Here is a 108,957-nt window from a genome sequence, read left to right on the forward strand (position 1 = left end):
GATCTCACCCGGATCGGCCTTGCCGTCCAGATCGGGGGAGTACTCGATGGTCCGCGCCCGTTGGGCGGTCGGCCTGGTCTGCGACGCCACCGGACGGCCGGGGCGAGGTGCCGGAGCCGGTGTGCGCGACGCGCTTCCGGAGATCGCGTCCTTGCCTTTCTGCAGCGCACCGGAGTTCTGTAGTTGACGCAGTAGCCTCGGGCCCTCGCGCAGTGCGATCTTGCCCAGTTCCTTGCCGAATCTGCTCCAGTTGCCAGCCATGCGGCGAGTGTAGCCACGGCGGCAGCGCTACAAACCGCCCTGACTCACCGGGCGACCAGCCACGACGGACAGCCGGGGACGGCGCACCGTTCCGCTCGTGGGACGATAGGGAAACCCGTTCGCTCATTTCGAACACGCCAGCCGAAGGATACGAGTGCCCAGCTTCGCCGACACGACGTTCACCGATCCGTCCAGGATCAGGAACTTCTGCATCATCGCCCACATCGACCACGGAAAGTCGACGCTGGCAGACCGGATGTTGCAGCTCACCGGCGTCGTCGACGACCGGTCGATGCGTGCGCAGTATCTGGACCGGATGGACATCGAGCGCGAACGCGGCATCACCATCAAGGCGCAGAACGTGCGTCTGCCCTGGGTCGTCGACGGCGAAGAATTCGTTCTGCACCTCATCGACACCCCCGGCCACGTCGACTTCACCTACGAGGTGTCCCGCGCGCTCGAAGCGTGCGAAGGTGCTGTCTTGCTCGTCGACGCTGCTCAGGGCATCGAGGCGCAGACACTGGCGAACCTCTACCTGGCTCTCGACAAAGAGCTCACCATCATCCCTGTGCTCAACAAGATCGACCTGCCTGCTGCCGACCCGGATCGCTACGCTGCCGAAATCGCGCACATCATCGGATGCGAAGCCGACGACGTGCTGCGGGTGTCCGGCAAGACCGGAGTGGGCGTCGAAGAACTGCTCAACGAGGTCGTCAAGCTGGTGCCGGCTCCGGTCGGCAACCCGGACGGGCCTGCCCGCGCGATGATCTTCGACTCGGTCTACGACACCTACCGAGGCGTCGTCACCTACGTCCGAGTGGTCGACGGCGCACTCAACCCTCGTGAGAAGGTCACGATGATGTCGACCGGCTCGACGCACGAGTTGCTCGAAGTCGGCATCGTGTCGCCGGACCCGAAGGCCACGAAGGGCCTGGGTGTCGGCGAGGTGGGGTACCTGATCACCGGCGTCAAGGACGTCCGTCAGTCCAAGGTCGGCGATACCGTCACCACTTTCCGCAAAGGTGCTACCGAGCCGCTGACCGGTTACCGCGAGCCACGGCCGATGGTCTACTCGGGCCTTTACCCACTCGACGGCTCCGACTACCCGGACCTGCGCGACGCCCTCGAAAAGCTTCAGCTCAACGACGCGGCCCTGACCTACGAGCCGGAGACCTCCGTGGCTCTCGGATTCGGCTTCCGCTGCGGCTTCCTGGGGTTGCTGCACATGGAGATCACCCGCGAGCGGCTCGAGCGTGAATTCAACCTCGACTTGATCTCGACCTCGCCGAACGTCGTTTACCGCGTCGAGATGGAAGACGGTGCCGAGCACATCGTCACCAACCCGTCGTACTGGCCCGAGGGCAAGGCGCGGGAAGTGTTCGAGCCCATGGTCAAGTGCACCATCATTTCGCCGAGCGAGTTCATCGGCTCGATCATGGAGCTGTGTCAGGGGCGACGAGGCGAGCTCGGCGGTATGGACTACCTGTCGGAGACTCGTGTCGAACTGCGCTACACGATTCCGATGGCCGAGATCATCTTCGACTTCTTCGACATCCTGAAGTCACGTACTCGTGGATACGCCAGCCTCGACTACGAGGAGATCGGCGAGCAGAGCGGAGCGCTGGTGAAGGTCGACATCCTGCTGCAGGGCGAGGCCGTCGACGCCTTCAGCGCGATCGTCCACAAGGACGCCGCTGCGGCCTACGGCAACAAGATGACGACCAAGCTGAAGGAACTGATTCCGCGGCAGCAGTTCGAGGTGCCGATTCAGGCTGCTATCGGATCTCGCATCATCGCCCGCGAGAACATCCGCGCCATCCGTAAGGACGTGCTTGCCAAGTGCTACGGCGGCGACATCAGCCGTAAGCGCAAGCTGCTCGAGAAGCAGAAGGAAGGCAAGAAGCGAATGAAGACCATCGGACGGGTCGAGGTTCCGCAGGAAGCCTTCGTGGCGGCACTGTCTTCGGAGTCCTCGTCGGACAAGCCGAAGAAGTAGCCGGACGTAACCTCACACCCTTTTTGCCGACTGCGCGCCCCCGCTCGCTTCAGAACAGGGGCGCGCAGTCGGCAACAGGGGCGCGCGGTCTCTGCCCACTCGCGAATGTCGGGCGAGTACATTTCGAATCTGTGACGACGCCGATCCTGAAGAAATTGCGTGTTCCCGTTGTCGGTGCGCCCATGGCGGGCGGTCCGAGTACTCCCGAGCTTGCCCAGGCTGTGTCCGAGGCCGGCGGACTCGGAATGATCGCCGGCGCGTTGCTGACGCCGGATGCCCTTGCCGCGCAGGTGGATTCGATGCGGGGTCTGGTGTTCGGGGTCAATCTTTTCCTACCCGAGGAGCCGTCGGGCGCGGATGTCGACTCCTACGCCCAGCATCTGGCATCGTGGTTCGAGCGATTCGACGCCGAACCCGGCGTGCTCAAACGCCGCGATGATTACTACCCGGAGAAATTCGCCTGGCTGCTTGCCCATCCGGTGCCGGTTGTGTCGAGTACTTTCGCCACCTTCGATGCCGACGAGGTTGCCCAGCTGCATTCGGTGGGAACCGAAGTGTGGGCAACGGTGGCAACCGCCTCCGACGCGTCCATCGCCACCGCGAACGGTGTGGACGCGCTGGTGGTGCAGGGGCCCGAGGCGGGCGGACACCGAGGCACGTTCGACGGGTCGGCTCCGGAAGAGCCGTTGACGGAGTTGCTGGTCGCAGTGCGCGAGATATCGGATCTGCCCCGAATCGCGGCCGGCGGGCTCATGGACGGCAACGACATTGCGCCGCTGCTGGATTCGAGTGCTGCGCATGCAGCCCAGCTGGGTACCGCGTTTCTGAACACTCCCGAGGCAGGAACGAAGCCCGTGCACCGCGAGCAGCTGGCCAGTGCGTCGGGTACCGCCGTGACGAAGGCGTTTTCGGGCCGTCCTGCGCGGGGCTTGGTGAACGAGTTCATGCGCGAGAACTCCGACGCCGCCCCGCTGGCGTATCCCGATCTGCACTATCTGACCGCGCCGTTGCGCGCGAAGGCCGCAGCTGCGGGTGACCCGTCGGGACTGTCGATGTGGGCCGGGACCGGCTATCGCCGCGTTCAGGCGAAACCGGCGGCCGAGCTGGTCGCCGAATGGGCGAGACAACTCGGCCGCTGAACCGGACAGCTCAGGGGTTGGCGTGGGCGGGCTGGAAGTGTCCCGATGCCTGCGCTTCCTCTGCTCGGATGACGTGCACCACGGCGTTGATCAACGCCAAGTGCGTGAATGCTTGCGGAAAGTTGCCGAGGTGTCGGCCGGTGCGATGGTCGATCTCTTCGGCGTAGAGCTTGAGCGGGCTCGCGTAGGCAAGCAGTCGTTCGCACAGGTGCTTGGCGCGCGGGAGTTCGTCGATCTCCACCAGAGCGGACACGAGCCAGAAAGAGCAGATCGTGAACGTGCCTTCCTCGCCGGACAAACCGTCGTCGGTGGTGTCGGTTCGATAGCGCAGAACCAGGCCGTCCTCGGTCAACTCGTCGGCGATGGCGAGCACGGTTGCACGAATACGCTCGTCGTCGGCCGGCAGAAACCGCAGGAGCGGTGCGAGTAGCAACGACGCGTCCAGAGAGGGATCTCCGTACCGCTGCGTCAGCACGCCGCGCGAGTCCACGCCGTTGTCGAGGATGTCGGCCTTGATCTCGTCGGCGATTTCGTTCCACTTGGTCGAGTAGTCCTTCTCGCCGTGGATATCGGCGAGCTTCGCACCGCGATCGAGCGCAACCCAACACATCAGCTTCGAGGACGTGAAGTGCTGGGGCTCACCGCGTACCTCCCAGATGCCACGGTCGGGTTTGCGCCAGTTCGCGATCGCTTCCTCGACCTGCCGCTTGAGCAGAGGCCACAGGAACTCCGGGACGTGTTCACGCGACTTGACGTGCAAGTACACCGAGTCGAGCATGGTGCCCCAGATGTCGTGCTGCTCTTGGTCGTAGGCACCGTTGCCGATACGTACCGGTCGGGCGCCGTCGTACCCGGACAAGTGCGGCAGCTCGGCCTCGTCGAGGGTCTTCTCACCGCCGATGCCGTACATCACCTGAAGCGGGTTGACCTCCCCGTCTGCACTGGTGGCGACATCGGACATGAAGGCGAAGAAGTCGTTGGCCTCACGGTCGAGCCCGAGAGTGTACAGACCCCACAGAGCGAATGTGGAGTCGCGGACCCAGGTGTAGCGATAGTCCCAATTGCGTTCCCCACCAGGTGTTTCGGGTAGCGACGTGGTCGACGCGGCGAGCAGTGCTCCCGTGGGTGCGTAGGTCAGTCCTTTGAGGGTCAGAGCGCTGCGCTGGAGGTAGCCGCGCCACGGATGATCGGGGAATCGGCCGATCGTGATCCACTGCCGCCAGCATTCGGAGGTCTGCCACATCTTGCTGGCCGCTTCCTCGAACGTCTGCGGTGCGGGAAGATCGGACCACGACAGCGCGACGAAGATGTTGTCGCCTTCCGTCATTCGGGTTCGCGCGCGTGCTTCGCGGCCCTCGATGCCGATCCGAAGATTGGTGGTCAATTTCAGGGTGGGCTGGTCGCCGTCGGCGCTCGCCTCGCAGGTGGCGGTGGTCTCCTCGTACACCTTGCCGGTGTACTCCCATGTCGCGGGTGCCCGATGGTAGTCGAAGGCGGGCTCGCAGCTCATCTCCAATTCGACTGTGCCGCTGACACATTTGATGGTCCGAAGCAAGATGTGCTCGGCATCCCAGTCGCTCGGTGCGCGCTTGTGAGTTCGAGAACGCTGGTCGGTGTTGTGCCAGGGGCCCATCACCAACGCGTCACGCACGATGAGCCACCCGGTCTCGGTCTGCCAGGTCGTCTCCACGATGAGGCCGCCGGGCAGGTATCGACGAGCGGCGGGTACCGACTGTCCGTACGGCCCGACGCGGAAGTGGCCCGCGCTTCGATCGAGGACGGCACCGAAAATACTGGGGGAGTCGGGCCGCGGTACACACATCCATTCGACGGAGCCGTTTCGGGCGATGAGGCACGTCGTCTCGCAGTCCGAGAGAAATGCGTAGTCGTCGATGGGCGGAAACGCGCTGCGGTAGGAGACCAACGTGGACACCGGCGCATCGGTGCTGCCCAACGCACCTTGGACTTCCGTTCCGCCCAGGCCTGGATGTCCTGAGCCCATGGCCGGCTCCTCGGCGACCGGGGGCACGGGCGAAACCTCATCGAATGCCGTCATGGCGTAATCATCGACCGATCCGTGGCAGCCGTCCACTGAGAGGCCGTACTCGGCGTGGCGTGGCTCAGGTGGAGCCCTGGTTTAAGCTGCGAGGATGGAATCGTTCGCGCGGTGGTGGGACGGCGTCGAGCTGTGGGTGACGGGCCTTCCGTTCGTTCCGCAGTCGGTGGTCGTCCTCGCAGTGCTAGTTCCGGTTGCGTTCGTCTCGGCTCGGGTGTTCGATCGCGTGCTGGCAGTGATCCTGCGCGTGTTGGGCCGTGACGCCAGCGCAGCACGCGAGGCCGAGCTCTCGGCCTCGACGTCTACGACGAAGGATGGACTGTAATGCCGCGGTCTCGGGTGACATGGGCTCTGATCGCGCTGCTGGCGTTGGTCGTCATCGCGTGGTTGATCACTCGCTGACACGCGCCCGTCGTGCACGTGCACGACTCCTCTGATTAGAGTCGGTCCGGAACCTCTGCTAGATTCCTGACCGTGTCTTCTGCCGCCGAGTACCGCGTCCGCCACCAGTTGGCGTTGATTGCCGTCGGCATGCTGGCAGTTGCCGATATCGACTGTTGTTGATTCTTTCCTTCGCGAATCGGTTTCGTCGATCCACTGTCGCCGCGTAGCGCAGTGTATCCGCACGACGGACCGGAGTCCGTGTCGCCAGTTCGCTGCTTCGCCGGCCGGGTCCTGACTGCTACGGCGCTCAGCGCGAATCTCCTTGCGTGTCTTGTGTTCTTTACTCATCGTCACACCACCATGAAAGGCCTTTCGCAATGAGGCATCGTTCTCGTTATCTGCTCACCACGTTCGCAGCTGTGGGAACTCTTCTGGTCACCGCCTGCGGCGGCGGTTCCAGCGATGTCGTCGGGGGCGGGTCGGACACTGCCAGTGGCCCGGCTCTGACACTCGTCGGCTACGCAGTGCCGAAGAACGGCTGGGACGCAATCGGTCCGGCGTTCGCAGCCACCGAGGATGGAGAGGGTACGGCGATCAACGCCGACTACGGCGCATCGGGAAACCAGTCGCGCAAGGTCGCCGACGGCGCGCCTGCGGACATCGTCAACTTCTCCGTCGAGCCGGATGTCACTCGACTTGTCAAGGCGGGCAAGGTCGACGAGGACTGGAACCAGAACGCGTACGGCGGGGTGCCGTTCGGCTCGGTGGTGACCATCGTCGTCCGCGAGGGCAATCCGAAGAACATCCAGACGTGGGACGACCTGATCAAGCCCGACGTTCAGGTCATCAGCCCGAGCCCCCTCAGCTCCGGATCGGCGAAGTGGAACCTGCTCGCGCCGTACGCCGCCAAGAGCAACGGTGGCCAGGACAAGCAGGCCGGTCTCGACTTCGTTCGTACGCTCGTCGCCGATCACTTCCCTGTGCAGCCCGAATCCGGCCGCGCCGCAACCGAAGCGTTCCTGCAGGGACAGGGCGACGCGCTACTGAGCTACGAGAACGAGGCACTGCTCATCGAAGAGCAGGGACAGAAGGTGGAGCACGTGGACGTCCCCGTCACCTTCCGCATCGACAACCCGGTGGCAGTGATCAACAGCAGTGCGAACCTCGAGCGTGCGAATGCTCTGAACGATTTCGTCTACTCCGACGAAGGCCAGAAGATCTGGGCCGAGGCGGGTTTCCGGCCGACCAACCCGGAGATCGCCTCCGAATACTCGGACAAGTTCTTCACGCCCGAAAAGCTCTACACCATCGATGATCTCGGCGGCTGGACTCAGGTCGACGCCGACCTGTTCGGAGACAACGGCGCAATTGCGACGATCTACCAGGAAAGTACTCGGTAGATGTCGTCGCTGACCGGTGAACCCGCGGCCCCGGGTTCGATCGTCCCGCCCAGTGCGACACCTCGGTTTCGTGCTGGGCGGGAAGGTCGCAAGTTCCGGGGCCCCGGTTCGGTGGGTCCGCTGGGCCTCGGTGTCGCCGTTCTGTGGCTCAGTGTCATCGTGCTGCTGCCGTTGGCGGCGTTGACGGTTCAGTCGTTCGACGGCGGCCTCGGTGGTTTCTGGGATGCGGTCACCGAGACACGTGCCATCGCCACGTTCAAGGTGACTCTGCTGGTGTCCGTGGCCGCCGCCGTGATCAACCTCTTTCTCGGCACTCTGATCGCGTGGGTTCTGGTACGCGACGAGTTTCCCGGCAAGCGTTTCGTCAATGCCCTGATCGACCTGCCGTTCGCACTACCGACCATCGTGGCGAGCTTGGTGTTGCTGTCGCTGTACGGACCGTCGAGTCCGATCGGCATCGTCTTCAACGCCACCAAGCCTGCGGTCATCGTGGCGCTGCTGTTCGTCACGCTCCCGTTCGTGGTGCGTGCGGTGCAGCCGGTGCTGATAGAACTCGACAAGGACGTCGAAGAGGCGGCCGCATCGCTGGGTGCGAACAACTGGACCATTTTTCGGCGCATCGTGTTGCCGGTACTGCTTCCGGCTGTGCTCTCGGGCGGTGGGCTCGCGTTCGCCCGTGCCATCGGCGAATTCGGGTCTGTGGTGTTGATCGGCGGCAACATCCCCAACGACACGCAGGTCGCTTCGCAGTACATCCGTGAACTCATCGAGTACGACCGGCCGGTCGACGCAGCCGCAATCTCTGTGGTGCTGTTGGCAATCGCCTTCGCTGTGCTGTTCGTGCTCCGCATCATCGGCAACAGGTTGGCCAGACGGGAAGAGCAGATCTCGTGAAAATCGGTCTCCCGATCAAACTGTCCCTGCGTGCCGTCGCACTGATCTATCTCGCTGTGCTCGTGCTGTTCCCCCTCGGTGCCATCCTGTTTCGCACGTTCGAGGACGGGGTGGTGGCGTTCTGGGAGCAGATCACCACTCCCGCCGCGCAATCCGCTCTCCAACTCTCCCTGTTGATCGTGGCGATCGTCGTTCCCATCAACGTCGTGTTCGGAATCGTCACAGCGTTGGCATTGGTACGCGGACGGTTCCGCGGCAAGGGGATACTCGAAGCGATCGTGGACCTGCCGTTCGCGGTGTCGCCGATCATCACCGGCGTCGCGCTCATCCTGCTGTGGGGTGCCAACGGATGGTTCGGTGGCATCGAAAGCCTCGGTTTCAAGGTCATCTTCGCGCTACCCGGCATGGTCATCGCGACGATATTCGTCACCTTGCCGTTCGTCGTTCGCGAAGTGGAACCGGTCCTGTACGAGATCGGTGAAGAGCAGGAAGAGGCTGCCTCGACTCTGGGTGCGAGTACCTGGCAGACGTTCTGGCGAATCACGTTGCCTGCCATCCGATGGGGACTGACCTACGGCGTGGTGCTCACCGTCGCACGTTCGCTCGGAGAATTCGGCGCGGTCATCATGGTCTCCACCAACCTGCCCGGCATTTCCCAGACGCTCACACTGCTGGTCAATTCACGGTACGAGGACTTCAATCAGCAGGGCGCATACGCGGCGTCCACCTTGCTCATGGCGATCGCCGTCATCGTGCTGCTGCTGATGACGGTTCTCGACAAGAAGAGGACGAAGTAATGACCGAGACATCTTCCGAGATCGAGATCTCCGTGGTCGGCGCGAACAAGCGCTACGGCGATTTCGCCGCCCTCGACGACGTCAGCATCGACATCCCGAAGGGCTCGTTGACGGCGCTGCTCGGACCCAGTGGCTCGGGCAAGTCCACGCTGCTTCGATCCATCGCAGGCCTCGAGCAGCTCGATACGGGCCGAGTGGTGCTGGCAGGCCAGGACGTCACCTGGGTGAGCCCGCAGCGTCGCGAGATCGGGTTCGTGTTTCAGCACTACGCCGCGTTCAAACACCTGACGGTGCGCGACAACGTGGCGTTCGGCTTGCAGATCCGCAAGCGGCCCAAGGCCGAAATTGCCAAGAAGGTCGACGAACTGCTCGAGATCGTCGGTCTGGCGGGTTTCCAAGGCCGCTACCCGGCGCAGCTGTCCGGAGGACAGCGTCAACGCATGGCGCTGGCACGTGCACTCGCGGTCGACCCGCAGGTTCTCCTCCTCGACGAGCCCTTCGGTGCCCTCGATGCCAAGGTGCGCGCAGATCTACGGACGTGGCTGCGCCGATTGCACGACGAGGTGCACGTCACCACCGTGTTGGTGACTCACGACCAGGAAGAAGCGCTCGACGTCGCCGACCGAATCGCGGTGCTGAACAAGGGCAGAATCGAACAGGTCGGCACCCCGGAGGATCTCTACGATCGCCCTGCAAACAACTTCGTGATGTCGTTCCTCGGTCAGGTGGCCAGGCTGAACGGACTTCTGGTGCGCCCGCACGACATTCGTGTCGGACGCGACCCGTCGTTGGCACAGGCGCAGGCGAGTGGCACGGCAGAATCTGCCGGGGTGACGCGGGCCGTCGTCGAACGGGTCGTACGCCTCGGCTTCGAGGTGAAGGTCGAGCTCAAGAACGCGGCCACCGGCGAGTTGTTCGCGGCGCAGATCACGCGCGGCGACAGCGAGGCGCTGGGGCTGCACGAGGGCGAAACCGTCTACGTCCGCGCGACTCGGGTTCCGACGATCACGGATACGACCGAATCGGCTCCGGTGCACTGATCGGACGAGCAGTACCTTTCGTGCTATGCGATCGAGCGATCGTGCGCGAGAGCTGCGTCGTACCGCCTGGAGGCGAGCTCGGCCACTGCCGGATGAGGGCCCAGAACATCGGCATACGTCACGTTCGGGACGCCGTCCAGCACCTGTGAGATGCGGTCGGTGAGTCTCCCGGGTGCCAGGAACCAGGGAGCCACCACGATCCGGGTGGCTCCCAGCGCGCGCAGCTGTGCGACCGCGTCGAGTGGAGACGGATCGACGGACGTGGCGAAACAGGTGACAACTCCCGCCCAGCCGGTGCCGGACACCACTTCGTTCGCAACTCGACGGCTACGGTCGTTCGCCGAAGAATCGCTCGATCCGACGGCAGCCAAGGCGACTCCGACGGTCGAATCGCCGAGCACCGCACCGGCATCGAGAACACGATCACGAACGGCGTCGACGAGAAGTGGGTCGTCGCCCAGCACCTCGGATTGACCGATCGATACGTGCGGCTGCCGCACCCGCGCTGCAGCCAACAAAGCAGGCAGGTCCACTCGGGCGTGGAAAGCACTGCCCAACAACAGCGGAACCGCGACGATGCGAACATGCCCGGCATCGGCCAGCTCGTCGAGTGCCTGCTCGACACTGGGCTCACTGAGGTCGAGAAACGCCACGCGGACATCGAGATCCGGACGCCGTCGACGCAGGACGTCGACGGCGCGGTGGATCGTCTCGCTCGAGCGGGGATCGCGGCTGCCGTGCGCCACCGCGAGCAGAGCCGTCACGCCGGAACTGCCGACCCCAGCTCGACGGCGGCCAGTGCGTTGCCCACCAGACCGGCTGCCAGTGTGTTGCCACCGGCCGGATCGATCAGCAAGAAGCTGCCGGTGTGCCTGTTGACGGCGTAGTCGTCGGCCACGATCGGCTCGGCAACGCGAACAGAGATGCGTCCGATTTCGTTGAGCTCCAACGATTCCGGGCCCTCGTGTGCAGTGAGGTCCTGTTCGTCGAAACGCTCGACCAGCGCCCCGACGATGGCCTGGGTGGTACGAGTGCCGTGCTTGAGCAGCAGACGAGCGCCCGGGCGAAGCGGCTTCTCGGCGAGCCAGCACACCGTGGCCTCGAAGTCGCCGATCGGTTCCGGTGCGTCCTGCGGGGAGGCGATGGTGTCGCCGCGCGAGACGTCGACATCGTCGGCGAGGACGAGGGTGACGCTACGTCCGGCATGCGCCGTGCGCAGCTCGCCGTCCGCGGTGTCGATGCGCTCGACGGTCGTTCGGGTGCCCGACGGCAGAATGACGACCTCGTCGCCGACGTCGACGGAGCCTGCTGCGACCTGGCCGGCATATCCGCGATAGTCCGGGAATTCCGCTGTGCGCGGCCGGATCACGTACTGCACGGGGAAGCGCAGACCGACCCGGTGCGGTTCGGCGTCCACCGGGACCGACTCGAGGTGCTCGATGAGGGTGGGCCCGTCGTAGTACGGGGTCTTGTCGGACTTGACCGCGACGTTGTCGCCGTGCAGCGCGGACACCGGAATTTCGATGACGTCCTCGGTGGACCAGCCGAGCGAGGAAGTCAGCGAATTGAACTCTGCCGAGATCTCGGCGAAGACGGTCGCAGGGTCCTCGACCAGATCGATCTTGTTGACGGCGAGCACCAGGCGCGGAACGCCGAGGAGGGCCAGAACCGCTGCATGCCTTCGGGTCTGAGTGATCACGCCTTTGCGGGCGTCGACGAGCAGGATGACCAACTGCGCCGTCGACGCGCCCGAGACGGTGTTGCGGGTGTACTGCACGTGGCCGGGGGTGTCGGCCAAAACGAAGGAGCGATTGGGCGTCGCGAAGTACCGGTAGGCGACATCGATCGTGATGCCCTGTTCGCGCTCGGCACGCAGGCCGTCGACGAGCAGCGACAGATCGGGAGTGGACAATCCTTTGTCCACCGAGGCCCGAGTGACGGCGTCGATCTGGTCTGCCAGAACGGATTTGGTGTCGTACAACAGGCGTCCGACAAGAGTGGACTTGCCGTCGTCGACGCTGCCTGCGGTAGCGAGGCGAAGGAGTTGCGTACCCGTGCTGGTGCTGCTCATCAGAAGTATCCTTCTCGTTTGCGATCTTCCATGGCAGCCTCGGACACGCGGTCGTCGCCGCGAGTGGCTCCGCGTTCGGTCAGCCTGGACGCCGCGACCTCGGCGAGGATCGCTTGATTGTCGGCAGCCTCGGACAGGACGGCACCGGTGGTGGATCCGTCGCCGACAGTGCGGTAGCGCACCGACAGTGTCTGCAACTCTTCACCTTCGGCCGGTCCGCCCCAGACGCCCGGCGTCATCCACATGCCGTCGCGCTGATACACCGGGCGCTGGTGGGCGTAGTAGATGCTGGCCAACTCCACGTCGTCGCGAGCGATGTAGCGCCAGATGTCGAGTTCGGTGAAGTTGCTGAGCGGGAACACGCGCACCTGCTCGCCGGGGGAGTGCTTGCCGTTGTACAGATTCCACAGTTCCGGACGCTGCTTCTTCGGCTCCCACTGCCCGAATGCGTTGCGCAGCGAGAAGATTCGCTCCTTGGCGCGGGCGCGTTCCTCGTCGCGTCGGGCACCGCCGAACACGGCGTCGAACCGGTTCTCGGAGATCGCGTCGAGGAGAGGAACGGTCTGCAGAGGGTTGCGGATGCCGTCGGGGCGCTCGGTGAGACGTCCGTCGGCGAGGTACTCCTCGACGCTGGCCACGTGCAGGCGCAGGTTGTACTTCGCAACCACGTGGTCGCGGAAATCCAGCACCTCCTGCAGGTTGTGCCCGGTGTCGACGTGCAGCAGTGCGAACGGCAGGGGAGCGGGCCAGAAGGCCTTGATGGCCAGGTGCAGCAGAACCGTCGAGTCCTTGCCGCCCGAGAACAGGATGACGGGGCGCTCGAATTCGCCGGCCACCTCTCGGAAGATGTGGATGGCTTCGGATTCGAGTGCGTCGAGGGTGTCGAACCGATCTGCATCGAGATGGGTGCGTCCGACGGTCGCCGTCGTGAGGTCGAGTGTCATGAGGCGTGCAACCCACATTCGGTCTTGGCCTTGCCGGCCCAACGACCGCTGCGCGGGTCGGCTCCGGGGGCAGGTTTGACGGTGCACGGTGCGCACCCGATGGACGGATATCCCTCGTCGACGAGAGGGTTGACCAGGATCGAATGTTCGTCGATGTAGGCCTGCATCTCCTCGTCCGACCACGGTGCGATCGGGTTGATCTTCACCAGGCCGAAGGCGTCGTCGAACGAGATCAACGGAGCGTTGGCGCGCGTCGGGGCCTCGACTCGCCGGATGCCGGTGACCCACGCGCTGTAGTTCGCCAGTTCCTTCTTCAGCGGTGCCACTTTGCGCATCGCGCAGCAGCGGTTCGGTTCGCGGGCGAAGAGGTCCTTGCCGTCGATCGCATCCTGTTCTGCGACAGTCTTCTCGGCGCGGGCGTTGACGACGTGCACGCCGTAGACGGCCTCGACGGCATCGCGCGTTCCGATGGTCTCGGCAAAGTGGTAGCCGGTGTCGAGGAACAGGACGTCCACTCCGGGGTGAACCTGTGCGGCGAGGTGAACGAGAACCCCGTCCTGCATGTTGGAGGCGACGATGAAATCGCTACCGAAGGTGTCCTCGGTCCATTGCAACAACTCGAGCGGGCTTGCGCCGTCGAGTTCGCGGGCACCGCGCTCGGCGATGTCCTTCAGTTGGTCGACCGTCAAATTCAGTCTGGTACTCATCGCAAATCCGCCTCGTCTGCTCGCACGGCCCATTGAGCGAACCGTTCGCCGTCTTCGCGGTGCTTGTCGAAATTGCGCACCACTCTGTCGATGTAATCTCCCAGCTCGGAGCTGTTGACCTTGTGCTGACGCAACTTTCGGCCGAACGCACTGTCCAGGCCGAGGCTGCCTCCGAGGTGAACCTGGAAACCCTCGATCTGATTCCCGTCCCCGTCGTCGACCAACTGACCCTTGAAGCCGATGTCGGCGATCTGCGACCGCGCGCACGAGTTGGGGCAACCGTTGATGTTGATCGTGATCGGAACGTCGAGTCGACTGTTGATGTCGGACAAGCGCTCTTCGAGCTCGGGGACGAGAACCTGTGAGCGCTTGCGGGTTTCGGCGAACGAGAGCTTGCAGAACTCGATGCCACTGCACGCCATCAGATTCTTGCGCCAATGCGAGGGGCGGGCAGGCAGGCCCAGCGCATCGAGGTCCGAGATCAGCTGCTCGAGCGTCTCGTCCGGAACATCCAGCACGATCAGCTTCTGATACGGCGTGAATCGGACGCGATCCGACCCGGCCTTCTCGGCGGCGTCGGCGACGGCCGCGAGGATGGTGCCGGACACGCGACCCGCGATGGGCGCGACACCGACGGCGTTGAGCCCGTTCTTGAGCTTCTGGATCCCGACATGATCACGGGGCCGAGCGGGCTTCTCGGGAGCCGGGCCGTCGATGAGCTTGCGGTGCAGGTACTCGTCCTCGAGAACCTGGCGGAACTTCTCGATGCCCCAGTCCTTGATGAGGAACTTCAGGCGCGCCTTGGTGCGAAGCCGGCGGTAGCCGTAGTCACGGAAGATCGAGACGACGCCTTCCCACACATCGGGAACGTCCGCGAGCGGAACCCACACACCGACGCGCTGCGCGAGCATCGGGTTGGTGGACAGGCCGCCGCCGACCCACAGGTCGAGTCCTGGTCCGTGCTCGGGGTGGTTCACACCGATGAAGGCGACGTCGTTGATCTCGTGCACCACGTCCTGCAGACCCGAGATCGCGGTCTTGAACTTGCGTGGCAGGTTCGAGTACTCGGGCTTGCCGATGTAGCGCTCGACGATCTCGTCGATGGCCGACGTCGGGTCGAGAATCTCGTCGACCGCTTCACCTGCCAGTGGGGAGCCGAGCACCACACGGGGGCAGTCTCCGCACGCCTCGGTCGTCTTCAGGCCGACTGCCTCGATTCGACGCCAGATCTCGGGGACGTTCTCGACCTCGATCCAGTGGAACTGGACGTTCTCGCGATCGGAGAGGTCTGCGGTGTCGCGCCCGAACTCCTTCGAGATCTGAGCCAGAGTGCGCAGCTGCTCCAGATTCAATGCACCGGCATCGCACCGGATGCGCATCATGAAGTACTTCGCCTCGAGCAGGTCGATGTTGTCGTCACCGGTGATAGTGCCGTCGTAGCCCTGTTCGCGCTGGGTGTAGAGACCCCACCAGCGGAACCGGCCGCGCAGATCGCCCTTGTCGATGCTGTCGAAACCCTGTTTCGAGTAGATGTTCTCGATGCGGGCGCGCACGTTGAGCGGGTTGTCGTCCTTCTTGGACTGCTCGTTGGCGTTGAGCGGCTCTCGATAGCCCAGAGCCCACTGGCCTTCGGCGCGACGCTTGGTCGGCCGCGGCGCTCGCTCTCGCGGTGTGGCGGAGGCAGCGTCGGTGGTCGCGTCGCTGGTCGACGACATGCAATGCTCCTGCATCTTCGGTGCGGGCCGGCTCCGATCGTTGCGCAGAAGAGCGCTCACGAGATGGTGCGGAACCGGTGGATCGAATGGACTTGCTCCAAGGAGGGCTGGGTCAGCAGCCGGTCGTGTGTCGACACGACGCGCTGCAGACACGGCCGAGATCGACGTGGCGGCGCGCCACGAGTCGAATTCCTGAGTCGGTCACGGGTGCCATTGTGCCACGTCATCGACCGGGTGCCGACCGCGGCGGCCTATTTACCCCAAAATTCCGGTAAATAGGCTGGCAGGGTGCGAGTCGTGCGTGCACAACGCCCTGGGCGGCGCGTGGATCGGGCCGCCGGTGAACTCTGGGACACTGGAGTCCGTGAATACCGTCGTCGATACCTCCTCAGTCTTCGAGCTGCCGTCCGGCGCATTCGACGGAGTGGGGGAACGTGCGTTCGGGATCTACGTGCATGTGCCCTTCTGCGCCACGCGATGCGGGTACTGCGACTTCAATACGTATACGGCCGGGGAGCTGGGCACATCGGCGTCGCCGCAGTCCTGGTTGGAGGGCCTGCGCAGAGAACTCGACGCTGCGGCGAACCTGATCGGAACGGGCGCGGGTCGAGTACCGACGGCCGACACAGTCTTCGTCGGAGGTGGGACGCCGTCGTTGCTCGGCGGCGACGGCCTCGCGGACGTATTGGGCGCGGTCCGGTCGAGCTTCGGGCTGTCCGACGGTGCGGAAGTGACCACGGAATCGAACCCGGAATCGACGTCGCCTGCATTCTTCGAGCGGCTGCGGGACGCCGGGTTCACGCGGGTGTCTTTGGGAATGCAGTCCGCGGCGCCGCACGTTCTGGCGGTTCTGGATCGCACCCACACTCCGGGGCGAGCGGTGGCCGCAGCGAACGAAGCGTCCGCAGCCGGCTTCGAGCACGTGAACCTCGACCTCATCTACGGAACGCCGGGCGAGCGAGACAGCGATCTCGACCAGTCCCTCGCTGCGGTGCTCGACGCGGGTGTCGACCATGTCTCCGCGTACGCACTGATCGTCGAGGACGGCACCGCCATGGCGCGAAAGGTGCGCCGAGGTGAGTTGCCCGCACCCGACGACGACGTGTTGGCGAGCCGATACGAGCGCATCGACACGGCCATGAACGCAGCAGGCCTGTCCTGGTACGAGGTATCGAACTGGGCCGCCGATGCCGATGCGCGTTGCCGGCACAACATCGGCTACTGGGACGGCGGCGATTGGTGGGGTGCCGGGCCGGGAGCGCACAGCCACATCGGCGGCACGCGATTCTGGAACGTCAAACACCCGGCCACCTATGCCGATCGGCTCGCCGCGGGCGAGCTGCCGGTGCAGGGCAGTGAGCTGCTCACCGCGCAGGACCGTCATCTCGAAGAACTGATGCTGACCGTGCGTCTGCGCTCAGGAGTGCCGATGAGTCTGCTGGGGCCGACCGAGCTCGCAGCCGCCGAGCAGACCGTGGCGGACGGATTGATGGTGCAGCGAGGCGATCACCTCGTGCTGACCGACCGCGGCCGGTTGCTCGCCGACGCCGTGGTGCGCACCATCGCCGCGGCCTGAACGACCTGTTTCAGGCTGCAGTGTTCTCAGGGCCTTCGAACCCTCAGGCTCCCAGGGCGTCGTAGTCGAACACTCTGGCGTGCAACACCGTTCGACTGCGCAGCGCCGCCCGGACAGCGCGGTGCAGGCCGTCCTCGAGGTAGATGACGCCTCGGAACTGCACAGCATGGGGGAACAGGTCGCCGTAGAAGGTGGAGTCCTCGGACAACAACCGGTCGAGTTCGAGCACCTTGGTGGTGGTGACGATCTCGTCCAAACGCAGTTGGCGTGGAGGAATTCTCGACCAGTCCCTGATGGACAGGCCGTGCTCCGGGTAGGGCTTACCGTCTCGTACACCCTTGAAGATCATCGCGAGCCTCGAACCGCTGGACCGAATCGAAAGACAGTTTCCACTCGGACCACAGTAAGGCCTTGCACGAGCATGCGTTCCTCGGCTACTAGACTCGAGCGACGATTGACAACGAGAACGGAGGTGGGCACCGATGTCGAGCACCGACGACAGGCGGTTCGAGGTTCTGCGAGCGATCGTGGCGGACTACGTGTCCACTCAGGAGCCCGTCGGATCGCGTGCTCTTGTCGAGCGTCACAACTTGGGTGTGTCGAGTGCGACCGTGCGTAACGACATGGCTGTCCTCGAGGCCGAGGGCTACATTGCCCAACCGCACACCAGCTCCGGGCGGGTGCCGACCGACAAGGGCTACCGCCAGTTCGTGGACCGGATCGCCGACGTCAAACCGTTGTCAGCGGCCGAGCGTCGCGCCATCCTGGAGTTTCTCGAGAACGGCGTCGACCTGGATGATGTGCTGCGCCGCGGTGTTCGACTGCTCGCTCAGCTGACCCGGCAGGTAGCCGTGGTTCAGTACCCGACGCTGTCGGCGTCCTCGGTTCGACATCTGGAGGTCGTCGCCCTCACACCGGCTCGGCTGCTGTTGGTGCTCATCACCGACTCCGGCCGGGTCGATCAACGCATCGTCGAACTCGGCGACGTCATCGACGACGAGAACTTGGCCCAGTTGCGGCGGTTGCTCGGCGGCGCACTGGAAGGCAAGCGGCTGGCGGCGGCGTCCGCAGCCGTGGCCGAGCTGGCCGAAAATTCACCTCCCGCCCTGCGTGACGCGATGATTCGTTCGGCCACGGTGCTGGTGGAATCGCTCGTCGAACATCCCGAGGAGCGGCTGGTTCTCGGCGGAACGGCCAATCTGACGCGCAATGCGGCGGACTTCGCGGGAGACGCAGGGTTTCCGGGATCGCTCCGAGCGGTACTCGAAGCGCTGGAAGAGCAAGTGGTGGTACTCAAGCTGCTCGCCGTGACGCAGGACACCCGCACCGTCACCGTGCGTATCGGCGAGGAGACGCAGGTCGAGGAGATGCGCGGAACATCGGTGATTTCCACCGGATACGGCTCTGCTGGCATGGTCCTGGGAGGGATGGGCGTTCTCGGCCCCACCCGAATGGACTATCCAGGAACAATCGCGTCGGTCGCGGCGGTTGCCAGGTACATCGGCGAGGTCCTGGCCGAGCGCTGACGCGAGCCGACGATCCATCGTCGGCCGCGGGGGCACAGCGGCCGCGACACAGCATCAACGAACGAGATTCATCTTCTAGGACGAAAGAGACGACGTGGCACGGGATTATTACGGGACTTTGGGCGTCGGCCAGCAGGCTACGGACCAGGAGATCAAACGCGCGTACCGCAAATTGGCGCGAGAGTTGCACCCGGACGTGAACCCGGACGAGGCCGCACAGGCCCGGTTCAAGGACATTTCCACCGCATACGAGGTGCTCTCCGATCCGGAGAAGCGTCGAATCGTCGACCTCGGCGGCGATCCTCTGCAGCAGGGCGGCGGCGGTGGTGGCGGCGGATTCGGCGGTGCCGGATTCGGGGGCGGCCTCGGCGACGTCTTCGAAGCGTTCTTCGGCGGCGGCGCAGGCGGTGGACAGCGCGGACCCAAGGGACGCGTACAACCCGGAGCCGATTCGCTGCTGCGCACCAAACTCACCCTCGACGAATGCGCCACCGGCGTCACCAAGCACATCACCGTCGACACGGCGATCCTGTGCGACCTGTGCACCGGCTCGGGCACCAACGGCGATTCCAAGCCCGTTCGGTGCGAGACCTGTGGCGGTGCCGGCGAAGTGCAGTCGGTGCAGCGCTCGTTCCTCGGCCAGGTCATGACCAGCCGTCCGTGCCCCACCTGCCGCGGTGCAGGCGAGACCATCCCGGACCCCTGCCGCAAGTGCGGCGGCGACGGCCGGGTGCGTTCGCGTCGGGACATCTCGGTGAAGGTCCCGGTCGGCGTCAGCAACGGCATGCGCATCAGGTTGGCCTCGCAGGGCGAGGTCGGGCCGGGTGGCGGCCCCGCAGGCGATCTCTACGTGGAAATCGTGGAGCAGCAGCACGAGGTGTTCGTCCGTGACGGCGACGATCTGCACTGCACCGTTCGCGTCCCGATGGTCGACGCGGCACTCGGGACGTCGGTGACGGTCGACGCCATCATCGACGGCCCGACCGAGATCTCGATCGAGCAAGGGACACAACCGAACTCGACGACGGTGCTGCGCGGGCACGGGATGCCCAAGCTCCGTTCCGGTATCCGCGGTGACCTGCACGCCCACCTCGAGGTCATCGTGCCGACCAAGCTGGACAGCAAGCAGACCCACCTGCTCGAACAGCTCAAGACCATGCGCGACCGCGATTCGGCGGAGGTCGTCACCACCGGTTCGGCGCACAGCGGTGGCCTGTTCTCGCGGTTGCGGGAAGCCTTCAGCGGGCGCTGATTCATGGCCCCCACGGTCTTCTATCTCACGCCGCTGCCGGCCGTGGGAGAGCTCGCCGTGCTCGACGGCAAAGAAGGTCATCACGCCGCGACCGTGCGGCGGATCCGAGTCGGCGAGCGGCTGCTGCTCAGTGACGGTGCCGGCGGTCTGGCCGATACGGTCGTCGTCGGTGCCGAGAAGAACCGACTCGAACTGACGGTGCAGTCGCGCACGGACATGCCGCGAGCCACGCCCACGGTGACGCTGGTTCAGGCGTTGCCGAAGGCGGACCGCTCCGAACTGGCGATCGAGCTGGCCACCGAGGCCGGGATCGACGCCGTGGTGCCGTGGCAGTCGGCGCGATGCGTCGCTCGCTGGGAAGGGCCCAAGGCGACCAAGGGGGTCGCGCGCTGGCGCAGTACCGCCGCCGAGGCGGCCAAGCAATCGCGTCGCGCATACATCCCCGAGGTCTCCGAGTTGCACGATTCACGCTCGGTGTACGCCCTCGTGAACCGGATCGTGGCGGGCGGCGGCATCGTCGCCGTGCTGCACGAAGCGGCCACCTCGGCATTTCGCGACCTGCCGTTCGATTCGGTGCCCGAGGTCGCGATCGTCGTCGGACCCGAGGGTGGCCTCGACGACAGAGAGATCGCGGCTCTGACCGAGGCGGGCGCGACCCCGGTGGTGCTGGGGCCGACGGTGCTGCGAACCTCGACGGCCGGAGCTGTTGCGTTGGGAGCTCTCGGCGTTCTGACGACGCGGTGGGCGCAACTTCCGCCCGATTTCCCGAACGCATGAGCGTTCGCATCAAGATCGCGTACGGCGATCATCCGGAACAGTTCGGTCACCTCTATCTGCCGTCCGCGCCGGTCACGCCCGCGACACCGGTGGTCGTGATCGTGCACGGTGGATTCTGGAGTGGGCAGTACGCGTCGAATCTGGGCACCCAGTTCGCCCGAGCTGTCGCCGGAGCCGGTGCGGTGGCCTGGAACATCGAGTACAGACGCGTCGGTGCGGGCGGGCACTGGCCGGAGATGCAAGCCGACGTGCGCGCCGCACTCGACGCCGTGGCCGGGGTGGTACAGCACCACGCCCCGGTCGGTGTCGACGATGTCCGCGTCATCGGGCACTCGGCGGGCGGCCACCTGGCAGTGTGGCTCGGCGGCGAAACCGACACGACGGTCCGGCCGTCGCGCATCGTCTCGCAGGCGGGTGTCCTCGATCTGGAGCCGCGCGGGGCGTCGGGACGTACCAATCCGGCGGTCGAGGCCCTGCTGCAGGCCCGCTACGAAGACGAGCCCGAGCTGTACCGGTCGGCCTCACCTCTGGCCCGACTACCCATCGGCATCCCGACGATCTGTCTGCACGGATCCGATGACCTTCAGGTCCCGGCTTCGCAGAGCTCGAGGTACGTCGAGGCCGCACGAGCCGCGGGCGACGACGCGGAGCCGGCGATCGTGCCGGGCGAGGACCACTTCGCCTTCCTGAACCCGGATTCGCGGTGCTGGGCGCTCTCGCTCGAGGCCGTCCTGGGCGAGCGCCGTGGGTAATAGGAATGCGCATCGATCCTGCGGCGTTAAACTTGGTCCGAGCGCGACCTGACGGACGCGTTCGAAAACATCAGCGTCACCGGTCGAAACAAGAGAGCAGGCCATAGCCACCACGTGAGTGAACACAGCGAATTTCCCGCCGAGCGCGACGTTCGGTCCACCTTGGAGCTCGCCCCCGAAGCAGTGATGCCGCTGCTGGGACAGTCCGACGAGAACCTCCGGGCGCTCGAGCAGATGCTGACGGCCGACATCCATGTACGAGGAAACGCCGTGACGCTCACCGGGAAGGTGCCCGATGTGGCGTTGGCCGAGCGGGTGATCACCGAATTGGCGGCATTGGCCAAACGTGCTCAGCCACTGACTCCCGACGCAGTGCGCCGGTCGATCGCCATGCTCACCGAGGGGGTGTCGGATTCTCCCGCCGAGGTGCTGAGCCTGGACATTCTGTCGCGTCGAGGCAAGACCATTCGGCCCAAGACCTTGAACCAGAAGCGCTACGTCGACGCGATCGATGCCAACACGATCGTGTTCGGAATCGGTCCTGCCGGCACGGGCAAGACCTACCTGGCCATGGCCAAGGCAGTGCAGGCATTGCAGACCAAGCAGGTCAGCCGCATCATCCTGACGCGGCCTGCGGTGGAGGCAGGTGAGCGCCTGGGCTTTCTGCCCGGAACCCTGCACGAGAAGATCGACCCGTATCTGCGTCCACTGCACGACGCCTTGCACGACATGATGGACGACGAGGCCATCCCCAAGCTGATGCAGGCCGGAGTCATCGAGGTCGCGCCGCTCGCCTACATGCGTGGCCGTACGCTCAACGACGCGTTCATCATTCTCGACGAGGCGCAGAACACCACGGCCGAACAGATGAAGATGTTCCTCACGCGTCTCGGTTTCGGATCGAAGATCGTCGTCACCGGAGACGTGACGCAGGTCGACCTACCCGGCGGTGCCCGGTCGGGCCTTCGTGCGGCGTCGGAGATTCTCACCGATGTGGACGACATCCATTTCGCGCAACTGACCAGTAGTGACGTGGTGCGTCACCGGCTCGTCTCGGAAATCGTCGACGCCTACGAGCGCTTCGAGTCCGCATCGGAAGGCGTCATCGCGAACCGCGCGCAACGCCGTGCCGGTGGGCCGCGTTCGGCGAGAAGATGATTCAGGCGTACGGAAACGGTAATGCAGGCAACGAGAGCGTGGGTAGTGGCTAGATGAGTATCGAAGTGTCCAACGAGTCGGGGATGGACATCTCCGAGCCCGAACTGGTCTCGGTCGCACGGTTCGCGATCGCAGGCATGGACGTGCACCCCGCTGCGGAACTGTCCATGGTGCTGGTGGATTCGGCAACCATGGCAGATCTGCACATGCGCTGGATGGATCTGCCCGGCCCCACCGACGTGATGTCGTTTCCTATGGACGAGCTCGAACCGGGCGGTCGTCCCGATGCTCCCGAGCCCGGACCGGCGATGCTCGGAGACATCGTGCTGTGCCCGTCCTTCGCGGCGGATCAGGCCGCGGCAGCAGGACATTCGCTCGAACACGAGCTCGCGCTGCTCACCGTGCACGGCGTGCTGCACCTGCTCGGGTACGACCACGCCGAGCCGGACGAAGAGAAGGAAATGTTCGAGCTGCAGAACCGTCTGCTGGCCGAATGGTACGAGGACGCCAGGCGGGCGGAGCAGGCAGCCGAACAGGCCGTTCGAGACGCTCGGCTGCTCGGCAAGGCCGGCTTCGTCGACGGTCTCGACCGATGATGTGCGTGTTCGGACCAGCGGGAGTGCGGGGTCCTAGCGCGTGAGCAGTGCTGCCGCACTCATCGTCTTCGCCGTTCTGCTGGTTCCCCTCGGCGGCTTGTTCGCCGCAGTCGATTCTGCCCTGAACACCGTCTCGCGGGCGCGAATCGAAGACATGGTCAAGGACGAGCGACCGGGTGCCACCGGCCTCGTCGTCGTGGTTGCCGACCGCCCGCGGTACGTCAATCTCATGGTGCTGCTTCGTATTCTGTGCGAAATCGGCGGCACGGTGCTGCTCGCAGGTGGCCTGACCCAGTTGATCGACTCGACCACCGCGCTCGTGATCACCGCTGTGGCAATGGTATTGGTCAGTTACGTCGTGATCGGCGTCGGTCCGAGAACACTGGGTAGGCAGAACGCGTACTCGATCGCGCTCGCCGCAGCGTTGCCGTTGCGCGCCCTCGGCTGGCTCCTCGGGCCGATCAGCAGGCTGCTCATCCTCATCGGTAACGCGATCACCCCGGGCAAGGGATTTCGCAACGGCCCGTTCGCATCCGAGATCGAGCTACGTGAGCTGGTCGACATGGCTCGCGAGCGCGGAGTCGTCGCCGACGACGAACGCCGAATGATTCAATCGGTGTTCGAGCTGGGCGATACCTCGGCCCGCGAGGTCATGGTGCCGCGGCCCGAGATGGTGTGGATCGAATCCGACAAGTCGGCGGGGCAGGCGACGTCGCTGGCCGTGCGCAGTGGGCACTCCCGCATCCCGGTGATCGGCGAGAACGTGGACGATATCGTCGGCGTGGTGTACCTCAAAGACCTTGTGCAGCAGACGTATTACTCCACCGACGGTGGGCGAGGCGTACAGGTCTCCGAACTGATGCGTCCGGCGGTGTTCGTGCCGGACTCCAAGCCGCTCGACAGTCTTCTCGCCGAGATGCAGCGAGACCGAAACCATATGGCGTTGTTGGTCGACGAGTACGGCGGCATCGCGGGCCTGGTGACCATCGAGGACGTCATCGAGGAGATCGTCGGGGAGATCGCCGACGAATACGACTCGGACGAGGTAGCACCCATCGAGCAACTCGAAGATGGACGGTTCCGGGTGTCCTCGCGGGTACCGCTCGAGGATCTGGGCGAAATCTTCGGTATCGACATCGAATCCGAGGAGGTCGACACCGTCGGCGGACTCCTCGGCTACGAGCTCGGCCGCGTGCCGCTGCCCGGTTCCGAAGTGACCACTCACGGGCTGTTGCTGCGCGGCGAGGGCGGAGCCGACCCCAAGGGTCGAGTCCGCATCACCACCGTGCTGGTCGAAAAGCTCGAACCCGACGAAGAATCCACCGAGGACGACGACTCGTCGGACGTCACTCACCAACACTGAAATCTGGAGGTGCTCGATGTCCGAGCAACACACCGAAGAGTTCCGATCCGGATTCGTCTGTTTCGTAGGCCGGCCCAACACCGGCAAGTCGACCCTGACCAACGCACTGGTGGGGTCGAAGATCGCCATCACGTCCTCGCGGCCCCAGACCACGCGCCACACGATCCGCGGCATCGTGCACCGCGACCACGCGCAACTGATCCTCGTCGACACCCCGGGGCTGCACCGACCGAGAACGCTTCTGGGCCAACGCCTCAACGACCTGGTGCAGGACACCTACTCCGAGGTCGACGTCATCGGACTGTGCATCCCCGCCGACGAGAAGATCGGACCGGGCGACCGGTGGATCCTCGAACAAGTGCGGCACATCGCGCCGAAGACCACCCTGATCGGCATCGTGACCAAGATCGACAAGGTCAAGAAGGAACGCGTCGTACAGCAGTTGATGTCGTTGTCGAAGTTGCTGGGCGAGAATTCGCACGTGATCCCGGTATCGGCCGAATCCGGTGAGCAGATCGAGAAGCTCGTCGACCTCCTGGCCTCCGAATTGCCGCCGGGTCCCGCCTTCTATCCCGACGGGGAACTGACGGACGAGCCGGAGGAAATCCTCATGGCCGAGCTGATCCGCGAGGCAGCACTCGAAGGTGTCCGCGACGAGCTCCCGCACTCGCTGGCAGTGGTCATCGAGGAGGTCGTGCCGCGCGAGGGCCACGACAACATGCTCGATGTGCACGCGATCCTGTACGTCGAACGGTCCAGCCAGAAGGCCATCATCATCGGCAAGGGCGGTTCGCGACTCAAAGAGGTCGGCACCGCGTCGCGACTGCAGATCGAGAAATTGCTCGGTACCCGCATCTACCTGGATCTGCACGTCAAGATCGCCAAGGACTGGCAGACCGACCCCAAGCAGATGGGCAAGCTCGGCTTCTGACGTGCCCTGACGAGCAGGCTACGAGGTGTCGCGCACCCGGTTCCACCACGGCTCGGGGCGTCGGCGATGCCACTGCAGTACGTTCTCGAGTTGAGCGGCCACCGAGACCAGCAGAGGCTCTGTGGATTCGTGGCCCATCAGCTGCAGACCGATCGGTAGACCGGCTTTCGTCAGTCCCGCGGGGACGTTGACGCTGGGCCAACCGAGGACGTTCCACGGCCACGTGTACGGGCAGTGTTCGGTGATCACACGGTCGGTGTCGGCGTTGGAGATGCCGTCGATGGCGTCGACCCGCGGAGGCGGCGTGGCCGTCGTCGGGGCGAGCACGATGTCGTAGTCGTCGAAGAACTGGCCGATGCGGCGGGCTATCCGTGGCTCCGCCGCGCGGGCTGCCCGCAGCGGTGCGCCGGCGAGGGCGCGTCCGCTCCGGGCGTTGGCTCGGGTGCGGGGGTCGGCCAGAGACGGGTCGGGCAGGCGGTCGAGCCAGGCCGCGACTCCGGCCAACGACCGCGGTAAGAAGTTGAGCCCCAACAACATTCCGTACGCAGGATCGTCGACGACCACGCGGTGACCGAGCAACCGCAGCACGGCAGCCATCTCGTACGCCGCAGCCGTGATCTCGGGATCCAGTGCCGCGGGTGTCGGAATGAACGGCTTGCGCAGACTCAACGCGATGCGCAGCGAACCGGGGTCGCGGCCGACGGCGTCAGAGACGGTCAGCGGAGTCGGCCGGTGCAGATCGCCGTCGTGCCCACCGGAGACCACGTCGAGAAGCAGGGCTGCGTCGGCCACCGTTCGGGCGAGCGGACCGATGACGGTGATGCCGTTGAACGCCTCGGCATCGGGCCAGGTGGAAATTCGGCCGCGCTGCGGCTTGATGCCGACGAGGTTGGTCCACGACGCCGGGATGCGCACCGAGCCGGCACCGTCGGAACCCAGAGCGGCGGAAACCAATTCGGCTGCGACCGCGGCAGAACTGCCACCGGAGGAACCGCCCGGAGTCCGGTCTCGGTGCCACGGATTCCTCGTGTGGCCGAACGATCCGCCCGTGAACGGCCATTGCCCGAGTTCGGGACTGTTGGTCTTTCCCACGATGATCGCCCCTGCAGCACGCAGTCGGCGGACCACCTCGGAGTCCTCGGTGGCCAGCGGAAACCGGCCTGCGCAGCCGAATGCGGTCGGTTCGCCGACGATGTCGACGTCGTCCTTGACTGCGATCGGAACGCCGAGCAGGGGAGCGGACGAGCCCGCAGCAATCAGCCGATCGGCCTCGGCGGCTTCGGTGAGGGCGGCATCGCGTCGCACGATCCGGAACGCGTTGAGGGTGGGTTGACTGCGTTCTATGCGATCCAGTGCAGCGGTGACCACCTCGACCGAGGTGACGCGTCTCGACGCGAGTTCGGCAGCCTGAGCAACGAGTGTCGACCGATGGAAATCCACGTGTGCACAGTATCGACTCACCGTCAGCGCGGGAACGATCTTCGTCGACGCCCACGTGGGACACTGGAGAGCGTGAGGCCATACCGTGACAACGCAGTCGTCCTGCGCCAGCACAAGCTGGGTGAGGCCGATCGCATCGTCACGTTGCTGACCAGGGAGAACGGCATCGTCCGTGCGGTGGCCAAGGGGGTGCGCCGCACCAAGTCCAAGTTCGGCGCACGGCTGGAGCCGTTTGCGCACATCGACGTCCTGCTCTATCCCGGACGCAACCTCGACATCGTCACTCAGGTGCACACGGTGGACGCGTTCGGCGGGGACATCGTTGCCGATTACGGCCGGTACACCACCGGCTGCGCAGTCCTCGAAACCGCCGAGCGTCTGGCCGGCGAAGAACACGCCCCCGCGCAGCGCCTGCATCAGCTGACCGTCGGCGCGCTGCGTGCCCTTGCGCAGCACGTGCGGCCGCCCGAGTTGGTACTCGACGCGTATCTGCTGCGTGCGATGGGTTTCGCCGGATGGGCTCCCGCACTGACGGACTGCGCTCGATGCGCTGCGGTGGGGCCGCATCGTGCGTTCCACGTCGCCGCGGGTGGCGCTGTGTGCGTGCATTGCCGACCGCCGGGATCTGCGACGCCATCGACCGGTGTTCTGGATTTGATGGTGGCCCTCGAACGAGGGGAGTGGGACTACACCGTCACCACCTCCGATGCGGTCCGAAAGCAGGCCAGTGGCCTGGTGGCGGCTCATCTGCAGTGGCACCTCGAACGCCAGCTCCGCACACTTCCGCTCATCGAGCGCTCGCATCCACACCAGGTGCCGCTGGCCCAACCTGACTCCGTGTTCGCCGACACCGTCGGGCAGGATGGGGACCGTGATTCGACGACGCGAGCCGCAACACCGGCCTGACGAACGGCCGGCGGTTCGCCCGCCGGACCCGCACCCCTCGGGTGCGCGGCCGCCGATCTTGCAGCCGGAGCTGATTCCTCGTCACGTCGCTCTGGTCATGGACGGTAACGGCCGGTGGGCTCAGGATCGTGGATTGCCGCGAACCGCAGGGCACGAGCAGGGCGAAGCAGTACTGATGGATGCCGTCTGTGGCTGCATCGAAATCGGTGTGCAGTGGTTGTCTGCGTACGCTTTCTCGACGGAGAACTGGAAGCGCAGTCCCGACGAGGTCAAGTTCTTGATGGGTTTCAATCGCGACGTGATCCGGCGTCGACGAGACGAGATGAACGAGATGGGTGTGCGGGTGCGCTGGGCAGGTCGGCGACCGCGACTGTGGGGCAGCGTCATCAAAGAACTCGAAGTGGCCGAGGAGCTGACGAAGCACAACACGGTGATGACGCTGACCATGTGTGTCAACTACGGCGGGCGAGCCGAAATTGCCGACGCCACAAGGGAAATCGCGCGTCAGGTTGCCGCCGGAAAGATCAACCCGGAAAAGATCACCGAGGCGACCGTCGCGAAGTACCTCGACGAGGCGGACATGCCCGACGTCGACCTGTTCCTGCGTCCCTCGGGGGAGCAGAGAACCTCGAACTTCCTGCTGTGGCAGTCGGCCTACGCGGAGTTCGTGTTCCAGAAGAAACTGTTCCCCGATTTCGATCGTCGAGATCTGTGGGAGGCCTGCATCGAATTCGCGTCGCGGGACCGACGATTCGGTGGAGTGAAATATGAGTGACGATGTATCTGGCCTGACCTTGCAGACGCGGGCTCAGTTGGCGCTGGCGCAGTTCGCCACTGTCACTGTGGGTGAGGAAGGGTCTCTGGGGTTCGACTATGCAGGTGCGCTGTGCTCGCTACGCGCGGTGCAGCTCTCGCCGGAGCTCGAGGTGCTTTCGCTCACCGCGGTGCTGGCCTGGGATCGACCGCTCAAGCCCGCACTACACAAGAAGGTAGCCGACCGCAACGCCGATTCGCAGTTCGGCGCGATTTCGGTCAACACCCACGACAAGCTCGCAGATGTGTTGTTGCGCTACACCTTTCCGGCCAACGGGTTGGACGACGAAGCGATGTTGACGATGTTGATTCTGGTGCTCGCCGGGGTCGAGAAGGCCCGCGAGGGTTTGCTGCCCTGAACGGTCGTCTAAGGTAAGCCTTTACTAACTCACGTGAAGGCGGTTGCAATGGCGGTTCGAGTGTCCAGAATGCTGACGGCAGTGGTGGCGGTGATGGCCATCGGCGCGTCCGCAACTGCCTGCTCCACAGCAGAACCCGACGACAGCGCGGCCCAGTCTGCGGACGGTGTTTTCCCGGTGGTCATCGACCACATCTACGGCAGCACGACCGTTCCGGAGAAGCCCACCCGCATAGTCACGCTCGGGGTGTCCGACGCCGATGCCGTCATCGCGCTCGGAACCGTCCCGGTCGGAAACACCGGATACACCTTCTACGAGACCGGACTCGGTCCGTGGACCGACGAGTTGGTGGGCGACGCACCACTGACGCTGCTGGGCTCGGAGTCCGAACCGAACTTCGAGCTGATCGCTTCTCTGCAACCGGATCTGATCACCGGGCTGAACGCCGGCTTCGACGAGGCCACCTACGCGCAACTCAGTGACATCGCCCCGACCGTCGCTCGACCGGCCGGATCGGCGGCTTACGCCGTCGATCGCGAGGTGGCAACCGACACAATTGCACGCGCGATGGGCGAATCCGAACGTGGGAAGGAGCTGAACGCCCAGACCACGGCTGCACTCGAACAGGTTCGAGCCGCACATCCGGAGTTCGCGGGTAAGACTGCCGCCGTGGTACTTCCGTACGACGGTCAGTTCGGCGCATATCTGCCCGGGGATGCGCGGGGGACGTTCGTCACGTCATTGGGCTTCGGAATTCCGGACCCGATCCTGGCCGAGGACAACGGCACCAACTTCTTCGTTCCGGTCTCGGCCGAGAACATCTCGAAGCTCGACGCCGATGTGGTGCTCTATCTCGGCACCGGCGAAAACATCGACGTCGTGGCGGAGAATCCGATCTTCGGAACATTGACAGCCGCCCGCAACGACGCCATCGTTCCGTTGTCCACCGATCAGCGTGGGGCGATCACGTACAACTCGGTTCTGTCCATTCCGTTCGCCATCGATTCGGTAGTGCCTCGCCTGGCGGGTGCGGTGGGGTGAGAGCTGTTCAGTGACCGGCTGTGCTGCACTGGCTGCAGGTGCCGAATATTTCGATCGTGTGGCTCACGTCGCTGAAGCCGTTGGACTCGGCGACACTCTGCGACCACTTCTCGACGGTGGGACCCTCGACCTCGACGGTGAATCCGCATGCTCGGCACACCAGGTGGTGATGATGGCCCGAGGAGCAACGCCGGTAGACCGACTCGCCGTTGTCGGTACGCAGGACGTCGACCGTTCCTGCGTCGGCAAGCGTCTGCAGTGTGCGGTACACGGTCGTCAGGCCGATCCCCTCACCGCGCTTGCGCAGCTCGTCGTGCAGATCCTGCGCGGACTTGAACTCCTCGATGGTGTCGAGCAGATCCGAGATTGCACTGCGTTGTTTGGTGGCGCGCACCCCGACCACGACGGGTCGTCTCGGAGTGGCGGTATCGGTCGTCTTCTCGGTCACAGGTTTCGGCCTTCCTCGGCGTGAGCCACGGCGTCGACGACGATGTGGGAGAGATGGTCGTCGACCAGTCGGTACAGGACCTCGCGGCCGTTACGTTCTCCGCGAACCACGCCGGCCGCCTTGAGAACCCGCAGATGCTGGCTGATCAACGGCTGTGTCACACCGAGGGCGACGACGAGTTCGTGAACGCAGCGCTCGGACTCTCGGAGCTGCAGGACGATCGCAATCCGAACCGGTGCGGCCAGTGCACGCAGGATGTCGCCGGCCGCGGCCAAAGTCTCCTTCGGCGGAAGCAACGCCGGGGGAGCGGCGGCGAACGGGTCGTCGTGCACCGGGCGTTCCGGATCCTGCAGATGCGCCGCCGTCTCCATGGACGAGTCGGTTCTGTGGGTGTGCACCGTGGACATGGCTGCGGCTCCTTCGGTCACCGGTCGGTTGTCGAATTCTCCCTGCACGGTCGACGTCATGAACTCAGGCTAGTGCAGTCATCGTTATTGCAAATCATATTCATTGTGATATGCACAGGTGCGCATGTCAATTTCGGTGCCCGACCGCTGTTCGGAATCGATGACCGAGCCAGATAGTCTGATCAGGGCGAAAACCGCCCACGTCACCTCTTACACGATGTAACCGAAGATGGAGAGCTCCGCCAGTGGCACCCAAGTCCAAGGTCGAAACCGTCGCCAACCTCGCCAAGCGCAGAGGTCTCGTCTACCCGTGCGGCGAAATCTACGGCGGTACGAAGTCGGCCTGGGACTACGGTCCGCTCGGCGTCGAGCTCAAGGAGAACATCAAGAAGCAGTGGTGGCGCAACATGGTCACCAGCCGCGACGACACCGTCGGGCTCGACTCGTCGGTGATTCTGCCGCGCCAGGTGTGGGAGGCCTCCGGCCACGTCGAGACATTCTCCGATCCGCTCGTCGAGTCGCTGCACACCCACAAGCGCTACCGTGCCGATCACCTCATCGAGGCCTACGAGGAGAAGCACGGCCACCCGCCCGAGAACGGACTCGCCGATATCCGCGACCCGGAGACCGGTGAGCCCGGTTCGTGGACCGAGCCGCGCGCATTCTCCGGCCTGCTCAAGACCTTCCTCGGCCCGGTCGACAACGAAGAGGGGCTGCATTACCTTCGCCCCGAGACCGCCCAGGGCATCTTCGTCAACTTCGCCAACGTGCTGACGACCTCACGCAAGAAGCCGCCGTTCGGCATCGGCCAGATCGGCAAGAGCTTCCGCAACGAGATCACGCCGGGAAACTTCATCTTCCGCACTCGCGAGTTCGAGCAGATGGAGATGGAGTTCTTCGTCAAGCCCGGCGAGGACGACGAGTGGCATCAGTACTGGATCGACTACCGCATGAAGTGGTACACCGATCTCGGCATCGATCCGGAGAACCTGCGGCTGTACGAGCACGCCAAGGAAAAGCTGTCGCACTACTCCAAGCGCACCGTCGACATCGAGTACCGCTTCGGCTTCCAGGGCAGCGCCTGGGGTGAGCTCGAGGGCGTCGCGAACCGCACCGATTACGACCTGACGGTGCATTCGAAGGCGTCGGGCCAGGACCTGAGCTACTACGAGCAGGCCACCGACACCCGATACACGCCGTATGTCATCGAACCGGCGGCAGGCCTGACGCGTTCGCTGATGGCGTTCCTGGTCGACGCGTATACCGAGGACGAGGCTCCCAACGCCAAGGGCGGCGTCGACAAGCGTGTCGTGCTCAAGCTCGATCGCCGTCTTGCCCCGGTGAAGGTTGCGGTGCTCCCGCTCTCGCGTAACGCCGACCTGACGCCGAAGGCGAAAGATCTTGCGCAGCAACTGCGTCAGTACTGGAACGTGGAATTCGACGATGCCGGAGCCATCGGCCGTCGCTACCGTCGCCAGGACGAGATCGGTACCCCGTTCTGCATCACCGTCGACTTCGACACCCTCGACGACCACGCCGTCACCATTCGTGAGCGCGACACGATGGCACAGGAGCGCGTGGCTCTCGATCAGGTCGAGGGCTACATCGCCGCCCGTCTGATCGGCGCGTAGGGCTGTAGGCAATACACAGGGCCCGATCTCTCGGTGAGAGATCGGGCCCTGTCGCATGTCTGGGTCGAATCAGAAGCGGCCGCCGCCGCCACCGAAGCCGCCGCCTCCGCCTCCACCGCCGCCGAAGCCCCCGCCGCCGAATCCACCACCGAATCCGCCTCCGCCTCCGCGCAGCACGCTGTTGATCAGGATTCCGCCGAGCACGGCGCCTGCTACGTTGCCGCCGCTACTGCCGCCGCGTGGGCCGTGCCGATTTTCCCAGTTCTGCACATCGGACTGGGCGATCTGCGATGCGCGCGAAGCCAATTGGCTGGCGGCATGCGCGTGCTTGAGAGCCTCGTCGGGATTGTCCGGCTCGAGCTGACGAGCTGCACCGAGATGCCGTTCGGCTTCGGACAAACGCGTTCGAGCATCGGCACCCACGCCGCCGCGGCGCGTCGAGATGTAGTCCGCAGCAGCAGTGATCTGCGCCTGAGCAGCCGCGATATCGCGTTCCAGACGCGCACGCAGCTGATCCTCGGCGGCCTTCTCGGCCGATGCTTCGTCGACGATCTTCTCGAGTTCGGAATCTGCTGCGGCAAGGGCGGTGTAACTACCGAGCGGATCGCTCGACTGTGCCGTCTCGGCGTTCTTCAATGCCGTCTGTGCCGCAGTCATCGCCGCCTGCAGTTCGGTGCCGCCGTGTTCGGCCAGTCCGCGAGCCTGCTCGATGTCCCGGCGGACGTCCGCGATGGCGTCGGGCAGGGTGGCTATTGCGTGCCGTATGTCGTCGCGGGCGTGGTCGACTCCGTCGAGCAGTGACTTCGCCTGATCGACGGCTCGTTCCGCGGTCCGAATCGCTGTGACGGCCGGGCCCTGCTTACCGGGCGGCAGTGCTGCGGCCTTGCGGCCGGCTTCGATGTTCTCCTCGGCCAGCGCAACTCGATCCTTGGCCATCGTGACGTTGTCGGCAATCGATTTCAATGCGGTCTCGGAGAATTCCGAATGCAGTTGAGCGAGTACGGCTTCGGACTGCGGAATGCGCACCGTCAAGCCGATGATGGCTTGGGTGAGCTCGTCGAGATGCGAACCGGCGTTCATGACGAGGTCGCGGAATCCGTCGAATTCCTCGACCCGAGAGTCGAGTTCGCGATCTGCCTGGCCGCACGAGGAGATGATTTCGACGAGCATCGCCCGTCGCTGATCGGGGGTTTCGGGAATGGCGTCGTCGAGCCGCTGACGGATCTCGAAGGCAGAGGCCAGAGCTTTCTTTGCGTTGTCGTACGCCGTGATGAAGGGAGCGGCTGCCGAATCGCCGAATTCGCCTCGGGCGAGGGTCAATTCCTCCTCGCTGGCTCGCACGGCGTTGTCGGTCTCGATCAGAATTTCCTTGGCGCGGGTGTCGAGAACGTCGATCGGGAATTGGGCCAATGCTGCCGGGTCGCTCGGGTCGATCTTCGCCACCGCTTCCACCTCGGCGGCCACTCGAGCCTTCTTGCGCCGTGAGGAGTAGACAACAGCTCCGCCGCCTGCGACGGCCAACACCCCGACACCGATCAGCAGCGGTGCCGACGACCCACCTCCGCCGCTCGACGCATAGGCCTCGCCGAGAGCGCCGGCCGCAGCTATGGCCGCTCCCGACCAATCCTCTTCGCCCAGCGCAGGTTCGACGTCGTTGACACGAATGTCGTCCTGCTCCGCCGTGGTGATCTGTGAGAGCCCGGTGTTGACGCCGAGGTAGTACGACCGATCGACGGTCGCCACTGCGAGCAGGACGTCTCGCTGACCGAGATCGCTCCGTTCGTACGTCTGCCGTGCCCAGTCGGCCGCCGACATGTTGTCGAAATCCGCAACGTAGGTGACCCACAGCCTGAGCTGGCTGCCGCCGTACAGGTCGTCGATGGACGTCTGCACCTCGGCCAGCGAGTCCGGATCGAGTGCCTGCACGTTGTCGGTGATCTGGGTGGCGAGGCGCGACGGTGCCTCGGCGGAGGCGACGCCGGGGGCGAGGAGAACCGCAGCGAACAAGGTCAGAGCACCTGTTGCGGTGAGGCGACGGAATCGATGGACCGACCTACGGACTGTGGCGCTGGAGTGCCGCCGGTGCTGGACTGCCATGCGCTGAAATCTACCGGCTGGGTCGTGTCCGAATCGAGCAGGTCGATCCATGACAGTTGTCATCGTGCAATCGTGACGCTCGGTCGAGGTGGTCGGGCTCGGATCGCAGCAGAGTAGCTGTCATGACCACAACGAAGGCAGTCGAACTGCGAGGCGTCACGAAGACATACGGATCGGTCCGTGCGGTGGACGGAATCGACCTGTCCATCGAGCCGGGCGAGGTAGTCGCTTTTCTCGGACCGAACGGTGCCGGCAAGACCACGACCATCGACATGATGCTCGGCCTGGCCACACCCACCACCGGGACGGTCTCGGTGTTCGGAGGAACGCCCGCCGACGCCATCGCTCAGGGGCGCATCTCGGCGGTGATGCAGACCGGCGGACTTCTTCGCGACCTGACCGTCCGCGAAACCGTCGAACTGACCGCGGCCCTGTTCGCCCGAACTCGGTCGGTGAAGGAAGTGCTGACTCGGGCCGGCATCGCCGACATCGGCGACAGGCGAGTGGCCAAGTGCTCCGGCGGCCAGCAACAGCGACTGCGATTCGCACTTGCACTGTTGCCCGACCCGGATCTGCTGGTGTTGGACGAGCCGACCACCGGCATGGACGTCGAGGGTCGTCGTGACTTCTGGAACGCCATTCGCCAGGACGCGAGCACCGGCAGAACGGTGCTGTTCGCAACGCACTACCTCGACGAGGCCGATGCCTACGCCGACCGGATCGTCCTGGTGCGGCACGGCAAGATCGTTGCCGACGGCAGCGCCGCCGAGGTCAAGAATCTCGCGGCGGGACGCACGGTCACCGCCACTCTGCCCGGTGTCGACCGGTCCACGTTGCTCGCTCTTCCCGGAGTCGACCGGGTCGAGACGCGCGGCGACCGGGTGATCGTGCACGGACGCGACTCCGACTGCGTTGCCCGCTACCTGCTCAACGACGCGCATGCGACCGATCTCGAAATCGTCTCGCGCAACCTCGAGGACGCCTTCCTCGCCCTGACCACCGATGCCGACACCGAACTCGCCGGGAGTATCCGATGACCACGACCTCGCCCCGCCCCACCGCTGCCAGAGCCGTTGCGTACGGCGGATTTTCGCCCACGTTCCTCGGACTCGAAATCCGTCGCCTGTTCCGGAACAAGCGCACGTTGGTCTTCACGTTGGTCATGCCCCCGGTGTTCTTCGTCATTTTCGGGACGCAGTCGGACTACCGGACCAACTACCCTTTCGCGCACGGCAACGTCACGGGCTACATCGCCATCAGCATGGCCGTCTACGGAGCGATGCTGGCCACCACGAGTGGGGGAGCGATGGTCTCCGTCGAACGCGCTCAGGGCTGGAGCAGGCAGCTGCGACTGACTCCGCTCAAACCTGTCGCTTACATCGTCACCAAGATGCTCGTCGCCATGACGATGGGTGCTGCAGCGATCGTCGTGGTGTTCGTCGTCGCGGCATTCTTCGGAGCCGACATGCCGATCTGGGTGTGGCTCGCGTGCGGAGTGATCGCGTGGCTCGGATCTGCGGTGTTCGCCGCATTCGGGTTGTTCATGGGGTACCTGCTGCCCTCGGAGAACGTCATGCAGATCCTCGGACCGGTACTGGCCTTCCTCGCTCTGGCCGGCGGATTGTTCGTCCCGCTCGGTGACAGCGGCTGGTTCCCGATGCTGGCGAAGTTCACCCCGCTGTACGGTCTGGCGACTGTGGCCCGGGCTCCGTTCACCTCGGCCGACGCAGGCATCCTCGCCGTCGCAGTGGTCAACCTGGCGGTGTGGGCGGTGGTGTTCATCGCAGGAGCGGCGCTGCTGTTCCGGAAAGACACCAAGCGTGCCTGACGCGGAAACCACCGATCGTGTCGCCCACGGAGATACCGTGGGCGACATGACCACGTTCACCGCCGACCTCCCCGAGGGCAGGGTTTGGCGGTACGGCTGGATGTTCGGAGCCATCTGGCTGATATACCTGATCTATCCGTTGAACGAGATTCTGTCGTTGGAATTTGTGGCGGCACGGGTCCTCGGTATTGCCGCGATCGTCGGGTTCGGAGTCGTGTTCACGGCCACCTTCTGGCGCTTTCGCAACGGTCACCGCCGCGGACACCCGCTGCCGGTACGGCAGGCCTGGATTGCGCTCGCGGCAATGCTGGCCCTGACCGCGGCGATGAGCGCGCTGATCGGAACCACCGGATTCGGTGCAACGATCTACATCGCGGTGCTGGCGATGATGACGCTGCCGGTTCGGCAGGCATGGACTTTGGTCGCGGTGATGGTGGTGGCCATCGAAGTGGCACCGCGGGTCATCCCGTCCTGGGAGCCCGACAACTTTTTCGCGTTTCAGTTGCTGATCAGCTCGGCCGCCGCGTGGGGTATCACCCAGGTCTTCCAGCGCAACCACGAATTGGCCGTGGCGCGGCAGCAATTGGCGGATCTGGCCATCGTCGCCGAACGTGAGCGGATGAGCCGAGACGTGCACGACATTCTCGGGCATTCCCTGACCGTCATCACTGTCAAGAGTGAACTGGCCGGCAGATTGCTCGAGATCGATGCTGCCCGAGCAGCTGTCGAGATCGCCGAGGTGGAAACCCTTGCAAGGCAAGCACTGGCCGACGTTCGCAGCACCGTCGGCGGCATGCGGCAAATCGACATCGGCACCGAACTGGCAAGCGCACGAACAGCTCTGCTGGCTGCAGCCATCGACGTCGAGCTGCCCGCGGATGCCGACGTCGTTCCACTGCGACACCGCGAACTGTTCGGCTGGGTCCTGCGCGAAGCGGTGACCAACGTGGTGCGACACTCCCACGCACGCCACTGCCGAGTGATGCTGACGCCGTCGAGCATTTCCATCGTCGACGACGGATGCGGGCCGGCCGAGGAAAACTGTGGAGGAAACGGGCTCCGCGGGTTGGGTGAACGCGTGAGCGCTGCCGGTGGTTCACTGACGGTCGCCCGGGTTCCGACCGGCGGATTCAAGGTGGAGGTCTCGGCACCATGAGTATCAGACTGTTGCTGGCCGACGACCAGGCGCTGGTGCGTGGTGCTCTCGCGGCATTGTTGGGGCTCGAACACGACCTCGACATCGTCGCCGAGGTGGGACGAGGCGACGAAGTGGTGGCGGCGGTTTTCGAACATCGACCCGACGTCGTGCTGCTCGACGTGGAAATGCCGGGCAAGAACGGCATCGACGTCACCGCCGAGCTGGCTCAGGCGGTACCGGAGTCGAAAGTGCTGATCGTCACGACGTTCGGCCGGCCCGGATATCTGCGCCGTGCGATCGATGCCGGAGCCTCCGGATTCGTCGTCAAGGACACTCCAGCCAAACAGTTGGCCGATGCCGTGCGACGGGTCCACATGGGTCTGCGCGTCGTCGATCCCGCGCTCGCCACCGAGACGCTCACCGAGGGCGTCTCGCCGCTGACCGCCCGTGAGCAGGAAGTTCTTCGCGCAGCGTCGAAGGGTGGAACGGCCGGTGCCATCGCGGCGCAGGTGCACCTGTCGGAAGGGACAGTGCGCAACCATCTCTCTTCGGCGATCGGAAAAACCGGCACCAGCACCCGGGCCGAAGCGGTCCGAGTCGCCGAGGACCGCGGGTGGCTCTGACCTTCCGAGGCGCGCCGTGACCGCCGAAGATGCGCGGGCCTGGCAAACTCGAGGGGTGAATCCAACTCTCGACCGAGATTCGTACGGCGACCCGTACGACGACCGGTATGCCCCGGACCCCGGTCCCGAGCGGCTGGGCTTCTTCGGAACGCTCGGACGCTGGACGGGTCGGTTGGTCGCGGGAGTGATACTGATGGCCCTCGTTCTGGTGGCAGGCACCGCGGTGCGCGTGTGGCAGGTGGCTCGAATCGACGACCATACTGCGGCGGACGCCATCGTCGTACTCGGTGCTGCGCAGTACAGCGGTACGCCCTCGACGGTGTTCGAGGCACGCTTGGCGCAGGCCGCGTCGTTGTACGAGCAGGGCATCGCTCCCGAGATCGTCACCGTCGGCGGCAAACAAGAAGGTGACCTGTTCACCGAGGCGGCGTCGGGTCGCAATTACCTGATAGATCAGGGCGTGCCTGCCGACGCGATCGTGGCCGTCGAAACCGGATCGGACACCCTCGAAAGCATCGAAGCCGTCAGTGCCACGCTACGAGATCAGGGCAAGACATCGGTGGTGCTGGTCAGCGATCCGTGGCACTCGCTGCGCACCCGAACCATGGCGCGCGACGCCGATCTCGATGCGTGGACGTCGCCCACCCGCACCGGGCCTGCCGTCTACACCCGCGAGTCGCAGGCGCACGGAATAGCCAGGGAGACAGGCGCGCTGCTGTGGTACCAGTTGACGCACTTCACCGCTGATTTCTCCTACACGGCAGGCCAGTAGATGACCGGCACATACTCCGAGCACGACGTCGAACGATTCGTTCCCGAACCGCCCAAGACCGCTGGGCTTCGATCCGGGGCGGACAACGCCTCGCATCGGAGTGCGTTCGCGCGAGATCGAGCGCGGGTCTTGCACTGTGCTGCCCTGCGTCGTCTGGCGGACAAGACCCAGGTGACCGGGCCCCGCGACGGTGACACCCCGCGCACCCGGTTGACGCATTCGCTCGAGGTCGCGCAGATCGGGCGCAGCATCGCGGAGGGGCTCGGCAGCGACCCCGATCTGGTCGATTTGGCGGGCTTGGCACACGACATCGGTCATCCTCCCTACGGACACAACGGCGAGCGAGCCCTCGACGAGGTGGCCCAGGACTGCGGCGGATTCGAGGGCAACGCGCAGAACCTGCGCATCCTGACCGGCCTCGAGCCCAAGATCCTCGACTCCGACGGCAACAGCGCGGGGCTCAACCTCACCCGCGCCGCCCTCGACGCCGCGATGAAGTATCCGTGGACCAGGCCCGCGCCGGGCGCGAAATTCGGTGCCTACGACGACGACTCGGCCATTCTCGGCTGGGTACGCGACGGTGCACCGGACAAGCACAAGTGCCTCGAAGCGCAGACCATGGATTGGTCCGACGACGTCGCCTACTCGGTGCACGACGTCGAGGACGGCGTCATCGACGCCAGAATCGACCTGCGTGCACTATCCGATCCGATCGAGCAGCGGGCACTGGCCGAACTCGGTGTCTCGGAGTTCCGCGGACTCGACGTCGACGAGTTGATCGAGGCGGCGAGCCGGCTGTCCAAGATGGACGTCGTCGTCGCGGTCGGCAGATACGACGGCACCCTCACCGCATCCGTGGCGCTCAAGCACATGACGAGCGAGCTGGTCGGGCGATTCGCCACGGCTGCCATCGACGGAACCCGCCAGAAGTACGGCACGGCAGCGTTGACGCGATACGACGCCGACCTCGTGGTGCCGTCGATCGTCGCGTCCGAAGTGGCTCTGCTCAAGACGATGGCACTGCGGTACGTCATGTCCGACGCCGGGCACAAGATTCGGCAGGAACGTCAACGTGACCGGATCCATCGCGTCGCCGAGTGGTTGATGCGCTCGGCGCCGGGCGAACTCGATCCCATCCTGGTGCCCGCGTGGCAACGCGCGAACAGCGACGCCGAACGGACTCGCGTCGTCGTGGATCAGATCGCGTCGTACACCGAGAGTCGACTCGAACTGGTGGACAAGCGGTCGCTCGGGGCTCAGGCCAGCTGGGGTTGATCGACGGGTGTCGGGCGTCTTGTTCGACGCTAGACTCCAGTCGTGGCCGGCCGAATTCCTGAACGTGACATTGCCGCCATTCGCGAACGCACACGGATCGAAGACATAGTCGGCGACTACGTCTCGCTCAAGCGCGCGGGCGGCGACTCCATGAAGGGGTTGTGCCCCTTCCACGACGAGAAGTCCCCGTCGTTCCATGTTCGGCCCAATCACGGCCACTATCACTGCTTCGGCTGCGGCGAAGGTGGTGATGCCTACTCCTTCCTCCAGAAGATCGAGCACATCTCGTTCGTCGAGGCCGTCGAGCAACTCGCCGATCGGCTGAACTACTCGATCTCCTACGAGGGCGGAGGGCCATCGGTCCAACGTGACCGCGGGACCCGAGCGCGCTTGATCGCCGCGAACGCGGCGGCTCAGGAGTTCTACGCCGGTCGGCTCAGCGGGCCCGATGCCCAGGCCGCCCGGGACTACCTGACCGAACGCAACTTCGACGGCCACGCCGCGCTGGCCTACGGCTGTGGATACGCACCCGACGGCTGGGACACCCTCACCAAACATCTGCTGGGCAAGGGCTTCGAAGCCAAGGAGATAGTCGACGCCGGCCTGGCAACCCCGGGCAAGCGCGGCACACCCATCGACCGATTCCGGCGCCGATTGGTGTGGCCCATTCGCAGTCAGAGCGGCGACGTTATCGGATTCGGCGCACGCAAACTGTTCGACGACGACACGATGCCCGGAAAGTACATCAACACTCCGGAAACGATGCTGTACAAGAAGTCTCAGGTGTTGTTCGGGCTGGATCTCGCGCGCAAGGAGATCGCGAAGTCGCATCAGGCCGTCATCGTCGAGGGCTACACCGACGTCATGGCGATGCACCTCGCCGGCGTCAAGACCGCGGTGGCGTCCTGTGGCACCGCGTTCGGCGAAGACCACCTCGCGATGCTGCGCCGACTGATGATGGACGACAGCTACTTTCGCGGTGAGGTGATCTACACCTTCGACGGTGACGACGCCGGCCAGGCCGCGGCCATGAAGGCGTTCGAGGGGGATCAGAAGATCGCCGGGCAGACCTTCGTCGCCGTCGCACCCGACGGAATGGACCCGTGCGACCTGCGCCTGAAATCCGGTGACAACGCTGTTCGCGATCTCGTGGCCCGGCGGACCCCGATGTTTGCCTTCGTCGTCAAATCGCTGCTCCGAGAGCATGATCTGGACACGCCCGAGGGGCGCGTCGAAGCGCTCAAGCGCACTGTTCCGGTGGTCGCGCGAATCAAGGACGCCTCACTGCGGGACGAGTACGCCAGGCAGCTCGCCGGGTGGACCGGCTGGGACGACACTGCGATGGTGCTCGCCCGCGTGCGCGACGAGGCGAAGAAGGGTGCCCGAGGCGACACGAGCGGTAAACGCGTGCCCTTCGAGAAGCGTCAGGCAGCGCCGACGGAAGCCCCCACCGGGCCGCCGCGTCCGAACCCCACCGATCCGACGCTGTGGCCGCAACGAGAGGCCCTTAAAGCGGTGCTGCAGATGCCCGCGGTCGCCGGCACCGTCTTCGATTCGCTGCCACCCGAAAGCTTTCATCATCCGGCGTACGCCGCGGTGCGTGATGCCGTGGCCGCGGCCGGCGGCACTGCCGCGGGCCTGGGCGGTGGGGAGTGGGTCGACGCAGTGGCCAAGCAGGCCAAGGACGCCGTGGTGGTGTCGTTGGTGACGGAGTTGGCCGTCGATCCGATGCGCGTGGCCGACGACGCTCTCACGCGCTACATCTCCGGTGTGCTCGCCCGGCTTCAAGAGGTGTGGGTGGGCCAACAGGTCGCCGAACTGAAGTCCAAGCTGCAGCGCATGTCGCCTGCGGAGAAGCCGGACGACTACAACGCCCTGTTCGGTGATCTCATCGCCCTCGAGCAGTACCGCCGCAGCCTGCTCGAACTCGCCGTGGGAAGCGTCGCCGAGGTCGGTTAGCGCCGCAGCTGATCGCGCGGGACGAAAACCTGGTCTTCGTCGTCGACCGGCTTCATCGGCTCGAGTCTCGGCTGCGTGTTCAGAGAGTCGGACAACTTCTGACGGCCGACCTCGATGGCCTTCTTGGTGGCCGGGCTCGACGCGACGGCGCTGGCCGTCTTGCGAATCTGCTCGTAGCGGCCCCGTCCGGCCTTGGCTCCCAGTACATATGCAGCTCCAGCCGCCAGTACCAAACGAATCATCAGTGGGTCCTTCCGTAGAGCGTGCGGCCGTTCTTCCATCTTGCCCGACGAACCTCGAGCAGGGCGATTCGGTACACAGCGGAAGCTGTTCCGGCGCTCTCGTGGGCCCGATTTGGTACTCACAAGGGGGTGTGCGCTATTGTTTCCAACGGCTCGCACGAGAGTGTGACGCCGCAAGGTAATCCCCCATAGCTCAATTGGCAGAGCATTCGACTGTTAATCGAAGGGTTCCTGGTTCGAGTCCAGGTGGGGGAGCGCAGTCCCCGTCCGGCTTGTCCGGGCGGGGATTTTTGCTGTCCGGGGTCGCTCGCCCGTGACCGGGTCGGTCGGCGAGAACGTACCGCACACGTGGTACCGAGAGTCCCGGACAGCTATCAGATCGTGACCGAATCTTCTGTATATCGATCGAATGAATCAGGTCGACGGATGCCAGTTTTGTCGGTGTCTCGCGACATACTGTTCGTGCGATCCGGGACGCTCGGAAGTGCTGGAAAAAGACGGATCGGTCGGGTTCTAAGGGGCTTTGAAGTGAGTTTGAGTTACGCATCCACCGTTCCACGCCAGCTCGTGCATCGGCGCTCTCCGGCGGACGTGCTGTTGACCGACTACGAGACGGTCGACGGTATGCATCGTGCGGCGGTACAGCTGCCGACGTCGCATCGCATGTTCGTGCCGGTACGTCGCACCCACGATTCGTTGATGATCGCCGAGGCGCTGCGGCAGGCAGTGAGCCTGTTCTGTCACGTCGAACACGACGTCCCGCTCGACCACGTGGTCTACATCGAGCACTTCCGGTTCGACATTCTCGACCTGCTGTCGGTCGACAACATCGACGATTCGCTTGTCGCCGAGTCGATCACGACCGACCGCACATTCGAGGACGAGTCGCTGGACAACCTGAAGCTGTCGGCTCGACTGCTCAACCGCGGTCAGGTCGTCGCCTCCGGAACGGCGTCCGTGCGTCCCATCGGACCGGACGTCTACTCCAAGGTCCGCAAGCCGACCATGGCCGACCCACACTTTCGGTACCTTCCCGCCGGAACCGAGGTGGTAGAACCGGCCGGAGTCGGCCGTCTCGACCCCTCAGATGTCGTACTGGCTCGTCATACCTCGGACGGGACGCTCGTGGTGGCTCCGGATCCGCGGAACCTGGCGATGTTCGATCATTCGGTGGAATACCTACCGGGCGTCACCATGCTCGAAGCCGCCCGTCAGGCGTTGCGTTTGGCCACCGGTTGCGTGGGACTGGACTTCACGTCCCTCGAGGTCAGGTTCTTGGGGTTCGCCGAATGGGCCAACCCGTGCACGGTCATCGTCGACAGCGACACGACCGACGGCATTCACCGCATTCAGTTCGAGCACGACGGGGTCGTGCTCTCGGCGATGTCCGTCACGGCGACACCCGAACCGTGGCTACCGCTCAGCGATCGTTCCAGTCGATGAGCGGTGCATCGGCTACCGCTCGTATCCGGGCCAGTCGCCGGCGAGGGGCGATCGACGGTAGCAACAGGTGCCACATCTCGGTCATCCGAAGCTGGAGGTCGGCGCGTCCGGTGAGCATCTCCGAGACGGTCTGAACTCCCGTGAACGATGCAACGATCATCCTGGCGAGTGCGGCCGTGTCCACGTCGTCGACGATGTCGCCTTCGGTCCGGGCGCGCTCGGTCAACTTCGCGATCATTCCGATCCAGTCGTCGAACGATTGCGCATTCGGATTCTGAGCCGTCGTCGATTCCAACGTCAACCGCATGCCGCCACGTGCGATGGGGTCGGTCTGCAGCTGACGCGCCAACTCCTTGGTGATCAGGATCAGGGCATCGATGGCCTTCGGTGTGCTTTCGATGATGGTGACGGTGGCAGCGGTGGCAAGAGCCATCTGTGCCTCGATCACGGCCTGCGCCAGATCTTCCTTCGACGAGAAGTGGAAGTACATCGCACCCTTGCTGACGCCGGCGTTGGCGATGATGGTGCTCAGACTGGCTGTGCCGTAGCCGAACTTGTCGAAGCTCGATGCGGCTCCCACGAGTACGGCCTGCCTGGTCGATTCTGCGCGCTCTTGCATCGGTAGACAATAGCTGGTACCCGCTTTCGCGGCACTCTCCGAGTCAAAAGACGGCAATTCAACGAAAATCGGTGTCGATGCCCAAGGGGCGAACCGTGCGCGCCTGCTCGAATGGTGATGGGGGATGACGGTGAGCGTGCAAATTGATGGCACGCTCATCACATGGTCAACAAGAGCGCGGGCATTCTGCTGTTTCGGGTGAACGCCGACGTGGTGGAGGTTCTGATCGCCCATCCCGGCGGCCCGTTCTGGGCGCGGAAGGACGACGGTGCGTGGTCGATAGTGAAGGGGGAGTTCACCGAGGCCGAAGACCCGTGGACCGCGGCTCAGCGCGAGTTCCGAGAGGAAGTCGGCATCGAGGTGCCTGCGGGCAACCCCATCGAGCTCGGCACCGCCACACAGCGCGGCGGGAAGATCGTCACCGCGTTCGGGATCGAGTCCGACCTCGATGTCTCCACTGCGATGAGCAACACATTCGAGATCGAATGGCCGCCGAAATCCGGAAAGATGCAATCGTTTCCCGAGGTAGACCGCATCGAATGGTTTTCGGTGCCGCTGGCGAGGACAAAGCTACTGGCCGCGCAGCACCCATTTCTCGACGCGGTGGAGGCCTTTGTGGAGTTGCGCTAGTTTCGGCGTCGAATCCGGGGGTATCCGGCGGCCGGAAACGACGGCCGCGGATGCAGGGTGGGAAGTGGAACATGACACCGATGGAGACGACCGACGCCGACACGGCTCGCGTGGAAACGGCTCTGCTGGAAGGTCAGTGGGCAGGTCGAATCGTGGCCTCGGGGTTCGTGGCTCTGGCCACCGGCCTGTCCTGGATGTTCGCCGCGTCCGCAATGATCGGCTAGCAATACCAGACCGTTCGGTCGATACTGCTCAGCGACTACTAGGAAGGGCAGTGCAGTGACCGACGGTATTGCGTCAGCGACCCCACCGGCGATCGAGGTACCCAAGCGCGCCTGGCAAGCCCTGGTGGTTCTGTTGCTCGGCATGTTCATGGCCCTGCTCGACACCACCATCGTCAACGTCGCATTGCCGACGATCAGCACGACGCTGGAGGCATCGGAATCCGTTCTGTCGTGGATCATCTCGGGCTACGCGCTCGCGTTCGGTCTCGCTTTGATTCCGGCGGGCAAGGTCGGGGATCGGATCGGGCACAAGTGGGTGTTCTTCACCGGCCTCGCTCTGTTCACGGTGGCCAGCTTCGCCTGCGGACTCGCTCAGGACGATCTGCAGTTGGTGGTTGCCCGAGTGGTTCAGGGTCTGGCAGGCGGGATGTTCGTGCCCGCTGTCACAGCGTTCATTCAACTGCTGTTTCCAGGTCCTGTGCGCGGCAAGGCATTTGCGATCATGGGTGCGGTCATCGGTGTGTCGACTGCGTTGGGGCCGATCGTCGGCGGGTTGATCATCCAGGCCTTCGGTGAGGAGAACGGCTGGCGGTTGGTCTTCTGGGTCAACCTGCCGATCGGCATCGTCGGTCTGATCGCGGCGGCGGTTCTGCTGCCGAAAAAGGATGAATCCGAGCCGACTGCAAGGCCTGGCATCGACTGGCTCGGGTTGGTGCTGATCTCCGCCGGCCTCATCGCGCTACTCGTACCGCTGATCGAAGGCCAGGAGCTCGGGTGGCCGTTCTGGACCTACGTGACCATTGCTGCAGGCGTGGGCCTGATTGCAGTGTTCGGCTGGTGGGAGGTGATCCACAGCGGTCGCGGACACAATCCGCTCGTGCCGCCGCGACTGTTCACCCGACCGGCATTCACCGGCGGTGTGATTCTCGCGCTGGTGTACTTCGCAGCGTTCACCAGCATCTTCTTCACCATCTCGTTGTTGTGGCAGACCGGGCTCGGCAATACGGCCCTCTCGTCCGGGTTGGTCTCGATACCGTTCGCGATCGGCAGCATCATCGCGTCCTCGCAGAGCAACAAGCTCACGATCCGACTCGGCCGCACCGTACTGATCCTCGGCGCATCGCTGGTGTCGATCGGTTTGATCTGGCTGTGGATCATCTTGGCGACCAGTTCCGCCGACACCATCTCCCATTGGACTCTGCTGGTCCCGCTGTTCATCGCGGGCTTGGGCAACGGCGCGTTCATCGCTCCCAACGCGCAGTTCATCGTCGCAACCGTCGACCGCGACGACGCAGGGGCCGCGAGCGGCGTCATCTCGACGATGCAGCGCGTCGGCTCCGCAATCGGTATCGCAGTCATCGGTAGTGTGCTGTTCGGCTCACTCACCATCACCGGCCCCGATACCGTGGGATCCGGCTTCCTGCACGGTGCCGCAATGGCCATGGCCGTCAGTGCCGCGTTCAGCGTCGTTGCGTTGGCGTTGGTGTTCGCTCTACCGAAGAAGGTGCAGAGCGGTCACTGATCTCGGCTCGTTCAGCTCGACAGGCCCTTGCCGTGCCGCTGGACGACCGTCGATGCGAGATCGGCGATCTTGACGTTCAGATCCTGCGACGATTTGCGGAGCAGTGCGAACGCTTCTTCGTCGGATACTTTGTGCAGCGCCATGATGAGGCCGATCGCCTTGCCGATCTCACGGTTACTCTCGAGGCCGTCGCGCAAGGTCGATGCCTCTTGGCCGTTCAGCATCGCCCCTACCGTCACAGAAGTGAATGCAGTCAGGATGACGGCTTTGTCGGCGGTGTCGGCATCGAAGGCACCTGCGGTGTCGGTGAACAGGTTGAGAGCACCCACCTTCTGCTCGTCGACCTTGAGGCGGAACCCCATCGCTCCCCGGACCGGCGTGCGGTTCAGGACACCCCGAGCCATTGCGGGCCACTGGGTGGGGCTGCTGAAATCCGGCTCGAGTTGGACGGCCTCGGTGGTCAGCGCATCCAGGCACGGTCCCTGACCTGTGGCGCGTTCGATGTCGTCGACGACGCGTGCCACGTCATCCGAGGCCGCGACGGTGACGGCCTTTCCGTGGCGCAACAACATGAGACTCGCGTGATCGCAGTGAGGGACAACCATCGTCGCGGCGTTGCAGATAGCGGTGTAGACCTCTTCTGCGCTACTGCCGCGATACACGATGTCGGCCAGAGCGGCGAATACAGTTGCCGGGTCGGTCGACGGAGCGTCGAACTGTTCGTCGTCGGTCATTGCTTCTCCCGTCGTGTGGCGCATGCCGGGCAAACCGGTTGCGCAGCACATCAACCGTACCGCCCTGCGCCGGGGTCCCTGCACCAACGGGCTGGCAGTAGCCTCATGTCGTGAGCAATGCGCAGGAATCTACGGGATTCGAGTACGGCCACGACGGCCCGAAGTCCATCGTGGTGGGCGTCGACGGCTCGGATTCGTCCTGGCGGGCCGCCGCATACGCCGGAGGACTGGCCCGTAGGCAACAATCGCTTCTGGTGCTGGTCTACGTGCAGCCCATCGCCACCGCGTCGTGGGGCCAGGCGGGGATCTCGATGGTGGAAACGGGCCGACAGATCGCCGACGAACTCCTCGACTACATCAGAACCTCGGTGGCCCGCTTCGGGGAGCGAGAGCAGGTTCGCTGGGAATTCCGCACTGCGCAGGGTGATCCTTACAACGGACTCGTCGCGGTTGCCGATGGACTCCGCACCGACGCCGTCGTGGTGGGGGCCTCCGAACGCGCCGGGCACCGATTGGCGGGATCTGTGGCAGTGCGACTGGTCAAGGCGGGCCGCTGGCCGGTCACAGTGGTGCCATGAAGGCTCGAATTCCAACCAGTCCGCGGTTTTCCCTGTAAAAATAGGCAGTCACCTCGTCGGATGCGAGGCGTATGTGGTGCGGTTCTCGGATTCGGGGAGTTCCATGGCTGGTCTGTCGCGTCGTTAATTCGTCACCCGGGTGGGCACCCTCGCCGCGGCATGGGGAGTCGCACCGCAGGTTCTGGGCCACGCCCTTGTCGCTCGGGCGCAGCCGGCTTCAGGAGAGACAGATGTCGGCGGAACGCTGGCGCAGACCATCCTGAGATCGTCGACCGGCCCCGGTCGGTACCGGGTGCTTGCTGCGGGGCCGGGTGAGCCCTACGTCCCTCGCCTCGACATCCTCGGGCGGGCACCCAGCGCGTCTCGGGTGCAGGCCAGGCGGTCGTTGCTCTACCTGGGGCACCTGTCGGACATGCATGTCATCGATGCGCAATCGCCCGGTCGGATCGAGCCCATGATCGTCTCCGACCATGCGGCGTGGGGCTCGGCCTTCCACCCGCAGGACCCGCTGACCGTGCACGTCACGGCAGCGATGGTGAAGGCATTTGCGGATGCACGAATCAGTTCGGTCACCGGCGCTCCCATGGGGGCCGCGGTTGTCACCGGTGACAGCGCCGACATGCATTCTCATCTCGAACTTCGTTGGTACATAGACGTTCTCGACGGCGTCGCGGTCCGGCCTACGAGTGGCGCATCCGACGTCTTCGAGGGCGTGCAAGCGTGGCCCGAGGCGCAGTGGGCGTATCGGCCGGGCGATCCGTCGGGAGGGTCGTTCGGGGACTACGGATTTCCGACGCTTCCCGATCTGTTGACGCAGGCGATGTCGGGGACCGTCGAATCGGTGGGGCTACCCGTCCCGTGGTATTCCGTCTACGGCAATCACGACACGTTGTTGCTCGGCACGTTCGATCTCTCCTCTCAGCTGCATGCCCTCGCGGTCGGCGGACGCAAGGCGTACACACTCGAAGCGACGGCCACCTCGGCATTGGCCGGGTACGCGTCGACGGGTAGTCCGCTGCAGAGGATGGTCGATGCGCTCGGGGTCGGATCCGGCGCCCGGCCCGGGTTTCGGGCAGTGTCGGCGGATCCGGCTCGGTATCTCTTCGAGCAGCGTGAGTTCATGCAAGAGCACTTCGAGACGACTCCCACCCCAGGGCCGATCGGGCACGGTTTCACCCAGCACAACCTCGACTCGGGTGAAACCTGGTGGGCGGCGGACCCGACTCCGAACGTTCGCACGTTCGGACTCGACACGTGCAACGCCGTCGCCGGCCCCGACGGGGCGGTGCCCGAGGACCAGTTCGACTGGCTCACTCAGCAATTGGAGAAGGCGCAGGCCGAACGCAAGCTCGTCCTGATCTACACCCACCACAACAGCCTGACTTTGGAGAACCGTGCACAGCGGCCGGGACAGTCGGTGAAGCTGTACGTCGCAGACGAATTCATCGATCTGCTTCTGAAATATCCTGTGGTGATCGGTTGGCTCAACGGTCACACCCACCAGAATCAAATCGTGGCGCATTCGCGAGACGGACGAGGGTTCTGGGAGATCACCACCGCGTCGTGCATCGACTTTCCGCAGCAACAGCAGGTGGTGGAGATCGTCGACAACAGAGACGGGACATTGTCGCTGTTCACGACCGTGCTCGATCACGCGTCGCCGATCACGCCCGGGAACAGCGGCAGCTACCTGGACCTCGCCTCGCGTAGTCGTGAGTTGGCTGCGAACGACTGGGCCGAGAATCCGCTGATGCGACGAGGTTCGAGCCTCGACCGCAACACCGAACTCCTCCTGCCCGCGCCGTTCGACCTGAGCGCCATCACCGACGCCGCTCTGGAACAGCAACACCTCGACGAGCACGCCAGACTGATTGCGTACGAGACGAGGCAGGGACGATGAACGGTGTTCGTAGACATCTCATCTCGGTGGCGGCGGTGCTGGCCTGCGCGGGGTGCTCGCAGACCGCTGCGCTCGCCCCGGTCGGGGGAGCGGAACTCGGTAACCTCCGCTACGCGGTGAACGACGTGCTGTTCGATCAAGGAATCGAGATCCTCGTTGCGCCCGTGTGCTCGGGCACCGGGGCGGACATCGAATGTGCCGGGACGACAACCGGTAACGAGACGATTAACGGTACGGCCACGTCCGACGATGCCAGTACCGTCGAAGTGAAGGTCGGCGCAACCGTTCTCTACTCGGGTTCGGTGCAGGACGTACTCGACCGCAATTCGACGGTCGGTGCGCCATGAGAGAGGTGCCACCGCTCGCATCGGTGGTTATCGTCTCGGCTCTGATTCAGGCGCTGACCGTGGTGGGGGATCCGGCTCCGGCGTCGTCCCTCGGATTCGCTGCGTTGGTCGTCGTTTCCGCCGCAACGGTGGTGTGCGCCCTATGGTTCACCGCCTCGACGGCACTCGATGTGGTGGACGGCAACGTGTCGGGTGCACTGAGCCGGACGTGGCGACGACCGCGGGTACTGGCGTGGTGCGTGGTGCTGACCGGGGCGGCCGTTGCGCTCGCAATTCTCTTCCCCCCGCTCCCTGTTATCGTCATAGTCATTGCGCTGCTGATACTTCCAGCGGCAGTGGACTGTCGCCGAAACCCTCTGCGCGCTGCACTACACACCGTGAAGCAATCCCCGTGGCGCTGTACCGCAGCGGCTGTCATCACGATCCTCGCCTACCTACTCGGCTGGGTGGTGGCCCTCGTGCTGGGATTCTTCGTCACCGGCGTGGTAGCGGCATTCCTGACGTGGCTGTGGTTCGGGGCCAATGCTGCTGCACTGCTGGTGTATTGGTCGGCTCTGTATCGCAAGGTGGTAGGGACTTGATCGGCGCTCGCGAAATCGCTCTACTCAGCCGCGGGCACGTCGACCGATCGCGGCCTCGGCCACGATCTGATCGATTCGACCTGAACGAGAGTCGTCTCGAACGGCGCTGACAATCCACCACAGCATCTGCTTACGGGCGCTGGGAGGGAAGTCGTCCCAGTTGTTACGAGCGTCTGGGTCACGGTCGAGTGCCGTCTTCAACTCGAGCGGTTCTTCGAGGTTCTCGACCGGATCGGAAATTGTCCACCACCCGTTCGACTGCGCGGCAGCAATGGCGTGGCGACCTGCGTCGGTCATGAGGCCGCGTTCTTCCATATCGGCTGCGCGTTCTCGGTTGAGTCTGGTCCACGGGCTCTTGGGTCTGCGCGGTGTGAACAGCTGCAGGCCACGGTCCTCGTCGAGAATGCTGCTGGTGGAGTCGATCCAACCGAAACAGATGGCTTCCTCGACAGCCGCGGGATATGGGCAACGGGGTCGGTCGGTGCCGGTCCGCCATGAACAGAGCCAGACGCCTCGGGTCGAGCTGTGATTGTGCGACAACCAGGATCGCCACTGCGCCCGTGTCTCGGCATGGATGATCGGGTAGTCGAACTTCCACGTCGGGGGATGGGCTGACGCGGGCGGCGACGATTCCGACGCAGTCATTCGCTCGCGCGATCGACTCGACCCGGTAATGCCTCGCTCTGGTTCCACATGGCTTCAGTGTCCCCACAATCGAGGACATCCGCTGTCCGCGATGGCTCGCACATTTCGACGGCCGGCTCGTGGTGGGGCGGGCGGGGCTCGAACCCGCGACCAATGGATTATGAGATCGTACCGGGGTGCAGGTCGAGAGCTGAAATGCGCTGTCAGCAGCGATTTCCCGACTGCTCCCGATCGTTCCCGACCTCGATTGTCTCGTGCAGAGTGGGCAAAAAGCGGGCAGGAATCTCAGTCCGAATTGACCACTCGGAGCGTCACGACATCGGCCATAGGCGGGCCTTCGATCCTGTCCGCGACGTCGTTCAGATCGTCCTCGAACAGCCCTGCGTAGAGATCGAGGGTCATGGCGGCCGACGCATGTCCGAGCATCCGCTGTACCGCCTTCACGTTCGCCCCGACCGAGATCGCTATCGACGCCGCCGTATGCCGCAGATCGTGCGGCGTAACGCGGGGGAGACGTGCGTCGACGACTGCCTGATCGAACCAGTCCCGGCGCGCGTTCTTGTTGCGGAGTACGCCGCCTGACGGCGTGGAGAACAGGAGATCGTCCGGCCCCTTACCCGTGGTGCTCTCGGTGATGCGCGCGGCGAGCCATGTCGGTACTGGCACCGTGCGGGTGGCGTGAGTCTTGGGAGTGCCCCAGTTCAGTAGGCCGTTTATCTCGGTCACCGATTCGGCCACAGTGAGCCGTCGTCGGCCGCCGTCCCAGCGCCGGACCTTGAGTGCTGCCATCTCGCCCCAGCGCAGTCCGGTGAACCCCAGGGTGAGGACGACGAGCTCGCCCGGCCCGGCCTTCTCGGCCAGCGTGAACAGCTGCTCTCTCGTGAGGAACGTCGGTTCGTCGTGCCGAGCGCGCGGAAGGTTGATTCCCGATGCCGGATTGGCAGCAATTCGCCTGTCGCGCACAGCAACATCGAGGATCATCGACATCGCGTGGTGCGCCTTCTTGACCGTCGACGGTGCCCGATCCCGCGAGAGCTCGTTGATCCACGCCTGGAGTGCCGGCGCGGTCACCTTGGCGACGTTCACGTTCTGCCAGCGGGGGAGTACTTGCTGTTCGAGTGTCTGCCGGTACCGCTCGAGCGAGGACGGCTTCACGTCGATCTTGCTGTCGTACCAGTCCTGTGCGAGGTGGCCGACGGTGAGCAGTCCCGCCGCGGGTGCGACATAGCGCCCCTCGAGTTTGTCGACCTCGACGACGTTGGCGAATGTCTCGGCCGCAGCCTTGGTGGCGAACCCGCGCTTGTCGGTCTGACGACCCTCGGGCGTGCGGTACCGAACGCGGTAGCGGGTGCCCTTCGCGGTGTCGTACGGCTTGACCGTTGCCATCATCCGGCCCTTCGTAGTTTCGCTCGGCTGTCGCGGATGCGGCGCAGTCGTTTCACGAGGACCGGGTCGGCTTTGAGGGCGTCCGGGTCGTCGAGCAGTGCGGCGAGAATCTGATAGTAGCGTACAGCCGACAGTCCGAGCTGGTCGCGAATGTTGGCTTCCTTGTTGCCTGGCGCTGTGTACCAACGCTTTTCGAACTGCAGGATCTCTTCCTGTTGTGGCGTCACGGCTGTCTCCGTTCAAGTTCTTCGTCGATGAATGCCCGCTCGTCGTCGGTGAGATTACGAACGCGGGTGAGCAGAGTGGGGAGATCGACCCACAGTTCCTCAGCCGCCTCGTCGTCGATGCGGTTTCGGTTCCAGGCGATGACGTCGATGAGCGCGCCGAGTTCGATCAGGCGCTCGGCGGTGATCCGGTCGACGATCTCTTCCTCGCGCATGGCGAGGCGCAGATCGGCCGGCACCGGGCCACGCTCGACGTGGACGATCTCATGAGTGAGGGTGCAGCGCCGCTCGCGCTGGTTCGAGCGCCGGTTGATCTCGATCCCGTTCGGCGTCCACTTTCCGAGGCACCCCGAGCCGCCGTCCGGATAGGCGACGTGGACGTGTGGGTGTTCGTCTCGGAGGTGTCGCCATGGGTGCCAGGTCATGAACACACCATGCGGCATGACTCCGACAAACTACGCAGGTGTAATTAGCTGACCTGCGAAAATGCGGTCACTCGTAGGGGATTCCGAGGCGTTCGCGGATCTCGTCCTCGGTTTCACCCTTGCGTGCGGCGAGCTCGTGGTCAGCCTGTGAGCCTTGATCTTCGTCGATCAAGGCTTCAGCCTTGTTTCTTGCGGGGTTCGCCCGATTGGGACGATCCGCGTTGGTGCGGGCTTGTCCCGCATTCATGGGGGCTCCTGGCCGGCGAGCGCCGCCGCCCGTGCCGCTGTGCTCCGGGCTGCCCTCTTGCGTCCGCGATTCTTGCTCTTCGTCATTGGTAGCTCCTGCCTTGGCTGCGAGCACTCGCACTACTGCGAGCACTACGTCGCGTTGTTCTTCGGTGAGCCGGTCGGCTCCGGGCGGCAACATTGCAGCAAGGGCGGAATCCCGACTCCGCACCGCAAACCCGATACTCCGGGCGACGGCGAGAACAACCAATGTGATGTCGACGTCGAGCGCGTCGGATATCGACTGAATGGTCGCGGGTTCTGGAAATTCCTTGATGCGCGTGCCGGTGCCGAGCTGTTGCCAGCGCTGCCTCGAAATCACCCCTGACGCCCGGTCGGCCAACTGCTGGTATGACCAGCCGCGTTCCGCCTTTCGGGCGCTGATGAGATCTGCGAGGTTCGGCACCGCTGAAGCTTGCGTGCCGTCAAGTGCGCTGGGCAACCCGTCCTCCGAACTACCCTCCTACCGGCAAAACCCGGCCTGAGGCGTTTACGTGCCTACCAATTGTCAGCGCTTACTTTGCCCTAGAACCCCTGGCTGCGGAAATACGCCGGTGTCATTACTTGACACCTGCCTATCGGTAGGCAGTAGAGTGCTGCTTGTTGGTTGACAGATAGGTGCCTACGGAGCAGACTGGAGAAGCAAGATGACGACCCCGTACCGACGATGGCCGAAGGGAACCTGGATGAAGCTCAAGAGTCCAGAGCTACTGCGAGCGTTCGTTGGCCCCGAGGACAGCAAGAAGATGTCGGCGCGAAAGCTCGCCCGATATGCCGATGTGCACCCGAGTTTCATCGACCATCTACTGGCCGCTCGTCGTCGCAGTTGTGAGCCGCTGACCGCAGCTCGAATTGCGGAGGCGCTCGAGGTGCCGATCGCGATCCTTTTTGACGTGCAGGTGTCAACTACCGCGCAGCGTTCTGGCAACGCCAAAGCAAAGAGCACAGTCGCCGCATAGAAAAAGCCGCCACCTGGGCGAACAGGTGACGGCTTCGAGACAGACCCAACAATCAGGAAAGGAAAGTCATGACTGATCTTACCCCGTTCGACAACGGCGAGTTCAGGCTCGACATCACCCCGCACGAGTCCGACGGATTCCGTGTCATTGCATCCGGCCTTGCGCGCGCCCTGGGAATGCGCGACGCGACTCGGCTGATGGAGTCAATTCCCCAGTCCGAGAAGGGGTACACGCTAGCGAGTACCCCCGGCGGCGAGCAGCGAGTCGGCTACCTGACCGAGTCTGGTTTCTACCGTGCACTCGGAATGCGGCAGACCGCACGCATTCAAGACTCTGCGATCCGCGATCAGGTTGAGCGATTCCAGGCGTGGGTCTACGGCGTCGTTTTGCCGGGGGTCCGAACCGGCACCATTGCAGCACCCGCGCTCACCGAAGACGAGATCGTCCATCAAGCGCTCCAGATCCAGAGCCGCAAGGTGAAGGAACTCGAGGCGACCGTCGCGGACATGACTCCGAAGGTCGATGCTTACGAGCGGTTCATCGACGGCGACGGAACGTATGCGATCGGTGCGGCCGCGAAGATCCTCGGGCGTTCGCAGAACCGTCTGTTTGCAGACCTGCGTAATGCAGGCGTCCTCATCCCCAAGGGTTCGATGCGGAACACGCCCTACCAGCGCTACATGCATCACTTCGAGGTGAAGGCGCACGACTTCGAGCGGTCCGACGGTACGCACGGAACCTCGTACACGACTCGTGTGCAGCCGTCCGGCCTGGCGTTCATCGCCCGCAAGCTCGGCCTCGATGCAGTGATGCAGTTGGAGGCGACGGCATGAGCGAGAAAGAAGAGCCAACCTACGGACTTGTCATGCCCTTCATTGCTGTCGAGTCCAACGGCGGCACGTACGAAGACGCTGCTTACGTTGCGGGCTGGGAGCTCGGCGTAATTGACGGGCAGCTTGCGGGACCAAACGCCCCGACACCCGAGCATCCAGGTCCTCCGCTGGTCACGCAGTGGCGATGGATCAACGAGGCAAATGCGAAACAGGCTGACCTCCTTGCGATGAAGCATGGGATGAAGGCTGAGTTCGACGAAACATACGAGGGCTACATCTCCGTGCGATTCGTTCCGGCCGAAGGTGGTGCCGCATGACCGCTCCAATCGACACCCCATCCCCATGGCTCACCGTCGACGAGGCCCGCGCCTACGCACGTTGCGGCCGACAGCAGATGTACCGCGCGCTCCACACCGGCGAACTCGTTGGCACCCAGCGCAAGCGGCCGCAGGGGACGTGGCGGATTCATCGCGACGCACTCGACGCATGGCTGCGGGGGAGTAACCCAGAGCAGTCGCCGATGAAGCTCAAGCGCGTCACCCCCGATCCGCGTCGATTGAAGAGGTCGGCATGAGTGAACCACTCGACCTCGACCTCGACGCAATCGAGAAGCTGGCAAAGCTGGCGCGCGAGGAAACCTTTCGTCCCGGTTGGCCGTACGGCGGCTCAGGCGAGTGGACCGAGAACGTCATCGGGATGCTCGGCGGTGCCACGGGCGATTTCGCCGGTGGCATGTCGCCCGACGTAGTGGACGCTCTCCTCGCCCGCATTCGTGCACTCGAAAGTCAACCGAGTCGCGTGCACCACGATGAGTTGGATGCTATCCAGGCCCGCGCTGACGCGGCGTCGTCGGCACCGTGGGTATGGCGTGACGGCAACAACCCCAGAGCCGGCATCTATGGATCGGTGAGAGATGCCAACGGCGATTACGTATCCGGCTCTTTCGACGTTCGTGACGCCGAGTTCATCGCCCACGCTCGCACTGACATCCCCGCCCTCATCGCTCGCGTCCGGGCGTTGGAACCCCGCGTGCTCGAGGGGGATTGGGGGACGGTCCGGGATGCACTGGACTCACTGCCGGAAGGTGCGCAGATCCGTTGGCGAGCAAACGGATCACGCGCACTGCCAACCCTCGGCATCAAGATCACAAACGTCATAGGCCACGCATCTTGGTCCACCACTGGCCTAGGGATTCTCAAGGCCACCACCATCGCCCGCGATGAGACACCCATCGAGGTGATCGCATGAGCCGACGTCAGAACAGTCCGCTCGAAAAGATCATCAGCCCCCACGTTTACAGCGACAGCGCAATGATCCGTTGTGCTGCAGCGGTTATCGAAGCGGGGTGGCGGCCTCCTGTTCGCATTGTCGAAACCGTCGAAGAACTGGACGCGCTGCCTGACGACGCGGCCATTCGAGATCGCAACGGCAAGCTCTGGGGTGCCAAGTCGGATGGGGTGCCGAGCGAGGCGCTGCGTTCCCTGCTCCCCGTAACAGTCTTGTACGAAGGCGGTGCCTCGTGATCCGCCGTCTCCGTCCCCACCTAGCCCTCGCGGGCATCCTCGTCGTGACTTTGCAGGTCGTGTCGCAACTGTGGCCGGGTGCGTCATGACCTTCATCTCCCGAGGCGAGGTCTACGACGGCTACCCGATGGGTGCGGACTGCGACCTGGACGCCCTGATTGTCGGAGTCGCGTTGCCGAACATGATCGCCGAAACCTGCCGAGCCCTGCTGTCCATGCTCGGCATCCCTTACTCCCGAACCGAAGTCATGCGCGCCCTCGGCCTGCCAGCCGAAGTTGCACGTGGCGGTGATCTACCCGCTGCCGCCGGGCTGGACGGCGCGGGTTCCCCGGTGCCGGTGAGCGGTCTCTCCACTGCTCCCGGCACCCCAAACGAAACGAGAAACAAATGACCTACCAACCCGACCCCGATGGCATGAACTCGCTGTACCGCGAAACGCTGACGATCTGGGGCGAGACCTGCTCACTACAGGTGCGCGGCCAGGCGGGGCTTGTCTTGCATCACCCCGACGATGCTCCGAGGTCACGAGAAGACCTGCACCCGTACGAGATTCCCGTCGCTGACGCCGTTCTCATCCGCGATGTGCTGAACGCAGCAACGGACCGTGGCGAACTCCCCTCGGAGATCACCCCATACGAGCCGGTGCAGCCATGACCGACAACAAAATTCTCATCACCAAGACCCGATCCGGCGGCAACCGCATGGTCCGCGCCGACACGAAAGACGGCCTCGGCAACGGCACCTGGATCAACGCCAACCAACTCGACAACACCCTCATCGACCAGGTCCGCGAGATCGCACACGAGCACCTCGCCATCGCGGACACCCTCGACCAGGCACTCACGAAAGGAGCGGACTGGTGATCATCACTGTCCCAACGCAATCGACCCGCGAAGTCATCACCCTCTCGCGGTGTGACGATCCCGGCATCATCTCCGCGAAGGTCCGCAAGCCGCGCGGGGGACTGTTCCGCTTGACGTTGGCCGGCGGAGTGAAGACGTGGGCGTACGGCGACGAGATCATCGTGCGGAACGGGGTGTCGGCATGAACAAGGCGCTCGAAGCATCCGCACGTAATTCATGGATGGAGACGTTCACCGAACGCGACGAAACCCCTCGTGAACCGTTGCGTTTCGGGATCGAAGAGGGCATCGCATGGGGTGCCGTCGGAAATCCGATGGGCTCGATCAACGGGTACGCGTGGATACCTCGTGAGGGGCACCCGTGGTCGACAGTCGACAGCTACGAAGATGAGCGCCTGAATGATGTCGAAGTTCATGGCGGTTTCACGTTCTGCCGGAATGGATGGATCGGCTTCGACACCCTGCACGCATGGGATGTGTGGGATCCGGCGCATCTCGAAGCATTGAATGTCCCAGCACGACATGGCCGCCGGTATCTGCAAGAGGAGTGGGATAGCCACCTCGCCAAGGCTTCGTCATGGGATCGGGTGTGGACCATCGATCAGGTCGTAGCCGAAGCGCAGAAGCTGGCTCGACAGATTGCGAGTGCGGCATGAGCACTCACTTCACCGTCGACCGGGGCGAACTCGTCGAACCCCGCCACCTCACCCTCGTCGTGTCGAACGACTGGCCGACCGAGCGTGACGAGGACGTGTACGAACGCCGCGGCAAGAAGAATGCGGTCGGGGTTGCGGGATGGTTGTCACTCGCCTGCCTCGCTGTGTACATCGGGATCGTCGTCTGGGCGGCGGTGCTCTGATGGATGCCGATCAGCAGCGCGCCGTCGTCGACAAGATCCACGCCAACCCGGTCGAACACCCCGCGCATTACGTCGCTCACCCGTCCGGCGTCGAGTGCATCACGATCACCGAGCACATGACGTTCAGCCTGGGCAATGCCGTCAAGTACATCTGGCGGGCGGGGCTGAAGTCGACCTCCCCGATCGAGGATCTCCGCAAGGCGCGCTGGTACCTCGATCGTGAGATCAAGCGGCTCGAGGAGAGGCAGTGACCGGGCCGATGGTGTGGGACGAACAGTCCTTGTGGCATCTGCCCGCCGGTACCCACTTCCGCGAGATCGGCCGGCTGGGTCGCGAGTTCATCGTCGACGACCACCGCCCCGGCCTGCTGTGGCACGGCTCCACTCCATGCCCGGTCGCTGTGGTCGAACTCCCGGTCGAGGTGCTCGCCCATGCCGTCTGACTACGACAGCCTCACCGATCCCGCTGAACTTTGGGATCGGCCCGAAACCTTCCCTACCGAAACGCTTTCCGAGGAGAACCAATGACTGAGAAGATCGCTGTGACTCGCGAGCTGCGCATCGCCGTGGCCGCTGAGTACAGGAAGTTTGGTGCCGATGTTGAGAGCGCCGAGAAAGCCAAGTTCCTTGCCGAGAATGCGGTCGGTACTCGATTGCCGGTCGTGTCCGATGTGATCGGTGAGGACGGTCGGCCGGTGACGATCGGTGCGGTGACGGTCAAGAAAGCAGTGAAGGCGACTGCGAAGCCGTTCATCGAAGACGAAGAGCAGGCGATTGCGTTCGCCGCTGCAGTGTTCGGTGGTGCCGTCTCCGAGGTACGGATCACCGCGCAGGCCAGGGCGTCGGTGATTGCTGCGGCTGAGAAGGCGATCAAGGACGGTGAACCGTTACCTCCGGGTGTGGTTCTGCCTGAGGTGTCGCCTCGATCACCGTCTGTGGCGTGGACTCCGGAGAGGGGTGTTGATGCTGGCGCGTTGCTGTCGGATATGGCGGCTCGGGGTGCGTTGGACGTCACCGGAATCCTGGCGCTTGAGGTCCGACCAGAGCCAGGTGAAGCAGCATGAGTACTTCCCAGATCCTTGCTGATGCCGCCGATCTGATCGACCTCAAAGGCCACTCACTGGACCATTACCAGACCGCTGATGGTCGGTTGTGCACGATCGGGTCTATCGTCCTCGCGGCCGGTGGAACATTCACCTACCAGGCCGACCGTGACGAGCCGGACGATTTCAACGGCCCGGACGGTGACGATTGGGCGGTCACGGACGCGATCGCCGTGGTCGAGTCTGTCGTCACCGGTCTGCCGGTGAATTCGCTGATGATGCCGGGTGGCTCGTTGGTGGAGTGGAATGCGAAACCGGATCGGGAGAAGTCCGATGTGGTGGATGCTCTGCGTGCCGCGGCGAAGCGGGTGGCGGCATGAGCTACTTCGAGGACACCGGCTACGGGAAGTGCGTGTACTGCGGTACCCACGACGCTAACGCTGATGGTTTGTGTGATGGCTGCTTCGTCAGGTCAATGCTGTGACCGCCACCGAAGTGCCCCAGACGGAAAGGCAGGCAGGGTTCCAGAAACTCCGGGAACCGTTCCTGCCGAACCAGATCAACACCCTGCCCAAGCCGTACTCCAAAGATTCGCCGCGTGAGTGGTGCAACGAGTGCAAGTCGAAGCATGGGATGCCCGCCGCCCACCTCGACTACGTCGGACATGCCGCAGCCAGTGATCGCCTGTTGGACGTGGACCCGGAGTGGACGTGGGAACCGTTCGCGGTGGACGCCAGTGGGCTTCCCGCGTTGGATCGAAACGGTGGCTTGTGGATTCGGCTCACTGTGCTCGGTGTAACCCGACCCGGGTACGGGGACGCCGGCGGTAAGAACGGCGCGAACGCGGTGAAGGAAGCGATCGGTGATGCGATCCGCAACGCGGCTATGCGTTTCGGTGTGGCACTTGGGCTGTGGCACAAGGGCGATCTCCATGACACTGCGCAGGAGATTGAGCCTGAACCGCCGTCGCCAGCGGAGGAAGCGAAAGCTGATTTGTTGGAGACGTTGAAGTTCAAGGACATCGACCCTGCTCTCGCTGTGGAGAAGTTCGCGGCCGATAGGCATGGCGAGCTCCGAGCGTCTACGGATGTTGCTGCGATCAAGGCTCTCACCCAGCACTACCGGGGGGTGAAGTGATGACCGCAGGATTCGAGATCGCCACCCAATGGACCACCAATGACTCCGCTGAACTCGATCGGTGGATCCGCCAAAACTATCCGAACCCACGCCCACTGACGGCTGATTCACGTCTGGCGGAGATCCTCCGGGACGCCGAGGTGGAGCGCTGCGAGGTGTGTGAGAAGCCGATGGTCCGCGGCAAGTTCACGGTGAAGCCTGCTGGTTATGTCCGTCATGCGGGGTTCGGTCGGTGTCATACGTGCCGGAGTCGGGAGCGGTATGGGGTTGAGCCGTCGGCGCGCCGGAAGTTGTCACTGTCTGATCGGGAGGCGGTGCTGGAGTGCCTTGCTGATGGTGTGACGGTTCCGGTGGTGGCGGCCAGGTTCGGTGTGACTGATCGGACTGTGCAGCGGATCAAGGCGGCGAACCGATGATCGATTTTCACAGTGGGATGGAGTGGGCGGACGACGCCGCGTGTAGGACGGTCGATCCGGAGTTGTTCTTTCCGTCGGCGTCTGGTCCGCAGTCTCGGGTGCAGGTGAAGGCTGCGCAGGAAGTGTGTGCTCGCTGCCCGGTGAGGGTGCAGGCGAAGTGTGCCCGTCGTGCTTTGAATGGTGATGACCATTACGGGGTGTGGGCGGGCGTGTATGTGACGGGCACTGCTGGTGACCGTCAGCGTGCCTTGAATCTGCTGCGGGTGATTGCGGGGGATGAGCCTGTGGCGCGGGCGGTTCCGCCTCGACATTGTCGGGGTGGGTGTCGGCGGATGTTGCGATCGACGAATTCGATGTTGGTGGAGTTTCCGGGGACTATCCGTGATGCCGGGGGTTGGCACTGCCGGCCTTGTCTGGCTCGTTCGAAGAGGGTGATGGCATGACGCGTCGGGTGGATGAGTTTGAGCAGCCGTTGGATGGCGGTCATTATGCGGCGCGTTGGAAGGATCGGATTCCGACGTCGTTGGTGGAGTGGGATCGGGAGCAGGAGCGTTCTGATCGGTTGCGGGAGCGGGCCGCTGAGATCGCTGCGAACAGGGAGCGACCATGACGCTCACGATCGGATCCGCGTGCGCCGGCTACGGCGGCTTGGACATGGGACTTGGGATGGTTCTCGATGCCGAGCCAATTTGGTTCTGCGAGTTCGCTCCCGGCCCGTCGAAGATCCTCGCCCACCGTTACCCGGGTGTCCCCAACCATCACGACCTGACCGCTACCGACTGGGATTCAACCGAACCGGTCGACATCTTCTCGGCGGGATGGCCGTGCCAGCCCTGGTCTATCGCCGGTGCACAGAAAGGGGCCGCAGATGACCGAGCCATCTGGCCAGCAATCGCAGATGCCATTCGCCGTCTTCGACCACGGTATGTCGCGTTGGAGAACGTGTCAGCCATCATTGGACTTGGGGAACTTGCCCGAGCAGTCGGTGATTTGGCCGCGCTCGGGTATGACGCGCAGTGGCAATGCGTTCGAGCTTCCGATGTGGGAGCGCCCCACCGTCGGGAGCGGTGCTTCATCCTTGCTGAAGACACCGACTGCGCAGCTCGCAGTGAACGGTGGTTCGCAGCACCCGGAGAAACGGAAGTCGGTCGGGCATGGTCCGACATTGGCGGACGAGGTGGAGCACTTACTGCCGACTCCGACGACGCAGCCATCGACGGGGAATGGTCACGCCCGGAATCTCGGGAAGGAAGTGCAGTTGCTTCCGACACCGGTGGTGACGGATTCGGCAGGGGCACGGAACAAGACGGCGGGCCGCTCGAATCCGAACTCGCAGCATCATTCCGGGACAACGCTGACGGACGCGGTGACGTTGCTTCCGACGCCGGCCGCGAACGACTCGCACAACTCTCCGGAAGTGCATCTACGGAAGAAGCCTGGCCGCGAAGTGGTGACGAGCCTGCAGGTGATCGTGGACCACGGCCTGCTACCGACTGGGGGCCGTATCGATCACCGATCGAACGGTGGGAACGAGTCATCGGCCGGGCTGCACCTCGACCAACCGAACTGTCCCGCAACGGAAACGAACGACTATCACCTCTTCTAGTCGAGTGGATGATGGGACTGCCGGAGGGGTGGGTGACAGCCGTTCCGGACCTGTCCCGCAATGAGCAGTTGAAAGCGCTCGGTAACGGCGTGGTGCCACAACAGGCAGCAGCCGCGTACTCATCCCTCCTCGCTCAGGCGGTGGCAGCGTGACCGCCGAATCTCTCTCGCGGGAGATCGTTTACGCCCGGTCGGGTGGGGACTGCGAGGTCCGCATCGAGGGTGTCTGTCAGGGCCGGGCGACGAATTGGCATCACCGGAAGAACCGTTCGCAGGGTGGATTGTGGCGACCATCGAATGGTCTGCATCTGTGTGGTTCTGGGACGACGGGGTGTCATGGGTGGATCACGCATGAGCCGGAGGTGTCGTTTCGTAAGGGGTGGGCTGTGCGGATGCGTTGGGAGCCGGAAGATGTGGCTGCGTTCATCGCTGGCCGGTTCGTGTTGTTGACGGATGACGGCCGCTACGAGGAACTTCCGAAGGAGGCGTGATGTCCGGTGATCGCGGAAACGCAAAAGATTGCGATAACCCCATGCGACACAACCGAATACAACATCTAGGTGTGGAACGTTTGCGTGGCGAAAGAGGTAGGATAAAAAGCGACCCCGCATCATCGGCGCGCCAACGCCTAGCGGGGTCTGACCAACCCCAAACCAGTCATGAAATAGGGAAGGCTGATGTGACTATAGCCAGTGTAGTTGAGGATCCTGAACCAGAGCAGGTCGATCGTATGATCGGCCGCCTCGACCAGGTGCGGGACCTGTATGAATCGACCCGTCTGAATCGGATCCGGTTGATGGTGCAGGCACGGAAGCTAGGTATGTCCTGCCATGACATCGGTGTGGTCATGGGTATCACTGAGAATGCTGTGCGTTCGGCGATCAAGCGGGCCGGTGATTTGGACTGATGCGTATCCGTTCAACAAAGCCAGAATTCTGGAGGTCCGAGCGTATCGCTCAGGTCGATTGGGATGCTCGGCTCGTACTTAAAGGGCTCGAATCTTACGTCGACGACAATGGCGTCGGTAAAGATGACATCGCGTTAATTGTGGGGGATTTGTTCCAGCGAGACCTGGTTCGCGAACCTTCGCGAACCCTCGCGAGGGTTTCCGAAGCTCTTACCGACCTCAATTCAGCCGGTCTGGTTCATCGATACGAGGCGGATGGCACCAAATTGCTGTTCGTTTCGTTCTGGGATTCCATCCAACGAGTCGACAAGCCGCAGAATGGTCGTTTCCCCAGGCCGGACGGCACATTGAACTACAAAGATTCGGTCATTCGCGAGCCTGACGGGATTGTTCGCGAACCCTCGCGAACCCTCGCGCCTGTAACAGGGGAACAGGGGAACAGGGGAACAGGGGAACAGGGTGCTACGAAGCCGAGCCGCAAGCGGCCGGCCACCCCCATCCCTGATGACTGGAAACCCAACGATGCCCACAAGGCAAAGGCAACGGACCGCGGCGTCGATGTTGATCACGAAGCCGAGCAAATGCGGACGTGGGCCATCGGCAAGGACGAGCGCAAAGCAAATTGGGATGCCGCATTCCACAACTGGCTCGGAAATGCACGACCACCGTTGCGCTCCGTGACTTCGGGCCGCGACGGAACAACCGGACGGTTGTGGCAGGAATGAGCGAGAGCGCGTACGACATCGCAGCCGAGCAGTCACTGCTCGGGTTGGCGATGATGTTCCCCGACAAATGCGAGATCGCATTGCTGACGGTGGAGCCTGACGATTGGTGGCAGTGGCGTCACCGTGACCTTGCGTCGGTGATTCAGTCGATGCTGCGGTCCGGGTTGTCGGTGGATCCGACGACAGTCCTCGGTCAGGTGACTGCGCGGGGTTGGATCGGGAAGATCGACGGTGCCTGGATCCTGTCTCTAGCGCAGTTGGCGTGGCGACCTGAGAGCGCCTCAGATCTCGCTCGTAGGGTCCGGGAACTGTCGGGTAGGCGGAAGCTGTCTGCGGCGGCGCAGCGTCTCACTCAGCGCCTGGAATCAGGGTGGGAGTCCGGTGACGACACCGACGTAGCGTCCGCAGTCGCAGAGATTCGAGTGGCATGCGAAGTCGCCGAGTCTGTCGTAGCCGAGAAGTCGCTACCAATTCCGCAGACGATGGGCGCTTTCCTGTCCGAGCCGGACACTCACGACTGGCTGATCCCGGGAATGCTTGAGCGGTCCGAGCGCATCGTCCTTACCGGTGCCGAGGGTGGCGGTAAGTCGGTCCTGTGTTCGCAGCTCGCGGCATGCATGGCCGGCGGGGTGCACCCATTCACCGCGGACCCACTCGGCAACGGAACCCACGGGATTCGGGTGTTGGTGATCGACTGCGAGAACTCGCCAGCTCAATCCCGTCGTCGCTACCGCAGTGTCATCAAGTCGGTCGATGCGGCACGGCAAGGCAACGGATATTCGCAACTCGATTGGTCGGAGTCAATGTTCATCGACATGCGTCCGGCTGGTATCGATCTCCTCGGCGGCCGGGATGTGGCGTGGCTCGAGCACGCGATCTCCAGCACAGCGCCGGACCTGCTGGTGTTGGGTCCGCTGTACAAGCTCCATCACCAGAATCCATCCGACGAGACCGCAGCCCGCGAGCTCGTGTGGGTTCTCGACGGACTGCGGGAGCGTTACGGTTTCGCGCTTCTCACCGAGGCTCACGCCGGCAACTCTGCCGACCCGGCAGGAGATCGGCAGATGCGCCCGATCGGATCGTCACTGTTCCGTCGGTGGCCTGAGTTCGGGTTCGGGCTCCGCCGCGCGAAGTCGGACAAGGGCGGACCTCGCGCCGAGCTCGTCGACGTCGTGTCGTGGCGTGGCTCCCGTGAGGAACGCAGTTGGCCGCAGTCACTTCAGCATTCGCACATTCTGCCGTGGATGCCGGCAGACCCCGAGTACTTCGACGAGATCGCGAGGATCCCCGCATGACCACAATCCAGGAGCGTCCCATCAAGGCGATCCAAACGAGCTACGCCGGTTGCCGATTCAGATCCCGAATCGAGGCACGGTGGGCGGTGTTTTTTGACTACCTCGGTATCGGTTGGGAGTACGAACCCCAAGGGTTCGACCTCCCCTCCGGGCCATACCTGCCCGACTTCCTACTCGATCTAGGCGATGGCCTGTGGTGGGAAGTCAAGGGTGCCGACCCTACCCGGCATGAAATGAACCTTGCGTGGGAACTGTTCGAGGTTACGCACAAGCACGTGTACGTCGCGCACGGCTCGATACCACGAGATGAACTCGACAGTCCGCGGATTGCGCATGTCGGTTCCACCGTGGTGCGTTGGTTCATCCGTCCCGGTGCGATTGGTTTCGTCCCTGATCTTCCCGGCTTCGACCAATCAGGCATCGACCACCCGGACCTATTGGCGGCGTATCAGGCTGCACGCTCTGCTCGCTTCGAGCACGGCGAGTCCCCACTTCTACACCCCCAGGAGGGGAAATGACCAAACCGATCGTCTTCATCGACACCGAAACCACAGGACTCCACGACGGCCGACGACCATGGGAAGTCGCCATGATCCGCATCCACGAGGGGAAGACGCAGGAGACGTCGATCTTCATCTCGGATGTCGACCTGACCGGTGCCGATCCGGCTTCACTGCGGATCGGGAAGTTCTACGACCGGCACCCGAGGTTCACGCTGGAATCGACAATGCCGGCGGGGAGTTGGTTGTTCACGGAGCAGTCAGCGGCTGAGAAGGTGGAACGCTGGACTCGGGACGCAACCGTGGTCGGTGCGAACCCAGGGTTCGATACGGAGATCCTGGCTCCGATGCTGCAGCGTCACAACCTCGTAGCGACTTGGCATCACCGCCGACCGGATGTCGAATCGCTGACCGTCGGGCATATCGGGAAGCTCACCGAGGACAACAGGATGTTCGGGCTCGCGCAATGCGCCGACCTCCTCGGCATCTCCACCGAGGGCATCGCCTTGCACACCGCGATGGGTGATGCGTACCTGACGATGAAGATCTTCCTGAAGCTGGTGGACATCTCGTGACCGCCGCCACGGAGCGGAAGGTGGTCACGTTGACGATCGTCGACCCAGTCCACCCAGGCCGACCACCACTGACGATGAACCAGTGGAGGAATGCGCATTGGGCTGTGAAGACCGCGGCGAAGGAACGCCTGTATTGGCAGGTGGTGTCGGCGTTGCAGACGGCTGGTGTGAAGCGGGGTGCGGTCCCGAACTTTGAGCGGATAAAGGTGTCGATCGTTCAGTATGCACCCGACATGCGGGTCCGCGATAACGATGGGCTCGGCGCATTTCGCAAGGACATTTTGGATGCGATGAAGAGACGCAACGTCGTTCGAGACGATTCGCGCTTGTTTGTGAAGGACGGCGGCAATGAGATCGAGACGGATCGGAAGTTGCCGCGCATGGAAATCCTGATCGAGGAACTGTCATGAGTGTTGAGCATGAGCAGCAGTGTGAGCGGACTATCGCGTCGGTGGTGCATGAGATCGACGACCTGAAACACCAACTCGCCGACGCCCTCGACTCCATCCGCCGAGTCCGTGCTGCGTGCAGTCACGTCGAACTCGTCGCGGAAGCGTTACCGCAGGTCCCGAGAACAGTCCTGATCGACACAATCCTCGAAGCTTTGGAGACGAAATGACGAAGGCCCGCAGAACAGTCACCGTGATTACTGCACGTGGCGTGGAAGAACGCTACGGCAGCAACATGTTGACGGAGGTGACGAAGCGTCTGGATAAGGCGTGGTTCGACGTGAAGGAACTCCAGTATTCGGCGGGGTATGCGCCGGTGGGGGAGTCGTTCGGGGTGTCGCAGGAGGTGGGCCGCCGGAACCTCATTCACATGATCGACGCGGACCCGAACCCTGTGGTTTTGTTGGGGTTCTCGGCGGGAAGCCAGGTGGTGGGTGATGTGGCTCGGGAGATTGCGCTCGGGATGCACCCCACCCTCGAGGTCCTCGGTGTCGGGCTGCTCGCTGACCCGTCGCGGGCGCAGGGCGAGATCGAAGGCCCGGATCGTGGCGGCTACGGCATCAAAGGTTCCCGACCCATCCCCATTGACCGGTTCCCTGTGTGGTCGTATTCGGCTCCCGGTGACCCTATCTCGGAACTGCCGGTGGGGAATCCGTTGCGGTCGTTCGCGGATTGGTCGGAGTGGTTCGGTTCTCCGGATCATGTGCGGCGGTTGGTGGAGCGGGCGCGGGCGAATCAGTGGCAACGCTGGTGGTCGCCGGCGAATGTGCGGTCGTGGTCGGGTGCTGTCGGGTGGCTCCAGAACTATCTCTACGGGGGTAGACATGTCGCCTATGCGTGGGAGCGGATGCAGGGCTCGACATTGACGTATACGGAGGCGTTGGCGGAGCGTGTTTCTGCTGTTCGTGCGTACCGGAATGTCGTGTAGTTAGCGAACCGAAATGGTAGAATTCTGTTTAGCGGCAACGGGATTCACGACTCCTATCAATGAATCCCGTTGCCTACCCGAACTCAATGGAAGTGAGTATCGAGCATGATCAATTCTAATGCGGACGGTGAAGTTGTAGCACCGGACCCCGCGGTAATCGAACAGAACAACTGCGGTGTGGTGTGGGTGTTGGCGGAAGCGCTCGCAAGGCACAGTCTGAACGGTGCCTACTGCCTCGGTTGCGACTGGCAGATGCCGAGCATGTTGAGTTCGTGGGAAGACCAGCACCGTCTGCATCAGGCGTCTGTGGTTGCTGCCCTCCCCAACATCGCCATCATCGAACTGCCCGAAGACGACGGTGAGACGCGCATCCACGGTGCATCAGCGCTCGATGGCATCTACGACCTGACAGTCGGAGTGCCCCGTGATCGTGTGTCCCACCGGTCACTGAACGACATCACGTCGGTCGAGTCTATGGAGCACCTCGGGTTGGCTCTTCTCGCTGCTGCCAGAGCTGCTCGCACTGCGGGAGGCCAAGCATGACCGCGATCGAGTACGTGACCGGCTGGCTACCCCTCACCGCTGCTGACGAGGGGGACACCAATGGCTGAGAAGACACGAATCACGTTCGCGGTGACGGTCGAAGTGGATTCCGATTGGGCTGACCCATGGAACGCCGCCCGACACCTGCTGGACGTTGCGATATCAGGAGACCATCGCGGCATCTCTCTGCCGCACGACGTGAGTTGCACAGGCACCGAGGATCCAGCCATCGACGGGGCAGTCACAAGCATCGCCACAGTGTCAGAAGCTCTGCGCATCGGAACGCTGAGGATCATCACCGCGCCTTCCGCTGAGGGGGAGAAGCAATGAGTGCCAATCAGGATGCCCACCTCGCCATCACAGCCGCCGTACACGATGCCTTCAGCTCACTGTGCGAACACCTACCCATCGGCCCCATCTCGATCGACGACGCGATCCTCGACGACATGCTACTGGCCTGCGACCGATTCGACGAGAAGCAGTGACCGCGTGGGTGAAGGTATTCAGGCACTCGAACATTGCCGGCGTACAGGCGATGGGATGGCAGGCCGATATCCGCTTCGATGGCTGGCTGCCATTCAGCGTCCGCTATGGGTACAACCCGCGCGATAATGCGTTCCGATACGTGTGGCGCGTTCCGGTCCTCGGTTGGGCTGTCACGGCCGGTCGCCTGCGGGCCATTCCCGCCGCTCGTGGAGAGAAGCCATGAGCGTACTCCTGGCGGTCCTCCTCATACCGGTAGCGGTCACTGTCATCGTCGCCGCCTGCTACGGCCTGTATCTGGGGCTGCAGAAGTCGGATGCAGAGCGCGCACTGACGTACCCGTTGGGTAGTCCTGAGCGTCGAATGTTGGAGGCATTGTGAGTGATCGGGCGTATGACATTCATATCGAGGGGGTTCGGGTTCGTCAGCGTGCCGTGAAGGACGGGCGGGGGTTGTCGCGGATGGAACGGGCGCATTTGGCGACGCTGGCGGTGGAGGCGAAGGCAATCGCGGACGCTGCCGAGAAGGAACGCACTGCCGGCTATATCCCGGGCAGCGGCTACCACCTCCCTGCACCCTCAACTCCTGTCCGCCGGCGCAATGTAGGGGATTGGGGACCCGATGCCTGAAGTATTCAACCCAGCCCAGGTCGAGACAGCGATCCGTGACTGCGCCAACAGGATCGGTGCAGGCGTCACGGTCTGCAACACCCGATACACGGCATTCCTCACTGCGGACCGGGCCTACGATCTCGCGTTCGCCCGCGAATACCTGAAAGCGGACGGGCCGGCGCATGAACGCAAGTACGCCGCCGAGGTAGCGACAACGGATCTCCGGGGTCAGCGTGATGTCGCGGATGCTGCGTACAGGTTCGCGGACCGTACCGCGAAGGCCGTCGAGTCCGAGCTCAGGGCAATGCAATCTTTGGGTGCGTCGATAAGGCAGGCGTATTCAGTGGCCGGAAGGGGTGAAGGAGCGTGACCGGATGGAAGTTCCTCGGCACCGCTGTGGGAGACGACGGTGTGTATCTGGACAACGCCAGCGGTATATACACAGCGCCAGAAGGAATGTCGCTACCTCGATTCAACGATGACGGCTACGCGCGACTGTGTCGATGCGGGCTCATCTGGCATCAGTTTGAGTGGTACGGATGCCCAGGGTCGGAGGTCGAAGGACCGTGGCTGCCACTGACGTTGCGTGATGCTCTGCACATCACGTTGGCCAAGCTATGGGAGTCGCCTGTCGAGTCGAAGTCGTCGGTACCGAAACCGTCTACTGCTCCGCCGATGTGGGCTGTAGATGTGAATCGTTCTCGCCGTCCCAGGCGGAACCGGAACCAACCGAACAGGCAGGGAATCGCATGAAGACGATCAGTACGTACACGGGGTTCGGGATGCATTCACACGAGTACGTCAACGGCGAGGAATGGACGTCGTCTGTGGACGCGGGGGATGGTTCCGGCCCGCACCGGCACAGAGTTGTCGGTGGGAATGCGTACACCGCCAGTGCCCGGTTGGAGGGCGGGATGATGCACAATCACCAACTGCCCGTCTTCGCGGAGGTAGCGCAATGAGCGACACCGCAGACGACTTGTCTCGGATCATGCGTGAATTCGCCGAGAAGCAGGAAGCGGAACAGGCCGAGCGGGATCGAGTGGTGGAGGCCCGCCTCGAGCGACTGAGGGCGGCTGGGATGTCCGACGAGCAGATCCAGGTCGCGGGTGCGCTGATCCAGGAAATGCTCAAGGAACAGGCCGACATCTGGCAGAAGGAATGGGACCGGCGGATGTCCAATCTGACAGAGAAACTGAAAATGCGAGGAGTGACTCTGCATGCGTCATAACCATGTCGGGCGGCAGGTCCGCCGTATGAAACACCGTCGAATCCAGCGGTCGATAAACCGCATGTTGGAGCATTTGTGGGAGTCAACTTTTCTGGCGTCTGGGCTACCGGACATGCGGGAGCAGATCAGTGAGATCCTCGAACCGTTTCGCCGCCGGCCTCCTCGTAGACCACTGAGGTTGACGAGGTCCCGACGGTGAGCCGTAAGCGTGTGGGCGGCCCGTGGATTTGGTGGCCGGGTCCGTGTTCGGAGCCCGTCGATATCGAAGCGTTTGGCCGAGTCGGCAATCGACGCCGAGTCAGTATTCGACCCTGGTGGAGGTTTTGGTGAGTAAGCGTGTGGAGCGTGCCCAGTTCCGTGGGGAGCTTCTCGCTGTGTTGCGGGAGCAGGTGGTGGTGTTGCGTCGTATCGCTGCGGTGATGGAACGGGACGCGTTGGTGCCGCCGCCCGCGATTAATGATCGTGACTGATTTCGGCGTCTGACCTGCAGGCATATGACGCTTAGCCTTGCTAAGGTAGTCAGGTCGCGTCCCCTCTTTTTGTGATGGAAGGCCCCACCGACATGGCTCTTGAAATCACGCACCTCTGCCGACGAGAAGCGAAATGCTCGGCCCGCCGCCGCGGCAAGGACAACGAATGGATAGCAGCCGGCACCGAGAAGCCGAACAGTCTCTGCCGTGCCTGCGAAGATGCAGCGTTCGATGACATGAGCCAACTGCATGTCGACTGGCGGCGGATGTACATCGAACTGGTGGAGCAGCATTCGTCCCCGATTCAGTCGAAGATCCGCAAGACCGCAGGCAATCCCATCCCGATCCCGTTGGCGATCGATGCGTTGATGACGGAGATCGAAACGGAAACCCACCGGTGGGCGCGGATCGTCACGCAGGGCGACGAGATTCCATGGGGGCGTGAGGATGCTGTCCGTCATTGCGTATCCGTCTTGTGGTCTCGCAAGGGGACGCTCGTCGACCTCCCAGCCCGGACAGTGTGCGTGAACGTACCACTCCCGCTCGGCGGCGACAAGATCGTCGAATCAATCCGTGATGGTGTCGACGCAGTCATTGCCTTGTCGAGGCTGCACCGGGCAACCGAATCGCTCCTGCAGATCGGCGAGGCCCGAGTGTGGATGACCGACCCCTGCCCGCACTGCGGCCGCAAGGCTCTCGTCGCATCGAAGGATCAGCAGCAGGTGTCCTGCCGTGGATGCTCGCGGGTGTGGGACAAGGACCATTTCAAACTGTTCGGTGACGTCTTGGACTTCGACCGCCAGTTGGTGAAGGCATGAACGATCCATGGCCCTATCCAGCGGATACCCCGTTGGAACGCTCCAGGAAAGTCGCACAGTGGTATCGGGCCGCACTGTTGGAAGCGAATCCGGCACAGTGCGGGCGGGTAGACGACAAGATCGAAGAGCTCGGACAACGCTGGGTGAAACCCGTCGAACTCGCCGGCGACCTCGACACTCTCATGTCAGCGACTGAGATAGCGAACATGTTCGGGTTGGACGCAAGGACGGTGCGGCAGTGGGGATCCCGTGGCCACATCGAACGCCTCCAATCCGACGGCAAGCCGATGTATCTCCTCCGCGACATCGTCGATTACATGGCGGCGACACGGCGTGAACGGTCGACGAGACAACGATCAGCGTGACGTGTAGCATCACTGCAGTACCCGAAGTGTCTCTACAGGCAGCTTCGGGTTTTTGCTTTTGGTAGGTGCGCCCGCATGGCGAGGGACGCATTCAACGACAGGACGGCCCGAGTGTCCTGCGCCTACCCACAGTCTTGGGGTGGTTGTGGCTTCCCCACCACCCTGGTCCCGCGCTCCGGCTAAGCGGGCACTGCCACCCCGACCAACTTCCCGAGGAGCCCTCATGTTGTTCGGTATCCCCTGGTCAACGTACCTGGCTGTCGGCTCCGCTCTCATTGCGGTCGCCCGCATCATCATCGAACTCCTTCCCCTGTTCTGATGCGCGACCACCTCGCCGCATACCGGACACACGAAGTTGACCGCATGCCATCCACCGGGCCGCACAAGGTGTGGTGGCAGGAACGCAACGGCCGAGTCCACATCGGTGAACGCCAATACATCTACGACGCAGTGAATCCGGACTGCACAGTCATCTACCGGATGGGTGAACACATCGAAGTCCCCACCTCAGTACTCCGATCATGCTGATCGAACTGTGGACGGAGATCGTCGCCCACATCGTCCGCTGGATCATGAAGCGCTGACCAGCACAAAGGCACACATCGTCACCCACGGGTAAGTGAGGTCAGTCATGCCGAACCTATTCGACCAGATCGAACACGAACTGCAGCTGGTCCGTGGTGCACGCGACCGTGACGACCCAGTCGCTGAATGCCGACACCGGAACGTCCTCGACGATCTGCTTGCTCGGGTACCGCACGACACCAGGTTCTGATGGACACCACGGCAGGTCATGCGATGCGACGCGTCGACCACTACGACCGCACACAGGTCCTACAGGCGGGCGGCAAGACACTCACCGCCCTCACCCCAGTGTTCGAGCGCGACGATCACGAACACAGAGGAGGTGAGCATGGCAACTGATGGAGTCGGAGTCATCTCCGCTGACGGCAAGACAGTGAGCTACTCAGTTGATGTGCAGCTGACTGGAACCGGGACAGTCCTCGACGAACGCTGCACGCATTGCGGCTCGAAGGTTCTCCGCCGGCCAGCGATACTCGGCATCCAAGGCACCAAGCAGCGACCGGTCATCATTGGCACCTGCACCAACGTGCACTGCACCCGATGATCGACCAGACCCGCCCGGACTTCGTCATGGTCGGCGCAACAATGGACAACGGCGTAATGCTGCTGGCCTCAACGGAGCTCACCTACGCCGAGTTGGAGTCCGAACGAGACATCATCCGACACTTCGGTGGTCACATCCAGCAGGTAGTCAATGTGCGCTACACCCTGTCGACGGAGATGCGTGAGTACGTCACCATCGTCGCTCCGACCTACGCCGAAGCTTTCGACACCCTGTTCAAGCGGTGGTCACCCCACCATGGAGAGCAGCACAGCATAACCGCTGGTCACAGCCTCGCCGCGAACAACAGTCACCCCCACGCACTGCAGACCGGCATATAACCCCCAGGGGGACCACCCCTCACGCCGCCCACAGCCGCTCCTCCTGGCATACGCGTCTGTGTGTGTCACTCGGGGGTGGGGGCAACCACCCAAGTCTTTAGGCGGTGAATGTGCCGTTTTCTTCGACTGCGGTACGGAATCGTCGTCGTGCTGAGGTTCGCCGGCGTGATGGGGATGCTCCGTGTGCTTTGCAGATCACGGCTGATTGTCAGGCTGTTGGTGGGCAGATCGAGTTCGAGGCTCGGCCGCCGCATCCGCGTTCGTTCGAGGCCGATCACATTGTGTCGTCCGATGAGGCGAAGCGGATGGGTTGGTCCGATGCCGAGGCTGATTCGTTGGACAACTGCCAGGGTGTGTGCCGGCAGTGCAATCGCGAGAAGTCCTCGGGGGTTCGGGATATCGCGCCGATCCGTGCGGCATATGTGAATCCGCGGTTCGTTTGAGACTTGCGTCGCCTGTGGCGCATTCACGCTGACATCGGGCGGTCAACCGATGGTCGAGGAGGTTGGCCCGATGGCTGAATACAAGTCGCTCACCGCGGCGATGGCTGCCGGCGATGAGCTCGCCGAAGCCGAGTTGCGATACGACATGCTGGCCGAGGCGTTCGAAGAACTACCGCAGATGCGGTCGCAGTTGAACGCTCAGTTGGAACGAGCGAAGGCTGAGATCATGCGCCTGCGTGCACTGTCGAAGAAGCCGACCGAAACCGAGAACACATCCGGCAAGGTGGTTGCGATCGATGCCGGCCGCTTCCGCAAGTCAGGTTAATCCCGCCGCCCTCGTCGACATCGCCCGCTACTGCGTCGTCCCCGACGATATGGCATTGACGCGGTACGACGAACTCATCGCCCCGGAACTGTCGGGCATGGGCGTGACTCTGGACCGGTGGCAGGAAGATGTCTGGTACGCGGCGCTGGGCCTGAGAGAAGACGGAACGCTGGCGTGCGACGTCATGGGTGTCACGCTGAGCATCGCCCGGCAGGTCGGTAAAACGTGGGGCATCATGGTCGGCCTCGTCGCGATCTGCTTGTCGCGCCCGGGAACGTTGGTCATCTGGTCGTCGCATCATGATCGGACATCATCGGAGACGTTGATGAAGATCGCGGGGATCGTGGAGAAGCCGCTGATTCGCCCAAAGATGCGGGCGCAGTTCCCGGTGGTGATGACCGATGACAGTCGCGGTGTGCATTTCGCGAACGGTTCGCGGATCCTGTTTGGTGCACGGTCTTCTGGTTTCGGTCGAGGCTTCGCTGAGGTCGACATTCAGGTGTACGACGAGAGTCAGAATCTGAAGGAGTCGGCGCTCACCGACATGCTGGCTGCGATGAACGTCTCCGATCTGGGCTTGGCGTTCTTCATGGGAACTCCTCCGCGACCGCAGGAAGTGGCGCTCGGTGTGAACGAGGCATTCAAGCGGCGGCGGGATCGTGCACTCGAGGAGAAGAAGCGCCGACCCTACAAGGGCGTCTATGTCGAGTTCTCGCCGGAGGATCCAGACGAAGTAGTTGCCGACATCGACGCGCCGCGTTTCTGGGACAAGCTCACCGAGGTGAACCCGTCGTTCGGGTTCCGTGTGAACAAGTCGGCCATCGAGCGTCTTGTAGAGAACATGTCCCCGGAGGATGTGCGCCGCGAGGTGTTCGGCATCTGGGACAAGACGAACGAGTCGCTGGCGGTTGTGTCGCGTGACGACTGGAAACGGTTGACTGCTGACGTCGACGAGTTGGGTAGCCCCACGACGTTCGGTGTGAACGCGACCCGCTCCGGCTGGTACTGGATTGTCGCGTGCTGGTCCGAGGGCGATTCAGCTCACGTCGAAATAGCGATGGGCACACAGTCCGAGGTCGAGGCGATGAACTTCCTGACCGAACGGATCACTCGCCGCGTTCTGATCAAACACGATTCGACTGGTGCCGCGAAGGCGGTCGGCGAAAAACTCAAGCAGCTCGGCTACAACGCCACTGCATACACACAGAACGAGTCCGGTGCTGGAAATGCGTTGTGGCTTGGAATGGCGGAAGGGGGTCGGCTGTCGCATGGTGGACAACCAGAACTCTCGGATGCTGTTCGCGGGTCTCGTAGGCAGGATCGTGCGTCGGGTGGGTGGATGCTGATGCCTCGCTCGGATTCGTTCGACATTGGGCCGGCGATCGCTATGTCTGCTGCGGTGTATGCGGCGATGACGTCTCGGCAGCCGACCGGCTCCGGGCGTTCGTCGTCGTCGGGTCGTGTTGCAGCAGTTGGACGTCGAGCGGGGGCGAGGTAGCGCGATGGCATTTTCTGCCGTACGAATCCCCGGTTTGACTGCCGACGAGAACGCTCTCGTCAACGGTTTGCTCGGCGAGATCGACCGTCTCCGTATGAAGAACTTGCTGCGCACGTCGTACTACGACAACAAGCGCACCATTCGCATGGTCGGCACGCTGATTCCGCCGCAGTATTTCAGCCTCGGTCTGGTTGTCGGGTGGACCGGCAAGGCTGTCGATGCGTTGGCGCGTCGCTGCAATCTCGATGGTTTCGTCTGGGCCGATGGCGATCTCGACAGTATCGGCGGCTCCGATGTGTGGGACGAGAATCATCTCGCATCGGAGATAGACGGCGCGATCGTTGCTGCACTGCAGCACGGTCCGGCGTTCCTGGTGAACACCGTCGGTCAGGCCGATGAGCCGGATGCGCTGATTCACGTGAAGGATGCCACCGAGGCGACCGGTACGTGGAATCGTCGCCGCCGGCATCTGGACAATTTCCTGTCCGTGATCGACAAGGACAGTGACGGCGCTGTTCTCACGTTGGCGCTGTACGTCGACAACGAGACCATCACCGCGTATCGGGACAAGGCGAGTTCGAAGTGGCAGGTTGACCGCGCCGATCATGTGTATGGCGTCCCCGCTGATGTGTTGCCGTACAAGCCGACTCCGCAGCGACCGTTCGGGCAGTCGCGGATCACGCGTCCGATGATGGGTTTGCAGGACGCTGCAGTCCGTGAACTGGTGCGCCGCGAGGGCCACATGGACGTGTACTCGTACCCGGAGTTCTGGCTGCTCGGTGCTGACGAGTCTGTGTTCCGCAATGCCGATGGCACACAGCGGGATATGTGGAACATCCGCCTCGGCCGCATCAAGGGCATCAACGACGACAAGGACGAGACCAACCCGACGTTGGCGCGCGCTGATGTCAAGCAGTTCCCGGCGTCGAGCCCGGATCCGCACTGGTCCGACATCAACGGTCTCTCGAAACTGTTCGCCCGCGAATCGTCGCTACCGGACTCGGCTGTCGCGATCAGTGAGATGACGAACCCGACGTCGGCGGAATCGTACGACGCATCGCAGTACGAGTTGATCGCCGAGGCGGAGGGCGCTGACGACAACTTCACGTCTCCGCTACGGAAATCGTTCGTGCGTGCATTGGCGATGAAGAACCGGATTGCAGTCGACGCGGTTCCGACCGAGTGGAAGTCGATCGACACGCAGTGGCGGAACCCCCGTTACCTTGCGCGGTCGGCAGCTGCTGATGCGGGCATGAAGCAACTGTCTGTGGCACCCGAACTCATTGGGACCGAGGTCGGCTACGAGCTCCTTGGATTGTCGCCGCAGCAGATCAAACGGGCTATGGCAGCGAAGCGTAAATCCGAAGGAAGGACACTTCTCGAGACATTGCGAGGAGGGAACGTAAATGCCGACAACACCAACGGAACTACGCAGACTGCTGGTTCGACTCTCCAATAACGCGGAATCGGACCTCGCGGCATTGTGGGCAAATCTGGATGAGTCCACTGTGTCCGAGGGACTGTTCGATGTGGTGCCTGCACTCGTCGATAGCTACGGGGATGCCGCAGCTGATGTGACCGCCGAGTGGTACGACGAATACCGCTCGGACTTGAACGTCTCCGGCAGGTTCCTGGCCGACGTCCGAGTGTTGGACTTGGGCGCGTACGCCCTTGCGGGCTGGGGCGCGAAGCTCGCGGAGCGAAACTTCGACACCGCACTCCCACTGGTGTCGGGTGGCGTGGTGAAGCGGGTGATGAACGCCAGCCGCGAAACCATCATGAGCAACGTCGACGCAGACCCCCGAGCCCGTGGATGGCAACGCCAAACAAGTCCGGGTTCGTGTGCGTTCTGTCAGATGCTCGCGGGCCGCGGCGACGTGTATACCGCGCTCACAGCCGATTTCGCGTCACACGACAACTGCAAGTGCGTCTGCGCTCCCGCGTTCAACGGCCTACCAGCACCGGTTCGCGCGTTCACGCCGAGCGCACGAACCACCAACGACGCCGACAGAGAGCGCGCCAAAGACTGGATGGCAGAGAACCTCTAGCCGCTCCACCCGAAACTTCCCGTCACCCGACGGGCCACGCTCACGTCCAGCGGTCAATCGGACGGATCAGGAGAAACACGCATGTCTGAAGCTGCACCCGAAGGCACCGAAGGCCAGCCCGCCCCGTCCTCCGAGCCCGAGAATGGCAACGAGTCGAAGGCGTTCAGCCAGGAGGAACTCGACAAGCTGATCGGCAAGACGCGGACAGAGGAACGTCGCAAGGCGCACACCGAGTTCGCAACGAAATACGCCGATTACGACGACCTGAAGAAGGCCGCCGAGGGGAAGAAGACCGCCGACGACCGCATCGCCGAGCTGGAGAAGAAGTACCAGCAGTCCGAAGCGAACACCCTGCGTCTGCGAGTGGCCGGCGAGTACGGCATCAGTGCCAAACGCGGCGACGACGGGGAACCGTCCGACGCGGACCTGTTTCTCACTGGAACCGACGAGGAGACCCTCACCGCTCAGGCGAAGAGGCTCGCCGCCCGTGTGGCCGCGCAAGCGACCGCTGAGGTTGATCGCAAGAAGAAGAACCCGAGCGTGCCCAAAGAGGGCACGTCGACACAGACCGGAACGACCACCGAAGAAGGCGACCGCGAATTCGCGCGATCGTTCTTCAACGGGGGTAATTCCTAACCCGAAAGGAACAATCCCATGGCCGTTTTGAATACCGGCAGCTTCCAGCTTCCTCGTCACTTGGTCGGGGGTGTGTGGCAGAAGGCTCAGGGCGGATCCGTACTCGCGCGCCTGTCGAATGCTGAGCCCCAGGAGTTCGGTGAGCAGCAGTACATGACGCTCACCGCCCCGCCGCGCGGTGAGGTCGTTGGTGAGAGCCAGCAGAAGGGCGAGTCGACTGCGACGTTCGCCCCGGTCACCTCGCTGGTCCGCAAGGTGCAGGTCACGCAGCGATTCAGCCATGAGGTGAAGTGGGCCGACGAGGCTCGCCAGCTCGGCGTTCTCCGGACGATGGCGGACCTGTCCGGTGTCGCGCTCGGTCGCGCGCTCGATCTGATCGGCATCCACGGAATCAACCCGCTCACCGGTACCGCGTTGGCGGGTACTCCGCCGAAGATCGTGGACTCGACCAACGTCGTCGAGTTGACCACCGCTTCGGCTGCCACTCCCGATCAGGCGGTGGAGGCGGCTGTCGGTCTCGTGCTCGAGGACAGCATCTCGCCCAACGGACTCGCGCTGGACAACAGCTTCGCATTCAAGCTGGCCACCCAGCGGCATCCGCAGAGCGGACAGAAGCTGTACCCCGAACTAGGATTCGGTGTCGACGCGACATCGTTCTCCGGTCTGGGAGCAGCGGTCTCGGACACTGTCCGCGGCGGCCCGGAAGCTGTAACCCCGTCCACCGGTGCTTACCGCACCACGAACCCGAACATCAAGGCCATCGTCGGCGACTTCACCGCATTCCGGTGGGGCGTCCAGGTCGACATCCCCCTCACGTTGATCGAGTACGGCGACCCCGATGGTCTCGGTGATCTCCAGCGCAAGAACGAGATTGCCATCCGCTCCGAGGTCGTGTACGGCGTCGGAATCCTGTCGCTGGATGCCTTCTCGATCGTCAAGGACGCGGTCGCGAACGTCTAGGCCGGAAAGGAATTCTGATGAGCGAGAAAATCGAAACAGTCACACTGATCGCACCCAATGGTCAGACGGTGTCCGTAGCGGAGTCCAAGAAGGAACTGCGCATCGCATCCGGATACCGCCTTCCCGAGGACCAGACGCCGAAGCGCCCGCCGAGTCGGTCGAAGGCGTCGAGCGAGTAAGACCGAGGGGAGTTGCTCGTGGCCGCCATAGTCCAACCCATCGATCTTCCCGAGCATTTCGCATCCAATCCCATGGTCGACATGTGGATCAAAGGGGCCAATGCCCGTGCAACGCGGGTAGCGCCTTGCCTGCTGGGGGACAACCTGGACGAAGACAAGGTCGCTGAGGCGAAACTGATCCTCGTCGGGGCGATCATCAGGTGGGAGAAGGCGGGCGCGGGCGCTCTCCAATCACGCGCGGCCGGTTCGTACAGCGAGACGCTGGATACGCGGCAACGCACCGGGTACAACTTCTGGCCCAGTGAGATCACTCAACTGCAGGACATCTGCAGGAGCGGCGAACAGGGCAAGGCGTATTCGGTCGACACAGTCGGATCAACGGTCTGGCATTCACCGATCTGCTCGCTGTATTTCGGTGGCTCGTGCTCGTGCGGCGCGGTCATCGCCGGGGTGCCGATCTATGAGCCCTGAATTCCCGCTGCTGTTCACAGTCGGACACCGCGTCTGGTCGTCGAGCGGACCTGATGATGCTCACGGTAATCCCGTCGAGGTCTGGGCTGCTCCTGTCCAGAAGCGCGTCTACGGCTGGGGTGCACCGCATGGGTCCGAGCCGAAATTGGCGGGACACGACCGTGTTGTCGTCGAGGTGGAGTTGATGGTTCCACCCGACTTCAGGTGCTCCCCCCGGGATCGGATGGTGCTCGAGGGCACCGAGTTCGACGTCATCGGCCCGGTTGAAATGTACGACCACAACCCGTTCGGGTGGAACCCCGGCGGGATCGTCAACCTGGGGCGGGTGGACGGGTGAGTGAGGCAATAGCTTTCCCTGACGTCGAGGCGCTGGTGGTGTCGAAGCTGCGTTCCGAGTTGGCTTCGCGTGATGACGTTGCACACGTGTCCACCCGGATGTTGAATCCTCGTACCAAACGTTCGGTGCGGGTGTTCAGGTCCGGAGGCAGGCGTAGAGACCTGGTCGTCGACACGGCTCAGATCACGATCCAGTGTTGGGACATCACCGCGCCGGAAGCATCTGCATTGTCCCGTCTGTGTCGCGCCGTTCTCTCGGTCAATCGGGGAGCTTGGCGGCACGACGGTGTGCAGGTCTACCACTACGACGAAGTCGGAGGGCCTGTGTTCTTCCCCGATCCGGATACCAATCTTCCGCGATACCAGTTCACATGCTCGCTGGATGTCCGCGGCGAGGCTATCTGATGCCGAAGAAACACGAACTCGCGCAGTCCATCACGGTGGATACCGCGGATGGTGTCGAGATCACCATCGACGGTGCCACGGTCCCGTTCTTCTTCACCGAGGTCGAGCCCGTGCTGCACAACCTCGGTAACGAAGGCGGCATCGTTCCGGCTGTACGCCTTACCATTCCGGCCGCGTCGATCGTCACCACCAGTAAGCACACGACAGGACTCGACTGATGACTGTGCGCTTCGTATGGAAAGTCGCGGGATTCTCGACGATCAGGAAATCTGCAGCTGTCGAAGCTCTGATTCGGAAGCGTTGCGAGGCGATTGCTGCAGCATGCGGCGAGGGCTTCGTTGCGAATGTCAGTCAGGGCAAGTCCCGTGTGCGCGGTTCGGTCATCACGGCCACACCAATTGCAATGGTACGCAACGCTCGGGACAACACGCTGGTCAACAATTTGAACGCTGGATCGTGATACTGCCAGCTCGCTGAGGTTTCAATTCACATGCTCGTTCGCCTTTGCCGGGCAGAACGATCCGACATTTGTCCCCGCACCTGACGCGGGGAGCTCCATCAGGGCCGCTGCAACGTGCCTGAAAGGGGCCTGATCATGGCGCAGACTGCTGCCAATGCATTCAACGCAACACCTCTCGTCACGGGTCCCATTTGGTGGGCTCCGCTGGCGACCGTCCTCCCGACGTCCGAAGTCACCGCGCCGGTAGCGGCATTCAAGTCGCTCGGCTACATCGGTGAGGACGGAATCACCCTCACCGAGGGCCGCGACACAACGAAGATCAAGGCGTTCGGTGGCGACACCATCCTGGTGGTGCAGTCCGATCACACCGTCACACTGCAGTTCTCGTTGCTCGAGTTCATGAACGAGGAAGTCGCGAAGGCCGTCAACGGTGACACCAACGTCATCGTGACTCCCGCGACGTCGACGGTCGGTACTCGACTCGCGACGGTGAAGAACGCGAAGAAGCTTCCCCACAAGACGTGGCTGGTCGACGTCCTCGACGACCAGAAGAAGCTTCGCCTCTGTGTGCCGGACGGCCAGATCACCACCATCGGTGACGCGAACCTCGTTCACACGAACGTGATCTCGCGACAGGTGACCGTCGAGTGCTTCGCCGACGCACTCGGAAACAAGCTCTACGAATACGCCAACAACGGCGTCCCGTCCGGGGCGTAACAGAACCCGCCTGGTGCAGGTATCCACCGCAGCGGCCCGCCTCCACCAGGCGGGCCTTCGGGCCGCTGCCGAACGAGAGGGGCCGCTGCGATGGTCAACGACCGATCCGTTATGCCACTGCCGGCACATCAGTTGCCGGAGAACCGCTGGGAGTTCGACATCCCGGTAGACGGTTCACTGATGACGTTCAGTCTCCCGAAACTGCAGTACATCAACCCGAAGTCCGAGCCAGGCAAACGAGCGCTCGAGGCAGCGAAGATGAAACTCACGATCGAGGAACAGTACGACCTCGTCCGCGAGATCGCGACGATGCTCAACCCCGAACTCGGCAAGGTCATCCCGACCCTCGAAGAGGACCAGATCGACTGGCTCTCCACGACGTGGACCGAGGCATCCGAGGTGACAATCCCGGAATCCTCGGCCTCTTCGCAGTCATCGACGACCACGAAGGGGCCATCGAAGCGGACCTCATCGCGCAAGGCCTCCGCCTCCGGTGGATCGGCATCCAAGACTTCTCGCTCCGCGACCTCCTCAACATCCTCGCGCACCTCGACCGCGACTCGGCGCTCGTCCGCGAACTGAAGCCCGACGAGTGGATGTGGTCGCACACCGACTTCCTGGTGGCGATGGTGTTCGACAAACTGGCCGAACACAATTGGATGATCAGCAAGGACGGCTCGAAGGGCATTCACCGGCCGAAGCCGCTCCCACGTCCCGGTCTGGTGTCCGATGACAATGTCAAGAAGTACGGCGGCAAAGCGATCCCGATCGACGAGAGGCGCCGCAAGGTCGAGCACCTGTATGCGGTGCCCGACGATGTCGAACCGCACCGCGGGAAGCTGACCGCCGAGCAAGTCTTGGCGGTCCGGTCCCTCGCAAAGGCGGGCAATCTGACGAACTCGGATCTTGCTGCGTCGTACGAGGTTTCGGAATCGACGATCGGCCGGATCGTGCGGCGCGAAACATGGCAGCACCTCGAAGACATCACTGCGTGACAGAACCAATGGAGGTGTCTCATGGCAACTGAGCTCGCTGTCGCGTATATCTCCATGTTGCCGGAGGCATCGAAGTTCGTCGGCGAGTTCAACCGGCAGGTCGGTCCCGGCCTAGCGAGGTCCGGTACCGAACAGGGCCAGAAGTTCGGTACCGGATTCACCGGTTCACTGAGCCGGGTGGGTGCACAAGTCACCCGTTCAGGTCGGGAGCAGGGCAACAGTTTCAGCTCGGCGTTCACCGGGTCGACGCAGCAGTCCCTCGTTCCGGGTTTGACGCGGCAGATGTCCGGGATCGGGGGCCTCGGCCGCGATCAGGGCGCGAAGTTCGGTACCTCGTTCGCCGGCGGCATCAGCACCGCGGGTGCGACGAAGAAGATCACCTCGGATCTCGAACGCCAGGGCAGCGCCATGCAGCGCACTGGGCGGACGCAGGGCGAGTCGTACGGTACCGCGTTCTCGACCACCGCGGCAGGACTTATCGCTGCTGTTCCCGGTATCGCGGGGGAACTGAACCGCAACGTCGGCCCGGAGATGGAAACAGCTGGCCGTGAGCAGGGCTCGAAGTTCGCGAGCTCTTTCTCGTCGGAAGCGACCAGTGGCATCAGTGCCATCGGCGGAGCTGTGTCCGCGGCCGCCGTCAACTCGGCTGAGGCCACGAATGCCCGTGAGGCAGAGAGCCAGGGCGAGACTGCTCTCGGTGCCAACGAGAGCTTTACCGGTGAGATCGCCGGTTTCGCTGCCGGTGCTGCAGCGATCAGCTTCCTGACGCAGTCACTTGCGGATGTGCAGGGTGTCGAAACCCTTGCCGCGCAGACCGCGTCGGTCATCAAGTCCACCGGTGGGGCCGCACAGGTCTCCGCTGAGCATGTCGGTGAACTCGCCGAAAGCATCGAAGCGATGACGTCTGTCGAGATGGAAAGCACCGTCGCCGGTGCCAACTTCCTCCTGACGTTCAAAAACATCAAGAACGAGTCGGGCGACGGCAACGACGTCTTCGATCAGACCGTTCTGGCGATGACGGATATGTCGGTCGCGATGGGTACCGACGCCAAGGGTGCTGCGCTGCAGCTCGGTAAGGCGTTGAACGATCCGATCAAGGGCGTCTCCGCGCTGTCGAAGGTCGGCATCACGTTCTCTGCTGAGCAGAAGACTCAGATCGAGCAGATGGTTGCGCAGAACGATCTCCTCGGTGCGCAGAAGATCATTCTCGCTGAGGTCAATTCGCAGTTCGCCGGGTCCGCTGAGGCGTTCGGTGAAACCACTGCCGGTGGTATCGCGAAGGCGCAGAACGCTCTCGGCAATTTCGGTGAGGAAATCGCCGGCCGGGTCATCCCTGCGGTGAACGCATTGTCGTCTTTCCTACTGCCGGTATTCGATGGCCTGGCGGGGAACACGGACACAGTTTTGGCGTTGGTCGCGGCGTTCATCGCGTGGAAAGTCATCCCCCCGATCCTGTCCAATGTCAGCGCAGCTACCGGTCGCGCGATCGCGACGACCCGCATGTTGGCTACGGTTCAGGGTGGCCTGATCACGACGAGCCGCAATGGTGTTGTGCAGATGGGCCGTTTCGGTTCTGCGATTCAGCAGATCGGGGCATCCCGTCCGGCTATTGCTGGTATGCAGTCGGCGTTCGTGAACGCGGCGACTGGTGCCGCCCGGTTCTCGACGGCCGCGGGTCTGGCTGCAGCGTCGGGAACAGCTTTGAAACTCGCCGGCGGCGGCATCGTGTCCGCTTTGGGTGGGCCGTTCGGTATCGCTGTGCTCGCTGCTGGCGCTGCTCTGTTCTTCTGGATGAAGAAGAACCAGGAGGCGAAGGCTGCGGCCGAGGCGAACAAGGCGGCTGTCGAGGCTCTCAGTGGCACGCTCGACGCGCAGACCGGTGCAGTCACGGCGAACACGATCGCGTCTCAGGCGAAGATCCTGGCCGAGTCCGGTCTGATCGAGTCCGCCCGCAATTACGGTATCGCTGAGGGCGATCTTGTTGCGGCGCACCTCAATCAAGAGGGCGCTCTCGATCGGGTGAACTCTGTCATCGGCGAGAACATCCGTCGGTCGACGGAGGCGTCGAACGTCTACAAGGGCAACATCAACGGCTACGACCGGGCTGGTGTGTCTCTCGACGATCTGACGGCGGCGCTCGGCGGGAACAGCCAGAAGTACGACGAGGTCAAGGGCAAGCTCGACAACTACAACACCACTCTGTCCGCGGCCGGTGCCAGCGAGGCCGACAAGGTGTCGTCGCTCGAGGCGCTGAAGAACAGTCTCGACGATGCCGGTGTCGGTGCCGTCGATATGGCGACGAGCATCGGGACCACGAACGAGCAGTTGAACGAGGCGCAGCGGATCCAGTCCGACACTGCGTTGGCGATGGATCAGGGCAGTGAATCAGCTACGGCATTCTCGGAGGCGATCGACAAGATCACCGATTCTGCGGCGACTGCAGAGGATCGTACGTCGGCGTTGAAGGCGGCCCTCGATGCGTTGAACGGTAACCCCCTCGATTTGGAGCAGGCGAACTCAGCGTTGAACGCTGCGTTCGAGTCGACGAAGGAGTCGGCCGCGGGGGAGAAGAACCAGAACGATGTCCTCGTCAAGCCGACGATCGATGTCGACACGAACACCATCGACGTGGCGACAGCTGCTGGTCGTGATTTCCTCGATGTGACTGTCGCGCAGCAGGAGGCGACTCTCAATGCTGCTCGGGCAGCGAGGGATGCCGCGGTCGCGAACGGTGATCTGGCGGGCGCTCAGCAGGCCGCAACTAGTGTGGTGGAGCAGTCTCGGCAGAAGTTCATCGAGCAGGTCGGGACGCTCGGTGTGGTCGGTGCCGAAGCGGATCGGCTGGCGGACAAGTACATCGGCATTCCGTCGGTGGTGTCGACTCTCATCGATCAGCCGAACATGGCTGGCTCGCAGATCGCGTTGGACATTCTGAAGGACAAGGTCGATCTTGTACCGGATGACAAGTCCATCACGGTGGATACGTTGGATGCTGCGGCGATCGCCCGTTTGGAGGCGTTGGATCTCAAGGTTCGGACGCTGGAGAACGGCACCGTCGAGGTCTATGCCGATGATGCTGCGGCGCAGGCGACGTTGGATGAGTTGATCAACCGGCCGCGCACGATGACCGTTGTTGTCGACACGATCCGGACGCAGCAGGCGCAGCGAGATTTCAACGCGAATGGTGTCCAAGGGCCGGTCGCGCCGATCCTGCTCCCGAATGCGAATGGCGGGGTGTGGGACTACTACGCCAACGGTGGGGTCCGCGAGGACCACACTGCCCATATTGCGCCTGCTGGATCGTGGAGAGTTTTCGGCGAGCCGGAAACTGGCGGTGAAGGCTACATACCGCTGGCACCTGCGAAGCGGCCTCGTTCGGAAATGATCCTCGGGCAAATCGCTCAACGTTTCGGGATGCGTCTGGAGAAGTACGCGGATGGTGGTATCAACGCAGCGCTGAATGCGGGCCGCGGTGTTACCGGAAACACGTACGAGTGGGGCGGCACCGGCCCGTCGAACTTCGACTGTTCCGGATTTGTCGGCTGGTTGCAGCAGATCGTCATGGGCATCGTCGGTTCAACGAAGCGTCTTTACACGACGTATTCGCTGATCGGCGGCGCAACGGCCGGTCTTCAGTCCGGTCTCGGCCCTGCCGGAACACTGTTCCAGGTCGGTGCTTCGGATGATCACATGGCGGCGACAGTTGCCGGTAACCCTGCGGAGTCCGGTGGCGCAAACGGAACATCGGGTATCGGTCCGGATCGGGCGAGTGCTCAGGACAGTCAGTTCCCGCACAAGTTCCACCTGCCGAATTCGTTGGTTGCGAACATCGCCGAGATGGCGGGCGGTGCCGCAACGGCACCGGTGCCGTGGACTGCCAGTGACCAGATCGATCTGGAGTCGGCGGTTGTCGCTGTCGCTCAGGCGAAGGAAGCCCGCGACAAGGTTTATGCGGGAGAGGACAACACGAAGGCCGACAAGGACCAGGCTGATCTGTCCGTGCGGTCTGCGGAGCAGAAAGTCGTCGAACTCCAGGGCAAGAAGGATGGCGTTGGGGCGACTGTGGCGGATGCTCCTGCACCGCAGGCACCGGATATCGCGAAGACGTACTCCGATGCCGAGTCGGCCCGTGTCGATGCGCAGATCGCGGTCGATGCAGCCAACGAGCGCCGCAACACTGTCTATGCGGATCTCACATCGTCGGTGGCGGAGAAGGAAAAGGCCGACATCGAGCTCCTCAAGGCTCGTGAAGCGTTGGCCAATCCGGAAGTTGGAGGCGGAGGAACCGACTCGTTCTCGATCAAGGGACGGCTGAAGCAGTTCGGTTCTGACCTGGTCGGTATCGGTATCGACGCTGTCGCCGAGCAGGTTCCGTTCGGTCTCGGTAGTTCTCGGTGGTGGGACCTCGAGATCCCCACGATGGATCCGAAGGCGGCGTTGGGTTCTGTGCCGTCGTCGTTCCCCGCGGACGATATCGCCGGGCAGTTACCGGTGACGCCGGGTGCCATCCCGAACTGGGAAGAGGTGATCCGGAAGCTGCTGAAGCCGGCCGCCGGCATTCCGGTGTTCGACCAGGGCGGCGTCATCCCTCCGGGCATCAATGTCATCAACAACAAGACCGGTGCGCATGAGGCGTTGGCGAACGTCACCGACCTCCTCACCGCCGAGCCGTCCGAATTCGGTGGAGGTAAGGGCCCGGACTTCTCGGTGCACATCGGTGAGATCCGTGGCCACGACACGAACACAGTCATCCGGTCGGTCCGGGATCTGCAGACGAAACAGATGATGCGATACGGAGGCAAACTGTGACCTCCTCTTCCCGTATCGAGGTGTTCGGAGCGGACGGCTCCTATTGGTGTGTGCACGGTAAGGGTGCGGGGGAGCAGGGCGTCTACCTCGGTCAGGATCAAGTCAAGGGCTTGATGGATTCCGTTGTCCGGCAGACGTGGAAGTCGGGTGCACGACAGGTCGGCGGAACCCTCGAGGGGATGTGGATCGATGTCCGCGACCTGATGCTCGGCTTCCACGTGAAGGAAGTCGGTAACACTCCGGTCGATGTGATCGTGTCGAAGTTCCGGAAAGCGTTCCAGTACAAGCTGGATCGGTGGGATCCGGAAGCGAAGTTGGCGCGGATCGCGTACACGACGGAGCTGTCGGGGACTCGGTCGCTGGATGTGCAGTTGTACGAGGGATCCGATTTCGACCCGGGCACCGACATTCTGGTGGCCGGTCATGCGAATCCGATTCTTCCTCTGCGTGCAGGTCAGCCGATGTGGTACTGGGATTCGGTTGTGTCGAACTGGTCGACGACCGGCACTTCGGGTTCGGGTCTGGTCGGGGGTACTGCGGCGAAGGGCCCGAAGCCGTCGAATCCGACGGATCAGGAGATGCCCGCACGCTGGGTTCTCACTCGCGGGCAGTGGACAATTCCGGACAATTCGTGGCGCGGTGCACCGTACAAGCGTGCCCCGGGCCCCGACCTCGCGTCCGGCCTCGATCACACCACGCGGACGATCCTGACTCCGCTGATCACATCGACGGATGAGGGTGCGGTCATCACGACCGATTCGTCTCGGGAGTTGATGATTCGTTCGTCTGCGGGAACGAACCTGTTGGGCCGTATGCCGGTGCCCGGCAAGTACTTCACCTATTGGTGGCCGCCGTACACACCGGAGCAGAACATCACTGTGTCGGTGACGAATGCTCCTGCCGGTGGCGCGATGGCGATGTTCATTGCGCGTCGTTACTCCGAATGGCCATGGGGGTTGGAATGAGTGTCGACCTCGGGGCGAGCCTCCTCGATCAGTGCAACGCCATCCTCGCTGCGACGGAGAACGCACATCGGGAGGAACGCCGCCTGCGGGAAGTCCCACCGGTGGTGCGCCTCCACGACGGCGAATGGAACCTACAGTTCGTCGTCGGGAACGAGTACTCGGGCAGTTTCGAGAAGGTCGACGGAGACACCGGTGTCGGTACGTTGCCGTTGCCGACGAACTCGAACGAAGCCCGCTGGGCGCTCGACTCGTGGGCCCGTATCCAGCGCGGCGAGAAACGCAACATCCACATCACCGTCGACTACGTCGGTGACCGGTGGGACGGCCGCCTGAAGAACGTCTCCCAGGACGACCTCGAAGACGGAACATCGGTCACGACACTGACGTTCGCGTCCTCGTATGAAGAGCTCAAGTACTACGACGTGTGGTCCTCGAGTTTCCTCCCCGCCATCGTGCAGCCAAGGATGTTCATCCTTCCCGGGCCGATGATCTGGGTCCTGAAGACGACCTTCTTCATGCAGGTCTTCCGTGAGCACAACCCGCTGATCACCTTCCCGGACGAGCCGATGAATCTGGGTTCGTGGTTCGGGTCGCTGGATCAATCGAACTGGAACATCGTCGTCAAACCGACGTCGTTCATCCAGGACATGGCGGCCGGCACCATCTGGGGTATCGCTACGTCGCGTTGGAAGAACTTCCATGCGATGGCGAAGCCGATGATGCAGGACGCGGAGATCACTCCGGTTCTGCGTCGGTATCTGGCGGGGGATGAGCCTCCGTGGCCGGGCGCGAACCTGCGTCACGGCGCGCTGGTGGTCGATTTCGTCGACAAGTCCGGTGTCTACACTGGTACGTCGCATGGCGGAACGATCTTCGACGGGCTGATCCGCACGATCACAGGGTTCGCGTCGGACTTCATCGACTCGACGTCGGCGTTGATCACCAACGGTGAGATCCCCGGCGACTACTTCGTTCCCGGGCGTCGAGCGACGCGCACGGACAAACGATTACCGTTCGCTGTCTACCTGACCGGGGAGAGATCCGGGGTCACGTCAGCGAAGTGGGTGGAGACACCGTCGACTGCTATCCAGGTGAACACCGGCGGCCATTCCATGCCGGGCGTCAACGAGGCGATCAGCGCCGGAATCCAAGCCCTCGGAGACATTCTCGGGAACCTGGCGCAGATCGGCTCCATCGGCGGGTCTATCGACACGATCCTGAAGCCGTTCTACGAGGACACGATCCTCGCGTGGATGTCCGTGAAGAGTTTTGCGCGAGCTCAGGATTCGGGTTGGTCACGCTATTTCGAGTTCTTCCAGGAAGGTGCCGGTAAGGCGTACACCATCTCGTCTCTGATGGTGCTGCGTCAGGGCTTCTGGGAGACGAGAACGTATGTCGCGCATGAACTGAATGTGCGTGACGGTGGCCCGTTCCTCATCGGCGACGACGGCCATATTTCACTCGGCGACCGGATCGGTGCGACCCGCCAGTACGACTACTCGGGCCGTATCTACATGGACCGGGTGTCGAAGACGATCCTGTCGTGGTCGCGTGAGGCAGCTGTCGAGTACGCCCTCGCTGTCGGTGATGACCGGGCGTTGCAGGATCCCGGCCAGAGGGCGTGGGAACGAATCGAGTCGCTGGTCAGTGATGTTCAGCAGGCGGGAGTGTTCTGATGCCGGAGATCGTCAACGACTTCAACAAGACGTGGGACGGTATCGGGCTCCCGACTCGGGAGAACTGCGATTTCTCGATGGCGAGGCAGCGGTTCCTGTGGATGTTCACGGGGTTCGCGGTGAAGGGTGCGCCGTTGCCGTTGCCGACGGAGTTCTTCGAGTCCCAGTCGGAGCATCTGTGTGAGTGCCTCGGTTTGGATATGGAGGTCATCGACGGTGTGAAGCGGTTGATGGTCACCATCGATGGTGTACGGGTTCCCGGTGATCCGTTGCCGGACAGTCCGACTCGCAAGTATCAGGCGGGCGGAAACATGCTGAACCGTTTGACGGCGGCCGGGCAGTGGGTCGACAGTACCGACCCGGATGTTGCGGTGCCGGATACCCGCCAGATCTACGAGGGTCTTCCGCAGCATGAGCGTGCGGAGATCGCGAACGTGGTGCTCGAGCAGTTCGGTTTGGAGAACGAACCTCCCGCGAAAATCCGTGTCTTGGATTTGGCGAAGCGTCTGGGTGTTCGGTCGCGGGATGTCGCTGAGGTGGCTACTGCGTTCGGGCAGCGGGGGTTGCGTGCTCAGTCGAATATCGACCGTCAGTTGGCGGACCGTATCGCTCTACGAATCAAGGGGTGAGTCATGGCCGACATCGTTCTTCCCCACAACACGACGATCATCCCGCAGGAAACGTTCTATTGGTGTGGGCCTGCGTCGACTCAGGTGGCGCTCGAGGTGCGGGGAATCGGCTCGACCGAAACGGATCTCGCCGGCCAGTTAGGGACTACCCGCAACGGTACGAACCACATCGGTCTCATCACCGACCTGCTGAACCGGAACGTCGAAGCGGACTACATCACCCGTCAGATTCCCGGCAACGATGCGACGGACGACGAGCGAGAGTTGCTGTGGGAAGACGTGAAGGCGTCGATCCTCGGCGGGTACGCAGTCGTCTGCAACGTGATGGTGCCGCCGACGAACTACCCGCTCGGTACCCGCGGCGAGAAGCCCGCTTACGGCGGCGGGACGGTCTATCACTACTTCACGGTCGTCGGCTTCAACGCCGATACCCGCGAGGTGTTCATCGCAGACTCAGGGTTCCGCCCGTACGAGTACTGGATGTCGGTCGATCAGTTGGCGTCCTGCATCGCCGGCAAGGGGTACACGGCGACACCGAACGCCGCTCCTGTCGCAGCCGAGGATGACGCGGTGTGGGCACGGATCGAAGAGCAATTCATGGGGCCGATCTGATGGCGAAAATGATGCAGGCGGCCTGCCGCGAGCGCCCGATGTGCGGCTGTACCCTCTGCGACAAACACGGCCGAACGAAACGACGGGTCCGGCGTATTCAACGCGCACGGGAGTCTGCGGACGTTCGCCGTGAAACGCGGGAGGTGCACTGATGGACGCCCAGACGCTCGGTGAGGCAATGGACAACCGCGTTTCGATGGACCGATACGAAGAGCTCTGCCCGGCATGGAACAACGCACTCTTCATGGCCGACTGCACCACTGTAGATCGAGTCGCGATGTGGTGCAGTCAGATCGGGCACGAGTCTGGCGGCCTCAAATGGATGGAGGAGATCGCGTCGGGTGATGCATATGACACCCGCACCGATCTCGGCAACACCCCGCAGGTCGACGGCGATGGTCGACTGTACAAGGGCCGCGGCCCGATTCAGCTCACCGGGAAGAACAACTACCGATCGTTCTCACGGTGGGCGGCAGCCAAAGGTCTGGTCGATGATCCCGAGTACTTCGTGAAGAACCCCCTCGCAGTTGCTGAACCGTACTGGGGGTTTCTCGCAGCGACGTTCTACTGGACGGTCTCTCGGAACATGAACAGCTACGCGGACCGGCGTGACCTTCTCGGTGCGACGAAGGCCGTCAACGGCGGCACGAACGGTCTCGACGACCGAAGAAAGTTCTACGAACGCGCGCTCGCACTCGGCGACGCGCTCCTACCCCAGGAGGACAACATGGCAGGTGCAGCGGAGAACATCGAAGAGCAGTTGCTGGGGCGTAAGGAAGCTGACGGTGTACGTCGGGGCTGGGACCAGTTGGGTGACCACACCCAGAAGAAGCGCAGCCTCGTCGATGGTGTTGGACGGGTCATGGAGATCGGCAACTTCGAGGTCGAGCAACTCAAGCGTGTCGAGCTGAAACTCGACGCCGTTCTGTCCGCCTTGAAGGTCGAGAATCCCGCACCGTACGAGTACGAAAAGGGGAAGTGATGGCCGACAACGCGATCGACATCATCACCCGGAATGTCACTGCCGAGATCACGTCTCGGTTCGAGGGTGCGATTGCTCAGGTGAACGCCGAGGTCGTTGCCGCCCAGAAGCGTGCAGACGAACTGTTCGAGCGGCTGGAAGCCGAAGGGCGTCGTCGTATGGACGTGCTGTTCGCGAACCTCCCGGCGGCGGCGGTCATCACCGAAGACGGCGACTTCGACCCGGTCGGCTGGATCAAGATGCAGGCCAAGTCCCGCGCGTTGCGGACCTTGGTCCAGGGCGGCCTCGCGGCTGTCGTCATCGCGTTCGTCACTGCGGTCGTTCAGGCTGTCGTAGACCCAAACTTCGACTTCACGCAGTTCAGTGACTGGAAGATTGCGATTGGGCTCGGGCTCGGGGCAGTCGGCACGGCAGCGGGCTCGTATCTGCAGAACAAGCTGGCAATCAAGCCACCGAAGGTGCAGTAGTGCCGGGGCAGGGCACCGCGGACGTGTATCTGCCGCCGTTCCGCGCCGCCGTACTCGCATTCTTCCTCGGTACCGCGTTCATCATCGGCGGACCCGATCGCATCGCAGGCCCTTCCTATGCCACCCTCCGTCAGTTCGGCGGCGAAATCATCTGGGGCATCGGCTTCCTGATGGTCGCCGTCATCCTCCTCGCGGCATCGAAGTTCTCGGCACGGATCTTGTTCCACGCCTACATGGCAGCGGCGACGGGATATGCCCTCTTCGCTCTCGCCGTTCTCGATGCTGCACGGCAACTCGAGCAGGGCGGGCTGACCGGCATCGTTGTCTACACCTGGGTCGCCTGGATTCACATCCTCGCCGCCGCCGCGAACAGTCGAGGCCGTCTCGCGTTCGCACTGCTCGCACTCCACAACCGGATGTCTGCCCTGCTCCATTTCCGCGATCGAAGGGCATCAGATGCAACCGCTCGTCGTCCGTAGAGCGGGTTCCTTCGAGAAAGTCGCATTCGGGCTCTCGATGTGGATCGGCATCCTCGCTGTGGCAACACCATTCGAGATCTCGTCGGCGCTCGACCGTGCATGGCCGACAGGATCGAACTTCTACTTCGCGATCATGGGATTCGGTGGTCTCGGCGGGTTGATTGCGACCTGGAACTCAAGCAGATCGCGCACCCCAGAACAGATCCGCCAGGAAACATCCGCGGAAATCACATCGTTGGCGATCATCGGTGTCTTGTGGTTCGGGTATGGCATCGCGGCGTTCGCGTTGGGGACACGGGCAATGACAGCAGGAAGCATCGGGGTTGCGATCACGGTCGCCGCTGGTCTTCGCACCTGGAACATTGTCCGCGACCGCCGAAGAATGAATCGAGCGTTGATGATTCCCCGACCCGCTGATCCGCCGGCATTGGCAGAGGGTGAGGGCGATCGATGACATGGCTCGACACTGTCCTGAAAGTTTTCTCGGTGATCACCCCACTCGCAGTCGCAGTGTTGGCTGCGCAGTTGTGGATGATCTCGTCGCAGAAACGGAAGGTCAACGCGGACGCGGGGAACAGTGAAGCATCAGGTGCAGCAACCCTTTCCGCTGCCGCACTCACTCTGATCTCACCCTATAAAGATCAGGTCAATGACCTGTTGATCAAGGTTCAGAAGATGGAAGAGTTCATCGATTTGCAGGTCGATTGGGAGCTCGTTGTTGTGCAGACCTGCCGTGAGGCTGGCGGCCCGATGTTGCCGGCCCCTCCGCCGCGCCCGCGTTTCTGATCAGGTCGCGTTTCCCCACTGTGAAATCCGTGGCGTTTTTCTGCGCCTGAATGGAGTGTGCAATGAGTTCTCCATCTGGTGGGTACCCGTCCGGGTCCGCGAACTCGGGTGGCCTGGCGGCGTATGCGGCGGAGACGACGCAGCAGTTCAAGGACCGCACTTCGGCTCCGGTGAAGAATTCGCTGCAGACGAATTTCTTCGGGTCGTGGATCACCAACCTTTTCGGCGGATTCCTCGGCGGTATCGCAGGGTTCATCTCACAGTTCTTCTCCGGCGTGTTCGGTGGCGGGTCGGGTGGCGGTTTCCTCGACCTGATCGGCGGATTCCTCGGCGTCAAGTCGCAGGCATCGAACGCGAACACTGCCGCGTCGGCCGCGCAGACCGCAGCCGCAGCCGCAGCCGCATCGGCGGCAGCGAACACGTTGACGGTGCAGCAGGTGCGGTCGGAGGTCGTCAAACTCGCGGACAATATCCCCACGATCGATGCGTGGGTGTCGATGGTGCCTGGGCAGCAGGTGTCGTTCCCGATCAGCCTCCTCAACCTCAACGTGAAGTCGGTGGATTCACAGACCGGGGCGACGTCGAGCACTGGTAGTCATCGGCACTCGATCGGCACAACGACAGCGCCGACTTACCGGCCAACGTTGAATGTAGTCGAGGGCGTCTGGATCAAAGCGACATACAGTGCCGGTCGCGCGACAGTGTCATTTTTCATCACGACGAACATCTTTACCACGAGTGCGGACATGTACGTCTACTTCGGGAGGATGACCGAGACGGGCGACCTGAAGATCGACTACGTATCCCCGAATCAGAAACCGATCCTCACCAACTCGGCTCAACTGGTGACCGTCACGGCACCCGCCGACATCCTCTACGCCTATGAGGAATGGATGTTTGTCGGGATCCACCAGGTGGGTTCTGGCACGCCTCGCGACTTGTACTGCAACGAGACCCCAGCTCTGACGCTGGACCCCGATTCGTTTCCCCGCCAGCAGAAGATGCATTTCACATTATCCTCGGTGCTGGCAGAGGGGTCGACGCTGCCTAAAGCATCGCAGTTGTACTCGAGTCCGTTGGTGCCATGGGTTGGGATCGGCGTTCGCCTCCGGACGGGAGATCCTCTGCCGCGCGAAGGATTCGATCCTTTCGATGAACAGATGACCTCTGATCGTTGGACCACGGTTGCGTTTGCAGGGGTCGGCGGACCCAGTGTGAGCGGTGGCGTCGCCAAGTTCAGCGGCACCACGAACGGCACGCAGAGGGCGTTGTTCAAAGAGCGAATGGCGTATGACGACGTCGTGGGTGAGTGGGGTGTAGTCGGTCCCTCGTCGCAGATTCAGTCGTACGTCTATCACTCCGACTCGGGCGGGAAGACGTACATGTCGATTGAGCACACGTCGACGTCGACGACGATCTGTCGGTTCGTCAACGGTGCGCGCACTGCCCTGGCCCCGATCGCTGACACTCCGGATGGAGTGGCATACCGGGTCACGGTGGGCCTCGTTGACGGCAAAGAAGTGCATCTCGTAGAGAAGAAAGCTGCGGGTACGACGGAGTGGGTTCCGGCCGTCAGCTACACCGAACCGACCGCAGGCGCGCTCGGCACCCGTGGTTCCGGCTTCCGTTACGGCGGCATCGAGGTCCGCCGTGGCGGCTTCGCCGTCAACTCGGGTGGATTCGACTACTGGTCGTTGCGCGACAACGTAGTCCTGACGGAAGGGGTCGCATGAAATTCGACGCAACATTCACCAAAGACGGAAGCGATTGGGGAATCGAGCTTCGCGACGGATTGATGCACACGTACAAGGACGGAGAGTGGATCGGCGGCACGTTCGTCGGCACTCTCGACCCCATCCCTGCCGCTGCTGTCATCGACGTGGAACCAGAGCTCGGCCCGGAGCTACCCGCGCCCGGTGAGCCGGAGATCGAGCCCGCATGACAAGCGCCGACTACAGCATCGGGTACACGCAGATGTACGAGATGCTCGACAACGACGAAGACACCGACCTATGGCTTCTCACTGAAAAGGGCGACACCGTCATCGTCCCGTACAGCGGCGAAGAAGCGCTCGCCGAATACATGAACCCGAACACCTGGCCGCGGTTCATCTGCAAATCGTTGACCGTGAACCAGCTCGAGCAGGGCCTCGGTCCGGTCGCAGCGTTGACCCTCGTCAACGACACCATCGCCAACATCATCGTGCCCAAACACACACCAGCGGCCGCGAAGTTCGGCCGCTACCTCGCAGGTCTCATCACGAATGGAGGTACCGCATGACCATTCTGTCTTCGACAGTCGGGAACGTAGCCAACCAGTCCGTCGACAAGTCGGTGTGGATCAAGGCCGCACGACTGCGGCAGGGCACTGTCACCGGGTCGGTGGTGGTGCCGGAACGCATCGAGGTGAAACCTGTCGCCGGTGTCCTCACCACACCAGAGTTGCAGCCGGGGCCGGCGGTGGTCACGTGGGGGATCGACACCTACTACGTGACCATCCCAGCGTCAGGAACCGTGTCCTGGTGGTCTGTCCTCGCTCTCGCGGTGGGTGTCCCTCCGGGTACGTCGGAGGAGTCCATCGCTGAGGCGTTGGCGGTGTACCTCGACGCGAACCCGATCGAGGGCGGGGGATTGACCGTCGATCAGATCGCTACAGCGGCCACGACGTCCACACCGCTGAAAGCTGCACTAGACCAGAGTTATGCGCCCTTTACTTTGCGCGCTCGTGTCATCGACCAGGCAGGCGAACCAATCCTCACGAAAGCCGCGGACATCGTCCTCGACGCCAACGGCGAAATCGACGACATCATCATCAGGACGGTGAGCTGACATGGCCTACATGCGCGACGCGCGAGGCGTCCGACTCGATTCCTTCGATGTCCTGCGAGACCTTCCGGCTGTAGTGCTCGGCAACTGGGACGCTTCCACCCTGCAAGGTGCGGTCGGTAGCTCGGTCGATGCACTGCCCGATCTGTCCGGCTGGGCGCAGGATCTCACCGGGTACACCGTGAACTCGAAGCCGATGACGATTGCGGAACGTGGCGGTCGCAAGGTCGTTCGCACCAACGGTGCAGCGAACTCGCTGCGCTGCGTCGGGTGGGGTTCTCGCTGGGAAGACACCTCCGTCCCCTCGCCGGTTACGGTCTTCGCTGTCGCCTCGGCGTCGACCACGTTCGACGGCACGGCCGGTTTCCCTCGCGTGATCTGGTCCGGCGCAGAGTGGAACCTGAGCGGCACCCTATCGGCCGCATCCGCGATCGGCGCAACCACGCTGTCCACCAGTGCAACCGTGCCCGTCGGGTCGGACCTGATCGTCGACAGTGGCGGGAACCGCGAGGTCCTCAAGGTGTCGGCTGTGGCGGGTAGCTCCGCGCCGTTCACCCTCACCCTGAAGAGTCCCGCGCAGATCGCCCACGCATCGGGTGTCCAGATGTCGACGACTCCGCTGCGGTTGCAACTAGACGGCACAGGCTCGGCCCCCGGCATCCAGATCGCTCTACCGAGTGGCGGACTCCAACCCGGTGGCGCGCCCCTCAACGACAACAACCTGCACGTCCACGCGACCACCATCGAGTCGAATCAAATCCGTCACGCGGTCGACGGATTGATTACGAGCGCGTCCGCTCCGGGGACCGTCACGCTCGGCAGCCTCATCGACCTGTTTTTCGGTGGCTCGCCCAACCAAGGCCTGCACGGCGACATCGCCCAGCTCGTCATCTGCCGCGGCGCTCTCACCCCAGCTCAGGTCAACGCGGTCTCGCAAGGCCTGTGCGCGAAGTGGGGCGTGACGTATCAGGGGCGATCGGACCTGGTGTCGTTCCGAAGCTGGATCGACACCAGCAGCGCGAACGGCCAGCAGGTCCGCATCGTGCCGCCCGCTCCGTCGCTGCGGAAGTCCACCGGCAACCCGCTCGTGATCTGGTCTCACCCCCACAACGCCAACCAACAGGTTTCGCTCAACTACTTCGCTGGCCCAGTGCTGTCCGCACTGTCGAACTACGGGTGCACCGTCGCAGGGTCCAACCTGCACGCGAACAACTGGGGCAACACCTTCGCCACCGATGACAACCTCGACCTGTACAACCGCGTCGTCCAGTACTTCGGCACGCCGTCGGCGGTCATCATGATCGGCGGCTCGATGGGTGGCCTGGCGTCGCTGCTCGCGGTGCCAGATGGGCGGATACCGAACATCAAGGGCGTCGCCCTGATCGACGGGGTGTGCAACCTTGCGAATCTGTACGCGGGTGGCACGTACTCCGTACCGATCCGCACTGCTCACGGGATTGCGTCGGACGGCTCCGATTACGCGGCGAAGACCGCAGGTCGGGATCCGATTCTCGTTCCGGCCGCGCAGTACGCAGGTAAGCGCTATCGGTTCTACGCATCGACGTCGGACACGGACGTCTCGAAGGCCAACAACGCCGATGCGTTCGCTACCTATCTCGGGACCAACGCGTTGGAGAAGTCGGTCCTGACGCACGCTGGTGGCCACCTCGCGACCTACTCAGCGTGGGCGGCCGACATGCTTGCGTTCGTGAAGCGGTGCCTGACTTAGACGGCTGCGCAGTAGTCGCGGGTCGAGATTCCGCGCTCCACCAATACGTTGTGCAGATCCTCGGCCATCGTCTTGTGGCCGGAATCCGTGGGGTGCAGGCGGTCGCTCCCGTACAGGGTCTCGTCTCGTAACCACCCCAGTTCGAGGGGGTCAACGAACTGGACACCCGATGCGTCGGCGGCTGCCCGAACCTGGTCTCGGATTTCGGCGAGTGCCTGGTCGGGCACGATCGGCGCATCGGTCGGGCCGACGGCGACGATGGTTGCGTTGGGTGCTCCGGCGCGCAGTGCGCGATACACCGACTCGGCAGCTTCACGAACCCCAGGCTTGCCGGCGTCGTTGGTGCTGCCCTGGACGATGATGACCTGCGGGTCATCGCTGACGGTCTCTGCGATCCGGCCGACGTCTGTGAACGGAGGCGAACCGTCGGGGGCGGTGTTGACGTATCCGGTCGAGCTTTCGCCCTGAGCGTTCAGTCGCCAGCAGTAGCGCTGCTCTGCCTGCGTGGCGTATCCGTTGTTCGATGTCGAGCCGACGCCCACGGTGTAGGAATCTCCGAGCACAGCGACGCGGAGGTAGTCGTACTTCTTAGGCTCTGGTGGGACGTAGCCGGTGGTGGATGCCGGTTCCGAGCGCGACGTGCTGACGGCAACGCCGACGCCGACAAAGACCAATGCCGCTGCGACGGCGACGACGCCGAGCAACGTGAACCAATTTCGACCCGACCGGGAACTGCTCCGTTTTGCCACGCGCCACATCATGCCGTACCGCCCGGTCTGGCCGCGATCCGAGCGGTATGGACCGACTACTAGAACTTGTCGACGAAGATGTTGGCCGGGGGTCGAATGACTCGCGTCACGGGAAGCGTCCTGGGGTACCGGACGCCAGCGGTGAACTTCTCTTGATCGACGCCGTCGACGTAGTACTCGAAGTCGTACGCGTCAGGGTGCGTCTTATCTGGCTCCTCGACCTGTCGAATCTTGTGGACCTCGAATTGCTGCGGCGCGCTGGCGTCGTTCGTGTCCGTGGTCCAGATCAGGATGTGGTCGTTGAGTTGAATCTCGCTGGGGTCTACCTGTTCGGTTTGCATGCCGCGACGCTACCGATGCCCGCTCCATTCACCTGTCCGATTTCGGACTCAATCATTCATCCGAATGACAGAACCAAACGGGCGCATAACGCGAGTTTTAACCCTTTGGGATACTGGCGTCATGACCGCCGAGAATGCCTTCACCCCGCCCGTCGACGAAGGACAGGCCGGCTGGGTGCTGCTCCCGGACGGTCGCTACGGCTACCGCTACGAGGGTTCTGACGACGTGATCATCGGCAAGGCACCCGAAGGGGAGTAGCTACCGCGCTCGGCCGTCGAAGCTCGAGTCGTTGCAGCCGGCCCTTATTGGCGGCGTGTAAACAACGGAGCCGCACTGTACGCAGGTATGGGTGCGGTGGTGGCCGTGCTCTGCGCCGCACACCTGCGACCCGACGAGGACTCGCCGCGGCCCTAGTGGGTGTCCTGCGGCGCAGCGCGCGGGCGCGGGTTCGGCCCAGCGGTCACCGATGCGGTACAGCTCCACGACGCCTCCCGAACTTAGTAGCGGGACGCGATCCAGGCTTCCCTTCCTGACCGCGTCCCGCTGACCACAACCTAACAGAACTCGAACACCCGTGCGAACAGTGCGGGTGTTTTCTCATGCCCGGAACCGGGCTCACAGATCCCCAACCGAAAGGGGGCACGTCATGATCCGCGAATGGATATGGCGGCAACTCGGCACACCACCCGGTATCGCCGAACTCGCACAACAGCAGGAGGAATTCATGACCGCAGTAGACGACGCACTGGCACGCCTCGAAGGTGTCATCGGCTCGGCAGTCTCGCAGCTCCGCGAGGCGAAGGCCGAAGCTCAGGCTGTCATCGACAACGACGCAAGCGAGGATGCAGTTCAGGCTGCGACCCTGGATCAGGCGACGGCCGACAAGATCGGCGGTGTCGCGGATGCGCTCGAGCAGGCACTGTCGGGAACTCCGGTGCCGGTCGTCGACGGGACCGTCACCACGGAAGAGCCCACCGCCTAGACTGAATCGTGCTGGACGATCCACCCGCATGGGTGGGGTAGCTCAGCCGTCAAGGCGCACAGCCTCTTCGCATGAAAGTGCCCCATCCTCTTCGTGAGGGTGGGGCACTTTCGTCGTTTCGAAGTGTTCTCGTCCAAGGGTGTAGATCGTTTGTTGCGCGAAGTACCGACTCTCGTCAGGCATCCTCGCCGAGGCGGTGACGTTGCGCGATCTCCTCGAGCAGGTCGATCTCGTCTGCGTCGAAGATGGCGTGCCGGCCGCGTGGGGTGAAGGTGATCTCGGCGTCATGGAGGAGTGCGTCGAGGTCGTAGTTCTCGGGGGTGATGTTGAGGGTGCGGGCGATGAGGGTGTCGGTCACGGTGGGCCTCTCGGTTATGGGTGGTGATAGTTCGTTAGGCGAAGCATCGAACTGAGCAAAGTGGGCGGACCCTGAAGAACTGAGGGGAAGCGGGGCAGGTAGTTCGTTAGCGCAACGACCGACCTGACTGGCCCGCCCTCAGGCTGCCGCCAGCCAGGGGCAGAGGACGTAGGTGCCGGCGGGGCCGGTCTCGTCCAGCCACTCCGTGACGGTCTCCAGGTCGACCGGGCCGAACTCGTCGGGGTGGCCTCCGTCTGCGATCTCCAGGGCCATCTCCTTGTTGTAGCGGGTGACGTTCTTGAGGGTGGCCTTGATGTCGAAGTCGCGGGGGCTGTGGCCGGCTGCGGTGATGATGTCGGTGAGTGTCTCTGCGGTGATCTCTGCTTTGCTCATACCAAAATTATAGCACGCTGTAATCCCAACGCGCAAGCCATAACTCAAATTTTCTCGAACGATTTCTACAGCGCTGGAAACGTGGCCTATACTGGACCGCATGGAGCCCGAGCAGATCCTCGACAACATCAGTGCTTTGCGCAACGAACGATTAGCAGCTGAGGCCGAGATCGCCAGAATCGACCTCGGCCTACGTCACGCGATCGAGGCCGCGTTCGATGCCGGCGTGCATGCCGCCGACATCGTCCGCGCGTCCAACCTGTCACAGGCTCGCGTCTACCAGATCCGCAGAGGCACCCGCCGGTGAAGGGTCGATTTATGTCGTGACGCTAACGAACTATTTCAGTTCCCGGAGAAGTCCGATGCTTGTCCAACCAGGTCGGGGCAGGCGAGCATCGCGGCGTACAATGTCATGGAACCCGCCTCGTCGGCCTCGTACCCGGAGTCCATCCAATACTTGACGCCAGGTACCGCGCCAGCGGCCGGGTCCGCACGCAACTCATCGCACGACTCTTCCGACGCTGTCGTCAGCACGTCGTCGGGCACGGCGGCAGCGAGACGACTGTCCTCACGCATCATGCCGAGGACCTGCTCCGTCGTCACGCCGCCGCGTGCATCGTCGGTGGTTTCCGGCGCGGGCTCACTCGAGCTGCACCCTGCCATCAGGAGTGCGCCGGCCGCGACGATCAGTGTCCGTTTCATGCGCCTACTTCTACCAGACTGTCGGGTTCGGTCCGTGCTGAATCCCGCCAGCGCCTGACAGTGCGGTCGTCGACACCGACTCGGCGGGCAATCTCCCGGAGCGGAACACCGCCCTCGTCGATGAGCTCGAGTGCGCGGGATCGGGGATCGATCTCTGTTTGGGATGTATCCGGCAATTCCGCGATTTCGGGGTGTTCGTCCTGGTCGGCTTTTTGGTCGGTATCTTCCGCGCGCCGGCCGAGCTCCACAGTCACCGACGTAGTCCACAGCAGGAAGATCGGGGGAGTGAGCGCCACCCCGACGGAGATCCAGGAGTGGTGGGTGATCCAGGCGTGGACTGCGTTCCCTGCGATGGAGACGAACGCTCCAGCGATGAGTAGTGACCATGCGCTGCGGGACTGACTGAGTGCAACGACGGACACCGTCCCGATCACCACGGTGCCGTCGATCATCACCGGCCACAGGTACGACTCTGGGCCGAGCCCGGCGATACGCGCGAGATCCGCAAGGGCGATGTACGAGATCGCGAAGCAGACGAAGGACAGGAAGACGGTGCCGCGGCGTGCCGTCGTGAGAGCTGTGGATATGGACATGGGTTCTCCCGGAACCGGACGTCGGCCAGCGACGTCGAAGTGGGTATGGATGCAGAAGAGCGAGCCGCGATCGTCGACGAGGGATTCGACCCGGACGACCCGGCGGTGATGGAGGCGATGTTGCGGGTACGCGCGCTGCTTGCCCACATCGGATGTATCTGTGACCGTGGGCAAATTGTGGGCAAGACCAGCAATCGAACAGTTGCAGGTTCTGAACTAGTTGGCCCTGAGCTGGGCGAATGTGAGTGGGGCGGGCGGGGCTCGAACCCGCGACCAATGGATTATGAGTCCACGGCTCTAACCGACTGAGCTACCGCCCCAATCCCGTACCAGGTACGAGCCAGCAGAATCGTACAGAATCACGCCGTCTCGTGGTTCCATCGGGGGCGCTACTTGGCCCTCACCTGCACCGGAACGCCGTTGAGAATCGCGTTCGCCGAGACCGCGTCGACTCGGGCGGGGTCGGTGATGTCATTGACGCTCGGTCCGGTGACAGTGGTGGCGACCGAGAGCTGCACGCCGGGGCGCTGATGTCCGAATCCGTGCGGCATGCTCACCACCCCGGGCATCATCTTTTCGGACGCCGCGACCTCGATGTCGACGGTACCGGCCGCGGAGGTGACCGACACCATCGAACCGTCCTCGATCCCGCGCTGGAGGAGATCGTTCGGGTGGGCCAGAAGCTGATGTCGCGCTTTGCCTTTGGTGAGCCGAGCGGTGTTGTGCATCCACGAGTTGTTGCTGCGCAGATGCCGTCGACCGATCAGCAGGAGCTCGTCGTCCTTGGGGACAACGCTCGAGTTCATCAGATCCACCAGAGCAGGCAGTTCGCCGACCACCACGTCCTGAATCAGTTGAACGCGCTTGTCCTTGGTCTTCAGTTTCTGGGGAAAGCCCGGCCGCAGCGGACCGAGATCGATGCCGTGTGGGTTGGCTCGAAGCTTTTTCAGCGACAACCCTTTTCGTCGGCTACGGAGCAGGATGTCGAGAGTGCGAGCAGGGGACAGGCGCAGACGGGCCTCGCCGATGACGCTCTTCGGCGTCAATCGTGCCTTCAGGCGATCGACGGTGGAGCCTGCCATGCGGTTCTTGTAGCGCAGTGACAAGTCGCGGAAGATCTCCCAATCGTGCTTGGCATCAGTCTGTTTGGGTAGAACTGCGGGCATGTACTTGGCAGTGTTGTGTACCGCGAAAGAATTGAAGATCAGATCGTAGTGATCGCGTTCGAGGGACATCGTCGGCGGCAGAATTACGTGTGCGTGCCGCGAGGTCTCGTTGATGTAGAAGTCGAACGACACCATGAAATCGAGTCCCGCGAACGCGTCGTTCAGGGTAGTACCGCCGGGCATCGACAGCACCGGATTGCCGGACAGGACGGCCATGGCACGAATCTGGTCCTTGCCCTCGGTGGTGATCTCGTCGACAAGCGTCGAACAGGGATACTCGCCGGCGAACTCGGGGAGATCGCGAACGCGGCTGCGCCACTTGTCGAAATGGCCACGACCGACGATGCCCTGCGAGATCAGATCGATCGCCGGATCGGTCACCATCGCACCGCCCGGTCGGTCGAGATTGCCCGTGATGATGTTAAGTACCTGGATCGCCCACTGGCACACCGTGCCGAACTGCTGCGTCGACACCCCCATCCTGCCGTACGCCACTGCAGACTTCGCCGCAGCGAATTCCGTTGCGAGAGAGGAGATGTCGTCTGCCGACATGCCGACGATCGGTGCCACCGCCGTCGGCGTGAATTCGGCGACGAGATCGGCAAGTCGATCGGCACCATCGACGTAGTCGGCGACACGGACGGAGCCGTCGGCGACGATCGTGTGAATCATCGCCAGCAACAGCAGCGCGTCGCTGCCGGGACGAACGAAGAAGTGGGTGTCGGCAATATCCGCCGTTTCGGTCTTACGTGGATCGACCACTACCAGTCGGCCACCCCGCTTACGGAGTGCGCGTGCTCTTTTGGCGAAGTCGGGCACCGTCATCATGCTGCCGTTGGAGGCCATCGGATTGCCGCCGAGGACGAGGAAGAAATCGGTTCGATCGATATCCGGAATGGGCAGCAGGAGCTGGTGGCCGTACAGCAAATGGTCGACGAGCTGGTGCGGCAACTGATCCAAGGACGTCGCCGAGTACCGATTGCGGGTGCGCAGCAGCGACGTGAACGGAATGCCGTGGGTCATCGCACCCATCGAGTGCACGTTGGGATTGCCCTGATAGAGCCCGACAGCGTTGGATCCGTACTTCTTCCGCGTCGAGACGAGGCCGTCGACGACGAGGTCGTACGCCTCATCCCAGCCGATCTTCTCCCACTTCTCACCCACCCGCTTGACCGGTGTGGTGAGCCGATCGGTGTCGGCATGAAGGTCGATCAACGACAGAGCCTTCGGGCAGATGTGGCCCCGGGAGAGTGGGTCCTTCTCGTCGCCGCGGATCGAGACCACCGCGTTGTTCTCCACCGTGAATTCGAGACCACAGATCGCCTCGCACAGATTGCACGATCCATACACAACCGACATCGCATTTCTCCCATTCCTGTCGTCCGAGACTAGCCCGGCGGGGGACCGATCCACCGGCATCGACGGACAATTAGGCTTTGGGGTCGTGACTACCCTCGATCTCACTGCCTCGTGGCCCGTCGACCATGTCAGTGCTGCCGTCGTCACCGACGCCGGAGTGCGGGAGGAGGTGGGGGACACCGCGCGCGTCTTCGAGCTGGCGTCGGTCACCAAATTGCTCGCCGCCTACGCGGTGCTCGTTGCGGTCGAGGAAGGTGCCGTCGAGCTCGATCAGCCCGCAGGGCCGGAGGGGTCGACTGTGCGGCATCTGCTGGCGCATGCCTCGGGACTGGCGTTCGGCGAGCGGAAGGTGCAGGCTCCTGCCGGCACAAAGAGGATCTACTCGAGCGCGGGATTCGAGGTCTTGGCCGAGCTCATCGAAGCAGAGTCGGGAATTACCTTTCCCGACTACCTGGATGAGGCCGTCTGCGGTCCGCTCGGGATGGTCGACACGTCGCTGCCCGGGTCGGCCGGTCACGGTGCCCGTTCGTCCGTTGCAGACCTGACCAAGTTCGCCGCGGAGCTGTTGGAACCGACTCTCCTCGCGTCGCAGACACTGTCTTCGGCCGTCGACGTGCAGTTTCCCGGCCTGAACGGAATCGTGCCCGGGTACGGATCGCACAAGCCCTGCGACTGGGGTCTGGGGTTCGAGCTGCGCGACGACAAGACCCCGCACTGGACTGGGAGTAACAACTCGAGGGCTACGTTCGGCCACTTCGGACAGGCCGGGACGTTCCTGTGGGTGGACCCGTCGGTGAGGATCGCGTGTGTGGTGCTGACCGATCGGAACTTCGGAGATTGGGCCAAACCGCTCTGGCCCGAGCTCTCCGACGCCGTCCTGGCCGGGTGAAACACCACCGTTCACAGATTGCACTGGCGCAACAGGGGCAACTCGGGGCACACTAGTACACACACGCGTTGAATCGCTGCAACCAGTTCGAGCATGTCGAGGTCGTTGGGGAAGACGTCCCTCGTCGAAGCTGGAGGTAGTGCAATGCGTGGATCGAACCAATTCGCAGATGCGACGTCGGGTGTTGTGTACATCCACTCGTCGCCCGCTGCGCTGTGCCCGCATGTCGAATGGGCGTTGTCCGACGCCCTCGATTGCCGTGCCAATTTGAAGTGGTCCGCGCAGCCGGCATCCGACGGTCAGCTGCGCGCCACCACGGACTGGATCGGGCCCGTAGGCACCGGAGCGAAGCTCGCCGGCATCCTGCGCTCCTGGCAGATGCTGCGCTACGAGGTGACCGAAGACGCCAGCGAAGGCGTCGACGGCGAACGGTTCTCGCACGTACCCGGATTGGGTCTCTGGCGCGGATCGACGAGTGCCAACGGGGACGTGGTGCTCGGCGAGATGCGACTGCGCGCCCTGATGGAGAACAACCAAGGCAACCTCGCCGCCGCAGTGGAGCACGCGCTCGGCTCGGATTGGGATGCCGCACTCGAGCCGTTCCGCACCGGAGGCGCAGGAGCAGAAGTGACCTGGCTCAGCCGCAACGTCGGCTAGCAGCGGTTGCCGGGGATTCGTCGCGGCGGTAGTTTCGCGTTCGTGCCTGGGGTAGGCATGTGGGAACGACCGTGGAGTGGTGAGTTCGATGTTGTCGACCGGAAAAGTGATTCGATTCGACGAGTTCAAGGGGTACGGATTCGTAGCGCCGGACGAGGGCGGCGAGGACGTGTTCATCCACGTCAACGATCTGGACTTCGACAAACGACTGTTGGCACCGGGAGTACGCGTCGAATACGTTGCCGTAGACGGTGACCGGGGTCTCAAGGCCACCGAGGTTCAGATCATCGACGGGCCGACGTCGACCGCTCTGGTGACCCGGCACAAACCCGACGTCCCATTCCACAACACCGCACCCGTCAGTGGTCACCAGCGCCACGACGACGCAGGCGCGGACGTCCTGTCCGAGGCGGACTTCACCACCGAGCTGACCGAGCAACTACTGACGTCGAACGGCACGCTCACGGCTGCGCAGATACTCGACGTGCGATCGGCCGTCGTTCGACTGGCCCACGATCACCGATGGATCCAGGGCTGACCGACCTCGATTGGCCTCGTTTGCCCGTCCCCGGTGTGAATCAATGTGGCTTTCTTGCACATGGAGTGCCTGAAAGGCGCATTGATCCCAACCGGGGTGGGTTCCCAACCGGGGTGGGGTCTCGGGGCAGGGCTGACGGACCGCAGGAGTGAGCGGTCGGAGTCGATCAGAGCGGGATGTTCTTGTGATTTCCGCGAGCCGCAGGTGCTGCGGCGAGAGCCTTCGCAACCGTGCTTCGGGTCTTGCTGGGCTCGATGACCTCGTCGACCACGCCGATGGCCACTGCGCGATCGACACCGCCTGCGATGCTCTCGTGCTCGACGGTGAGGCGGTCGTG

At 63.4% G+C, this 108,957-nt stretch carries 140 protein-coding genes and 2 tRNA genes (2 of these 142 only partly in view); 113 read left to right on the forward strand and 29 right to left on the reverse strand.

Going from position 1 to position 108,957, the window contains the following annotated elements; genetic code table 11:
* Positions 1-261, reverse strand: partial view of a type II toxin-antitoxin system PemK/MazF family toxin gene (locus ASH04_RS08855; protein WP_027497518.1) — the beginning only. The gene continues 309 nt to the left of window position 1, outside the view; 261 of the gene's 570 nt are visible here — the first part of the coding sequence; its start codon is at positions 259-261; its stop codon lies off the left edge, out of view.
* A gap of 148 nt (positions 262-409) precedes the next feature.
* Between ASH04_RS08855 and lepA the strand changes: the two genes are divergently transcribed.
* Positions 410-2,257, forward strand: a complete 1,848-nt coding sequence (gene lepA / locus ASH04_RS08860) for a translation elongation factor 4 (RefSeq protein ID WP_045194648.1) — start codon at positions 410-412, stop codon at positions 2,255-2,257.
* Positions 2,258-2,388: 131 nt separating this feature from the next.
* Complete coding sequence (locus ASH04_RS08865) at positions 2,389-3,396, forward strand: NAD(P)H-dependent flavin oxidoreductase (protein ID WP_057473303.1); 1,008 nt, start codon at positions 2,389-2,391, stop codon at positions 3,394-3,396.
* A 10-nt stretch (positions 3,397-3,406) separates the two neighbouring features.
* On the opposite strand, the gene ASH04_RS08870 is transcribed toward ASH04_RS08865, so the two are convergent.
* On the reverse strand, positions 3,407-5,452 hold the full coding sequence (locus ASH04_RS08870; protein WP_027497515.1) for a glycoside hydrolase family 15 protein: 2,046 nt from the start codon (positions 5,450-5,452) through the stop codon (positions 3,407-3,409).
* Positions 5,453-5,546: 94 nt separating this feature from the next.
* Here ASH04_RS08870 and ASH04_RS08875 point away from each other — a divergent pair, with 94 nt between their 5' ends.
* From ASH04_RS08875 to ASH04_RS08895, 6 genes are all read left to right on the forward strand, one after another.
* The gene (locus tag ASH04_RS08875; RefSeq protein WP_027497514.1) at positions 5,547-5,777 is read left to right on the forward strand and encodes a hypothetical protein; all 231 of its coding nucleotides are present in this window, start codon (positions 5,547-5,549) and stop codon (positions 5,775-5,777) included.
* 149 nt (positions 5,778-5,926) lie between these two features.
* Positions 5,927-6,016 carry an Ms4533A family Cys-rich leader peptide gene (locus ASH04_RS27500; RefSeq protein WP_310180897.1) on the forward strand — a complete coding sequence of 30 codons (90 nt, stop codon included), beginning with the start codon at positions 5,927-5,929 and terminating at the stop codon, positions 6,014-6,016.
* 197 nt (positions 6,017-6,213) lie between these two features.
* On the forward strand, positions 6,214-7,236 hold the full coding sequence (locus ASH04_RS08880; protein ID WP_032368180.1) for a sulfate ABC transporter substrate-binding protein: 1,023 nt from the start codon (positions 6,214-6,216) through the stop codon (positions 7,234-7,236).
* Positions 7,237-8,130, forward strand: a complete 894-nt coding sequence (cysT, locus tag ASH04_RS08885; protein ID WP_057473304.1) for a sulfate ABC transporter permease subunit CysT — start codon at positions 7,237-7,239, stop codon at positions 8,128-8,130. It begins immediately after the preceding gene.
* Positions 8,127-8,927 carry a sulfate ABC transporter permease subunit CysW gene (gene cysW, locus ASH04_RS08890; protein ID WP_027497511.1) on the forward strand — a complete coding sequence of 267 codons (801 nt, stop codon included), beginning with the start codon at positions 8,127-8,129 and terminating at the stop codon, positions 8,925-8,927. The genes cysT and cysW overlap by 4 nt, the downstream gene beginning before the upstream one ends.
* Positions 8,927-9,967 (forward strand): sulfate/molybdate ABC transporter ATP-binding protein, encoded by a 1,041-nt coding sequence (locus ASH04_RS08895; protein WP_032368179.1) that lies wholly within the window; start codon positions 8,927-8,929, stop codon positions 9,965-9,967. Before cysW ends, ASH04_RS08895 begins: the two co-directional genes overlap by 1 nt.
* Before the next feature lie 23 nt (positions 9,968-9,990).
* Here ASH04_RS08895 and ASH04_RS08900 read toward each other — a convergent pair whose 3' ends face one another.
* The 5 genes from ASH04_RS08900 to ASH04_RS08920 are packed head-to-tail and all read right to left on the reverse strand — an operon-like array spanning position 9,991 to position 15,404.
* Positions 9,991-10,731, reverse strand: a complete 741-nt coding sequence (locus ASH04_RS08900; protein WP_032368178.1) for a sirohydrochlorin chelatase — start codon at positions 10,729-10,731, stop codon at positions 9,991-9,993.
* Positions 10,728-12,038, reverse strand: a complete 1,311-nt coding sequence (locus ASH04_RS08905) for a sulfate adenylyltransferase subunit 1 (RefSeq protein ID WP_032368177.1) — start codon at positions 12,036-12,038, stop codon at positions 10,728-10,730. The genes ASH04_RS08900 and ASH04_RS08905 overlap by 4 nt, the downstream gene beginning before the upstream one ends.
* Positions 12,038-12,982: a sulfate adenylyltransferase subunit CysD gene (gene cysD, locus ASH04_RS08910; RefSeq protein WP_027497507.1), complete on the reverse strand. Its 945-nt coding sequence runs from the start codon at positions 12,980-12,982 to the stop codon at positions 12,038-12,040. The genes ASH04_RS08905 and cysD overlap by 1 nt, the downstream gene beginning before the upstream one ends.
* Positions 12,979-13,689 carry a phosphoadenylyl-sulfate reductase gene (locus ASH04_RS08915; RefSeq protein WP_032368442.1) on the reverse strand — a complete coding sequence of 237 codons (711 nt, stop codon included), beginning with the start codon at positions 13,687-13,689 and terminating at the stop codon, positions 12,979-12,981. The genes cysD and ASH04_RS08915 overlap by 4 nt, the downstream gene beginning before the upstream one ends.
* A complete protein-coding gene (locus ASH04_RS08920) occupies positions 13,686-15,404 on the reverse strand; it encodes a nitrite/sulfite reductase (RefSeq protein ID WP_057473465.1) in 1,719 nt (572 codons plus the stop codon). The genes ASH04_RS08915 and ASH04_RS08920 overlap by 4 nt, the downstream gene beginning before the upstream one ends.
* Before the next feature lie 364 nt (positions 15,405-15,768).
* On the opposite strand from ASH04_RS08920, the gene hemW reads away from it, so the two are divergent.
* The gene (gene hemW, locus ASH04_RS08925; RefSeq protein WP_032391090.1) at positions 15,769-16,980 is read left to right on the forward strand and encodes a radical SAM family heme chaperone HemW; all 1,212 of its coding nucleotides are present in this window, start codon (positions 15,769-15,771) and stop codon (positions 16,978-16,980) included.
* Between the two features lie 43 nt (positions 16,981-17,023).
* On the opposite strand, the gene ASH04_RS08930 is transcribed toward hemW, so the two are convergent.
* Positions 17,024-17,329: a type II toxin-antitoxin system VapB family antitoxin gene (locus tag ASH04_RS08930; RefSeq protein WP_027497503.1), complete on the reverse strand. Its 306-nt coding sequence runs from the start codon at positions 17,327-17,329 to the stop codon at positions 17,024-17,026.
* 133 nt (positions 17,330-17,462) lie between these two features.
* Here ASH04_RS08930 and hrcA point away from each other — a divergent pair, with 133 nt between their 5' ends.
* From hrcA to era, 8 genes are all read left to right on the forward strand, one after another.
* Positions 17,463-18,506, forward strand: coding sequence for a heat-inducible transcriptional repressor HrcA (gene hrcA, locus ASH04_RS08935; protein WP_032382760.1), 1,044 nt, complete (start codon positions 17,463-17,465; stop codon positions 18,504-18,506).
* 94 nt (positions 18,507-18,600) lie between these two features.
* Positions 18,601-19,758, forward strand: coding sequence for a molecular chaperone DnaJ (gene dnaJ, locus ASH04_RS08940; RefSeq protein WP_027497501.1), 1,158 nt, complete (start codon positions 18,601-18,603; stop codon positions 19,756-19,758).
* 3 nt (positions 19,759-19,761) lie between these two features.
* Positions 19,762-20,535 (forward strand): 16S rRNA (uracil(1498)-N(3))-methyltransferase, encoded by a 774-nt coding sequence (locus tag ASH04_RS08945; RefSeq protein ID WP_032390960.1) that lies wholly within the window; start codon positions 19,762-19,764, stop codon positions 20,533-20,535.
* Positions 20,532-21,287 (forward strand): alpha/beta hydrolase family protein, encoded by a 756-nt coding sequence (locus tag ASH04_RS08950; protein ID WP_032390961.1) that lies wholly within the window; start codon positions 20,532-20,534, stop codon positions 21,285-21,287. Before ASH04_RS08945 ends, ASH04_RS08950 begins: the two co-directional genes overlap by 4 nt.
* Before the next feature lie 114 nt (positions 21,288-21,401).
* Positions 21,402-22,445 carry a PhoH family protein gene (locus tag ASH04_RS08955; protein WP_027497498.1) on the forward strand — a complete coding sequence of 348 codons (1,044 nt, stop codon included), beginning with the start codon at positions 21,402-21,404 and terminating at the stop codon, positions 22,443-22,445.
* Between the two features lie 53 nt (positions 22,446-22,498).
* On the forward strand, positions 22,499-23,041 hold the full coding sequence (gene ybeY / locus ASH04_RS08960) for an rRNA maturation RNase YbeY (RefSeq protein WP_032368173.1): 543 nt from the start codon (positions 22,499-22,501) through the stop codon (positions 23,039-23,041).
* 40 nt (positions 23,042-23,081) lie between these two features.
* A complete protein-coding gene (locus ASH04_RS08965; RefSeq protein ID WP_027497496.1) occupies positions 23,082-24,404 on the forward strand; it encodes a hemolysin family protein in 1,323 nt (440 codons plus the stop codon).
* 16 nt (positions 24,405-24,420) lie between these two features.
* Positions 24,421-25,335, forward strand: coding sequence for a GTPase Era (gene era / locus ASH04_RS08970; RefSeq protein ID WP_027497495.1), 915 nt, complete (start codon positions 24,421-24,423; stop codon positions 25,333-25,335).
* Between the two features lie 18 nt (positions 25,336-25,353).
* Here era and ASH04_RS08975 read toward each other — a convergent pair whose 3' ends face one another.
* A complete protein-coding gene (locus ASH04_RS08975) occupies positions 25,354-26,775 on the reverse strand; it encodes an amidase (protein ID WP_057473305.1) in 1,422 nt (473 codons plus the stop codon).
* 72 nt (positions 26,776-26,847) lie between these two features.
* Here ASH04_RS08975 and recO point away from each other — a divergent pair, with 72 nt between their 5' ends.
* From recO to ASH04_RS08995, 4 genes are read left to right on the forward strand one after another with little or no spacing between them, the layout of a single operon-like run.
* Positions 26,848-27,681 (forward strand): DNA repair protein RecO, encoded by an 834-nt coding sequence (recO, locus tag ASH04_RS08980; protein ID WP_008715506.1) that lies wholly within the window; start codon positions 26,848-26,850, stop codon positions 27,679-27,681.
* Positions 27,638-28,456, forward strand: coding sequence for an isoprenyl transferase (locus ASH04_RS08985; protein ID WP_045841262.1), 819 nt, complete (start codon positions 27,638-27,640; stop codon positions 28,454-28,456). The genes recO and ASH04_RS08985 overlap by 44 nt, the downstream gene beginning before the upstream one ends.
* Positions 28,449-28,853 (forward strand): hypothetical protein, encoded by a 405-nt coding sequence (locus ASH04_RS08990; protein WP_027497492.1) that lies wholly within the window; start codon positions 28,449-28,451, stop codon positions 28,851-28,853. The genes ASH04_RS08985 and ASH04_RS08990 overlap by 8 nt, the downstream gene beginning before the upstream one ends.
* A gap of 33 nt (positions 28,854-28,886) precedes the next feature.
* Entirely contained in the window at positions 28,887-29,894 is a 1,008-nt protein-coding gene (locus ASH04_RS08995) for an iron-siderophore ABC transporter substrate-binding protein (protein WP_235579971.1), read from the forward strand.
* A 7-nt stretch (positions 29,895-29,901) separates the two neighbouring features.
* Here ASH04_RS08995 and ASH04_RS09000 read toward each other — a convergent pair whose 3' ends face one another.
* The gene (locus tag ASH04_RS09000) at positions 29,902-30,342 is read right to left on the reverse strand and encodes a Fur family transcriptional regulator (protein WP_027497490.1); all 441 of its coding nucleotides are present in this window, start codon (positions 30,340-30,342) and stop codon (positions 29,902-29,904) included.
* On the reverse strand, positions 30,339-30,749 hold the full coding sequence (locus ASH04_RS09005) for an ArsR/SmtB family transcription factor (RefSeq protein WP_032368439.1): 411 nt from the start codon (positions 30,747-30,749) through the stop codon (positions 30,339-30,341). Before ASH04_RS09005 ends, ASH04_RS09000 begins: the two co-directional genes overlap by 4 nt.
* A 245-nt stretch (positions 30,750-30,994) precedes the next feature.
* Here ASH04_RS09005 and ASH04_RS09010 point away from each other — a divergent pair, with 245 nt between their 5' ends.
* Entirely contained in the window at positions 30,995-32,380 is a 1,386-nt protein-coding gene (locus tag ASH04_RS09010; protein ID WP_032368169.1) for a glycine--tRNA ligase, read from the forward strand.
* Between the two features lie 69 nt (positions 32,381-32,449).
* Here the strand turns inward: ASH04_RS09010 and ASH04_RS09015 are convergent, their stop codons facing one another.
* Positions 32,450-34,477, reverse strand: coding sequence for a TPM domain-containing protein (locus ASH04_RS09015; RefSeq protein ID WP_057473467.1), 2,028 nt, complete (start codon positions 34,475-34,477; stop codon positions 32,450-32,452).
* Between the two features lie 122 nt (positions 34,478-34,599).
* Here ASH04_RS09015 and ASH04_RS09020 point away from each other — a divergent pair, with 122 nt between their 5' ends.
* The 7 genes from ASH04_RS09020 to dnaG are packed head-to-tail and all read left to right on the forward strand — an operon-like array spanning position 34,600 to position 42,072.
* The gene (locus ASH04_RS09020; protein WP_027497486.1) at positions 34,600-35,514 is read left to right on the forward strand and encodes an ABC transporter ATP-binding protein; all 915 of its coding nucleotides are present in this window, start codon (positions 34,600-34,602) and stop codon (positions 35,512-35,514) included.
* Positions 35,511-36,305 (forward strand): ABC transporter permease, encoded by a 795-nt coding sequence (locus ASH04_RS09025; protein ID WP_057473306.1) that lies wholly within the window; start codon positions 35,511-35,513, stop codon positions 36,303-36,305. The genes ASH04_RS09020 and ASH04_RS09025 overlap by 4 nt, the downstream gene beginning before the upstream one ends.
* A gap of 46 nt (positions 36,306-36,351) precedes the next feature.
* Entirely contained in the window at positions 36,352-37,461 is a 1,110-nt protein-coding gene (locus ASH04_RS09030) for a sensor histidine kinase (protein ID WP_057473468.1), read from the forward strand.
* Positions 37,458-38,066, forward strand: coding sequence for a response regulator transcription factor (locus tag ASH04_RS09035; RefSeq protein WP_032368166.1), 609 nt, complete (start codon positions 37,458-37,460; stop codon positions 38,064-38,066). Before ASH04_RS09030 ends, ASH04_RS09035 begins: the two co-directional genes overlap by 4 nt.
* Positions 38,067-38,121: 55 nt before the next feature.
* On the forward strand, positions 38,122-38,838 hold the full coding sequence (locus ASH04_RS09040) for a YdcF family protein (RefSeq protein WP_027497482.1): 717 nt from the start codon (positions 38,122-38,124) through the stop codon (positions 38,836-38,838).
* Entirely contained in the window at positions 38,839-40,113 is a 1,275-nt protein-coding gene (locus ASH04_RS09045; RefSeq protein WP_027497481.1) for a deoxyguanosinetriphosphate triphosphohydrolase, read from the forward strand. It begins immediately after the preceding gene.
* Between the two features lie 42 nt (positions 40,114-40,155).
* A complete protein-coding gene (gene dnaG / locus ASH04_RS09050; protein WP_032384555.1) occupies positions 40,156-42,072 on the forward strand; it encodes a DNA primase in 1,917 nt (638 codons plus the stop codon).
* Here the strand turns inward: dnaG and ASH04_RS09055 are convergent.
* Positions 42,069-42,314, reverse strand: coding sequence for a hypothetical protein (locus ASH04_RS09055; RefSeq protein ID WP_027497479.1), 246 nt, complete (start codon positions 42,312-42,314; stop codon positions 42,069-42,071). The two genes, dnaG and ASH04_RS09055, sit on opposite strands and share 4 nt — an antisense overlap.
* A 182-nt stretch (positions 42,315-42,496) precedes the next feature.
* On the opposite strand from ASH04_RS09055, the gene ASH04_RS09060 reads away from it, so the two are divergent.
* A tRNA-Asn gene (locus tag ASH04_RS09060) sits at positions 42,497-42,569 on the forward strand.
* 273 nt (positions 42,570-42,842) lie between these two features.
* Entirely contained in the window at positions 42,843-43,757 is a 915-nt protein-coding gene (locus ASH04_RS09065; protein ID WP_048318625.1) for an AfsA-related hotdog domain-containing protein, read from the forward strand.
* Here ASH04_RS09065 and ASH04_RS09070 read toward each other — a convergent pair.
* Positions 43,735-44,376, reverse strand: a complete 642-nt coding sequence (locus ASH04_RS09070) for a ScbR family autoregulator-binding transcription factor (RefSeq protein WP_027497477.1) — start codon at positions 44,374-44,376, stop codon at positions 43,735-43,737. The genes ASH04_RS09065 and ASH04_RS09070 overlap by 23 nt on opposite strands.
* Before the next feature lie 162 nt (positions 44,377-44,538).
* Between ASH04_RS09070 and ASH04_RS09075 the strand changes: the two genes are divergently transcribed.
* The 3 genes from ASH04_RS09075 (at position 44,539) to ASH04_RS09080 (ending at position 46,752) form a co-directional block, all read left to right on the forward strand.
* Positions 44,539-45,006, forward strand: a complete 468-nt coding sequence (locus ASH04_RS09075) for an NUDIX domain-containing protein (protein WP_032399938.1) — start codon at positions 44,539-44,541, stop codon at positions 45,004-45,006.
* Between the two features lie 71 nt (positions 45,007-45,077).
* A complete protein-coding gene (locus tag ASH04_RS26470; protein ID WP_155288446.1) occupies positions 45,078-45,230 on the forward strand; it encodes a hypothetical protein in 153 nt (50 codons plus the stop codon).
* Positions 45,231-45,285: 55 nt separating this feature from the next.
* Positions 45,286-46,752: an MFS transporter gene (locus ASH04_RS09080; protein WP_057473307.1), complete on the forward strand. Its 1,467-nt coding sequence runs from the start codon at positions 45,286-45,288 to the stop codon at positions 46,750-46,752.
* 11 nt (positions 46,753-46,763) lie between these two features.
* On the opposite strand, the gene ASH04_RS09085 is transcribed toward ASH04_RS09080, so the two are convergent.
* Positions 46,764-47,486: a GAF and ANTAR domain-containing protein gene (locus tag ASH04_RS09085; RefSeq protein ID WP_027497474.1), complete on the reverse strand. Its 723-nt coding sequence runs from the start codon at positions 47,484-47,486 to the stop codon at positions 46,764-46,766.
* Between the two features lie 110 nt (positions 47,487-47,596).
* Here ASH04_RS09085 and ASH04_RS09090 point away from each other — a divergent pair, with 110 nt between their 5' ends.
* The 4 genes from ASH04_RS09090 (at position 47,597) to ASH04_RS09105 (ending at position 50,892) form a co-directional block, all read left to right on the forward strand.
* Positions 47,597-48,064, forward strand: coding sequence for a universal stress protein (locus tag ASH04_RS09090; RefSeq protein ID WP_027497473.1), 468 nt, complete (start codon positions 47,597-47,599; stop codon positions 48,062-48,064).
* Between the two features lie 139 nt (positions 48,065-48,203).
* The gene (locus tag ASH04_RS09095; RefSeq protein WP_235579972.1) at positions 48,204-49,964 is read left to right on the forward strand and encodes a TIGR03767 family metallophosphoesterase; all 1,761 of its coding nucleotides are present in this window, start codon (positions 48,204-48,206) and stop codon (positions 49,962-49,964) included.
* The gene (locus tag ASH04_RS09100) at positions 49,961-50,311 is read left to right on the forward strand and encodes a hypothetical protein (protein ID WP_057473308.1); all 351 of its coding nucleotides are present in this window, start codon (positions 49,961-49,963) and stop codon (positions 50,309-50,311) included. The genes ASH04_RS09095 and ASH04_RS09100 overlap by 4 nt, the downstream gene beginning before the upstream one ends.
* Positions 50,308-50,892 (forward strand): EI24 domain-containing protein, encoded by a 585-nt coding sequence (locus ASH04_RS09105; RefSeq protein ID WP_057473309.1) that lies wholly within the window; start codon positions 50,308-50,310, stop codon positions 50,890-50,892. The genes ASH04_RS09100 and ASH04_RS09105 overlap by 4 nt, the downstream gene beginning before the upstream one ends.
* Before the next feature lie 24 nt (positions 50,893-50,916).
* Here the strand turns inward: ASH04_RS09105 and ASH04_RS09110 are convergent, their stop codons facing one another.
* The 5 genes from ASH04_RS09110 to ASH04_RS09130 all read right to left on the reverse strand — a co-directional run bounded on the left by ASH04_RS09110 (position 50,917) and on the right by ASH04_RS09130 (position 54,263).
* Positions 50,917-51,537: a YdeI/OmpD-associated family protein gene (locus ASH04_RS09110; RefSeq protein ID WP_057473310.1), complete on the reverse strand. Its 621-nt coding sequence runs from the start codon at positions 51,535-51,537 to the stop codon at positions 50,917-50,919.
* Positions 51,538-51,822: 285 nt separating this feature from the next.
* Complete coding sequence (locus tag ASH04_RS09115) at positions 51,823-52,926, reverse strand: tyrosine-type recombinase/integrase (protein WP_082519207.1); 1,104 nt, start codon at positions 52,924-52,926, stop codon at positions 51,823-51,825.
* Positions 52,923-53,150 (reverse strand): DUF3263 domain-containing protein, encoded by a 228-nt coding sequence (locus ASH04_RS09120; RefSeq protein ID WP_057473312.1) that lies wholly within the window; start codon positions 53,148-53,150, stop codon positions 52,923-52,925. The genes ASH04_RS09115 and ASH04_RS09120 overlap by 4 nt, the downstream gene beginning before the upstream one ends.
* Positions 53,147-53,572 (reverse strand): hypothetical protein, encoded by a 426-nt coding sequence (locus tag ASH04_RS09125; RefSeq protein WP_235579973.1) that lies wholly within the window; start codon positions 53,570-53,572, stop codon positions 53,147-53,149. Before ASH04_RS09125 ends, ASH04_RS09120 begins: the two co-directional genes overlap by 4 nt.
* Before the next feature lie 67 nt (positions 53,573-53,639).
* A complete protein-coding gene (locus tag ASH04_RS09130; protein WP_057473313.1) occupies positions 53,640-54,263 on the reverse strand; it encodes a helix-turn-helix domain-containing protein in 624 nt (207 codons plus the stop codon).
* A gap of 280 nt (positions 54,264-54,543) precedes the next feature.
* Here ASH04_RS09130 and ASH04_RS09135 point away from each other — a divergent pair, with 280 nt between their 5' ends.
* The 69 genes from ASH04_RS09135 (at position 54,544) to ASH04_RS09465 (ending at position 99,892) form a co-directional block, all read left to right on the forward strand.
* Positions 54,544-54,816, forward strand: coding sequence for a helix-turn-helix domain-containing protein (locus ASH04_RS09135; RefSeq protein WP_057473314.1), 273 nt, complete (start codon positions 54,544-54,546; stop codon positions 54,814-54,816).
* 68 nt (positions 54,817-54,884) lie between these two features.
* Positions 54,885-55,649: a phage antirepressor gene (locus ASH04_RS09140; RefSeq protein WP_057473315.1), complete on the forward strand. Its 765-nt coding sequence runs from the start codon at positions 54,885-54,887 to the stop codon at positions 55,647-55,649.
* Complete coding sequence (locus ASH04_RS09145) at positions 55,646-55,966, forward strand: hypothetical protein (RefSeq protein WP_057473316.1); 321 nt, start codon at positions 55,646-55,648, stop codon at positions 55,964-55,966. The genes ASH04_RS09140 and ASH04_RS09145 overlap by 4 nt, the downstream gene beginning before the upstream one ends.
* The gene (locus tag ASH04_RS09150) at positions 55,963-56,223 is read left to right on the forward strand and encodes a helix-turn-helix domain-containing protein (RefSeq protein ID WP_082519209.1); all 261 of its coding nucleotides are present in this window, start codon (positions 55,963-55,965) and stop codon (positions 56,221-56,223) included. The genes ASH04_RS09145 and ASH04_RS09150 overlap by 4 nt, the downstream gene beginning before the upstream one ends.
* A complete protein-coding gene (locus ASH04_RS09155; RefSeq protein ID WP_057473317.1) occupies positions 56,220-56,897 on the forward strand; it encodes a hypothetical protein in 678 nt (225 codons plus the stop codon). Before ASH04_RS09150 ends, ASH04_RS09155 begins: the two co-directional genes overlap by 4 nt.
* Entirely contained in the window at positions 56,894-57,172 is a 279-nt protein-coding gene (locus tag ASH04_RS09160; RefSeq protein ID WP_057473318.1) for a hypothetical protein, read from the forward strand. Before ASH04_RS09155 ends, ASH04_RS09160 begins: the two co-directional genes overlap by 4 nt.
* Positions 57,173-57,257: 85 nt before the next feature.
* Entirely contained in the window at positions 57,258-57,563 is a 306-nt protein-coding gene (locus tag ASH04_RS09165; RefSeq protein ID WP_057473319.1) for a hypothetical protein, read from the forward strand.
* Positions 57,560-57,826, forward strand: coding sequence for a hypothetical protein (locus tag ASH04_RS09170; RefSeq protein ID WP_057473320.1), 267 nt, complete (start codon positions 57,560-57,562; stop codon positions 57,824-57,826). Before ASH04_RS09165 ends, ASH04_RS09170 begins: the two co-directional genes overlap by 4 nt.
* Positions 57,823-58,035: a hypothetical protein gene (locus ASH04_RS09175; protein ID WP_057473321.1), complete on the forward strand. Its 213-nt coding sequence runs from the start codon at positions 57,823-57,825 to the stop codon at positions 58,033-58,035. The genes ASH04_RS09170 and ASH04_RS09175 overlap by 4 nt, the downstream gene beginning before the upstream one ends.
* On the forward strand, positions 58,032-58,220 hold the full coding sequence (locus ASH04_RS09180) for a hypothetical protein (RefSeq protein ID WP_057473322.1): 189 nt from the start codon (positions 58,032-58,034) through the stop codon (positions 58,218-58,220). Before ASH04_RS09175 ends, ASH04_RS09180 begins: the two co-directional genes overlap by 4 nt.
* Positions 58,217-58,690: a hypothetical protein gene (locus ASH04_RS09185; protein WP_057473323.1), complete on the forward strand. Its 474-nt coding sequence runs from the start codon at positions 58,217-58,219 to the stop codon at positions 58,688-58,690. The genes ASH04_RS09180 and ASH04_RS09185 overlap by 4 nt, the downstream gene beginning before the upstream one ends.
* Positions 58,687-58,893, forward strand: coding sequence for a hypothetical protein (locus ASH04_RS09190; RefSeq protein ID WP_057473324.1), 207 nt, complete (start codon positions 58,687-58,689; stop codon positions 58,891-58,893). Before ASH04_RS09185 ends, ASH04_RS09190 begins: the two co-directional genes overlap by 4 nt.
* Entirely contained in the window at positions 58,893-59,144 is a 252-nt protein-coding gene (locus ASH04_RS09195; RefSeq protein WP_057473325.1) for a DUF3310 domain-containing protein, read from the forward strand. The genes ASH04_RS09190 and ASH04_RS09195 overlap by 1 nt, the downstream gene beginning before the upstream one ends.
* On the forward strand, positions 59,141-59,335 hold the full coding sequence (locus ASH04_RS09200; protein ID WP_057473326.1) for a hypothetical protein: 195 nt from the start codon (positions 59,141-59,143) through the stop codon (positions 59,333-59,335). The genes ASH04_RS09195 and ASH04_RS09200 overlap by 4 nt, the downstream gene beginning before the upstream one ends.
* An 81-nt stretch (positions 59,336-59,416) precedes the next feature.
* Positions 59,417-59,956: a hypothetical protein gene (locus ASH04_RS09205; protein ID WP_057473327.1), complete on the forward strand. Its 540-nt coding sequence runs from the start codon at positions 59,417-59,419 to the stop codon at positions 59,954-59,956.
* Complete coding sequence (locus ASH04_RS09210; RefSeq protein WP_057473328.1) at positions 59,953-60,315, forward strand: DUF6197 family protein; 363 nt, start codon at positions 59,953-59,955, stop codon at positions 60,313-60,315. The genes ASH04_RS09205 and ASH04_RS09210 overlap by 4 nt, the downstream gene beginning before the upstream one ends.
* Positions 60,316-60,415: 100 nt before the next feature.
* Positions 60,416-61,072 carry a hypothetical protein gene (locus ASH04_RS09215; RefSeq protein ID WP_235579974.1) on the forward strand — a complete coding sequence of 219 codons (657 nt, stop codon included), beginning with the start codon at positions 60,416-60,418 and terminating at the stop codon, positions 61,070-61,072.
* Positions 61,072-61,488 (forward strand): helix-turn-helix domain-containing protein, encoded by a 417-nt coding sequence (locus tag ASH04_RS09220; RefSeq protein ID WP_156394506.1) that lies wholly within the window; start codon positions 61,072-61,074, stop codon positions 61,486-61,488. Before ASH04_RS09215 ends, ASH04_RS09220 begins: the two co-directional genes overlap by 1 nt.
* A gap of 17 nt (positions 61,489-61,505) precedes the next feature.
* Entirely contained in the window at positions 61,506-61,931 is a 426-nt protein-coding gene (locus ASH04_RS27530; protein ID WP_442971190.1) for a WhiB family transcriptional regulator, read from the forward strand.
* Between the two features lie 223 nt (positions 61,932-62,154).
* The gene (locus ASH04_RS26125; RefSeq protein WP_235579987.1) at positions 62,155-63,246 is read left to right on the forward strand and encodes a DNA cytosine methyltransferase; all 1,092 of its coding nucleotides are present in this window, start codon (positions 62,155-62,157) and stop codon (positions 63,244-63,246) included.
* Positions 63,247-63,772: 526 nt separating this feature from the next.
* The gene (locus ASH04_RS26475) at positions 63,773-64,000 is read left to right on the forward strand and encodes a hypothetical protein (RefSeq protein WP_156394507.1); all 228 of its coding nucleotides are present in this window, start codon (positions 63,773-63,775) and stop codon (positions 63,998-64,000) included.
* Positions 64,000-64,725 carry a hypothetical protein gene (locus tag ASH04_RS26880; protein ID WP_200937300.1) on the forward strand — a complete coding sequence of 242 codons (726 nt, stop codon included), beginning with the start codon at positions 64,000-64,002 and terminating at the stop codon, positions 64,723-64,725. Before ASH04_RS26475 ends, ASH04_RS26880 begins: the two co-directional genes overlap by 1 nt.
* The gene (locus ASH04_RS09235; protein WP_057473330.1) at positions 64,722-66,020 is read left to right on the forward strand and encodes an AAA family ATPase; all 1,299 of its coding nucleotides are present in this window, start codon (positions 64,722-64,724) and stop codon (positions 66,018-66,020) included. Before ASH04_RS26880 ends, ASH04_RS09235 begins: the two co-directional genes overlap by 4 nt.
* Positions 66,017-66,538: a hypothetical protein gene (locus ASH04_RS26885; protein WP_057473331.1), complete on the forward strand. Its 522-nt coding sequence runs from the start codon at positions 66,017-66,019 to the stop codon at positions 66,536-66,538. Before ASH04_RS09235 ends, ASH04_RS26885 begins: the two co-directional genes overlap by 4 nt.
* Complete coding sequence (locus ASH04_RS09245; RefSeq protein WP_057473332.1) at positions 66,535-67,095, forward strand: 3'-5' exonuclease; 561 nt, start codon at positions 66,535-66,537, stop codon at positions 67,093-67,095. Before ASH04_RS26885 ends, ASH04_RS09245 begins: the two co-directional genes overlap by 4 nt.
* Positions 67,092-67,505, forward strand: coding sequence for a hypothetical protein (locus tag ASH04_RS09250; RefSeq protein ID WP_057473333.1), 414 nt, complete (start codon positions 67,092-67,094; stop codon positions 67,503-67,505). The genes ASH04_RS09245 and ASH04_RS09250 overlap by 4 nt, the downstream gene beginning before the upstream one ends.
* The gene (locus ASH04_RS09255; RefSeq protein WP_057473334.1) at positions 67,502-67,714 is read left to right on the forward strand and encodes a hypothetical protein; all 213 of its coding nucleotides are present in this window, start codon (positions 67,502-67,504) and stop codon (positions 67,712-67,714) included. Before ASH04_RS09250 ends, ASH04_RS09255 begins: the two co-directional genes overlap by 4 nt.
* On the forward strand, positions 67,711-68,472 hold the full coding sequence (locus ASH04_RS09260; RefSeq protein WP_057473335.1) for a hypothetical protein: 762 nt from the start codon (positions 67,711-67,713) through the stop codon (positions 68,470-68,472). Before ASH04_RS09255 ends, ASH04_RS09260 begins: the two co-directional genes overlap by 4 nt.
* 105 nt (positions 68,473-68,577) lie before the next feature.
* Positions 68,578-69,015: a hypothetical protein gene (locus ASH04_RS09265; protein ID WP_156394508.1), complete on the forward strand. Its 438-nt coding sequence runs from the start codon at positions 68,578-68,580 to the stop codon at positions 69,013-69,015.
* A gap of 60 nt (positions 69,016-69,075) precedes the next feature.
* The gene (locus ASH04_RS09270; RefSeq protein ID WP_057473337.1) at positions 69,076-69,345 is read left to right on the forward strand and encodes a hypothetical protein; all 270 of its coding nucleotides are present in this window, start codon (positions 69,076-69,078) and stop codon (positions 69,343-69,345) included.
* Positions 69,342-69,500, forward strand: a complete 159-nt coding sequence (locus tag ASH04_RS26485) for a hypothetical protein (protein WP_156394509.1) — start codon at positions 69,342-69,344, stop codon at positions 69,498-69,500. Before ASH04_RS09270 ends, ASH04_RS26485 begins: the two co-directional genes overlap by 4 nt.
* A gap of 220 nt (positions 69,501-69,720) precedes the next feature.
* Positions 69,721-69,879 (forward strand): hypothetical protein, encoded by a 159-nt coding sequence (locus tag ASH04_RS26490; RefSeq protein WP_156394510.1) that lies wholly within the window; start codon positions 69,721-69,723, stop codon positions 69,877-69,879.
* A gap of 240 nt (positions 69,880-70,119) precedes the next feature.
* The gene (locus ASH04_RS09285) at positions 70,120-70,479 is read left to right on the forward strand and encodes a hypothetical protein (RefSeq protein WP_057473340.1); all 360 of its coding nucleotides are present in this window, start codon (positions 70,120-70,122) and stop codon (positions 70,477-70,479) included.
* A gap of 379 nt (positions 70,480-70,858) precedes the next feature.
* A complete protein-coding gene (locus tag ASH04_RS09290; RefSeq protein WP_057473341.1) occupies positions 70,859-71,071 on the forward strand; it encodes a hypothetical protein in 213 nt (70 codons plus the stop codon).
* On the forward strand, positions 71,068-71,340 hold the full coding sequence (locus ASH04_RS09295) for a hypothetical protein (RefSeq protein ID WP_057473342.1): 273 nt from the start codon (positions 71,068-71,070) through the stop codon (positions 71,338-71,340). The genes ASH04_RS09290 and ASH04_RS09295 overlap by 4 nt, the downstream gene beginning before the upstream one ends.
* Positions 71,341-71,666: 326 nt before the next feature.
* Positions 71,667-71,810, forward strand: a complete 144-nt coding sequence (locus ASH04_RS26495; protein WP_156394511.1) for a hypothetical protein — start codon at positions 71,667-71,669, stop codon at positions 71,808-71,810.
* Between the two features lie 236 nt (positions 71,811-72,046).
* On the forward strand, positions 72,047-72,628 hold the full coding sequence (locus tag ASH04_RS09300; RefSeq protein ID WP_156394512.1) for a hypothetical protein: 582 nt from the start codon (positions 72,047-72,049) through the stop codon (positions 72,626-72,628).
* On the forward strand, positions 72,625-72,993 hold the full coding sequence (locus tag ASH04_RS09305; RefSeq protein ID WP_057473344.1) for a DNA-binding protein: 369 nt from the start codon (positions 72,625-72,627) through the stop codon (positions 72,991-72,993). The genes ASH04_RS09300 and ASH04_RS09305 overlap by 4 nt, the downstream gene beginning before the upstream one ends.
* Positions 72,994-73,767: 774 nt before the next feature.
* On the forward strand, positions 73,768-73,917 hold the full coding sequence (locus ASH04_RS26770) for a hypothetical protein (RefSeq protein WP_162247522.1): 150 nt from the start codon (positions 73,768-73,770) through the stop codon (positions 73,915-73,917).
* Between the two features lie 201 nt (positions 73,918-74,118).
* A complete protein-coding gene (locus ASH04_RS09315) occupies positions 74,119-74,460 on the forward strand; it encodes a hypothetical protein (RefSeq protein WP_057473346.1) in 342 nt (113 codons plus the stop codon).
* A 110-nt stretch (positions 74,461-74,570) separates the two neighbouring features.
* Positions 74,571-74,903: an HNH endonuclease signature motif containing protein gene (locus ASH04_RS27535; RefSeq protein WP_057473472.1), complete on the forward strand. Its 333-nt coding sequence runs from the start codon at positions 74,571-74,573 to the stop codon at positions 74,901-74,903.
* 70 nt (positions 74,904-74,973) lie between these two features.
* Positions 74,974-75,228, forward strand: a complete 255-nt coding sequence (locus ASH04_RS09325) for a hypothetical protein (RefSeq protein ID WP_057473473.1) — start codon at positions 74,974-74,976, stop codon at positions 75,226-75,228.
* Positions 75,200-76,726 (forward strand): terminase, encoded by a 1,527-nt coding sequence (locus ASH04_RS09330; RefSeq protein ID WP_057473347.1) that lies wholly within the window; start codon positions 75,200-75,202, stop codon positions 76,724-76,726. The genes ASH04_RS09325 and ASH04_RS09330 overlap by 29 nt, the downstream gene beginning before the upstream one ends.
* Before the next feature lie 4 nt (positions 76,727-76,730).
* A complete protein-coding gene (locus tag ASH04_RS09335; protein WP_057473348.1) occupies positions 76,731-78,185 on the forward strand; it encodes a phage portal protein in 1,455 nt (484 codons plus the stop codon).
* On the forward strand, positions 78,133-78,774 hold the full coding sequence (locus ASH04_RS09340) for a VG15 protein (RefSeq protein ID WP_156394513.1): 642 nt from the start codon (positions 78,133-78,135) through the stop codon (positions 78,772-78,774). The genes ASH04_RS09335 and ASH04_RS09340 overlap by 53 nt, the downstream gene beginning before the upstream one ends.
* Positions 78,775-78,855: 81 nt before the next feature.
* Positions 78,856-79,410, forward strand: a complete 555-nt coding sequence (locus tag ASH04_RS09345; protein ID WP_057473350.1) for a hypothetical protein — start codon at positions 78,856-78,858, stop codon at positions 79,408-79,410.
* 18 nt (positions 79,411-79,428) lie between these two features.
* Positions 79,429-80,370, forward strand: a complete 942-nt coding sequence (locus tag ASH04_RS09350) for a hypothetical protein (RefSeq protein ID WP_057473351.1) — start codon at positions 79,429-79,431, stop codon at positions 80,368-80,370.
* 17 nt (positions 80,371-80,387) lie between these two features.
* Positions 80,388-80,549 carry a hypothetical protein gene (locus ASH04_RS26775; protein WP_162247523.1) on the forward strand — a complete coding sequence of 54 codons (162 nt, stop codon included), beginning with the start codon at positions 80,388-80,390 and terminating at the stop codon, positions 80,547-80,549.
* A gap of 18 nt (positions 80,550-80,567) precedes the next feature.
* A complete protein-coding gene (locus ASH04_RS09355; RefSeq protein WP_156394514.1) occupies positions 80,568-81,020 on the forward strand; it encodes a hypothetical protein in 453 nt (150 codons plus the stop codon).
* Positions 81,010-81,357: a hypothetical protein gene (locus tag ASH04_RS09360; RefSeq protein ID WP_057473352.1), complete on the forward strand. Its 348-nt coding sequence runs from the start codon at positions 81,010-81,012 to the stop codon at positions 81,355-81,357. Before ASH04_RS09355 ends, ASH04_RS09360 begins: the two co-directional genes overlap by 11 nt.
* Positions 81,354-81,761 carry a hypothetical protein gene (locus tag ASH04_RS09365; protein WP_057473353.1) on the forward strand — a complete coding sequence of 136 codons (408 nt, stop codon included), beginning with the start codon at positions 81,354-81,356 and terminating at the stop codon, positions 81,759-81,761. Before ASH04_RS09360 ends, ASH04_RS09365 begins: the two co-directional genes overlap by 4 nt.
* Positions 81,761-81,979 carry a hypothetical protein gene (locus ASH04_RS09370; protein WP_057473354.1) on the forward strand — a complete coding sequence of 73 codons (219 nt, stop codon included), beginning with the start codon at positions 81,761-81,763 and terminating at the stop codon, positions 81,977-81,979. Before ASH04_RS09365 ends, ASH04_RS09370 begins: the two co-directional genes overlap by 1 nt.
* A gap of 377 nt (positions 81,980-82,356) precedes the next feature.
* Complete coding sequence (locus tag ASH04_RS09380; RefSeq protein WP_057473356.1) at positions 82,357-82,938, forward strand: phage tail tube protein; 582 nt, start codon at positions 82,357-82,359, stop codon at positions 82,936-82,938.
* A gap of 380 nt (positions 82,939-83,318) precedes the next feature.
* Positions 83,319-83,933: a DUF5361 domain-containing protein gene (locus ASH04_RS26500; protein ID WP_156394515.1), complete on the forward strand. Its 615-nt coding sequence runs from the start codon at positions 83,319-83,321 to the stop codon at positions 83,931-83,933.
* 21 nt (positions 83,934-83,954) lie between these two features.
* On the forward strand, positions 83,955-88,742 hold the full coding sequence (locus ASH04_RS09395) for an NlpC/P60 family protein (protein ID WP_156394516.1): 4,788 nt from the start codon (positions 83,955-83,957) through the stop codon (positions 88,740-88,742).
* The gene (locus tag ASH04_RS09400) at positions 88,739-89,707 is read left to right on the forward strand and encodes a hypothetical protein (protein WP_057473360.1); all 969 of its coding nucleotides are present in this window, start codon (positions 88,739-88,741) and stop codon (positions 89,705-89,707) included. The genes ASH04_RS09395 and ASH04_RS09400 overlap by 4 nt, the downstream gene beginning before the upstream one ends.
* Entirely contained in the window at positions 89,704-91,383 is a 1,680-nt protein-coding gene (locus tag ASH04_RS09405; protein ID WP_200937302.1) for a Gp37-like protein, read from the forward strand. The genes ASH04_RS09400 and ASH04_RS09405 overlap by 4 nt, the downstream gene beginning before the upstream one ends.
* Entirely contained in the window at positions 91,383-92,012 is a 630-nt protein-coding gene (locus ASH04_RS09410; protein WP_057473361.1) for a phage gene 29 protein family protein, read from the forward strand. The genes ASH04_RS09405 and ASH04_RS09410 overlap by 1 nt, the downstream gene beginning before the upstream one ends.
* Positions 92,013-92,015: 3 nt before the next feature.
* The gene (locus tag ASH04_RS09415) at positions 92,016-92,624 is read left to right on the forward strand and encodes a C39 family peptidase (protein WP_057473362.1); all 609 of its coding nucleotides are present in this window, start codon (positions 92,016-92,018) and stop codon (positions 92,622-92,624) included.
* 151 nt (positions 92,625-92,775) lie between these two features.
* Positions 92,776-93,606 (forward strand): glycoside hydrolase family 19 protein, encoded by an 831-nt coding sequence (locus ASH04_RS09420; RefSeq protein ID WP_057473363.1) that lies wholly within the window; start codon positions 92,776-92,778, stop codon positions 93,604-93,606.
* Positions 93,606-94,073: a hypothetical protein gene (locus ASH04_RS09425; protein WP_057473364.1), complete on the forward strand. Its 468-nt coding sequence runs from the start codon at positions 93,606-93,608 to the stop codon at positions 94,071-94,073. Before ASH04_RS09420 ends, ASH04_RS09425 begins: the two co-directional genes overlap by 1 nt.
* Positions 94,073-94,552: a hypothetical protein gene (locus ASH04_RS09430; RefSeq protein WP_057473365.1), complete on the forward strand. Its 480-nt coding sequence runs from the start codon at positions 94,073-94,075 to the stop codon at positions 94,550-94,552. Before ASH04_RS09425 ends, ASH04_RS09430 begins: the two co-directional genes overlap by 1 nt.
* Positions 94,530-95,006, forward strand: coding sequence for a hypothetical protein (locus ASH04_RS09435; protein ID WP_057473366.1), 477 nt, complete (start codon positions 94,530-94,532; stop codon positions 95,004-95,006). The genes ASH04_RS09430 and ASH04_RS09435 overlap by 23 nt, the downstream gene beginning before the upstream one ends.
* The gene (locus ASH04_RS09440; protein ID WP_156394517.1) at positions 95,003-95,338 is read left to right on the forward strand and encodes a hypothetical protein; all 336 of its coding nucleotides are present in this window, start codon (positions 95,003-95,005) and stop codon (positions 95,336-95,338) included. The genes ASH04_RS09435 and ASH04_RS09440 overlap by 4 nt, the downstream gene beginning before the upstream one ends.
* A 62-nt stretch (positions 95,339-95,400) precedes the next feature.
* On the forward strand, positions 95,401-97,071 hold the full coding sequence (locus ASH04_RS09445) for a hypothetical protein (protein ID WP_156394518.1): 1,671 nt from the start codon (positions 95,401-95,403) through the stop codon (positions 97,069-97,071).
* The gene (locus tag ASH04_RS09450; RefSeq protein WP_057473369.1) at positions 97,068-97,280 is read left to right on the forward strand and encodes a hypothetical protein; all 213 of its coding nucleotides are present in this window, start codon (positions 97,068-97,070) and stop codon (positions 97,278-97,280) included. Before ASH04_RS09445 ends, ASH04_RS09450 begins: the two co-directional genes overlap by 4 nt.
* Positions 97,277-97,618, forward strand: coding sequence for a hypothetical protein (locus ASH04_RS09455; protein WP_057473370.1), 342 nt, complete (start codon positions 97,277-97,279; stop codon positions 97,616-97,618). Before ASH04_RS09450 ends, ASH04_RS09455 begins: the two co-directional genes overlap by 4 nt.
* Positions 97,615-98,166 (forward strand): hypothetical protein, encoded by a 552-nt coding sequence (locus ASH04_RS09460; protein WP_057473371.1) that lies wholly within the window; start codon positions 97,615-97,617, stop codon positions 98,164-98,166. Before ASH04_RS09455 ends, ASH04_RS09460 begins: the two co-directional genes overlap by 4 nt.
* Position 98,167: 1 nt before the next feature.
* Positions 98,168-99,892: a hypothetical protein gene (locus tag ASH04_RS09465; RefSeq protein WP_057473372.1), complete on the forward strand. Its 1,725-nt coding sequence runs from the start codon at positions 98,168-98,170 to the stop codon at positions 99,890-99,892.
* On the opposite strand, the gene ASH04_RS09470 is transcribed toward ASH04_RS09465, so the two are convergent.
* Positions 99,889-100,641, reverse strand: coding sequence for an SGNH/GDSL hydrolase family protein (locus ASH04_RS09470; RefSeq protein ID WP_162247524.1), 753 nt, complete (start codon positions 100,639-100,641; stop codon positions 99,889-99,891). The two genes, ASH04_RS09465 and ASH04_RS09470, sit on opposite strands and share 4 nt — an antisense overlap.
* Positions 100,642-100,700: 59 nt before the next feature.
* A complete protein-coding gene (locus tag ASH04_RS09475; protein WP_057473374.1) occupies positions 100,701-100,982 on the reverse strand; it encodes a hypothetical protein in 282 nt (93 codons plus the stop codon).
* A gap of 121 nt (positions 100,983-101,103) precedes the next feature.
* Here ASH04_RS09475 and ASH04_RS26895 point away from each other — a divergent pair, with 121 nt between their 5' ends.
* Both ASH04_RS26895 and ASH04_RS09480 read left to right on the forward strand, forming a co-directional pair.
* Entirely contained in the window at positions 101,104-101,241 is a 138-nt protein-coding gene (locus tag ASH04_RS26895; protein WP_200937303.1) for a hypothetical protein, read from the forward strand.
* A gap of 388 nt (positions 101,242-101,629) precedes the next feature.
* Entirely contained in the window at positions 101,630-101,965 is a 336-nt protein-coding gene (locus ASH04_RS09480; protein ID WP_057473375.1) for a hypothetical protein, read from the forward strand.
* Positions 101,966-102,140: 175 nt separating this feature from the next.
* On the opposite strand, the gene ASH04_RS09485 is transcribed toward ASH04_RS09480, so the two are convergent.
* Entirely contained in the window at positions 102,141-102,323 is a 183-nt protein-coding gene (locus ASH04_RS09485) for a hypothetical protein (RefSeq protein ID WP_057473376.1), read from the reverse strand.
* A 138-nt stretch (positions 102,324-102,461) separates the two neighbouring features.
* The gene (locus tag ASH04_RS09490) at positions 102,462-102,716 is read right to left on the reverse strand and encodes a hypothetical protein (RefSeq protein ID WP_057473377.1); all 255 of its coding nucleotides are present in this window, start codon (positions 102,714-102,716) and stop codon (positions 102,462-102,464) included.
* Positions 102,717-102,816: 100 nt separating this feature from the next.
* On the opposite strand from ASH04_RS09490, the gene ASH04_RS09495 reads away from it, so the two are divergent.
* Positions 102,817-103,023: a hypothetical protein gene (locus ASH04_RS09495; RefSeq protein WP_057473378.1), complete on the forward strand. Its 207-nt coding sequence runs from the start codon at positions 102,817-102,819 to the stop codon at positions 103,021-103,023.
* 35 nt (positions 103,024-103,058) lie between these two features.
* On the opposite strand, the gene ASH04_RS09500 is transcribed toward ASH04_RS09495, so the two are convergent.
* From ASH04_RS09500 to ASH04_RS09515, 4 genes are all read right to left on the reverse strand, one after another.
* Positions 103,059-103,418: a hypothetical protein gene (locus tag ASH04_RS09500; RefSeq protein ID WP_057473379.1), complete on the reverse strand. Its 360-nt coding sequence runs from the start codon at positions 103,416-103,418 to the stop codon at positions 103,059-103,061.
* Entirely contained in the window at positions 103,415-104,011 is a 597-nt protein-coding gene (locus tag ASH04_RS09505) for a DUF2637 domain-containing protein (protein ID WP_156394519.1), read from the reverse strand. Before ASH04_RS09505 ends, ASH04_RS09500 begins: the two co-directional genes overlap by 4 nt.
* A gap of 246 nt (positions 104,012-104,257) precedes the next feature.
* Positions 104,258-104,331: transfer RNA gene (locus tag ASH04_RS09510), tRNA-Ile, on the reverse strand.
* Positions 104,332-104,400: 69 nt separating this feature from the next.
* Positions 104,401-106,536 carry a molybdopterin-dependent oxidoreductase gene (locus tag ASH04_RS09515; protein WP_057473381.1) on the reverse strand — a complete coding sequence of 712 codons (2,136 nt, stop codon included), beginning with the start codon at positions 106,534-106,536 and terminating at the stop codon, positions 104,401-104,403.
* 85 nt (positions 106,537-106,621) lie between these two features.
* On the opposite strand from ASH04_RS09515, the gene ASH04_RS09520 reads away from it, so the two are divergent.
* The 3 genes from ASH04_RS09520 to ASH04_RS09530 all read left to right on the forward strand — a co-directional run bounded on the left by ASH04_RS09520 (position 106,622) and on the right by ASH04_RS09530 (position 108,620).
* Entirely contained in the window at positions 106,622-107,425 is an 804-nt protein-coding gene (locus ASH04_RS09520) for a serine hydrolase domain-containing protein (protein ID WP_027497453.1), read from the forward strand.
* Positions 107,426-107,569: 144 nt separating this feature from the next.
* Positions 107,570-108,082 (forward strand): DUF3145 domain-containing protein, encoded by a 513-nt coding sequence (locus ASH04_RS09525; protein ID WP_032368158.1) that lies wholly within the window; start codon positions 107,570-107,572, stop codon positions 108,080-108,082.
* Positions 108,083-108,170: 88 nt separating this feature from the next.
* Positions 108,171-108,620 carry a cold-shock protein gene (locus tag ASH04_RS09530; protein WP_032368157.1) on the forward strand — a complete coding sequence of 150 codons (450 nt, stop codon included), beginning with the start codon at positions 108,171-108,173 and terminating at the stop codon, positions 108,618-108,620.
* 166 nt (positions 108,621-108,786) lie between these two features.
* Here the strand turns inward: ASH04_RS09530 and ASH04_RS09535 are convergent, their stop codons facing one another.
* A protein-coding gene (locus tag ASH04_RS09535; RefSeq protein WP_057473382.1) for an acyl-CoA carboxylase subunit beta crosses the window boundary here: on the reverse strand, positions 108,787-108,957 show its final stretch. It continues 1,263 nt past the right edge of the window; the window shows 171 of its 1,434 coding nt (coding positions 1,264-1,434); its start codon lies off the right edge, out of view; its stop codon occupies positions 108,787-108,789.

The organism is Rhodococcus sp. Leaf233 (assembly GCF_001426165.1).
GTDB classification, from domain to species: domain Bacteria; phylum Actinomycetota; class Actinomycetes; order Mycobacteriales; family Mycobacteriaceae; genus Rhodococcoides; species Rhodococcoides fascians.

Excerpts from the sequence above, each read along its gene's own strand:
- ASH04_RS09475 (WP_057473374.1), bottom strand. The coding sequence starts at position 100,982 with ATGCAAACCGAACAGGTAGACCCCAGCGAGATTCAACTCAACGACCAC.
- ASH04_RS09145 (WP_057473316.1), top strand. The coding sequence starts at position 55,646 with ATGAGCGAGAAAGAAGAGCCAACCTACGGACTTGTCATGCCCTTCATT.
- era (WP_027497495.1), top strand. The coding sequence starts at position 24,421 with ATGTCCGAGCAACACACCGAAGAGTTCCGATCCGGATTCGTCTGTTTC.
- ASH04_RS09460 (WP_057473371.1), top strand. The coding sequence starts at position 97,615 with ATGACCATTCTGTCTTCGACAGTCGGGAACGTAGCCAACCAGTCCGTC.
- ASH04_RS09055 (WP_027497479.1), bottom strand. The coding sequence starts at position 42,314 with ATGATTCGTTTGGTACTGGCGGCTGGAGCTGCATATGTACTGGGAGCC.
- ASH04_RS09350 (WP_057473351.1), top strand. The coding sequence starts at position 79,429 with ATGGCCGTTTTGAATACCGGCAGCTTCCAGCTTCCTCGTCACTTGGTC.
- ASH04_RS09030 (WP_057473468.1), top strand. The coding sequence starts at position 36,352 with ATGACCACGTTCACCGCCGACCTCCCCGAGGGCAGGGTTTGGCGGTAC.
- ASH04_RS09415 (WP_057473362.1), top strand. The coding sequence starts at position 92,016 with ATGGCCGACATCGTTCTTCCCCACAACACGACGATCATCCCGCAGGAA.
- ASH04_RS09070 (WP_027497477.1), bottom strand. The coding sequence starts at position 44,376 with ATGCAAGAGCGCGCAGAATCGACCAGGCAGGCCGTACTCGTGGGAGCC.
- ASH04_RS09125 (WP_235579973.1), bottom strand. The coding sequence starts at position 53,572 with ATGACCTGGCACCCATGGCGACACCTCCGAGACGAACACCCACACGTC.
- ASH04_RS09410 (WP_057473361.1), top strand. The coding sequence starts at position 91,383 with ATGCCGGAGATCGTCAACGACTTCAACAAGACGTGGGACGGTATCGGG.
- ASH04_RS09395 (WP_156394516.1), top strand. The coding sequence starts at position 83,955 with ATGGCAACTGAGCTCGCTGTCGCGTATATCTCCATGTTGCCGGAGGCA.
- ASH04_RS09455 (WP_057473370.1), top strand. The coding sequence starts at position 97,277 with ATGACAAGCGCCGACTACAGCATCGGGTACACGCAGATGTACGAGATG.
- ASH04_RS09105 (WP_057473309.1), top strand. The coding sequence starts at position 50,308 with ATGAGAGAGGTGCCACCGCTCGCATCGGTGGTTATCGTCTCGGCTCTG.
- ASH04_RS09530 (WP_032368157.1), top strand. The coding sequence starts at position 108,171 with ATGTTGTCGACCGGAAAAGTGATTCGATTCGACGAGTTCAAGGGGTAC.
- ASH04_RS09025 (WP_057473306.1), top strand. The coding sequence starts at position 35,511 with ATGACCACGACCTCGCCCCGCCCCACCGCTGCCAGAGCCGTTGCGTAC.
- ASH04_RS09210 (WP_057473328.1), top strand. The coding sequence starts at position 59,953 with ATGAGTACTTCCCAGATCCTTGCTGATGCCGCCGATCTGATCGACCTC.
- ASH04_RS09245 (WP_057473332.1), top strand. The coding sequence starts at position 66,535 with ATGACCAAACCGATCGTCTTCATCGACACCGAAACCACAGGACTCCAC.
- ASH04_RS08950 (WP_032390961.1), top strand. The coding sequence starts at position 20,532 with ATGAGCGTTCGCATCAAGATCGCGTACGGCGATCATCCGGAACAGTTC.
- ASH04_RS09260 (WP_057473335.1), top strand. The coding sequence starts at position 67,711 with ATGACGAAGGCCCGCAGAACAGTCACCGTGATTACTGCACGTGGCGTG.
- ASH04_RS09020 (WP_027497486.1), top strand. The coding sequence starts at position 34,600 with ATGACCACAACGAAGGCAGTCGAACTGCGAGGCGTCACGAAGACATAC.
- ASH04_RS09450 (WP_057473369.1), top strand. The coding sequence starts at position 97,068 with ATGAAATTCGACGCAACATTCACCAAAGACGGAAGCGATTGGGGAATC.
- ASH04_RS08930 (WP_027497503.1), bottom strand. The coding sequence starts at position 17,329 with ATGATCTTCAAGGGTGTACGAGACGGTAAGCCCTACCCGGAGCACGGC.
- ASH04_RS26775 (WP_162247523.1), top strand. The coding sequence starts at position 80,388 with ATGAGCGAGAAAATCGAAACAGTCACACTGATCGCACCCAATGGTCAG.
- ASH04_RS09420 (WP_057473363.1), top strand. The coding sequence starts at position 92,776 with ATGGACGCCCAGACGCTCGGTGAGGCAATGGACAACCGCGTTTCGATG.
- ASH04_RS09425 (WP_057473364.1), top strand. The coding sequence starts at position 93,606 with ATGGCCGACAACGCGATCGACATCATCACCCGGAATGTCACTGCCGAG.
- hrcA (WP_032382760.1), top strand. The coding sequence starts at position 17,463 with ATGTCGAGCACCGACGACAGGCGGTTCGAGGTTCTGCGAGCGATCGTG.
- ASH04_RS09015 (WP_057473467.1), bottom strand. The coding sequence starts at position 34,477 with ATGGCAGTCCAGCACCGGCGGCACTCCAGCGCCACAGTCCGTAGGTCG.
- ASH04_RS09170 (WP_057473320.1), top strand. The coding sequence starts at position 57,560 with ATGACCTACCAACCCGACCCCGATGGCATGAACTCGCTGTACCGCGAA.
- ASH04_RS09085 (WP_027497474.1), bottom strand. The coding sequence starts at position 47,486 with ATGACCGACGACGAACAGTTCGACGCTCCGTCGACCGACCCGGCAACT.
- ASH04_RS09305 (WP_057473344.1), top strand. The coding sequence starts at position 72,625 with ATGAACGATCCATGGCCCTATCCAGCGGATACCCCGTTGGAACGCTCC.
- ASH04_RS09255 (WP_057473334.1), top strand. The coding sequence starts at position 67,502 with ATGAGTGTTGAGCATGAGCAGCAGTGTGAGCGGACTATCGCGTCGGTG.
- ASH04_RS09440 (WP_156394517.1), top strand. The coding sequence starts at position 95,003 with ATGACATGGCTCGACACTGTCCTGAAAGTTTTCTCGGTGATCACCCCA.
- ASH04_RS26490 (WP_156394510.1), top strand. The coding sequence starts at position 69,721 with ATGAGCGTACTCCTGGCGGTCCTCCTCATACCGGTAGCGGTCACTGTC.
- ASH04_RS09370 (WP_057473354.1), top strand. The coding sequence starts at position 81,761 with ATGCCGAAGAAACACGAACTCGCGCAGTCCATCACGGTGGATACCGCG.
- ASH04_RS08875 (WP_027497514.1), top strand. The coding sequence starts at position 5,547 with ATGGAATCGTTCGCGCGGTGGTGGGACGGCGTCGAGCTGTGGGTGACG.
- ASH04_RS09110 (WP_057473310.1), bottom strand. The coding sequence starts at position 51,537 with ATGACTGCGTCGGAATCGTCGCCGCCCGCGTCAGCCCATCCCCCGACG.
- ASH04_RS09465 (WP_057473372.1), top strand. The coding sequence starts at position 98,168 with ATGGCCTACATGCGCGACGCGCGAGGCGTCCGACTCGATTCCTTCGAT.
- ASH04_RS09165 (WP_057473319.1), top strand. The coding sequence starts at position 57,258 with ATGACCTTCATCTCCCGAGGCGAGGTCTACGACGGCTACCCGATGGGT.
- ASH04_RS09405 (WP_200937302.1), top strand. The coding sequence starts at position 89,704 with ATGAGTGTCGACCTCGGGGCGAGCCTCCTCGATCAGTGCAACGCCATC.
- ASH04_RS26125 (WP_235579987.1), top strand. The coding sequence starts at position 62,155 with ATGGTTCTCGATGCCGAGCCAATTTGGTTCTGCGAGTTCGCTCCCGGC.
- ASH04_RS09360 (WP_057473352.1), top strand. The coding sequence starts at position 81,010 with ATGAGCCCTGAATTCCCGCTGCTGTTCACAGTCGGACACCGCGTCTGG.
- ASH04_RS09505 (WP_156394519.1), bottom strand. The coding sequence starts at position 104,011 with ATGTCCATATCCACAGCTCTCACGACGGCACGCCGCGGCACCGTCTTC.
- cysT (WP_057473304.1), top strand. The coding sequence starts at position 7,237 with ATGTCGTCGCTGACCGGTGAACCCGCGGCCCCGGGTTCGATCGTCCCG.
- ASH04_RS08990 (WP_027497492.1), top strand. The coding sequence starts at position 28,449 with ATGAGTGACGATGTATCTGGCCTGACCTTGCAGACGCGGGCTCAGTTG.
- ASH04_RS08915 (WP_032368442.1), bottom strand. The coding sequence starts at position 13,689 with ATGAGTACCAGACTGAATTTGACGGTCGACCAACTGAAGGACATCGCC.
- ASH04_RS09220 (WP_156394506.1), top strand. The coding sequence starts at position 61,072 with ATGACCGCAGGATTCGAGATCGCCACCCAATGGACCACCAATGACTCC.
- ASH04_RS09175 (WP_057473321.1), top strand. The coding sequence starts at position 57,823 with ATGACCGACAACAAAATTCTCATCACCAAGACCCGATCCGGCGGCAAC.
- ASH04_RS09315 (WP_057473346.1), top strand. The coding sequence starts at position 74,119 with ATGATCGACCAGACCCGCCCGGACTTCGTCATGGTCGGCGCAACAATG.
- ASH04_RS09115 (WP_082519207.1), bottom strand. The coding sequence starts at position 52,926 with ATGATGGCAACGGTCAAGCCGTACGACACCGCGAAGGGCACCCGCTAC.
- cysD (WP_027497507.1), bottom strand. The coding sequence starts at position 12,982 with ATGACACTCGACCTCACGACGGCGACCGTCGGACGCACCCATCTCGAT.
- ASH04_RS09340 (WP_156394513.1), top strand. The coding sequence starts at position 78,133 with ATGCCGACAACACCAACGGAACTACGCAGACTGCTGGTTCGACTCTCC.
- ASH04_RS08985 (WP_045841262.1), top strand. The coding sequence starts at position 27,638 with ATGGGGACCGTGATTCGACGACGCGAGCCGCAACACCGGCCTGACGAA.
- ASH04_RS09100 (WP_057473308.1), top strand. The coding sequence starts at position 49,961 with ATGAACGGTGTTCGTAGACATCTCATCTCGGTGGCGGCGGTGCTGGCC.
- ASH04_RS09075 (WP_032399938.1), top strand. The coding sequence starts at position 44,539 with ATGGTCAACAAGAGCGCGGGCATTCTGCTGTTTCGGGTGAACGCCGAC.
- ASH04_RS26885 (WP_057473331.1), top strand. The coding sequence starts at position 66,017 with ATGACCACAATCCAGGAGCGTCCCATCAAGGCGATCCAAACGAGCTAC.
- ASH04_RS26770 (WP_162247522.1), top strand. The coding sequence starts at position 73,768 with ATGGACACCACGGCAGGTCATGCGATGCGACGCGTCGACCACTACGAC.
- ASH04_RS09335 (WP_057473348.1), top strand. The coding sequence starts at position 76,731 with ATGGCATTTTCTGCCGTACGAATCCCCGGTTTGACTGCCGACGAGAAC.
- ASH04_RS09155 (WP_057473317.1), top strand. The coding sequence starts at position 56,220 with ATGAGTGAACCACTCGACCTCGACCTCGACGCAATCGAGAAGCTGGCA.
- ASH04_RS09035 (WP_032368166.1), top strand. The coding sequence starts at position 37,458 with ATGAGTATCAGACTGTTGCTGGCCGACGACCAGGCGCTGGTGCGTGGT.
- ASH04_RS26485 (WP_156394509.1), top strand. The coding sequence starts at position 69,342 with ATGAGTGCCAATCAGGATGCCCACCTCGCCATCACAGCCGCCGTACAC.
- ASH04_RS09285 (WP_057473340.1), top strand. The coding sequence starts at position 70,120 with ATGCCTGAAGTATTCAACCCAGCCCAGGTCGAGACAGCGATCCGTGAC.
- ASH04_RS09515 (WP_057473381.1), bottom strand. The coding sequence starts at position 106,536 with ATGTCGGTTGTGTATGGATCGTGCAATCTGTGCGAGGCGATCTGTGGT.
- ASH04_RS09490 (WP_057473377.1), bottom strand. The coding sequence starts at position 102,716 with ATGAGCAAAGCAGAGATCACCGCAGAGACACTCACCGACATCATCACC.
- ASH04_RS09480 (WP_057473375.1), top strand. The coding sequence starts at position 101,630 with ATGATCCGCGAATGGATATGGCGGCAACTCGGCACACCACCCGGTATC.
- ASH04_RS09235 (WP_057473330.1), top strand. The coding sequence starts at position 64,722 with ATGAGCGAGAGCGCGTACGACATCGCAGCCGAGCAGTCACTGCTCGGG.
- ASH04_RS09445 (WP_156394518.1), top strand. The coding sequence starts at position 95,401 with ATGAGTTCTCCATCTGGTGGGTACCCGTCCGGGTCCGCGAACTCGGGT.
- ASH04_RS08920 (WP_057473465.1), bottom strand. The coding sequence starts at position 15,404 with ATGTCGTCGACCAGCGACGCGACCACCGACGCTGCCTCCGCCACACCG.
- ASH04_RS09205 (WP_057473327.1), top strand. The coding sequence starts at position 59,417 with ATGACTGAGAAGATCGCTGTGACTCGCGAGCTGCGCATCGCCGTGGCC.
- ASH04_RS09525 (WP_032368158.1), top strand. The coding sequence starts at position 107,570 with ATGCGTGGATCGAACCAATTCGCAGATGCGACGTCGGGTGTTGTGTAC.
- ASH04_RS26895 (WP_200937303.1), top strand. The coding sequence starts at position 101,104 with ATGACCGCCGAGAATGCCTTCACCCCGCCCGTCGACGAAGGACAGGCC.
- ASH04_RS09330 (WP_057473347.1), top strand. The coding sequence starts at position 75,200 with ATGCCGGCCGCTTCCGCAAGTCAGGTTAATCCCGCCGCCCTCGTCGAC.
- ASH04_RS09195 (WP_057473325.1), top strand. The coding sequence starts at position 58,893 with ATGGATGCCGATCAGCAGCGCGCCGTCGTCGACAAGATCCACGCCAAC.
- ASH04_RS09325 (WP_057473473.1), top strand. The coding sequence starts at position 74,974 with ATGGCTGAATACAAGTCGCTCACCGCGGCGATGGCTGCCGGCGATGAG.
- ASH04_RS09265 (WP_156394508.1), top strand. The coding sequence starts at position 68,578 with ATGATCAATTCTAATGCGGACGGTGAAGTTGTAGCACCGGACCCCGCG.
- ASH04_RS09190 (WP_057473324.1), top strand. The coding sequence starts at position 58,687 with ATGAGCACTCACTTCACCGTCGACCGGGGCGAACTCGTCGAACCCCGC.
- ASH04_RS09295 (WP_057473342.1), top strand. The coding sequence starts at position 71,068 with ATGAGCGACACCGCAGACGACTTGTCTCGGATCATGCGTGAATTCGCC.
- ASH04_RS09140 (WP_057473315.1), top strand. The coding sequence starts at position 54,885 with ATGACTGATCTTACCCCGTTCGACAACGGCGAGTTCAGGCTCGACATC.
- ASH04_RS09290 (WP_057473341.1), top strand. The coding sequence starts at position 70,859 with ATGAAGACGATCAGTACGTACACGGGGTTCGGGATGCATTCACACGAG.
- ASH04_RS09270 (WP_057473337.1), top strand. The coding sequence starts at position 69,076 with ATGGCTGAGAAGACACGAATCACGTTCGCGGTGACGGTCGAAGTGGAT.
- ASH04_RS27530 (WP_442971190.1), top strand. The coding sequence starts at position 61,506 with ATGGAGTGGGCGGACGACGCCGCGTGTAGGACGGTCGATCCGGAGTTG.
- ASH04_RS09435 (WP_057473366.1), top strand. The coding sequence starts at position 94,530 with ATGCAACCGCTCGTCGTCCGTAGAGCGGGTTCCTTCGAGAAAGTCGCA.
- ASH04_RS09005 (WP_032368439.1), bottom strand. The coding sequence starts at position 30,749 with ATGTCCACGGTGCACACCCACAGAACCGACTCGTCCATGGAGACGGCG.
- ASH04_RS09345 (WP_057473350.1), top strand. The coding sequence starts at position 78,856 with ATGTCTGAAGCTGCACCCGAAGGCACCGAAGGCCAGCCCGCCCCGTCC.
- ASH04_RS08870 (WP_027497515.1), bottom strand. The coding sequence starts at position 5,452 with ATGACGGCATTCGATGAGGTTTCGCCCGTGCCCCCGGTCGCCGAGGAG.
- ASH04_RS09160 (WP_057473318.1), top strand. The coding sequence starts at position 56,894 with ATGAGCCGACGTCAGAACAGTCCGCTCGAAAAGATCATCAGCCCCCAC.
- ASH04_RS08905 (WP_032368177.1), bottom strand. The coding sequence starts at position 12,038 with ATGAGCAGCACCAGCACGGGTACGCAACTCCTTCGCCTCGCTACCGCA.
- ASH04_RS09185 (WP_057473323.1), top strand. The coding sequence starts at position 58,217 with ATGAACAAGGCGCTCGAAGCATCCGCACGTAATTCATGGATGGAGACG.
- ASH04_RS09150 (WP_082519209.1), top strand. The coding sequence starts at position 55,963 with ATGACCGCTCCAATCGACACCCCATCCCCATGGCTCACCGTCGACGAG.
- ASH04_RS09380 (WP_057473356.1), top strand. The coding sequence starts at position 82,357 with ATGGCGCAGACTGCTGCCAATGCATTCAACGCAACACCTCTCGTCACG.
- ybeY (WP_032368173.1), top strand. The coding sequence starts at position 22,499 with ATGAGTATCGAAGTGTCCAACGAGTCGGGGATGGACATCTCCGAGCCC.
- ASH04_RS09500 (WP_057473379.1), bottom strand. The coding sequence starts at position 103,418 with ATGAAACGGACACTGATCGTCGCGGCCGGCGCACTCCTGATGGCAGGG.
- ASH04_RS09495 (WP_057473378.1), top strand. The coding sequence starts at position 102,817 with ATGGAGCCCGAGCAGATCCTCGACAACATCAGTGCTTTGCGCAACGAA.
- ASH04_RS08945 (WP_032390960.1), top strand. The coding sequence starts at position 19,762 with ATGGCCCCCACGGTCTTCTATCTCACGCCGCTGCCGGCCGTGGGAGAG.
- ASH04_RS09135 (WP_057473314.1), top strand. The coding sequence starts at position 54,544 with ATGAAGCTCAAGAGTCCAGAGCTACTGCGAGCGTTCGTTGGCCCCGAG.
- ASH04_RS09300 (WP_156394512.1), top strand. The coding sequence starts at position 72,047 with ATGAGCCAACTGCATGTCGACTGGCGGCGGATGTACATCGAACTGGTG.
- ASH04_RS08880 (WP_032368180.1), top strand. The coding sequence starts at position 6,214 with ATGAGGCATCGTTCTCGTTATCTGCTCACCACGTTCGCAGCTGTGGGA.
- ASH04_RS09045 (WP_027497481.1), top strand. The coding sequence starts at position 38,839 with ATGACCGGCACATACTCCGAGCACGACGTCGAACGATTCGTTCCCGAA.
- ASH04_RS26470 (WP_155288446.1), top strand. The coding sequence starts at position 45,078 with ATGACACCGATGGAGACGACCGACGCCGACACGGCTCGCGTGGAAACG.
- ASH04_RS08895 (WP_032368179.1), top strand. The coding sequence starts at position 8,927 with ATGACCGAGACATCTTCCGAGATCGAGATCTCCGTGGTCGGCGCGAAC.
- ASH04_RS26880 (WP_200937300.1), top strand. The coding sequence starts at position 64,000 with ATGCGTATCCGTTCAACAAAGCCAGAATTCTGGAGGTCCGAGCGTATC.